The following is a 110,982-nucleotide window of genomic DNA, read 5'->3' on the forward strand; positions in this document are numbered from 1 at the left end:
CAGCTGGGAGTGCTTGGGGAACGCAACCCACTGCGAACCGTGCTCGTCAGCAACGAGGGCAACGCGGACGCCGCCGATCGGGCCGGAGAACGGCAGGCCGGACAGCTGCGTGGACATCGAGGAGGCATTGATGGCCACAACGTCGTAGAGCTCGTCCGGGTTGATGGCCAGGACGGTGACGACGATCTGGACCTCGTTGCGCAGGCCCTTGATGAAAGCGGGGCGCAGCGGGCGGTCCATCAGGCGGCAGGCCAGGATGGCTTCGGTGGAGGGGCGGCCTTCGCGGCGGAAGAACGAGCCCGGGATGCGGCCGGCAGCGTACATGCGCTCTTCGACGTCGACCGTCAGCGGGAAGAAGTCGAAGCCTTCACGCGGGTGCTTGCCTGCGGTGGTGGCGGACAGCAGCGCGGTGTCGTCGTCGATGTACACCATGGCTGCGCCGGCGGCCTGCTTGGCGAGGCGGCCGGTTTCAAAGCGGATTACACGCTTGCCGAAGCGGCCATTGTCAATGACAGCCTCTGAGAACTGGATTTCGGGACCCTCCAAGAGAGTCACCTCCGTTTCTGTTTCACGGAAGTCCAGCCGCATCAACCCAGCCCAGCATCTGTCTACTGGCCCTTGCACCCGGTCATCGATCGAGACCCACGGGCCGCTGGCTTCAGTCAACGAAGCCGTTCCCGGGGATCACTACCGAGGACCGCGAATGCGTGATGCGGTTGATCCTCCTGTTTAGTTTTTCATTTGAAGAAGGCGGCCCGTTCCGGAGGGAAAGGGCCGCCCCAAAGCCAGACTAGCGGCGCAGGCCGAGACGCTCGATGAGCGTACGGTAGCGGGCGATGTCAGTCTTCTTGAGGTAGCTCAGCATACGCTTGCGACGACCAACCATGGCCAGCAGACCGCGCTGGGTGTGGTAGTCGTGCTTGTGCTCCTTCATGTGCTCAGTCAGATCCTTGATCCGCTGGGTCAGGACGGCAACCTGGACCTCGGGTGAACCGGTGTCGCCTTCGGCGGTTGCGTATTCCTTGATGATGGACTGCTTTACAGCGGCGTCAAGTGCCACAATAACTCCTTGGGAATGTGCCGTGAGGGCCCAGGTCAGAAGTTCACTGCCGGGTCTGCCATGCACGTCCTGTCCCGGAAACCCGGGAAAGCCGCAACGACAGGACCCAGCCGCCACGGACTGCAGCCGGATCCATCGTCCAGTTTACCGGGCCGGGCCTAACCTTGTCGAAACAGTCCGGGCGGACCCGCGGCCCGCTCCGGCGCCGGGCGTCAGCCCTGCAGCCGGTCCCGGATGGCGGCCATGCCGTCGAGGACCTCGGCGAAGCTGGTGCTCAGCGGCGACAACCCCACCCGGATCCCGTGCGGTGAGCGGAAGTCCGGAATGACGTCGCCGTCCCAGAGCGCTTCCACGGTGGCTTTGCTGAAGTCCGGGTGGTCCACGGTGATGTGGCCGCCCCGCTCCCCCGCGTCCCTGGGCGAAGCCAGTTCGGCACCCAGCGGGGCGAGCCAGGCGTCGAAGACATCGATGGCGAAGGCGGTCAGTGCCACTGACTTCGTCCGGATAGCAGCCATCGAGGCTTCCTCGATGAGGTCCAGGGTGCCTTGCATGGCGATCATGCCGAAGATGGCGGGAGTGCCGCTGAGGAAGCCGCGGATACCTGCCGCCGGTTCATAGCCGGCGCCCATCTCAAAAGCGTCCTTGCGGCCCATCCAACCCCAGATGGGCTGGTTGAGCGCCGGCAGGTGGCGGGCGTTGACGTACGCGAAGGAGGGTGAGCCCGGGCCGCCGTTGAGGTACTTGTAGGTGCAGCCGGCGGCGAAGTCCACGTCCGCGCCGTCCAGGCCGATCTCTACCGACCCCGCGGAGTGGCAAAGATCCCACACCACCAAGGCGCCGGCGTCGTGCACTGCCGCGGTGATTCCCGGCAGGTCAGCCAGGTGCCCTGAACGGTAGGCGATCTGGCTGAGGAGCACGACGGCGGTCCGCGGCCCGGTGGCCTGGCGCACCTGGTCAAGGGTCACCCCGGCTGCCGGATCGGGGTCGATCCACCGGAGGGTCAGCCCCTCTTCCAGGGCAATGCCCTCCACCAGGTAGCGGTCCGTGGGAAAGTTCCCGGTATCGAGCACAAGCTCGTTGCGGTCCGGGTCCGGCACGGCGGCCAGCGCGGCGCGGAGCAGCTTGTAGAGCACCACGGTGGTGGAATCGGCAATGATCGTTTGTCCCGGGGCCGCGCCCAGGACGGCGCGGCCCAGCTGGTCTCCGATGGCCTGCGGCATGGCGAGCCACTGTTCGTCCCAGCCGCGGATGAGCCGGCCGCCCCATTCGTTCCGGACGAAGGCGGCGACGTCGTCGGCAGTCCGTTTCAGGGGCCGGCCCAGGGAGTTGCCGTCCAGGTAGGACAGCGGGGTGTCCGTTCCGACGAAATGGTCCCGGTACGCTGCCAGCGGGTCTTGGCGGTCCAGCTCCGCCGCCCGGCGGTGGAGCGCCTCAGTGGTCACGCCGGTGGGGCGGTCCTGGTGGATGCTCATTGTCCGATCTCCGTCCTGACGGCAAATAGTTCCGGAAAAAATGTCAGCTCCAGCGCCTTCTGCAGGAAGGTGACCCCGCTGGAACCACCCGTGCCTGTCTTCATGCCGATGGTCCGCTGAACGGTGCGCAGGTGCCTGAACCTCCAGAGCTGGAAGTTGTCCTCCAGGTCCACCAGTTCCTCGCACGCCTCGTAAGCGGCCCAGTTCTCTGCCGCGTTTTCGTAGATGTGCTTGAAGATCGGGACCAGGTCCGGGGTGAACTCATGGGCGCGCGTCACGTCCCGGTCCAGGACGGAAGCGGGCACGTCGAATCCGTGCCGGGACAGATAGGCGAGGAACTCGTCGTAGATGCTGGGGGCCGCAAGCAGTTCCGCCAGCATGGCGTGGGCCTCGGGATCGGATTCGAAGACCGGCAGCATCTTGCGGTTCTTGTTTCCCAGCACGAATTCGACCGCCCGGTATTGGGCGGACTGGAAGCCCGAGGAATTCCCCAGGAAGCCGCGGAACTGCGAATACTCGGTGGGGGTCAGGGTGGCCAGTACGGACCATTGTTCGGTGAGGGTCTTCTGGATGTGCTTGACCCGGGCAATGCCCTTCAGCGCCGAGCCGAGGTCGTCGGCCCGCAGCCAGGCGGCGGCGCTGCGCAGCTCGTGCAGGACCAGCTTCAGCCACAACTCGGTGGTCTGGTGCTGGATGATGAACAGCAACTCGTCGTGGTGTTCCGGCTCGCTGACCGGCTTTTGGGCACTAAGCAGCGTGGGCAACTGCAGGTAGGAGGCGTAGCTCATCCGCGAGCTGAAGTCGCGGACAATCCCTTCATCGAGCTTGCGGGTGTTCTTTTCGACGGACACGCACTGCCTTTCGTTGTCAGGGCCCCGGCAGTGCTGTCAGCGGGCGGCGAGGAGCTGATGGGCCTGCGCCACATCCAGCCGCATCTGTTCCACCAAGGCCTCAGGGCCACGATAGGCCACCATGCCCCGCAACCGTTCGACGAATTCCACGATCACTGTCTGGCCGTACAGATCGAAGTCCTCCACGGCTTCCTTGGGCCGGTCGATGACGTGTGCCTCGACTTGCCGGCTGACGCCGTCGAACGTGGGATTGGAGCCCACCGAAATCGCCGCCGGCCAGCGCGTTCCGGCCTGGTCCACCAGCCAGCCTGCGTAGATGCCGTCGGCCGGGATCAGTCCCGAGGCATTGGAGGCGAGGTTTGCGGTGGGGAAACCGAGCGCCCTGCCGCGGGCGGCACCGTGGACCACTTCGCCGCGCATCCGGTGGGCCCTGCCCAGCACCGCGGCAGCGGTGGCGACGTCGCCCTCCTGCAGCGCCTCGCGCACCCAGGTGGACGAGCAGCGCCGGTCGGTGGCTTCGTCGCCGTGCAGCGGGTAGCCCTCTGAGCCGAATTCGCTGATCACCTGGACATCGAAGCCGAACTTTTTGCCCAGCGCCTTCATGGTGTCCAGGTCACCGGAGTTGCCGCGGCCGAAGCGGGCGTCGTGGCCGATGACAACGTGGCTCGCGTGCAGGCAGTCCACCAGGTACTGCTCCACGAATTCCTCGGCCGTAAGGCTGGCGAGGTCCAGGGAGTACTTGACCACGAGGACGGCGTCCAGGCCGAGCTCGCCCAGGGCCTCCAGCTTGTCCTCCAGGCCCATGATCAGTTCCGGCGCGGCCTCGGGGCGGTGGATCAGCGCAGGGTGGGGGTCGAAGGTGACGGCCACGGCCTTGGCGTGCGCGAGGCGGGCCGAGCGGATCAACTGGGAGAGCACCTGCTGGTGGCCGCGGTGAACGCCATCGAAATTGCCGAACGTGACTACGGATGGGCCGAAGTCCGCCGGGACATCGGACGGATCGTTCCAGATGTAGACCATCACCCTCGCCTTAAGCTGCCTGCAAAATCTGTGTTCCGGGGCCAGGCCGGCCGCGGAACTCTTCAAGGTTACCCGGATTCACTGCGCGGCCTTGGCCTGGGACGGGCGGCGGCGGTACAGCCACGCCAGCCCGAGGATGGGCAGCAGCAGCGGGATGAAGCCGTAGCCCCGGCCGAACAGCGACCAGACCGTCTCGTGCGGGAACTGCACGGAGTCCAGGACGCTCAGGGTCCCCACCACCAGGACACCCGCCAGTTCCACCAGGACGGCCGCTACGGAGACCTTGAACCAGGTGCTGCCTGCTTTGGCCAAGGAGACGGTGGCCACTACGTAGACCAGGGCGGCGAAGGCCGAGAGCAGGTAGGCCAGCGGGGCCTCGGAGAATTTGGTGAGGATCTGGTACCCGGCGCGGGCCGTGGCGGAGATCGCGAACACCCCATAGACCGCGATCAGCAGCCTGCCGGGCCCGGTATTGCGGGTGTTGCGGGCGGGTGCGTCCTCGGCCGGGCGGGCCTGCTGGTCTTTCATTTGTTTTGCTTCTTCCACTTCAGTACCAGATCTGGTTCATCCGCGCGGCCATCACCAGTGCGGTGACGCCGACGGCGGCCAGAACAAAGTTGCTCCACCGGGTCCGTTCCAGGATGGACCAGTACGCCGCTGCCGGGGGCAGGAGCATGGCGGTGGCCATGTAGCCCCAGAATTCCCAGGCTTCGCCTGCAATGCGTTCGCCGGCAATGACCCGCACGATGGAACCCACCAGGTAGACCACGAGGGCCAGTTCGACCGCGGCGACGGACAGGATGGTGACGTCGTTGGGCGCTTTCTTCAGGATTCCGGCACCGACGCAAAGCACCGTGGACACCAGGCCGACCACCAGGATGATCCAAAAATATGCATCCACGCCTATGCCTCCGCGGCGGCGGTCGCTGCCGGGCCGGTGCCGGGGGCGAAGACCAGCACCGGTTTGGCGTAGCTGCCCGCGTCGGCGAGGAGGGCCACCAAGGTGCCGTCGGGGGCGAAGGCTGCGGCCGGGTGTTCCGCCGTGGCAGCGCCCGCGGTACCTGTGGAGGCTCCGGAAGCGATCCGCCGGCCGAAGGAGATTTCCGTAGTCTCCTCCGCGGTCAGCTCACGGTTGGGCATCAGGGCCCGGGCGGCCTGTGACATTTCCAGGATGGTGAGTTCCTCGGCAAGCTCTTCAAGGGTCCGCGCCTGGTCCAGCGAGTAGGGGCCCACATGGGTCCTGCGGAGGGCGGTGAGGTGCCCGCCGGTGCCGAGGGCGTTGCCGAGGTCCCGGGCGAGGGCCCGGATATATGTACCGGAGGAGCATTCAACCGTGACATCGAGGTCGATGACGTCCGCGTCCGGATCCCGCCTGACGGCATGGACCTCGAAGCGGTGAATGGAGACGGGGCGGGCGGCCAGCTTGACGTCCTCGCCGGAGCGTACCCGCGCATAGGCGCGTTCGCCGTTGACCTTGATCGCGCTGACGCTGCTGGGCACCTGCTCGATCCTGCCGGTGAGGGCTGCGACGCCGTCGTAAATTGCCTGCTCGCCCACCCCGGACGTGCCGGCCGTGGCGGTGACCTCCCCTTCGGCGTCGTCCGTCACGGTGGACTGGCCCAGCCGAATGGTGGCCGTGTAGGTCTTGGAGGTGCCCACAATGTAGGTCAGCAGGCGGGTGGCCTTGTTGATGCCGAGGACCAGCACGCCGGTGGCCATGGGGTCGAGGGTGCCCGCATGCCCCACTTTCCGGGTACCTGCGAGGCGCCGCATCCGGCCAACCACGTCATGGCTGGTCCATCCCTGCGGCTTGTCCACTATCACCAGTCCAGAAAGCACGCCTCCCAGTATATCGGCGCAGGTTGGGGCGCCCGCACGCCAGGCGGAGGGCGGACATGGACGGCTAGGATGGCTGGCATGCCCGAGCTTGCCGCCCACGTCCGCGACGTGCCCGTCAACCAGATCCGCGAGATCACCGAGGCCGCCTGGCGCACGCCGGACGCGCTGGTGCTGAGCATCGGCGAGCCCGGCTTCCCGCTCCCCCGCCACGTCCTGGACGCCGGCATCGCCTGCCTGGACCGCGATGAAACCAACTACACGCCCAACGCGGGGATCCCGGCCCTGCGCGAGGCGTTCGCGGCCAGGTTCCGCCAGGACCAGGGCGTCGATGTCGGGGCCGACCAGGTCTACGTGGTGTCCGGCGCGCAGCAGGGCCTGCACTTGGCCATGAGCCTGCTGCTCTCCCCGGGTGACGAGATCCTGATCCCCAACCCGGGCTATCCCACCTTTGCCATGACCAGCCGGCTGCTCAATGCCGTGCCCGTGCAGTACCCGCTGCACCCGGACCACAACTTCCAACCCCGGGTGGCCGACGTCGAGGCCCTCATCACCGGCCGCACCCGCGTGCTGGTGCTCAACTCACCGTCAAACCCGCTGGGGGCCGTGCTGGGCGAGGACCTGGTCCGCGACCTGATGGACCTGGCCCGCCGGCACGATCTCTGGGTCATCTCCGACGAGTGCTACGAGGCGTTCACCTACGATGTGCCGCACGTGAGCCCGGCACGGTTCGACGCCGGCTCCCCGGAGGGGGCCCGCGTGTTCACCTCCCTGACGCTGTCGAAAACGTACGGCCTCACCGGACTGCGGATTGGCGCGCTCATCTGCCCGCCGGGCCTCAAGCAGAAAATGGACAACGTCATGGAGTCGATCGTGTCGTGTGTGGCGTCCGCCCCGCAGTATGCGGCGCTCGCCGCCCTGACCGGGCCGCAGGACTACGTCCGGCACGCACATCAGCATTACCGGGAGAACCGGGATGCCGCCTCGGCGGTACTGGCTGCCAAGGGGATCCGTTTCCTCCCGGCGCAGGGTGCGTTCTACCTGTGGGCCGATCTGTCCCACGCGACCGGCGGCGATGTGCGGGCCTGGGTGCGGCGCTTCCTGGCGGACGCCGGTGTGGCGTTGGCGCCGGGGACCGCATTCGGCTCCATTGGCGAGGGTTGGGTGCGGATCGCGTTGTGCGGCCGGAAGCAGGAACTCCTCGAGGGCGTGTCGCGGCTTCCTGCCGCGTCCCGGTAGCGGCGCCCGCAAGACCTGGCGGCCGGCGTCAGGTTTGCGCGTCGGCGAGAGCCCGGTCCAGCCAGGAACGCAGGACGTCCGCCGGTGCGGCGCCGGCTTGGCGGGCCACCACCTTGCCGTCCACGATCACCATCAGTGTCGGAATGGCTTGGACATCGAACCGCCGCGACAAACCGGGAGACGTGTCCACGTCCACCTTGACAAGCTTGATCTTTCCCGGCCGCTCCCGCGCCAGCTTGTCCAGGACGGGGCTGACCATCCGGCAGGGCCCGCACCATGCGGCCCAGAAGTCCACCAGCACCGGCACTGCCGACTGCTCGGCGACCGTGGCAAAGTCCGGGTCGCCGGCAGACACAATCCACGGAAGGTCAGCCTTGCAGTTGCCGCAGCGCGGATGACCGGCTGCCCGGACCGGCACCCGGTTGGTCTTTCCGCAGGCAGGGCAGGCGATGAGTGCGGTTTCCATGGCTAGTAGTCCTTCCTGCCGGCGAAGGCGCCCCACGCCTGGAAGGGGAGGTCCGACGTCGGGATGTCACCACGGGTGACCGGCATCAGGTCCGGCCGGGCGCCGTTGAAGTAGTCGTAGAAGAGGGCGTCATCGAAGCCCGCAGCCGCCGCCCCGTGCCGGTCTGCGGCAAAGTAGACATGGCCGATCCTGGCCCACAGGGCCGAGGCCAGGCACATGGGGCACGGCTCGCAGCTTGCGTAGAGCACGGATCCGGTGAGGTCGAAGTTTGCCGTTGCCGCCGCCGCTGCCCTGATGGCCACGACCTCCGCGTGGGCGGTGGGATCGTTGTCCCGGGTGACGCGGTTGACACCGGCGTGGGCTTTCCCGTCGGGGGTCACCACCACGGCAGCGAACGGTCCCCCGCCCAGGCCGACGTTCCGCGTTGCCAGGTCCACTGCCTGCTCGAGGTACGTGGAGGGGATGCCGTGCTCGTCCGAGGTCATAGCACGATCCTAGCCACGTGGGCGCTGTTGGGGGATAGAAAGGGGGCAACGCAGGGGGGATTCCCCCAACGACTACCCGCTGGTAGGAGCCTACGCTTGCGCGCGGGGGAACATTTCGCCTCCTCGGAGGCTTCCTATCCAGCCCGTCAAGGGCCCCGCACCCGGAGATCCCAATGAAAAAAAGACTCGCACTCTTAGCCTGTATCGCGGCCACCGCCGCCGCCATGGCGTCCGCTGGCCCCGCCTCTGCATCCACCCGCACACACGACTACGATGTCCTTGCAGATGAACTCGTCTCTCCCCTGCACGTCGCTGCAGGGACCGGAAAATCGGTCCTGGTGTCCCAGGACTTTGCCGGAAAACTCACCCGCATCAGCAGGGACGGCGCCACGAAGGACCTGGCGACCGAGACGCCCCAGGGCTGGGAGGTGGCCGGCTCGGACACCCACGGCAGCACCACGTATTACCTTGAAAGTGTGGGCGCCGGCCAGGGAGACCCCGCCGCACTGCACGGATACCTCAAGTCGATCGATGCCAAGGGCGATGTGGACACCATCGCCAACTTTGCCGACTACGAACGGCGCCACAACCCGGACGGAGACCAGCGCTACGGGTTTGGCCGTGACGTCAACGATCAGTGCCTGGCCGGTTGGCCCGCGTTCCCGCCGGCAAAGTACAAAGGCACGGTTGACTCCCACCCTTATGCCCTGGCGGTCAAGGATGACACCGCCTATGTGGCCGACGCAGGGATGAACGCCGTGCTCAAGGTGAACCTGAAGAACGGCGACATCGATACAATCGCCGTCCTGCCGCCACGGCCGGCCACCATTCCGGCGGGTTTGAAGATCCCTGTGGACATGGAGGGGAACACCATGACGGTTCCGGACTGCGTGGTAGGGCACAAGTACGCCTTCGAGCCCGTGCCTACCGATGTGGTGATCGGCCCGGACGGGATGCTGTATGTGACAACCCTGCCGGGCGGACCGGAAGGACCGGAGCTTGGTGCCCGCGGTGCGATTTTCAAGATCAACCCGTGGAACGGTGACACCGACCTCTGGGCGGACCACATCCTCAGCCCCACGGGCCTGGCGGTCGCCGGCAATGGTGATGTGTATGTGGCGTCCCTGTTCGGCGGCGAGATCCTGAAGTTCACGTGTGAGGGCAGCCGTTCCCAGTTCCTGGCTGTAAACATGCCCGCGGACGTCGACATCAGCGGCAACACGCTCTACGCCACGGCTGACGCGCTCGGGGATCCCTCGCAGCCGCCGTCCGGGAAGGTCATCAAAGCTGACCTGCACTAGGGATGCAGCACTGATGGGTTAAAAGCAGCAGGGCCCGGGATCAGCTCCCGGGCCCTGCTGGCGTCCTGCATGTTGCTGTCCGCGTCGACGTCGCCGTCGCTGCTGAGGCCGGTGTCTTACTTGTTGCTGTCCTCGTCGACGTCGCCGTCGCTGCTGAGGTCGGTGTCCTCTTCGTCGAAGTCGTCTTCGTCGATGTCGACGTCGTCGGACTTGTAGGGGTCGGCGTCACCGGCGTGCTGCGCATTGGCGGCCAGCGCGGCCACTTCGGCGTCACGTTTGCGGGCTTCCCGCAGGAGTTCCTCGAGGTTCGAAGCGTTGACCGGGATCTGGTCTGCCACGAACTCCAGGGTGGGGGTCAACCGGACGGTGATGTTCCGGCCGACTTCCTGCCGCAGCACACCCTTGGCCTTTTCAAGCCCCTTGGCGGCGTCGGCCTGGACAGCCTCGTCACCGAAGACCGTGTAGTAAACAGTGGCGTGCTGCAGATCATTGGTCACCCGGGCGTCGGTAACAGTAATGCCCTCAAGCCGGGGATCCTTGGCCTTCCGGCCCAGAGCCTCAGCAACAACAACCTTAATCCGCTGCGCCAATTTTGCAGCACGTGCCGGATCAGCCATGAACAACTCCTAAAGAAGAAAAATTTGGGACGTACGACGGCGACGCCGCTACTTGGGCGATTACGTCGCCCCGGGTGGTGCGCGCCTTGGTAAGCCAGGGACGACGCCGTCGGGATCTTCCGGCGGCGCTTTGGAGCCGTGAAGGGGGCCCGGGAGTGGCATCGGGCCTGCCGGAGACGGGTGGCTGACGATCGCAGATCGTCGGCCACCCGTCGTAGGGGCGGGGCCCCCTTTACGGCGGAAAAGCGGGGGCCGCCGGGAGATCCCGACGGCCCCGAAACAGACAGCCTAGACGCGCGGCTTCTCGCGCATCTCGAAGGTCTCGATGATGTCGCCTTCGGTGATGTCGTTGTACGAGCCAAGACCGATACCACATTCGAAGTCCGTGCGGACCTCGGTGGCGTCGTCCTTGAACCGCTTGAGCGACTCGACCGTGAGGTTGTCACCAATGATCTTGCCGTCGCGGGTGACGCGTGCCTTGGCGTTGCGGCGGATGATGCCCGAGCGGACGATCGAGCCGGCGATGTTTCCGAACTTGGAGGAGCGGAACACTTCGCGGACCTCGGCGGTGCCAAGCTGGACTTCTTCGTACTCCGGCTTGAGCATGCCCTTGAGGGCTGCTTCGATGTCATCGATTGCTGCGTAGATGACGGAGTAGAAGCGCATGTCCACGCCTTCGCGGTCTGCCAGTTCGGCAACCCGCTCGGCGGGCTTGACGTTGAAGCCGATGATGACGGCGGAGTCGACCGTTGCCAGGTTGACGTCGTTCTGGGTGATGGCACCCACACCGCGGTGGATGACGCGCAGCTGCACGCCTTCGCCGACGTCGATCTTGAGCAGCGCGTCTTCGAGGGCTTCCACGGCACCGGACACGTCACCCTTGAGGATGAGGTTGAGGGTGTCGATCTTGCCTTCGGCGACGGCCTGGTCGAAGTCTTCCAGGCTGATCCGCTTGCGGCGCTTGGCCAGGGCGGCGTTGCGGTCGGCGGCTTCACGCTTCTCGGCGATCTGGCGGGCGGTGCGCTCGTCAGCGGTCACGAAGAAGGTGTCACCGGCGCGCGGGACGTTGGACAGACCCAGCACCTGCACGGGGCGGGACGGGCCTGCCTCGGTCAGGGCGCTGCCGTCGTCGTCGAACATCGCACGGACGCGGCCGTGGGCCGTGCCTGCCACGATGGTGTCGCCGACGCGCAGGGTGCCGGACTGCACCAGGACGGTGGCAACCGCACCGCGGCCCTTGTCCAGGTTGGCTTCGATCGCGATACCGCGGGCGTCCTTGTTCGGGTTGGCGCGCATGTCCAGGGCAGCGTCCGCGGTGAGCAGGACGGCCTCGAGCAGCTCGTCGATGTGGAGGTTCTGGCGGGCAGAAACTTCCACGAACATGGTGTCGCCACCGTATTCCTCGGGAACCAGTCCGTACTCGGTCAGCTGGCCGCGGACCTTTTCCGGGTTGGCGCCTTCCTTGTCGATCTTGTTCACTGCCACGACGATCGGTACGTTGGCCGCCTGGGCGTGGTTGAGCGCCTCAACGGTCTGGGGCATGACGCCGTCGTCCGCTGCGACCACCAGGATGGCGATGTCGGTGACCTTGGCACCTCGGGCACGCATGGCGGTGAACGCCTCGTGGCCCGGGGTATCGATGAAGGTGATCTTCCGGTCGTCGCCTTCGTGGTTGTGCGTGACCTGGTAGGCACCGATGTGCTGGGTGATGCCACCGTGTTCGCCCGCCATGACGTCGGACTTGCGGATGGCATCGAGCAGTCGGGTCTTACCGTGGTCGACGTGACCCATGACGGTGACTACAGGAGGACGTGCCTCAAGTTCCTCGTCGCCTTCGGCTTCGAGTTCGGCGTCAAAGTCGATGTCGAAGCTGGAGAGCAGCTCGCGTTCTTCGTCTTCCGGGGAGACGACCTGGAGCTTGTAGCCCAGTTCCTCGCCGAGGAGGGCGAAGGTGTCTTCGTCCAGGGACTGGGTGGCGGTAGCCATTTCACCAAGGTGGAACAGCACGGTCACCAGTGCAGCGGGGTTCGCCTCGATCTTGTCGGCGAAGTCCGTGATGGACGAGCCGCGGCGGAGCCGGATCACAGTGTTGCCGTCGCCGCGGGGTACGCTCACGCCACCCAGCGACGGGGCACTCATCTGCTCAAGTTCCTGGCGCTTGGCGCGCTTGGACTTGCGCTGCTTGCCACGGCCTGCGCCGCCCTTGCCGAAGGCACCCTGGGTGCCACCGCGGCCGCGGCCGCCCTTGCCGAACCCGCCACCGGCGGGAGCACCGCCGCCGCCACCGGGGCCACCGGTACCGGGAGCGCCGCCGGGGCGTCCGGGCCCGCGGCCGCCGCCGGGACGGCCGGCACCTGCGGGTGCGGGACGCTCGGTGCGGTTAGGCATCATGCCGGGAGTGGGACGGGGACCGCCGGGGCGCGGGGCGCCGGGACGGGGTCCACCGGCACCTGCCGCGGGACGGGGTCCACCGGCACCGGCTGCGGGGCGCGGACCACCGGGACGGGGTCCGCCTGCACCGGCTGCGGGACGGGGACCGCCGGGACGGTCGCCGTCGCGGCCGCCGCCCGGTCGGGGCATGCCCTGTGAGGTGGCGAACGGGTTGTTGCCCGGACGCGGAGCGCGTTCACCGTCTCCGCCGCGGCCACGGGGCATGCCCTGTGAGGTGGCGAAGGGGTTGTTGCCCGGGCGGGGACCGCCGGGCCGGGGGCTGGAGGCACCCGGCGTGGAACCACCCGGACGGGTGGAGGGAGCCGGGGTCTCTGCCTTCGGGGCAGGGCGGGCGCCGGGCTTGGCTCCCGTGGACGGAGCCGCGGGGGCGGCCGGCGCGGGGGTTTCAGCTGCGGGAGCTGCCGGGGCAGCCTGGGCAGGCGTTGCCGGTGCTTGTGCCGCGGGGGCCGGAGCCTTGGGCGCGGCCGGGCCGGGTGCGGGTGCTGAAGGACGTGATCCTGCTGCGGGTGCGGGCGCCTTGGGGGCGGCTGCGGGCGTCGCGGCAGGGGCTGCCGACTTGGCAGCGGCGTCGGGGAAGGCGTTGCGCAGTTTCCGCACAACGGGGGCCTCAATGGTGGATGAGGCGGAGCGAACGAATTCGCCCAGTTCCTGCAGTTTTGTCACTGCATCTTTGGAAGTTATACCGAGCTCTTTGGCGAGCTCATGTACGCGGACCTTGGCCACATTTCTCCTGTCTCGGTCCGCACCGAGCCAGGCACGAACCGTCTACTTCTTACTGCGGACCCCAGCCGCTGTTGATGCGAAGGGGCCCATTGCAGAGCGCAACAAAGTTGTCATCGTTACGCACTCATCGCTGGGAACTCATCGGGTTTCCATCAGATTTCTGACCCGCTTTCAGGTTGGACGGTTGGTGTTGCAGCCACCGGGGCGGCGTCAACGTTCGGACCTGACATGATCCAGTGTTCGACGGCGGCTGTTCCGGTCGCGCCCGGAAGGGCACGTCCGAATGCTCGCCGCTTGATCGCCAGAGCCAGGCACGATTGGCTGGGGTGCAGCCATGCACCCCGGCCAGACATCCGGCGTCGTTCATCCACCAGGACAGCGGTTGACCCGCTGCCTTCGGCGACGAGCCGGAGCAACTGCGACCGCAGGCCTTTCTTCCGGCATCCGATGCAGGTACGTTCGGGCTGACTCCCGGTGGAAAGCACTTCTGCCACGGTCATCGTCCTGACGTTCATTCTGCTGGCCCTCGAATACCCGCCTCCGGAGTCCCGGAAAACTGGCATGCACAGGGCACACGGCTGCCGGCCGTTAGGCGCGGTCTTATCTATTCTAGCCCCTTTGGGCCCTTCTGCCCGAAACCGGGTGGCTGCCGGAGTCCGGCAGCCACCCTGCCTTGAACGTTATTTGTCGCGGGGGGCCGCGGCGTCGGAGACGATGTCGATCCGCCAGCCCGTCAGCTTTGCCGCCAGTCGGGCGTTCTGGCCTTCCTTGCCGATGGCCAGGGACAACTGGTAGTCGGGGACCACCACCCGGGCGGACCGGGTTGCTTCGTCGGTAATGGTGACGGAATTCACGCGCGACGGCGAGAGGGCGCTGGCGATGAAGGTCGCCGGGTTCTCGCTGAAGTCGACGATGTCGATCTTTTCGTCGTTGAGTTCGGTCATGACAGCCCGGACCCGCGATCCCATTTCCCCGATGCACGCGCCCTTGGCGTTGATCCCGGGAGTGTTCGCCTTCACGGCAATCTTGGTCCGGTGTCCGGCCTCGCGTGCCAGTGCCACGATTTCCACCGAGTGGTCGGCAATCTCGGGCACTTCGAGTTCGAAAAGCTTCCGGACCAGGCCCGGGTGCGAGCGGGACAGCGTGACTGACGGACCCTTGGTGCCGCGGTGGACGTCGATCACCAGGGCGCGCAGGCGGTTGCCGTGGATGTACTTTTCCCCGGGGACCTGCTCCGGGGGCGGCAGCAGCGCCTCCAGCGATCCGAGGTTGACCTGGATCATGTGCGGGTTGTTGCCCTGCTGGATGGTGCCGGACACCAGCTCGCCCTCGCGGCCCTTGAACTCGCCCAGGACGTTGTCATCCTCGACGTCGCGGAGCCGCTGCAGGATGATTTGGCGCGCAGTGCTGGCAGCGATCCGGCCGAACCCTTCGGGGGTGTGCTCGAATTCGCCGATCGGAGCGCCGTCGTCGTCAATTTCGACAGCCCAGATGGTCACGTGGCCGCTCTTGCGGTCCAGCTCGGCACGCGCTTTTTCGAAGGCGCCGGGCGACTTGTGGTAGGCCACCAGGAGCGCCTGCTCGATGGTGGGGATCAGGAGGTCCAGCGGGATTTCACGCTCACGCTCCAAAAGCCTCAGTGCGCTCATGTCAATATCCATCAGGCCTCCTCGGAAGGTCCATTGTGTTCAGGTTCCAGACCATCCCCGGAGAGGTGGCTGAATTCGATCTCGACTTTTCCGTTGCGGATCCTGTCGAAAGGAAGCTTTACGGGTTCGCCCTGCCGGGGCTTCATGCCCTTCTTGACGGCGACCTCGGGAACCAGGGTCACGCCGTCGTCGTCCACCGACTGGATGCGCCCGGTGACGTTCTCACCCTGGACCACGTTGACCTTGACCATCCGGCCACGGGCACGGTGCCAGTGGCGTGGTTCGGTCAGGGGACGCCCGACGCCGGGCGAGGACACCTCGAGGTCGTACGGGCGCGTGTCGGCGCTGGGGTCGTTGTCCAGGACGTCGGAGAGCACCTTCGAGATGTCGGCAATGACGTCCAGGCTGACACCGCCCGTTTCCTCCTGCGGGAGGTCCACCACGACGTTGACCACCCGGTGCGAGCCGGCGATGTTGATGGCCACGTCCTCAAGGTAGAGCCGGTTGGCCTGGACGGCGGGCTCCAAAAGAGCCCGGAGCCGGGCGGCTTCCGGGTTGTGGGCCGGTGCGGATCCGCTTCCCGTACCGGTGTGGTCTGGTGAAGCCGTGGCTTCTGCATTGCTCACGATGCCGGCCGCCCTCCCTATAGATGATGTGTGTTTACTAGCGTAGCTATTTTACCGGCCCAGTGGTGCACCGGGGTTCCCCCGCAGCGTGACACCATGGTCTGTTGTGAATGACCGCCGCCATGACAGCCACCCGAGCCTGCGTCTGTTCCGTGTTGCCGCCCTCGCCTTGGCGGCGCTGGTTGTCCTGAGCCTCGGTTTCGCCATGGTTCCCGCGGAAAAGCCCGCGCCGGCGGTTCCTTCCTTTTCGGAGCAGGCCCGGGCGGCGGCGCTCACGGACGCCCTGGAACTGCGGGCTGCGGGACAGGGCCTGACGGTCGACGGTGCCGTGGATTCGACCACGGTGGACGCCGTTGTGACGTTGCTGACCATCCAGGCCAGGGCCCTCCAGTCCCCTTCCCCGGAAGCTGGCGCGCAGGGGTCGGGGTCCCCGTCGCCAGCCTCTGCCACCCCTGCCAAGGGGGCGGCAGAGGTGGTCCAGGCACTCGCCGCGAGCGGCCGCGTCCGCATCAGGGACGCAGGCGAGGCCGACGGCGGCTTGGCCCGCCTCCTGGCCGGGACCGGCACCGCCCAGCTGCTCGCGGCCGGGAGGCTCGCTGCGGCGGCCGGGCTGCCGGCGCCGCAGGGCACGGCACCATTACCCGACGCGGATGCTTCCGGGGCTGCCGCCAGCGCGTCACCCTGCGTGGCGCCACCTGCCACTGCGGCCGCGCCGGAGTCCACCGGGTCCGGCGCTCCTGCCGGCGCGCGCCAGGCCTTGGCAGCCGTAACTGTCGCCGAGCAGCAGGCCATCTATGCCTACCAGGCGGCCCTCCCCCGCCTCGCACCGGCGGAGGCGGGCCCTGCGTCTGAATTCCTGGGCCAGCACAAAGGCCTTGCCGCGTCCGCGGAAGCACGCTTCCGGCGTGCCTGCGGAGTACCCGTGCCGCAGCAGCCGGGCTTTATCCTCGATGGCGGCTTCCTGGCCGCACCTGTGGCGGGGCTGGGCCGGATCGAAGCGTCAACCTTGGCGGCCTACGGCGATGCCGTGGCACTGACCCAAGGCCAGGACCGGGCCTGGGCGCTGGGGGCGCTGGAGTCCACGGCGGTCCGGGCCGCGCGGTGGGGCGCAGACCCGGGACCGGTCCCAGGCCTCATCCTGGACGTGGGGCAACTGCCTGCGCTTCGTGGCGGCGAATCCGCCACGGCATCCCCCACACCATCCTGACCGCAAACTGTGCCCCGTTGACTCCCAAAGGCGCCGGCTCGCAGGGGACCACGCCGGAGGGGTGGCACCGGGGCGTCCGGGGTGGTTTGCTGAAGGCATGAACGCGGACGAACCGGCCGACGCCCGGGGCACCACCCCGGAAACCCCGGAGCTGAACCGCCACCGTGAGACCGAACCCCACGGCGACGATACAGCCCACCGGCTGAACTGGCTGCGTGCCGGTGTCCTGGGCGCCAACGACGGCATCGTCTCCGTGGCGGCGATCGTGGTGGGCGTGGCAGGTGCCACCGCCGCGTCCGGCCCCATCCTCACGGCGGGTGTCGCCGGCGTGGTGGGCGGCGCGGTGTCCATGGCGTTGGGCGAGTACGTTTCCGTGAGCAGCCAAAGTGACAGCCAGCGGGCCCTCATCGAGAAGGAACGCCGGGAACTGGCGGAAGAACCGGACGCGGAACTGGCCGAGTTGACCGCCATCTACCAGGCCAAGGGCTTGACCCCCGAGACTGCAGCCAAGGTGGCCCGGGAACTTACGGCCCATGATGCCCTGGCAGCACACTTGTCCGCGGAACTGAACATTGACGAAACGGATATCGTCAGTCCCTGGCACGCGGCGTTCGCCTCGGCGCTCGCCTTTACCATCGGCGCCATCCTGCCCATGCTGGCTATTCTCCTTCCGCCGCCGGAGCTCCGGATCCCGTTGACGTTCGTGTCGGTTTTGGTGGCCTTGGCGTTGACGGGAGCCCTGGGGGCATGGATTGGCGGGGGGTCAAGAACCAAGGCGGCCGTCCGGGTGGTGGTGGGCGGGGCCCTGGCGCTGGCGGCGACGTTCCTCATCGGCAACCTGCTCGGCGCCTCGGGCGTTGTCTGATCCGGTGACCAGGGCGCAGGCAGTCTCCATCCCTCCGGACCTCGAGTCCCGGTACGCACGCACCAGCGCCGGCCGGGCCTGGATCGGCGCCTTGACCGGGCTGCTGGAGGACCGCTTGGCGCAGTGGCACCTTGAGGTCGACCTGGCCCCCGCCAGCCTCCCCTGGAGCGGGCACGGCGGCATGGTGGTCCCGGTCCGGCAGGAGGACGGCTGCCCTGCGGCGCTCAAGATCGCTTTTCCCCACGACGAGGCCATGGTGGAGCGCCATGCGCTGGCGCTTTGGAACGGGCTGGGTGCCGTGGCCCTGCTGGCCTCGGACACCGGGTCATGCGCCATGCTCCTGGAACGCCTTGACGCCGGGCGGTCGCTGGCTGCCCTGCCGGTGGACGACGCCGTCCCGGTGTGGGGTGCCTTGGTCCGGCAGTTGGGGCTGCTCCCGGATGAGCGCCCGCAGTGGCTGGAGTTCGGCCACATTGCAGCGCGGGCGGAGCAGTGGAGCGACGACTTTCCCGCGGACTGGGAGCAGCTTGGACGGCCTTTTCCCCGCTGGCTGCTGGAAGCCGCCCTGGAAGTGTGCCAGACCCGCGGCGTGGTCGGGCGGAGGTCTGCCCGGGACCTGCTGGTCCACACAGACCTGCATTTCCTGAATGTCCTGGCCCGTCCCGGGACTGCGGCACCGGATGGGCCACACAGGCGGGACGGTTACGCGGCCATCGACCCGCAGCCAATGATCGGCGAGCCGGAATTCGCCGTCGCGCCCCTGCTGTGGAACCGCCTGGCGGACCTGCCGGCAAAAGATGCCGGCCGCGGCCTGCTCCGGCGGTGCCACGACTTCAGCACGGCCGCCGGCCTCGACCCGGACGCGGCCCGGCAATGGGGCATCGCCAGGGAGGTGGACAACGCGCTGTGGTACGCCGCGCACGGGCACGACGGCGACCTGGCCCGGTCGCTCTGGGTTGCCAGCACGCTGGCCGGGGGCACCCTGGAGGGCTTGCCGCACCCCCATGCCCTGCCGGAGCCGGGCCAGGGCGGATAGGAGCCGGCAGCCGGCCGGAACGTCCCGCACCGGAAATGGTCACGAAGTCCGCACGGCGGCCAGGGCTGAGCGGACAGCTTCCACGGCGGTGGCGACGTCCCCACCGCCGGTATGCCAGTTGCTCACGGAGACGCGGAGGATGTCGCGGTCCTGCCAACGCGAACCGGACATCCATACTTTCCCGTCCTCGATGATGCGGGCCGTCACCGCACGGGTGGTCTCGTCGTCTCCGAACGCGATGCACACCTGGGTGTAGCCGACGTCATTGAGGACCTCCACGCCGTCCAGCGCTGCCAGGCCGTCGGCGATCGCGGCGGCAGCAGCCGCCAGCCCGGCCACCTGGGCTGCGACCCCATCGCGGCCCAGGCTTTTCAGGGCTGCCCAGACCGGCACTCCGCGGGCGCGCCGCGACAACTCCGGGACCTTCTCGAACGGGTCCCCCGGGCCTTCGGCGTCGTGCACGAGGTAACTGGCGTGCAGGCCCATGGCGGCCCGGAGCGCCGCGGCGTCCCGGACAATCGCAATGCCGCAGTCATAGGGCACGTTCAGGGTCTTGTGGGCATCGGTGCCCCACGAGTCTGCTTCCTCGAAGCCTGCGGTGAGGTGCCGCAGTTCCGGCGCGGCAGCCGCCCACAATCCGAACGCACCATCGATGTGCACCCACGCCCCGTGCTTGCGCGCGACGGCGATGGCGTCCGCAAACGGGTCGAAGGCGCCGGAGTGCAGGTTCCCGGCCTGGAGGCACACCAGGGCGGGTCCCGTGCCGGACGCGAGGGCGGCATCCAGCGCGGCAGGGACCAGGCGCCCTTGACCGTCGGCGTCCACCGCCGTCGGCTGTCCCAGCCCAAGGTACCGCAGGCCGAGGTCCACGGTGTCGTGGCGCTCCTTGCCCACGAAGCAGCGGATCCGGGGTGCGCCGGACAGCCCGTCGCGGTCCAGGTCCCAGCCTGCGCCGGTCAGCAGCCGCCACCGGGCGGCAGCCATGCCAGTGAAATTCGCCATGGTGGCGCCGGTGACGAACCCAACGTCCGCGGCGCCGGGCAACCCCAACAAGTCCAGCAGCCAGGTGCCGGCGGCTTCCTCTATGGCAGCCGTGGCCGGAGTGGCATAGCGCAGGCCGGCATTCTGGTCCCAGGCGCTGACCAGCCAGTCCGAGGCAAGGGCAGCGGGAAGGGTGCCGCCGATCACCCAGCCGAAAAACCGGCCCGAGGGCATGGCCATGAGTCCGGGTTCGGCCGCGGCGGCAAGCAGGTCGATGACCTCTGCTGCCGGCATGCCGGCGTCCGGGAGCGGCCCGCCAAAGGCTGCGGCAAGCTCGGACGCGTGCAGGCTGGGCCCCACAGGCCGGATTGGAAGGCTGGCCAGCCAGGCTTGGGTGTGCCTCGCCGCGGCCGCGAGTGCCGGTGCGTACTCGTCATCCCCGGGTGCCATACCTGCATGCTACGCCCGGGCGGGTTCCGCCACGAGGAGCAGTTTTGCGCACCGGTCAGGCGAAGTTGTCCTCCCAGACGTCGTAGCCGAGCTTGACGATCAGCGCGGCGACAACCACCAGGAAGACCACCCGGACAAACTTGCTGCCCTGGTTCACAGCGGTGCGGGCGCCAAGGTAGCCGCCGGCCATGTTGGCCGCCCCGAGCAGCAGGCCGAGGCCCCACAGGATGGACCCGTGCGGCAGGAAGAACAGCAGCGCACCGGCGTTGGTGGCCATGTTCACGATCTTGGCTTTGGCGCTGGCCTCCAGGAACGCGTAGCCCATGGCGGACACCAGGGCGATGACCAGGAAAGACCCCGTCCCGGGACCGATGAGTCCGTCGTAGAAGCCGATCACGGCACCGATGAGGCAGGCGACGACGTAGTGCTTGTGGCCGTCGTGCCGCAGCGCCGTCAGCTCGCCCACAGTGGGCTTCAGCGCGGTGAAGAGCGCGACGGCGACCAGCGCCACCACGATGATCGGCTTGAACACCCCGGCGGGCAGGGAAGCGGCCAGGCTGGCGCCGCCAAAACTGCCCGCCAAGGCAATGGCTGCCATGGGAACGGCGGTCCGAAGGTCTGGTCCCACCCGCCGGTAGTACGTCGCTGCACTCGTGGCGGTTCCGAAGATGGAGCCCATCTTGTTGGTGGCCAATGCCTGCACCGGCGCGATGCCGGGAACCAACAGCAGCGCCGGAAGCTGGATGAGGCCTTCCCCGCCCACTACCGCATCAACCCAGCCGGCCGCGAACCCAGCTACCACGATCAGGATGATGGTGGTGAGCTGGATCGACTCGAAGCCGGAGATCACCGGTTGCGGACGGCGTTGACCACGTAGTCGACGGCCTTGTCCACTGCAACGTTCTCGGCCTCGCCGCTGCGGCGGTCCTTGATCTCCACCACGCCGTCCACCAGTCCGCGGCCTACGGCCAGGATGGTGGGCACGCCCACAAGCTCGGCATCGCCAAACTTCACGCCGGGCGAGACTTTGGGGCGGTCGTCGTAGATCACGGAGAGGCCGGCCTCTTCGAGTTCTGCGGACAACTTTTCCGCTGCCTGGAAGATTTCGTCCCCGCGGCCCACGGCCACGACGTGGACGTCGGCCGGAGCCACCGTGCGGGGCCAGACCAGGCCGCGCTCGTCATGGTTGGCTTCGGCAAGCGCGGCAACGGCACGGGTGACGCCGACGCCGTAGGAGCCCATGGTGACCACCACCTGCTTGCCATTCTGGTCCAGGACCTTGAGGTCAAGGGCTTCGGCATACTTGCGGCCGAGCTGGAAGATGTGGCCCATCTCGATGCCGCGGGCCGTCTCCAGGGGGCCGGAACCGTCAGGTGAGGGGTCCCCTGCGCGGACTTCGGTGCACTCGATGACGCCGTCCCAGGTGAAGTCGCGTCCGGCCACCAGGCCGAAGACGTGCTTGCCTGCCTGGTTGGCACCGGTAATCCACGTTGTTCCGCTGACCACGCGCGGGTCCACCAGGTACAGCAGCTTGGTGGCACTCTCGGTGCCCAGGAGCGGCTGGTCGAGCGACAGGCCGGGGCCCAGGTAGCCCTTGACGATCAGGGGCTGCTTCTTGAGGTCTTCCTCGCCGGCCTGCTCGAGGCCGATCTCGCCCGCGATCGGCAGGAACGCACCAATGTTGGCTTCCACGCGCTTGAGGTCCACGGCGCGGTCGCCGGGAACGCCGATGACCACCAGCTGCCGCTCGCCGGTGGGCAGCGTCACGGCGAGGACCACATTCTTCAGCGTGTCAGAGGCGCTCCAGGCGCCGCCGTCGGCCTCTGCCCGCGGGGCAATCTGGTTCGAAGCCGCCACCAGCGTCTCGATGGTGGGCGTATCCGGGGTGTCCAGGACTTCGGCGGCCGGGGCGTTGCTGAAGTCGATCTCGTCGGGAACCACGGTGGTGACGGCCTCGACGTTGGCTGCATACCCGCCGGCGGAACGGACGAAAGTGTCCTCCCCGATTTCGGTGGGGAACAGGAATTCCTCGCTCTTGGACCCGCCCATGGCACCGGCGGTGGCTGCCACCGGAACCACCTCGAGGCCCAGGCGTTCGAAGATCTTCAGGTAGGCGCCCCGGTGGGCTGCGTAGCTGGCATCCAGGCCGGCGTCGTCGACGTCGAAGGAGTAGGAGTCCTTCATGATGAACTCACGGCCGCGCAGGAGGCCCGCACGCGGGCGTGCTTCATCGCGGTACTTGTTCTGGATCTGGTACAGGCTCAGCGGGAGGTCCTTGTAGGAGGAATACAGGTCCTTGACCAGGAGCGTGAACATTTCCTCGTGCGTGGGAGCCAGCAGGTAGTCGGCGCCTTTGCGGTCCTGGAGCCGGAACAGGCCCTCACCGTATTCGGTCCACCGGTTGGTGGCCTCGTACGGTTCGCGCGGGAGGAGTGCCGGGAAGTGCACTTCCTGGGCGCCGATGGCGGCCATTTCCTGGCGGATGATCTCCTCGACCTTGCGCAGGACGCTCAGCCCCAGCGGAAGCCACGTGTAGATTCCGGGAGCCGCGCGGCGGATGTAGCCGGCGCGGACCAACAGTTTGTGGCTGGCAACCTCGGCATCGACGGGGTCTTCGCGCAGCGTGCGCAGGAAAAGCTGGGACAGTCGTAGGACCACGGGTGGTATCCGTTTCTGGGGAAGTGCTGGGTCAGCAGGGCCGGACAATTCGTCTGGGTACTAATCTACCGGCACACGCCCTGCGGCACTGACTGGAGGGGCAGCCCGCCCGGGCCGGGAAGCCCGCTGCGCCGGGAAACAGTAGGGCCACGCCCGGAAAATACAAAGCCCCTGGCCCCCCAGTGAGGCTGGTCATCGCATCCGGGCGTGGCCCAACGCCGTTATCGCCTAAGTACTGGTGAGGACTGGTGAGACCGCCCACCCCACTTCCAGCGCAGCTAGATTGAACCTATGTGATGGTGAACACGTTTGACAAGTGTTTCTGCGCCGGAGGATTCCCTTGCCCCCTCGGCCACCCCGGCCTACATTTAATTCACCAGGTGATGAATTCCCCGGCGGATCCGTCAGGGGAAGCCCTGCGCGGCGACGGAGGCGTTATGACCCACCCGGAAGCACCCCTGGCGGAGGTCCGCCGGCAGGCCATCCCGGCCGTCGCGGCGTCCTCACTGACCGTGAAACTGGGACGGCGTACCGTGCTGGCCGGGCTGAACTTCAGCATTCCCGCAGGACGCATCACCGGTCTGCTGGGACCCTCCGGAAGCGGCAAGACCACGCTCATGCGCACCATCGTGGGAGCGCAGCGCATAGCCGGCGGCACCGTCGAGGTGCTGGGCCTGCCGGCGGGCAGTGCCACCTTGCGGCGGCAGGTTGGGTACGTCACCCAGTCCCCCAGTGTCTATCCGGACCTGACCGTCGAAGCGAACGTCCGCTATTTCGGTGCCATGCACCGGAAAGGGAAAGCCGACGTGGCCGAGGCGATTGCCGCCGTCGGCCTCGAAGCCCTGGCACGCCGCAAGGCCGCCGACCTCTCCGGCGGCCAGGTCAACCGCGTCTCCCTGGCCTGCGCACTGGTGGCCCACCCCCGCCTTTTGGTGCTGGACGAGCCCACCGTCGGCCTGGACCCCGTCCTCCGGGCCGACCTGTGGGAACGGTTTCGGGCCATGGCGCGGGCCGGGACCACCCTCCTGGTCTCCAGCCACGTCATGGAGGAGGCCAGCCGCTGCGACACGCTGCTGCTGTTGCGGGAGGGCCGGCTCCTCGCGCAGCTCACTCCGGACGAGCTCAGCAGGCGCGGGCACAGCAGCAACCTGGAACAGGCCTTCCTGGCCATCATCCGGAAGGCGGACCACGACGGGACAGGCGATGAACCGGGAGCCGTGGCATCGTCCCGCCCGGAGGGGACGGTGCACTGATGGATATCCTGATGATGCTCGCCACCACCCGCCGGGTGCTCAGCCAGCTCCGCCACGACCACCGCAGCATCGCCCTGATCCTGGTGGTGCCGGCGCTGCTGCTCACGGCGGTCTACTTCCTGTATGAGAATGAGGTGCTGCCGCCGGGTGTTCCCCGGACGTTCGACCGGGTTGGCCTGATGATGCTGGCGATCTTTCCGTTCGTGGTGATGTTCCTGGTCACGTCCATCACCATGCTGCGGGAACGCATGTCCGGGACCTTGGAGCGGCTGCTCACCACGCCGGTGCACAAGGCGGACCTGTTGTTCGGGTACGGCGTGGCTTTCTCCCTGATGGCCGCACTCCAGTCACTGGTGGCCACAGCGGTGGCCTACTGGATTTTTGGCCTGGACATCGCCGGCGCCCCGGGCTACGTGGTGCTGATCGCGGTGATCAACGCGGTCCTGGGCGTCGCGCTGGGCCTGTTCTGTTCGGCCTTTGCCAGGACCGAATTCCAGGCCGTCCAGTTCATGCCGGTGGTGGTGGTGCCGCAGATCCTGTTGTGTGGCCTGTTCGTTGCCCGGGACCGGATGAATGACGTACTGGAAGCCATCTCCAACGTGCTCCCCCTGACGTACTCCGTGGACGCCCTCCAAGAGGTCGCCGCCCATGCTGAGGCCACCAGCCGGTTGTGGCAGGACGCGGCGGCCATGGCCGGCATCTCGCTCGGCGTGCTGGTGCTTGCCGCGTTGACGCTCCGCCGGCGGACAGCGTGACCTTTCCCGGACCAGCGGATCAGGCAGGGAATCCGGCAGCGGATCCGGCTGGCCGTCCGGCGGGCTCCGGCCGCCCGGCGGGTTCCGGGCGCCGCGGACGCCGCGTGGGCGCCACCGCGTCCCGCGACCACATCCTCGACGCCGCCCGGAGGCTTTTCGCCGAACACGGTTTTGACGGGACCAGCCTGCGCCAGGTGGCCCGCGCCGCGGGAGTGGATCCGGCCATGATCCACCATTTCTTCAACGGCAAGGACGAACTCTTTGCCCTCAGCGTGGAACTGCCTGCCGACCCGGAGCAGGTCCTTGCGGGCATGGCGGAATCGGACCCAGACCAGCGGGCCGAGTTGATGGTCCGCACGGTCCTCCGGCTCTGGGAAAGCCCCGCCCAGGCCGGCCTCCTGGCCTTCCTGCGCGGAACCATCGGGTCCACGGCCAGGACGTCGCTGCTTCGGGAGGCGGTGGCTCGCCGGGTGATCACCAGGATCACGGCTTCGGTTCCCGGGCCGCCGCAGGAGGTGGCGCTGCGCGGAAGCCTCGTGGCAACCCAGATCGTGGGTTTGATGATGGTCCGTTACGTGGTGCGGCTGGAACCGCTCGCGTCAGCATCCGCGGAGGATGTGGTGCGGCTGGTGGCACCCACGGTGCAGCGCTACCTCACTGGGCCTATTTGACCAGGGCGGCAGCCGAGTCCAGGAGCGCACCGGCCCGCTGGACGGCGTCGGCCTCGCTCGCGCCCCCGGAAGCGACGGAGGTGAGCACCACGCCCTGCTGCACAGCCTGCGCCGTGACCGTGGACCGCGTGCGGCCGTCCGGCAAGGTGGCGTCCGTACGATATGCGAAGACGCCGGGAACAGAGCCTACGCCCTGCAGGGCCTTCACGGTGACCGAGACCTCCATGCCCGAGGCCGTCATGGTCATGGAGGAGCACTTGGCCAGCTGGTCCGCGGAGCTGGCCACCTTGCCCAGCAGGCTCTGGTCCAGGCCGGCGATCAGCGATAGCGCGGTCGCCGCGCCTGTGCCGGCGTCGGTACTCATGCCGATGGCCATGGTGGCGCCATCCACGTTCGGCACGGCGCTGGCAGCTGCGAGTTCCTTGCACTCCGCGGGCTTGACGTCGATCGACGCGAGCATGGTCTTGGTTTGGTCCAGCGTCTTGGTGATATCAACGGCGGGCAGGACGGTCAGCCTGCGGTCCGCCGAGTCCCTGACCTGCCCCACGATGGCAGCAAGCTGCTCGGACGTATAGGCCTTGGCAGTAGGCGTGGGCGTTGCCGTGGGGGTTGGGGCGGCTTTGGTCTGTGACGCCGCCGGCGTTGCGGTCGAGGAATCTGCGGCCTGCGGGGCTGCCGGTCCCCCGCACCCGGATACCGCCATGGCCAGGAGGGCAGAAGCCCCGAATGTTCCCAGCACGGTCTTCTTCATTTTTCCCCCAATTTTCAGTTCTCCTCCGGCGGACGCCGCTAGAAAAGAACTGTAGCGAACGTACCCACCTGCCGGAAGCCGACACGTTCGTAGGTGGACCGGGCCTTGGTGTTGAAGCCGTTGACGTACAGGCTGGTCACGGGCGCGATCTTCTGCGCTTTTTCCACCACGGCGGACATGTAGCCGGAGCTCAGGCCCTGGCCGCGGTAGCGGGGATTCATCCATACACCCTGGACCTGGGTGACGTCCGCGGTGACGGCCCCCAGTTCGGCCTTGAAAACCACCTCATGTGCCTCGTTCAAGTGGACCAGGGAGTGGCCCTGCCGGATGAGGCCTTCCACCCGGCGGCTGTAGAACTCCCGGCCGCCCAAGTATGGCGAGTACCCTACCTCTTCCTCAAACATGGCGGCGCAGGCCGGAAGGATACGGTCAAAGTCGGCCAGGTTGCCCTGGGCCAAACCCGGGTGGGGCTGGACCCGTGGCCGCTCCGCGATGACCATCAGCGGCTGGTCCGCCCGCACTTCGTGGGCACGGTGGCCCAGTTGGGCGAGTTCCGCATGAAGGGCCAGCACTGCCTCTGCGGGGCCAAAGGCGGACGCATACCGGCGCCCGGAGCTGTTCGCGGCCCCGGCTACCAGCGGCGCAAGGGCGGGGTCCAGCTGGACCGGCACCAGGTTTGCCCCGGCCCAGCAGGCACCGGAAAGGACGCCGTTGTCGAACACGCCCAGAACGCCGGCACCTCCGGCAGTGGGTGCTGCGGTGCCCGTGGCGCGCAAATGCGCCAGGATGAACACGTTGGTAACGGGATCCTGCTGCGCCAGACTGGTCAGCGCCGCGGTGTCCTGGCCGTCAAGCGTTCGGACGGAAATACCCGCAGGGTCGGGATCGTCCCTACGAGACGCTAACCACGGGGCTACCCTTGACAGCATCTTCGCCATCGGCCTCCCCCATCTCTTCCGCGATACGCATGGCCTCTTCGATCAGTGTCTCAACAATCTGGCTCTCAGGGACAGTCTTGATGACCTCGCCCTTCACAAAGATCTGGCCCTTGCCGTTTCCGGACGCAACGCCGAGGTCCGCTTCGCGGGCCTCGCCCGGACCGTTCACGACGCAGCCCATGACAGCGACGCGCAGCGGGATCTCCATCCCTTCCAGCCCGGCGGTGACCTGCTCGGCCAAAGTGTAGACGTCCACCTGGGCCCGTCCGCAGGAGGGGCAGGAGACGATTTCCAGCTTGCGGGGAAGAAGGTTGAGGGACTGGAGGATCTGGTTGCCCACCTTGATTTCCTCCACCGGCGGGGCGGACAGGGACACCCGGATGGTGTCACCGATCCCCCGGGACAGCAGGGCCCCGAACGCGGTGGCGGACTTGATGGTCCCCTGGAACGCGGGGCCGGCCTCGGTGACGCCGAGGTGCAGCGGCCAGTCGCCCTTTTCGGCGAGCATTTCGTAGGCGGCCACCATGATCACGGGGTCGTTGTGCTTGACCGAGATCTTGAAGTCGTGGAAGCCGTGTTCCTCGAAAAGGGACGCTTCCCAGACAGCGGACTCGACGAGCGCTTCGGGGGTGGCCTTGCCGTACTTCTTGAGGATGCCCGGTTCCAAGGAGCCTGCATTGACGCCGATCCGGATCGAGGTGCCGTGGTCCTTCGCGGCGGCCGCGATTTCCTTGACCTGGTCATCGAACTTCCGGATGTTCCCGGGGTTCACGCGCACTGCCGCGCAACCGGCCTCGATGGCGGCGAAGACATACTTGGGCTGGAAGTGGATGTCTGCGATCACCGGGATCTGGGACTTGCGGGCGATGATGGGCAGCGCCTCGGCATCGTCTGCGGACGGGCACGCGACGCGCACGATGTCGCAGCCGGACGCCGTCAGCTCAGCAATCTGCTGGAGGGTGGCGTTGATGTCCGTGGTGGGCGTGGTGGTCATGGACTGCACGCTGATGGGGAAATCAGATCCCACGCCTACCGAGCCGACTTTGATCTGGCGCGTCTTGCGGCGGGGTGCCAGGACGGGCGGCGGTGCTGACGGCATTCCCAGGCTGACCGAGGTCACGTGGACTCCTTGGGTTGAAAGGGTAGGGATGCGGTTACGCGGCGAGCCCGGCAAGCATGCCGGTGACCGGTGACCATTCAGTGATGCGGGTCCCGGCGATGACGCCGGCCGCGGCAAACGGGTCCTGCTTAAGGATCGAGTTCAGGGCAGCTTCGTCTGTTGCCGTGAAGATCAGGAGGGCACCGGCCCCGTCGCCGTAGGGTCCGCTGGCCACGATGACGCCGTCCTGCGCCAGGCCGCCTGTCCATTCGCGGTGCGCGGGCCGGACCTCGTTGCGGGTTTCGGTGGAGTTGGCGGCGTAAACGTACTCAACGGCAAAAACTGTCATACGGCTACCCTATCGCCATGCCTGCCTTCGTACCCATCCGGGCTGTCCCGGTTCGAGGACGCGGTGGACGTTTACTGCAGGAAAAGGACTTTGGCCGCGGCTGCCGTTCCTGCCGCCCAGAGCATGGAGGTGAGGGTTCCGATGATGAAGCGCTCCGCGGCCACAGGGGTCTCCTTGAGTTCAGCGAACCTGCCGAGGCCCTTGATCGCGACGATGTAGGCGATGGCGACCGGCTGGCCGGCCAGGATGGCAAGGCATACGCCGAGCCGTTCCAGCACGCCGATGATGGCGCCGCCGCGCAGGATGCGCTGGCCCGGAGCCGACGCTGCTGCGTCCGTTCCGTTCGACGCCGCCGGCCCGGGTTGCGCCGTCAGCTCGCCGTCCACCGTGACGTCGGCAGACGGGTCCTGGGCAGCGGAGCCGGCGTCCGTTGCCGTCGTGGCGGCATCGGCTTTGTCGTCAATGGTCCTGGCGAGCTTGAACACCAGGGCCGTCACCGGCCATCCCACGAAACCTGCCACCGCCAAGGCCACGGCCACCCACACTGCGGTCACTTGACTCCTCCATCGCCGGCTCCGGTTTCCTGTACGGCCGGGACCACCTGTGCTTGGGCGAGATCAAGCAGCAGCGATGCGGCCGGCCGTGCTGCCCATTCTTCCTGCCATCCGGAGCGAAGCACGGTGCGGCTCACGGACTGCTCCGATATTCCAAGTTCCCTGGCCACCTGCTTTTGGCTGCCGTGCCGGGCCGGACCAGGGCGGCCGGCTCCGGGCGCGCCGGCGTCCAGGTGCCGCAGCGCGTCAACCACCCGCCACTGGGCTTCCGTCCGCTCTTGGACCAGGCGGCCCAGCAGCCGGAGCACCGCTTCGGCTTTGGCGCATGTCCGCTCCCCTTCCCCGGCCGGGGTATTCCCGCCCGCCTCCCCCGCCATGATGCCGGCCACCACTGACACCGGCACTTGGGAAGCGGCGGCCTTGGCGCGCTCAACGGCCTTCCGGGCAGCCACGAACGCGGTTCCAGTGCCTTCCCGCGGGCTGGCACCCGCCGGCAGCGTCACGGTTCCGACGCCGATGCCGACGTACCAGTGCCCTTCGCGGAGCGCGTACAGGGCGATGTCCACGACGGCATCAGCGTCCCGCACCACCCCTTGGACTTCGTCGCCGACCGACCGCTCGAAAGCCGGCCTGCCGGCCCCGGCAGGTTCGAGGCGCGCGATCTGCTCAATGAAACCCGGGACCCGGTCCAGGTCACCCGTGCTGCCACGCTGGTCGATCGTCATTACGAACATAGATCAACCATAGGCGGGTGATTCATAACAATCAATCAAATCTGACTGATTTAGCAAAGTCAGCCTAAATCGGCTGATATCAGAACAGATTGACGGGCTTGACGATGTCCGCGTAGATCAACAGGGCGCTCATGCCCATCAACAAGGCCGCCACGACGTAGGTCACGGGCAGCAGTTTCGCGATGTCGAACGCTCCCGGGTCCGGCCGGCCGCGCAGCCTGGCTACGGCGCGGCGCGCTCCTTCGTACAGGGCTCCGGCCACATGGCCGCCGTCGAGGGGCAGCAGCGGGATGAGGTTGAATACGGCCAGTGCGAAGTTCAGGCCGGCCAGCAGGCCCACGAGGGTGGCGAGCCGGGACTGGAGCGGGACAGCTTCCATGGCGGCAACCTCGCCGGCCACCCGGCCCACGCCCACCACGCTGATGGGGCCGTTGGGGTCCCGGGGTTCCTCGCTGAAAGCGGCCTTGGCTACGCCCACCACACGGGCGGGCAGGTTGAACACCACGCCGGCCACCTGCCGGATGTTCTCTCCGGCCATGGGCAGGACGGACGACGCCGGCTGGGACACGAGCGCCGTTTGCGCGCCGATGCCAAGGAAACCGACGTCCTGGTACTGGAGGTTGCCGGCAGCATCGGTGGCCTGCCGCCCGTCGGCGCCCATCACGGGCCGGGAAGACAGGACCGGCGTCACCGTGGTTGACACGGCAGCGCCGTCCCGCTGAACGGTGATGGCCACTTCCTTGCCGGCAGAGGCGCGGATCCACTCCGTCAGCTGGTCCCAGCTGGTGACGGCCTTGCCGTCGAAGGAGGTGATGGTGTCATTGGGTTTGAGTCCCGCCGCTGCCGCGGGGGTCAGCTGGCAGTCGGCAGAGTCGGGATCGACGGTTTGCCCTGCGGCCACTTGGCATTTGGAGACGTCGGAGATGGTGGTGGTGGCGGTGGCAATGCCAAATCCCATCAGGAGGACGGCCGTCAGCACCACCCCGAGGACCATGTTCATGGCCGGCCCGCCCAGCATCACGATCACTTTTTTCCAGACCGGCAGCCGGTAGAAGACGCGGTCGTGGTCGCCGGGTCCTACCTCTTCGTGGGCTAGTGACCGGGCTTCCGTAGCCAGCGTCTGGAACATCCCGGTACTGGAGGGCCGGACCGAGCCGTCCTCCTTGTTGGGCGGGTACATGCCGATCATCGAGACGTAGCCGCCCAGCGGAACGGCTTTCACGCCGTACTCGGTTTCACCCTTGCGGCGTGACCAGAGGGTGGGCCCGAAGCCGATCATGTACTTGGTGACGCGCACCTTGAAGAGCTTGGCCGGCACCAGGTGCCCCACCTCGTGGAGGGCGATGGACACGGCAATGCCGACGGCCACGAAGACGACGCCGAGGATGAAAAGTAGGACAGGGGTCATGGAGGTGCTGCTGCTTCCTAGAGACTGCTGACTGCTAAACGTTCGTGGGCGCGGGCGCGTGCCCAGCTTTCAGCATCCAGCACCGACTCCACTGTCAGCCCGGAGGAACCTGAGTGTTCGCTGAGCACCCCGTCCACGGTATCGACGATGTCGGTGAACCGGATCCGGCCCGCATGGAACGCCGTAACGGCCTCTTCGTTGGCCGCATTGAAAACAGCAGGGAAGGTGCTGCCTTGCTTGGCGGCGTCCTTGGCAAGGTCAACGGCCGGGAAGGCTGCAGCATCCAGGGGTTCAAAGGTCCAGGTGGCGGCCTGGGTCCAGTCGCAGGCGGGCGCGGCCATGGGTACCCGGGCCGGCCAGCCCAGGCCAAGGGCAATCGGAAGCCGCATGTCCGGCGGGGAGGCCTGGGCAATGGTGGAGCCGTCAACGAACTGGACCATGGAATGGACGACGGACTGCGGGTGCACCACCACATCGATCCGGTCGAGCGGGATATCGAACAGCAGGTGGGCTTCGATGACTTCCAGTCCCTTGTTGACCAGGGTGGCCGAATTGGTGGTGACCATGACCCCCATGTCCCAGGTGGGGTGCGCCAGCGCCTCGCGCGGCGTGACGGAATGCAGCTGCTCCCGGCTCCTGCCGCGGAAAGGCCCCCCCGAGGCGGTCAGGATGAGCCGGTCCACCTCGGCTGCCGTCCCTGCGCGCAGGCACTGGGCGATCGCCGAGTGTTCCGAGTCGACGGGCACAATCTGGCCTTCCTTGGCCGCAGCCTTGACCAGGCTGCCGCCAACGATCAGCGATTCCTTGTTGGCCAGGGCCAGGGTGGCCCCGGAGCGGAGTGCCGCAAGGGTGGGCGCCAGGCCAATGGAACCGGTGATGCCGTTGAGGACCACGTCCGCTTCCACCGCGGCGATCCGGGCCGAGGCGTCAGGTCCGGCCACGATTTCCGGGCGGTACCCGGGACGGCCGGCGGCGGCTGCTTCCCGGATAAGGGATTCCAGCCGGCCGGGGTCACCGGCGGCGATGCCCACCACGGCGGCGCCGGTGTGGACCGCCTGGCGGGCCAGCAGTTCAAGGTTGCCGCCACCGGCACTGAGTGCCACCACCTCGAAGAGGTGCGGGGCGCCGTCGACGACGTCGATCGCCTGGGTGCCGATGGAACCGGTGGATCCGAGGAGGACGATTCTGCGTGGCTGCATCCGTTAAGTATCCCGCACGCGGCCGGGCCTGCTGCGCCTTGACCGCCGGGCGGCCGGGCGTAACGTGGAAACCGTGGACTGGCTCACCTGGTTCGATGCGCCGGAGTATGAATTTGCCCGGCAGGTGCTGCAACGGGGCGTCGCAGCGTTGTACTTCGTTGCGTTCCTGTCCACGCTGAACCAGTTCCCGGCCTTGCTCGGAGAGCGCGGCCTCCTTCCGGTGCCGGACTTCCTGGCCGCGTTTTCCCGGTTGTCCCGGCCCACGCTGTTCCGTTGGCGGTATTCCGACCGGCTGCTGCGCGGTGTCTGCGCCGCAGGCCTGGCGGTCTCGGCGCTGCTCGTCGCCGGGCTCCCCCAGGCCGGACCGCCCTGGGTTCCATTGCTGGCGTTCCTTGCCCTGTGGCTTTTGTACATGTCCATCGTGAACGTGGGGCAGACCTTCTACGGGTTCGGCTGGGAGATGCTGCTGCTGGAGGCCGGTTTCACCGTGGCCTTCCTGGGATCGGACCAGACGGAACCGCCGCGGACCATCCTGATCCTGGTGGTGTGGCTGGTGTTCCGGCTGGAATTCGGGGCAGGCATGATCAAGATCCGCGGCGGCCGCGAATGGCGGGACCTGACGGCCTTGTACTACCACCATGAAACCCAGCCCATGCCGGGCCCCCTCAGCAGGCAGGCACACCTGCTGCCGAAGCCGCTGCACCGGGTCGAAGTGGTGGGCAACCACATCGCCCAACTGGTGGTGCCGTTCCTGCTGTTCGCCCCGCAGCCGGTGGCGGGCGTGGCGGCGGCCGTCGTCGTGGCCACCCAGCTGTGGCTGGTGGCGAGCGGCAACTTTGCATGGCTGAACTGGATGGCGATCATCCTGGCGTTTGCCGCGGTCAGCGATCCCGTGGCCCACGCCGTGATCCCGGCCGTCCCGGCGAACTGGCACGCCGGCGCAGCACCGGCCACTCCCCTGTGGTGGCTGGCCATAACGCTGGCGGCGTCCCTCCTGCTGCTGGTCCTTAGCGGAACCTCTTCTCCCGCCGGCAGCTCATGAATGCCAGCTTCAACCGGTGGCAGCTGGTCAATGCCTACGGCGCCTTCGGCACGGTGACCAGGCAGCGCATCGAGCTCGTGGTGGAAGGAACCTTGGACGGGAACCCCGGGGACGCGTCGGACTGGCGCGAGTACGGCTTCAAGGGCAAACCCGGCGATGTCAGCCGCATTCCCCGGCAGTGGGCTCCGTACCACCTGCGGCTGGACTGGCTGATGTGGTTCCTGCCGCTGCGGAGCGTGCACGAGGAATGGTTCTATGCCTTCCTGGGCAAACTGCTCGTGGCGGACCGGCAGGTGTTGCGGCTGCTCCGGCATGACCCGTTCGACGGCGCCGCGCCGCGCCTGGTGCGCGTGCGCAGTTTCCATTACCGCTTCGCCACCCGGAAGGAGCTCCGGGAGACCGGCAACCGCTGGGTGCGGACGCTGCTGTACGAGCCCATTCCGCCCACGTCCCTGCGCCGGCCGACGGGACGGAAGGGCAGCTAGGCGTCCCTGCCTGCACGGCGCAGGATGCCTTCGGCGTGCTTCAGGATTGGCCCGTCGATCATCTTTCCGTGGTGTTGGAAGACCCCGCTCCCGGCCGCGGCGGCAACGTCCAGCAGTTCACGCGCCGCGGCCACCTCCTCCTCGGAAGGAGCGTAGGCTTTGCGGACCACGGCAGCCTGGCCGGGATGGATACACGCTTTGGAGCCGAACCCGGAGGCCACGGCGTCGGCGGTTTCGTCCGCCAGCCCGTCGAGGTCGGGGATGTTGGTGTACACGGCGTCGATGGCTTCCTTGCCCAAGGCCCTGGCGGCCAGCAGCACCGAGGAGCGGGCGTGCAGGGCCACCGCCCGGTAGCCGCCGTCGTCCTTCCTGCTGGAGGTGCCCCCCAACGTGGCCACGAGGTCCTCTGCTCCCCACATCAGGGCCACCACGTTGGGGGCGGCCGCAATGGCCGGGGCGTTCAGCACGCCCAGGGCCGTTTCGCACAGCGCAATGACCTGGTAGCCCTCCAGCGCCGTGAGCTGTTCAGCCGATTCCGCCTTGGCGAGCATGACCGTGCGGTACGGCGTATGCGCCAGGCAGTGCAGGTCCTTCGCGAAGTCATCCGTGCCAACCGGGTTGACCCGGACGATGGTCCGGCTGGGGTCAAGTTCGGGGTCGTCTCCGGCAGCGCCCGCCTGGGCCAGGATTGCCCCGCGCGCCCGCTGCTTGTCCGGTGGCGCCACGGCGTCCTCGAGGTCCAGGATCACAGCGTCCGCCCGCGCTGCGGCTTTCAGGTAGCGCTCGGGGCGGTCGGCGGGGCAAAAGAGCAGGGCAGGGCCCATCACAAAAGTCATACGGGCATTCTCCCCTGTGCGCCGGGCTGGTCCTGGTGGGCGGCCCGGGTCCACATCAGGCAGCTTCTCGTGGCCCGTGCCACCACGGCTCCGTCCTGGTTGCGCCCGGTGTGCTCCATGGTGACGATGCCCTGGCCGGGCCGGGAGGCCGAAAGCCGCTTGCCGGTGATCACGGTCTCGGTGTAGAGCGTGTCCCCGTGGTAGAGCGGGTGCGGGAAGGAGACATCGGTCAGCCCGAGCTGGGCGATGATGGTCCCCTGGGTCAACTGGGTGACGGACTGCCCCACCATGGTGGCGAGCGTGAACATCGAGTTCATCAGCCGCTGGCCAAAGGGCTGCCCCGCGCTCCAGGCCGCGTCCAGGTGCAGCGCCTGCGTGTTCATGGTGAGGGTGGTGAAGAGGACGTTGTCCGTTTCCGTCACGGTGCGTCCGGGCCGGTGGGCATACAGCACGCCCTCCTCCAGCTCGTCGAAGTAGAGCCCGCGCTGCTCGATGACGCGCCTGCCGCCCCCTCCGGCCGTTGGGCCGGCCGGAACTCCATCAGTGGGGTCGGTGCCGGTCATACGGTGAGTTCCTGGTCTTCTTCGTACAACTCCGCACCGGTGGCGGCCACCACGTCTTCGACGGAAACGTTGGGGGCCAGCTCGCGCAGCACCAGCCGGGAGGGGCCGCCGTCCCGGACGACGTCGATCACGGCGAGGTCGGTGATGATCCGGTCCACGCAGCCTTTGCCGGTCAGCGGGAGCGAGCACTCCCTGACAATCTTGGGATTGCCGTTCCGGTCCACGTGCTCCATCATTACGATCACGCGCTTGGCGCCAAACACCAGGTCCATGGCGCCGCCCATTCCCTTGACCATCTTTCCCGGGACCATCCAATTGGCGAGGTCTCCGTTGGCGGCCACTTCCATCGCGCCCAGGACGGCGAGGTCCACGTGGCCGCCGCGGATCATGCCAAACGACGTTGCCGAGTCGAAGAACGCCGCACCCCGGTTGACCGTCACGGTCTCCTTGCCGGCATTGATCAGGTCCGGATCCACCGCATCCTCTGCCGGGTAGGGGCCGACGCCCAGGATCCCGTTCTCCGAGTGCAGCACCACTTCCACCCCGGCCGGAATGTAGTTGGGAATCAGGGTGGGCATGCCGATGCCCAGGTTGACGTACTGGCCGTTGCGGAGTTCCCGGGCAACCCTGGCGGCCAGTTCGTTCCGCGTCCAGCCTTTGCTGCCTGCTGCGGCGGCGGCTCCGCCGGGCCCGGGTTGGTGCCCGCCGCCGCGCCGGTATTCCGGACGGACCGCTTCCGGGCGGGGCGCCTCGGGGCTGTTGGGATCCATGGTCATGCTCCTGCCTGCTGGTCACTGCCGGCGGGGTTCCCGCCCGCCGCGGCCGAGGCCTCCAAGGCCACCGTCCGCTTTTCGATGCGCTTTTCCCCGCCGGCCGCCAGGACCACCCGCTGGACGAAGATCCCGGGGGTGTGGATGTGTTCGGGGTCCAGTTCGCCGGGTTCGACGAGTTCCTCCACCTCGGCGATGGTGATGCGTCCGGCCATGGCGCAGAGCGGATTGAAGTTCATGGCCGTGGCATGGAAGACCAGGTTGCCGTGCCGGTCACCCTTCCAGGCGTGCACCAGCCCGTAGTCGGGGGTGAGGGATTCTTCCAGGACGTAGTCCACTCCCCCGAAGGAACGCACTTCCTTGGCCGCGGAGGCGATCGCGATGCCGCCGTCGGCGTCGTACTTCTGCGGCAGGCCGCCGTCGGACACCTGGGTCCCCACCCCCGCCTTGGTGTAGAACGCGGGGATGCCGGCGCCGCCGGCGCGCAGCTTTTCGGCCAGGGTGCCCTGCGGTGTCAACACCACCTCGAGCTCACCGGCAAGGTACTGGCGGGCGAACTCCTTGTTCTCCCCCACATAGGAGCTGATGGTGCGGCGGATGCGGCCGTCGCGGAGCAGGATGCCCAAGCCCCAGTCATCCACGCCGCAGTTATTGCTGACCGTTTCCAGGCCAGTAGTGCCGGCGCGGTGCAGGGCGTCGATCAGGGCCACCGGGATGCCGCACAGCCCGAAGCCGCCAACCGCCAGGGAAGCCCCGTCCGGGATATCCGCCACGGCGTCGTCGGTGCTGGCTACAACCTTGTCAATCATCATTGATCCTTTCCGGCCGGCTGCGATCCGTACTGCTGGCGCAGGTGCTTACAGTCCCAGTTCACGGGCGATCAGCATCAGCTGGACTTCCGTGGTGCCCTCCCCCACTTCAAGGATCTTGGAGTCGCGGTAGTGGCGTGCCACGGTGAACTCGTTGATGAAGCCATAGCCGCCGAATACCTGGGTGGCATCCCGCGCGTTGTCCATGGCCGCCTCGCCTGCGACCATCTTAGCGATGGCCGCCTGGGTCTTGAACGGCTTGCCGGCCAGCATCCTGGCGGCCGCATCGTAGTAGGCCAGGCGGGCCGTGTGGGCCCGCGCTTCCATCCGCGCGATCTTGAAGGAGATGGCCTGGTACTTGCCGATTTCCTGGCCGAATGCCCGGCGTTCCCTGGCGTATTTGACCGACAGGTCCACGCAGCCTTGGGCGGCGCCGGTGGCCAGCGCGGCGATGGCGATCCGGCCTTCGTCCAGGATGGACAGGAAATTCGCGTACCCGCGCCCTTCTTCGCCGAGGAGGTTTTCCTCCGGTACGCGGACATCCTTGAGGGTCAACGGGTGGGTGTCGGAGGCATTCCAGCCCACCTTGTTGTACGGCTTCTCGGCTTTGAAGCCCGGCGTATCCGTGGGCACGAGGATGGTGGAGATCTCCTTCCGCAGGCTGCCGTCGGCGGCTTCCTTCCGGCCGGTGACGGCGGTGACCGTGACCAGCCGGGTGATGTCCGTTCCCGAGTTGGTGATGAACTCCTTGTTGCCGTTGATGACCCAGCTGCCGTCCTCGCGGCGGGCGGTGGTCTTGGTGCCGCCCGCATCCGAACCTGCCTCCGGTTCGGTGAGGCCGAAGCCTGCGAGCGCCTGGCCTGATGCCAGGAGCGGAAGCCATTCCTGCTTCTGGGCGTCGGTTCCAAAGCGGTACACCGGCATGGCACCCAGGGAAACGCCGGCCTCCAGCGTGATGGCCACCGACTGGTCCACGCGTCCGAGCTGTTCCAAGGCCAGGGCGAGCGCGAAGTAGTCGCCGCCCATGCCGCCGAATTCCTCCGGGAAGGGCAGCCCGAACAGGCCCATCTCGGCCATCTGTTTCACCACGTCATAGGGGAAGCTGTGTTCCTCATCGTGTTTGGCGGAGACCGGGGCCACCACGTTGTCCGCGAAGTCGCGGACGGTGTCGCTGAGGTCCTGGTATTCCTCGCTGAGTTCGAATCCGGTCATGGTCAGGCTCCTTCGCCTTGGCTGGTGTCTGTGTCTGTGTCGGTATCTGCGGGCGTCGGTTCCGCGTCTGCAGGGTGGGGGTGCACGGTGGCCAGAACCTGGTCGGCCTTCACGAGGTCGCCGGTGCGGGCGCTGAGGTGCACGGTGCCGGCCAGCGGCGCAACGAGGTGGTGCTCCATCTTCATGGCCTCCACGGACACCAGGACGTCCCCGGCCTGGACCGCGTCGCCGTCGGTGACCGGGACGGCCACCACGGTTCCCGTCATTGGCGAGCGCACCTCGGGGTCCGCTGAGCCTTCTTCGCGTTGAATGGCGGCCAGCACCCGGTCCAGCCGTGCCTCCCGGGCCAGGACCTCAAGCCGGCAGGACCAGCCATCACTGCCCAGGAAGAGCCGTGTGGGCCGGCCGGGGATTGCGCCGACGGCGTAGCTTCGGGTGCCGTCGCCCAGCCGGAGGACGGCCCGCCGCGGGTCCTCAAGGGACAGTCCGGCGCGCTCCTGCTTTCGCCCGTCAACGGCTGCCGTGACGGCGGCTTCCCCTGCCGGGCTTCCGGTGACCTCAACCGTGGCCACGCCGTCGTCGGCCGTTCCCAGGCTGATCCGGCGCGGTGCCGGCGTTCCGAGCCGCCAGCCGTTGTGGGCCCGCCACGGTCCGCTCCCCGGGGCAGTGTTGTGGTCCTCCAGGGAGAGCGCGTACAGCGCCGCGGCCACCAGTTCGGCGTCACCGGCCTTCCGGAATTCCATGCCGGGCAGCTTGCGTTCGATCAGGCCGGTGTCCAGGTGGCCGGCCTTGACGTCGGGGTCGTTCAGCAGGAGCCGCAGGTACTCCACATTGGTGTCAATGCCCAAGGCGGTGTAGCGGGCCAGGGCCTCGTCAAGGGTTGCCAGCGCGGCACCGCGGTCTTCGCCCCACGCGATGACCTTGGAAATCATGGGGTCATAGTGGGCCGGGAGTTCCAGGCCCTCCAGCAGGGAGGAGTCCACCCGGACCCGGCCCCCGGCCGGGGATGGCAGTTCGTCCAGCACCAGCACGGTCCCGGTGGAGGGGAGGAAATTCTTCTCCGGCACCTCGGCGTACACGCGCGCTTCCACGGCATGGCCGGAAAGTTCGACGTCGGCCTGCCGGAGCGTCAGTTCGGCACCGGCGGCGATCCTTACCTGCCATTCCACGAGGTCGGTGCCGGTGACCATTTCGGTCACCGGGTGCTCCACCTGCAGCCTGGTGTTCATCTCCATGAAGAAGAACTCGTCCGGTGCGTCGTCGGAAACCAGGAATTCCACGGTTCCGGCGCCCCGGTAGTTCACGCTGCGGGCTGCATTGCAGGCCGCCTCGCCGATCCGTGCCCGAATGGCCGCCCCGTCCGGAAGGCCCTCCAGCAGCGGCGACGGCGCTTCCTCGATGACTTTCTGGTGCCGCCGCTGCAGCGAGCATTCCCGCTCGCCCAGGTGGATGACGTTGCCGTGGCTGTCCGCCAGCACCTGCACTTCGATGTGCCGTGGGGTGGTCACCAGGCGTTCCAGGAACAGGGTGTCGTCGCCGAACGCGGCGGCGGCCACGCGCCGGGCCGTTGCCAGGGCGGCGGCCAGGTCCTCCGGTTTTTCGACGGCGTGCATCCCCTTGCCGCCGCCGCCGGCGGAGGGCTTGATCAGGAGCGGAAAGCCGACCCCGCCGGCTGCCTCCACCAGTTCGCTGTCGGTCATGCCGGGCTCGGCGATGCCGGGAACCACCGGCACGCCGTAGCCGGCCACGTGGTTCTTGGCCCGGATCTTGTCCCCCATGACGTTCAGGGCCTCCACTCCGGGTCCGATGAAAGTGATGCCGGCTTCCTCCAGGGCGCGGGCGAAGTCCACGTTCTCGCTGAGGAAGCCGTACCCAGGGTGGACGGCTTCGGCACCGGATTGCCGGCATGCTCCGATGATGGCGTCCGCGCTCAGGTAGCTGTCGACGGCGGCTGCCGGGCCGATGCGCACGGCCGCGTCAGCTTCGCGGACGTGGCGGGCGCCGGCGTCGGCATCGCTGTAGACGGCCACCGACCGGATGCCCAGGCGGCGCAGGGTCCGGATGACCCGGCAGGCGATTTCACCGCGGTTTGCCACCAGGACCGTGCCGAACAGGCGTGGGGTGGACGTGCCGCCGGGGGCTGGATCTGTTCGTGTTTGCATGGTCATTGCTGGCTCACATCCGGAAGAGGCCGAAGGAGGTCTCCGGCAAGGGGGTGCGGGAGACGACGTCGAGCGCCAGTCCCAGGACGGTGCGGGTGTCTGCGGGGTCGATCACGGCATCGTCCCAGAGCCTGGCCGTGGAGTAGTAGGGGCTGCCTTGGTCCTCGTACTGGCGGCGGATGGGTGCTTTGAACGCCTCTTCGTCGCTTGCCGGCCATTCTTCGCCGGCCGCCTCGTACTGGTCGCGTTTCACGGTGGCCAGGACGCTGGCGGCCTGGTTGCCGCCCATGACGGAGATCCGGGCGGCCGGCCACATCCAGAGGAACCGCGGCGAATAGGCCCGGCCGCACATCGAATAGTTGCCGGCGCCAAAGGAGCCGCCGATCACCACCGTCAGCTTGGGAACGCGGGCAGTGGCCACGGCGGTCACCATCTTGGCGCCGTTCTTGGCGATGCCGCCCTGCTCGGCGTCCTTGCCCACCATGAAGCCGGAGATGTTCTGCAGGAACAGCAGGGGGATGCCGCGCTGGTCGCAGAGTTCGATGAAATGAGCGCCCTTGAGCGACGATTCGCTGAAAAGCACGCCGTTGTTGGCCACGATTCCCACGGGGTGTCCGCAGATCCGGGCGAATCCCGTGACAAGGGTGGTGCCGTATTCCCGTTTGAACTCGTGGAACCTGCTGCCGTCCACCAGCCGGGCGATGACTTCGTGGACGTCGTAGGGGGCGTTGACGTCCGTGGGCACGGCGCCGTAGATTCCGTCCGGGTCCACGGCGGGTTCGACGACGGGCTCCACCTGCCAGGCGGGCGCGGCGGGCGGCGGGAGGGTGGCAACGATGTCCCGGATGATCTGCAGGGCGTGCTCGTCATTTTCGGCCAGGTGGTCGGTCACCCCGGAGATGCGTGCGTGCACGTCTCCACCGCCGAGTTCCTCCGCAGTCACGATCTCCCCGATGGCGGCCTTCACCAGGGGCGGGCCGCCCAGGAAGATCGTGCCTTGGTTCCTGACAATGACTGTCTCGTCGCTCATGGCGGGGACGTAGGCACCGCCGGCGGTGCATGACCCCATGACGGCGGCGATCTGCGGTATCTTCGCGGCGGAGAGCCTGGCCTGGTTGTAGAAGATGCGGCCAAAATGGTCCTTGTCCGGAAAGACCTCATCCTGCTTGGGAAGGAACGCCCCGCCCGAATCCACCAGGTAGATGCAGGGCAGCCCGTTTTCGAGAGCTATCTCCTGGGCACGCAGGTGCTTCTTCACCGTCATCGGGTAGTAGGTTCCGCCTTTGACGGTGGCATCGTTGGAGATCACCAGCACCTGCCGCCCGTGCACCAGTCCGATCCCGGCGATGACCCCGGCTCCCGGTGCGTCGTCGCCGTACATCCCGTTGGCAGCCAGCGGCGCGATTTCAAGGAACGGGCTGCCGTCATCCAGCAACTGGTCGATCCGGTCCCGTGGCAGCAGCTTCCCCCGGGCCACGTGTCTCTCCCGCGATTTCTGTGGTCCGCCGAGGGCCGCGTCCGCCAGCCTCTTCCGGAGGTCGCCGGCGAGAGCCAGTTGCGCTTCCCGGTTGGCGCGGAAGGACTCGCTTGCGGGGTCGAGCCTGCTGGCCAGGGTCTCCATTGACGATCCGTTCCTGTCTGGACCGGGCCGGCTCCAGGCCAACTCGGTTAGTGACTAATAACTGAAATTCAGGTTAGTCTCGATTAACTGTGATGTCCAACACATGGCGGTGTTGGTAGAATCTGCGTCGGTCCGAGGAGGAAAAGTGCCAAGCACGGGAACACAGTCCAGCAACGCCGCGCAGCCAGGCACCACGCCGCACCCGGCTCCCACCACGCAGCGCGGCAAGGCGAAGGAGAACCGGCGGCAGGCCCTGCTCACCGCGGCGGCTTCACTGTTCGCACTGAACGGGTTCAACCGGGTGTCGCTCGAAGACCTTGGTGCGGCCGCGGGCGTGAGCGGCCCCGCGGTCTACCGCCATTTCCCGGGCAAGCAGGCAGTCCTCGCCGACCTCCTGGTGACCGTGAGCCAGGAACTGCTGGACGGCGGACGCCAGGTGGTGGAAGACAGCGCCGACCCGGCAGCCGCCCTGCGCCGGCTGGTGGAGTTCCAGGTGGATTTTGCGCTCGGCAAGCCCGACGTGATCCGCGTCCAGGACCGGGACCTCAGCAACCTCTCCGAGCAGGACCAGTCCGCGGTGCGCTCCCTGCAGCGCAGCTACGTGGAGTTATGGGTGGACGTCCTCGCGGGGGTCCACCCCGGGACGGACGCTGCCGAACTCCGCATGCGGGCGCACGCCACCTTCGGCCTCATCAACTCCACTCCGCACTCCGTCCGCAGCCATGGCCGGCGGATAGCGGCAGGCGTGGCCCGCCCCCTGCTTGAGCGCATGGCACTTGCAGCGCTGCTGGCGGACAGTGCAGGGGACGCCCCGCCCTCCCGCTAGACCATGGTGAGCACCATTCCCGGCTCGGCCAGGATGGTGCCGACGTCGGCCAGGAACCGGGAGCCTTGTTCGCCGTCCACCAGCCGGTGGTCGAAGGACAGGCTCAAGGTGATCACCTGGCGCAGGGCCACCTCGCCCCGGTATTCCCACGGCAGGGTCCGGACGGCGCCCAGCCCCAGGATGGCCGCCTCGCCCGGATTGAGGATGGGAGTACCGGCATCGATGCCGAAAACGCCGATGTTGGTGATGGAAATGGTGCCCCCGGACAGCTCGGCAGGCGAGGTCTTGCCGGCGCGGGCCGTTTCCGCGAGCGCCGTCAACGCCTGGGCGAGCTGCGGAAGTTGCATGGTGTCCGCATCCTTGATGTTGGGAACGGTGAGTCCCCGGGGCGTGGCCGCCGCGATGCCAAGGTTGACGTAGTTGTAGGTGACGATTTCCTGGTGTTCCTCATCCCAGTGCGAATTCAGCGCCGGATTCCTGCGGAGGGCGACGAGGACTGCCTTGGCCGCGAGCGTCAACGGGGTGAGCTTGGAGCCGGCGAACTCCCTGCTGTTCTTGAGCCTGGCCAGCAGTTCAAGGCCTGGCGTCACGTCCACGGTGAGGAATTCGGTGGCATGCGGGGCGGTGAAGGCACTCTGCACCATGGCGGCCGCGGTGTATTTGCGGACGCCCTTGATGGGAGTCCGAGTTTCCCGCTCCCCCAACCGGCTGCCTGAGAGGGCCACCGGCTCCGCCAGGGGCGGCACAGCCTCTTCGTTGTGTCCGGCAAATCCCCGGACGTCTTCCCTGGTGATCAACCCGCCAGGCCCGGTGCCGGGAACCCGTGCCAGGTCCACCCCCAGGTCCCTGGCCAGCTTGCGCACCGGGGGTGTGGACCGTGGCCGCTCGGCGGTTGCAGTGTCAGCAGGCCTGGTTTCGGCAGGCTCGACCACCGAAGGCCCGGTTTGGACCGGCGCGGTTTTGACCGGCTCAGTTTTGAGCGGCTCGATTTTGACCGGCTCGGTTTTGACCGCGCCAACCACCGGGGCGGCGAAGTTCCGGGGCCGGCGGGCCGGCCGGCCGGAGCCTTCGACGACGGCGCCGTAGCCCACCAGGTTCGGTTCCCGTTTCTGCGTTTCCGCGCCGCGCTCCCCCGGCTCCGCCGTCAACGTGCCGGCCGGGTCCGAAGGTGCCGTTCCGGCGTCGTCCGGCACCTCGAACGAGACAATGGGCTTGCCCACCTCAACCACGGACCCGGGCTGCTCGTGGAGCTCCTTGATAACCCCGGCATACGGAGAGGGAAGCTCCACCACGGCTTTGGCTGTCTCCACCTCGGCAATGACCTGGTTCAGGCTGACGGTGTCCCCAACGTCCACTTTCCAGCTGAGGATTTCTGACTCTGTGAGCCCTTCGCCCAGGTCAGGGAGACGGAATTCCTTGATCATGGTGGCGCTCATCCTTCCAGCCCGCCCAGGGAATTCGGGCGGCCCAAGGCGCGGTCCACGCCGTCGAGGATACGGTCCAGCCCCGGCAGGTGGTGCATTTCCAGCTTGGAGTACGGGTACGGAATGTCGAACCCGGTGACCCGGACCGGAGCAGCTTCGAGGTGGTAGAAACACCGCTCGGTGATGCTGGCGGCCACTTCCGCTCCGAGGCCGCCGGACTGTCCGGCTTCGTGCGTGACCACCAGGCGCCCGGTCTTGCGCACGGAGGCGACCACGGCGTCGTAGTCCACCGGGGCCAGCGAGCGCAGGTCGATGACTTCGAGGGAGATTCCTTCGTCGGCTGCGGCCGTGGCGGCGTCCAGTGCGGTCTTGACCAGGGGTCCGTAGGCCACCAGGGTGGCGTCTGTGCCCTCGGTCAGCACGCGGGCCTTGTCCATGGGCAGGGCGGAAGAAAGGGCGGCCGACTCGTCCACCTCGCCTTTGTCGTGGTAGCGGCGCTTGGGTTCGAAATACAGGACGGGATCGTCGCAGGAAATGGCCTGCTGGATCACGGTGTACGCGTCCTGGGGGTTGGAAACGGCCACCACGCGCAGCCCGGAGGTGTGTGTGAAGTACGCTTCCGGGGACTCGGAGTGGTGCTCCGGCGAGCCGATCCCGCCGCCGAAGGGAACCCTGATGGTGATGGGCATCTTCACCGCGCCGCGGGTGCGGTAATGAAGCTTCGCCACCTGGCTGACGATCTGGTCGAACGCCGGATAGATGAATCCGTCGAACTGGATCTCCACCACAGGGCGGTAGCCGCGGTAGGCCAGGCCGACGGCAGTCCCCACGATGGCGGATTCGGCCAGCGGCGTGTCCACCACCCGGTGGGTGCCGAAGTCTTTTTGCAGGCCGTCGGTTACCCGGAACACGCCGCCGAGGGCACCGATGTCCTCGCCGAGGAGGACCACCTTGGAGTCGCTTTCCAGCGACTTCCGCAGGCCGGCGTTTATGGCGCGGGCAAAGGTCAACTGGGTCATCAGCGTGCACCTTCCTCTGAAACTGCTCCTGCGGGGTCGCCGAATGAAGCCAGGTAGCGGGCGTAATGGTCCTGCTGGCGTTCAAGCCAGGAGTTGGGGGCGCTGTAGACGTGCTTGAAGACGTCCATCGGCTGGGGATCCGGCATGGTGGTGCAACCGCGGCGCATTTCCGCTGCCACGGAATCGGCCTTGCGCCGGACCTGCTCCTGCAGCTCCGCGGTCAGGAGGCCCTTCCGGTCCAGGAGCGATACCAGCCGGGAGATGGGGTCCTTTGCCGCCCAGTCCTCCAGTTCGTTGGCGTCCCGGTAGCGGGTGGGATCATCGGCGGTGGTGTGCGGTCCCATCCGGTAGGTGACGGCTTCGATGAAGGTGGGGCCGCCGCCGCGCCGCGCCCGGTCCAGTGCAAGCCGGGTGCCTGCCATGACAGCCAGGACGTCATTGCCGTCCACCCGCAGGCTGGGGATGCCGAAGCCGGTGGCCCGCTCCGCAAGGTGGATGTGCGACTGCAGCCGTACGGGCTCGGAGATGGCCCAGTGGTTGTTGGTGCAGAAGAACACCACGGGGGCCTGGAAGCTGGCGGCGAACACCATGGCCTCGTTGACGTCGCCTTCGCTGGTGGCGCCGTCGCCGAAGTAGGCAACTGCCACGGCATCGGCGCCGTCGTTCTGGATGCCCATGGCATAGCCGGTGGCGTGGAGGGTTTGGGCGCCAATGATGATCTGCGGCGTTGCCATGTTGATGCTGTAGGGGTCCCAGCCGCCGGAGGCGTTGCCGCGCCAGACCCGGAGCAGGTCTGTCAGGTCCACTCCCCGGCAGTAGGCCACGCCGTTCTCGCGGTAGCTGGAGAAGACAAAGTCGTCCGCCCGCATGGCGCGTCCCGAACCGATCTGGGACGCCTCCTGCCCCAGCAACGGCGGCCAGAGCGCCAGCTCTCCCTGCCTTTGCAGGGCGGTGGCTTCAACATCGATCCGCCGGATGACCGTCATGTCCTCGAACAGCGAACACAACTGCTCGTCGGTGATGTCCTTGACCCAAAAATCGAACTCCGGGTGGCTGATCCGCTCGCCTTCCGGGGTGATCAACTGGAGGAGTTCCTGCCCGGACGCGGTGGATTCCCCTGCGTTGTCGGGGGTGATTGCACCGCCATGGCCCGTTTCGTCTGTAGACACGATTGCCGCAACCTTCGTACGTCGTTGACCTGTGGTTTTCGGGCTTTTGGCTCCAGCCGCCACCGGCCTTCCGGGCGCCATTGCCCCAGATACTGTGACCCTACTCACAATGCTCAGGGGGTACAACCACCACGGCTGTTTCTGAGCAGAATGCCCTGTCCGCCGTGCTGCCACCGTGCTAGCGTTGCGCATTATGCAAGCTTTGGATGGCACTGACACCCGCCTGCTGTCGGCGCTGTCGCAGGACCCGCGCCGGACCGTGGTGGCACTGGCGCAAAAGCTCGGCCTGTCCCGGAACACCGTCCAGGCGCGGATGGCACAGCTGGAAAAGAAGCACGTCTTCCTGTCCTTCGAACGGCGCATTAATCCGGTGGCGCTGGGGTACCCGCTGATGGCCTTCATCTCCGTGCACGTCCAGCAGCAGAAACTCGGGCAGCTGGCGGAGGAGATCGCGGCGATCCCCGAGATCCTGGAGGGGTACGGGCTCACGGGGTCGGCAGACCTGCTGCTGCGCGTGGTGGCCAAGGACGCCGAGGACCTGTTCCGGATCAACGGCAAGATCCTGGCCTGCGACGGCGTGGAGCGGGCGGACACGGCCCTGGCCATGGGCGAGCTGATCCCCTTCCGGGTGCAGCCCCTCCTGGAACGGGGCTCGGAGGGAGGGTAGCTGCACCACGGGAGGCACGACGCCGGAGGCCGGGGTTATAGGCTGGTTCCAGTTACGCGCCGGGCCGGGATGGGCCCGGGCAAGCCGCCGGTGCCACCGCACCCGTCCCCGAAAGGCTCCCCCTTGAGCAGTCCCCAGGATTCGTACCGGCACGGACACGCGGACCCGTCGCCGCAGCAACTGCCCCCGATGCCTGCGCAGCCGGCCCCGTTCGGCCTGCCCGGGGAACGTCCGCGGGTGCGCAGCCGGCGGAAACTGTGGATCGTGCTCGGCGGCATCGGCGGGGTGCTGCTGTTGGTGATCCTCGGCGTCGTGATCCTGGTGAACGTGGTGAACAGTGCCACCAACCAGGCCAGGGGCCTCGCCGACGACTTCACCAAGAAGGTGATCGCGGGCGAGGTGACCACCGCATATGACAACTACCTTGACCCCGCGCTCCAGCAGCAGCTTTCCAAGGAGGCGTTCATCGCCGGGGTGAAAAGCCTGGAACTGGATGACTCCTGCAAGCCCGCCTACACCGACCTCAAGGTGGCCACCGAAAACGGCCTGAAATCAGCCGACGTGGCGGGCCAGATCAGCTGTAACGGCAAGAAGGTCGACCTCGCCTACCGCTTCGAGGGCACCAACGACCTCAAGATGACCAACATCAAGCTCCGGCCCGCTGCCTGACCGCTCCGCCGCGCGATTGCGGGCGGGCCGGTGCGGCCCCGGCAGCCGCGCAGTACAAAGGGTACTGATCTTTTCACCCATCCTTCTCCTGCAGTGATGCGAACTGCTTCCGAGGGTCCGTCCGGGCCCGGCGTTCGGGGAACTGTCCCCGCCCTAGGAAGGATTCGTCCCATGCGCAACTCACCCAACCGTCTCGTCGCCACCGTTTTCGGAGCCGTCTACCTGCTGGTGGGCCTCCTAGGCTTTGCCGTCACGTCCGGCGTCGGATTCGTCGCCACCGAAGGCGCGAACCTGATCATCTTCGAGGTCAACCCGCTCCACAACGTCATCCACCTGGCCATTGGCGCGGCCCTGCTGTTCGCCGGACTCCGCGGGACGGACACCGCACGCACCCTCAACGCCACCGTGGGCGCCGTTTACCTCCTGGTGGGCATCGTGGGCTTGTTCCTGCTGGACTCGCCGCTGAACATCATCGCCCTGAACGGTGCCGACAACGTCCTGCACCTCGCCAGCGCCGTCCTGCTCCTGGGCGTGGGCCTGTCCCTGGACAAGTCCCCGGCCGCTGCCCGGGCATAGCCATGGCGGCATCCGGCATGGCCGCCTCCGGCCCGGCGGCTCCGGGGGCTGCTGCTGCCGCCCCTGCCTGGGCGGCGTCCCCTGCCGTCCCGGCCGTCCGGCTTGTTGCCGGGTTCGCCGGCTTCGGCGCGGGATCGGTCAACCTGGCCATCGCGTCCAGCTTCTTCGCCGCGGCAGCCGGGCCCGCGCAACCTCTCGGGCTTGCCGCCGGTGCGGCAGCCGCGCTGTGGGGCACCGCCCTGCTGGCGGGAGCCATCGTGTTCCTGGCCAAGGAGCCTGCGGCGGGCGGCCGCCGGGTGCGGTATGCCTTGGGAGGCGCCGCAGCAGTCCATGTGGCGGCCATCGCCTTCGCCGCTCCGCGGACGTCCGGGCTCAACCTCACGCAGCTCTCCGCCCTGCTGCTGACGCTGATGATCATTGCGTCCCTTGGCTGGCTCGGGCGGACGGAAGCACGCCGGGAAGGCGGGCCGCGGGCAGGCAGCGGTACGGCGGGATCGGTCCGGCCCGGACGGCTGCTTGCGGCAGCCTTCGCCGGCGCCGTGCTGGTGGCGGGAATAGCGACGCCGGGACTCGCTGCGTCGACGGCGGGCCAGTACGCCGTCCCGCACGGAGAACACGGAAACCTGGCCCCGGCCGGCCACCATCAACGATGAAACGCAACGGCGAAAGCCGCCCACGGCTGCACCGCTGCACAACAAAAGAGCCTCCACACCGCACCAGCGGCATGGAGGCTCTTCCGTGTTCCGGGCTGCCCGGCGTCAGTTAGTGGTCCACCGCCTTTTCAGCCCCGATGCCCGTCAGCGAGCGCACTTCCATTTCGGCCTGCTTGGCCGGGTCCTCGCGCCGCTTGTCCAGCGTGGTGCCCAGCCAGCCCAGCAGGAACGCCAGCGGGATGGACACGATGCCGGGGTTGCTGAGCGGGAAGAGGGCGAAGTTGGCGCCCGGGATCATCGAGGTCTTGGCACCGGAAACCACCGGGGAGAAAACGATGAGCAGGATCGCCGACGCCAGGCCGCCGTACATGCTCCACACCGCGCCCTGGGTGGTGAACTTCCGCCAGAACAGCGAGTAGATGATGGTGGGCAGGTTGGCGGACGCGGCGACGGCGAAGGCCAGGGCCACCAGGAAGGCCACGTTCTGGCCGTTGGCGAAGATGCCGCCCAGGATGGCCAGGATGCCGATCACCACCACGGTGCGCCGGGCCACCCGGACTTCCGTGGCGGCGTCGGCCTTGCCCTTGGCGATGACGTTGGCGTAGATGTCGTGCGCGAAGGAAGCGGCGGCGGTGATGGTCAGCCCGGCCACCACGGCCAGGATGGTGGCGAACGCTACCGCGGAGATGAAGCCGAGCAGCAGCGGGCCGCCCAGGTGGAAGGCCAGCAGCGGGGCGGCCGCGTTGACGCCGCCGGGGGCGCTCTTGATGGTGTCCGCGCCCACCAGGGCTGCGGCGCCGTAGCCGAGCACCAGGGTGAACAGGTAGAACAGGCCGATCAGCCAGATGGACCACACCACGGATTTCCGGGCCTCCTTGGCCGTGGGCACGGTGTAGAAGCGCATCAGCACGTGCGGCAGGGCTGCCGTGCCCAGGACCAGGGCCAGGCCCAGGGACATGAAGTCCAGCTTCGAGGTTTCCGTCTTGCCGTACTGCAGGCCGGGGTTCAGGACGGCCGGGTTGTTGGCGGTTTCCACGGCGCCGCCCAGGAGGGCGGAGAGGTTGAAGCCGTAGATGGCCAGGACCCACAGCGTCATGACGGCGGCGCCGGCGATCAGCAGCATGGCTTTGATGATCTGCACCCACGTGGTGCCCTTCATGCCGCCGATCAGGACGTACATGATCATGAGGGCGCCGACGACGATGATTACCAGCGCCTGTCCGCCCCAGTCACTGATGCCCAGCAGGAGGGAGATCAGGCTTCCCGCACCGGCCATCTGCGCCAGCAGGTAGAAGAAGCAGACGGCAAGGGTGGAGATGGCCGCCGCTATCCGGACCGGGCGCTGCTTCAGCCGGAAGGACAGGACGTCCGCCATGGTGAATTTGCCGGTGTTCCGCAGCAGTTCGGCCACCAAGAGCAGCGCCACGAGCCACGCCACGAGGAAGCCGATGGAGTACATGAAGCCGTCATAGCCGTTGATGGCGATGGCGCCGGTGATGCCCAGGAAGGATGCCGCCGACAGGTAGTCCCCGGCGATGGCGGTGCCGTTCTGCGAGCCGGTGAAGGACCGGCCGGCGGCGTAGTAGTCGGCGGCGGTCTTGTTGTTCCGGCTGGCACGGAACACGATCACCATGGTCACGGCCACGAACAGGCCGAAGATTCCCATGTTCAAGAGGGTGGTGTCTTTGAGCGCGGCAACATTTACGGCGGCTGGGATTGCGATCATTTGTTGGCTCCGCCCACTCGGTGTCCGTCCTTGTCGAATTCGTGCCCCTCGATCTCATTCCTGATTTCGGTGGCGATCGGGTCCAGTTTCCGGTTGGAGTAGTGCACGTACCAGCCGGTGATGGCGAAGGTCGAGACGAATTGAAGCAGCCCCAGGATCAGGCCGACGTTGATGTTGCCCCAAACCTTGGTGGACATGAAGTCCACCGCGTAATCGGCCAGGAGGACGTAGGCGAAATACCACAGCAGGAAGGCCACTGCCATGGGGAAGACAAAGCTGCGGTGACGCCTGCGCAGTTCCTGGAACTGCCCGGTCGACTGGACTTGCTCGAAGTCCACGGACGCCGCTGCGTCCGGAGTATGGGCCTCGTTACCCATCGTTCCTCCTCATTGAGTCATGCGGGTACACACCGGGCGGCAGGGCCCGCGGCAGGAAACTGCCCGGGAACTCTGCCAGGGAAACCGCAGATGTGACTGCAATCACTCTGCGGCCTGTCCGGCGCGGTATACCAGAACTACGCGGCGCGGGGTCGCTCAACGGCTGCTATGCTGCGGCAAACGGCACCCGCCGCTACGCTGGGCACCATGCCGGACTCCCCCCTCCTGACCGCCGCGGCAGTGGCGCTGATCGCCATGGCCATTGCCGTCGTCGTCGGCGTGGGCCTGAAGGTGCTCCGTTCCTTCAGGGAGCTGGGCACGGACGCCGAGCGGGCCACCTACCGCACGCTGCACGCCGCCTCCCAGGCAGGCCAGCACCTGCGCCGCGGGCTGAACCCGTCAGGAGCCGCGAAGGCCGCCCGCCAGCTTCGTTCCCTGCTGGGTTGCGACGCATTGGCCATAACCGACACGTCCGGCGTCCTGGCCTGGGATGGCGGCGCTGAGGAAATCCGGGCGCGGCTGATGCAGCTCGCCGCCGGCGCCATGGAATCAGGCCGGGCGGCCGTGCTTCCTGCAGGCGCGGAGGGAACCGGCGGGCCCCTGGCCGCAGTTATCGCCCCGGTGCGGGCCGGCACCCGCGTGGTGGGCGCGGTGGCGGCGTTCGCCCCCACGGCCGGCGCGGGCCTCGTCCGTGCAACGGGGGAAGTGGCCGACTGGGTTGCGGTGCAGGTGGAACTCGCGGAGCTGGACGCATCCCGCACGCTGTTGATGGAGGCGGAAGTGCGGGCGCTTCGAGCGCAGATCAGCCCGCACTTCATCTACAACTCGCTGAACGCCATCGCCTCGTTCATCAACACGGATCCCGAGCGGGCCAGGGAGCTCGTGGTGGAGTTTGCCGACTTCACCCGGTACTCGTTCCGGCGGCACGGCGACTTCACCACCCTTGCAGAGGAACTCCGCTGCATCGACCGCTACCTGTTGCTGGAACGGGCCCGGTTTGGCGAACGCGTCCAGGTCAGCCTGCGCGTAGCCCCCGAGGTCCTCAGCACCGTCATCCCCTTCCTGAGCCTGCAGCCGCTGGTGGAGAATGCCGTCCGGCACGGCCTTGAGGCCAAGGCGGGGCCCGGACACATCACCATCACCGCAGAGGACGCCGGCGCCTTCGCCGAAGTTACCATCGAGGACGACGGCGTGGGGATGGATCCGGAACAGCTCCGGTCCGTGCTGGCAGGCCACACCGACGGGGACCACGTGGGGCTGCGGAACGTGGATGCCCGGCTCCGGCAGGTTTACGGCAACGACCACGGGCTGGTGGTGGAAACGGCGCCGGGCGAGGGAACCCTGATCACCATGCGCGTACCCAAGTCCCAGCCCGGACATGACGCGTGAAGCGGCTCCCGCTGCTGGAAGTACCCTAGGAGCATGATTAACGTCCTCGTCGTTGATGATGAGCTGCCCGCCGTTGAGGAACTGGCTTTCCTGCTGGGCAGGGATGAGCGCATCGGCAAGGTGCTGCGGGCAACGTCCGGCGCGGAAGCCCTCGCAGCCCTGGCGGGCGGCGGCATCGACGCCGTGTTCCTGGACATTCACATGCCCGCCGTGTCCGGCCTGGACATCGCCGGCTTCATCGCCCGGAGCAGCAATCCCCCGGCGGTTGTGTTCGTTACCGCCGACGAGGACCATGCCCTGGCAGCGTTTGAACTGGCCGCCGTCGACTACCTGCTCAAGCCCGTCCGCACCGAACGCCTGGCGCGCTCCGTGGGCCGGATCAGTGAACTGCGCGACGGCGGCAGCGCGCCGGAGATGATCACGGTGGACCAGGGCGGGACCACCAGGATGATCCGGCGGGACGACGTCACGTATGTCCAGGCGCAGGGCGACTATGCCCGCCTGCACACCGCCGACGCCAGCTACCTGATCCGGGTGCCCCTGGCCGATCTGGAACAACAGTGGGCGGATGCGGGATTCATCCGGACGCACCGCTCCTACCTGGTGGCGCTGAAACACGTGTCCTCCATGAAGCTGGCGGCCGACGGGCCCCGCGTGACCGTGGCCGGGGCCGGGCTGCCCATCAGCCGGCGCCACCTGCCCACGGTGCGGGAGAAGCTGGAAGCAACCCGGATCAGGCCGCACGCATGACCAGGGTCCGGGTTACCGCCCCGCACGCCTCCCCCGGCGGCCCCGGCCGCGGCGGACCGCGCCCGCTGGAATCACGCGAAGCCGCCCAGGACACCGAGGTTGGCCAGGTATTCGTGCGTTCCCTGATCCGCTCGCAGCTGCGGCTGGCACTAGTTGTCGCCGGCGGCTTCCTGCTCATCCTGGCCGCGTTCCCCCTGGTCCTGGTTGCGGTTCCCGGCCTTGCCGACACCAGGATCGCCGGTATCCCGTTCGACTGGCTCCTGCTGGGCCTCGGCATCTACCCGGTCATCGGCTTGAGCGCGTGGCTGTATGTCAGGAGCGCGGCCCGCAATGAGGCGCGCTACCGCGACCTGGCCGGCGAACAATGAACCCGGCGGCACGGGGCGCCCCGGTGGTGCCGCAGTGAACGCCGGGGTCGCCATCACAGCGGTCGCGGTGGTGTCCCTCGCCACGGCGATCATCGGGTTCTACGGGCTGCGCATCTCGCGCACCACCGGGGATTTCTACGTCGCTTCCCGGACGGTGCGGCCATGGTGGAACGCGTCCGCGATCGGCGGCGAATACCTGTCCGCCGCCAGCTTCCTTGGCGTGGCCGGGCTGATCCTGTTGTCCGGGACCGACGCCCTGTGGTTCCCCGTCGGGTACACGGCGGGCTACCTGATGCTGCTGCTTTTCGTCGCCGCGCCACTGCGCCGGTCCGGGGCATACACCATCCCGGACTTCACGGAATCCAGGCTGGCGTCGCGGACCGTCCGCAGGGTGACCAGCCTGGTGGTGGTCATGGTCGGCTGGCTGTACATCGTGCCGCAACTCCATGGCGCGGCCCTGGCCATCCGCATCACCACGGGCCTGCCGTCCTGGGTCGGCTCGGTGGCCGTCGTGGTGGTGGTGTGCCTGACCGTGGCCGCCGGCGGCATGCGGTCCATCACGTTCGTGCAGGCATTCCAGTACTGGCTCAAGCTCACGGCGCTGGCCGTGCCCATCCTGTTCATTGTGTTCGTGCTGGCCGGCCAGGGCACGCAACCGCTGGCCCCGGCCGCCGTCAACCCCACCGGGGCGGCCCCCGCAGGCCCGTACCAGAATATTTCCCTGCTGGTGGCGTTGCTCTTCGGAACGCTGGGGCTGCCGCACGTCCTGGTGCGTTTCTACACCAACCCGGACGGACACACCGCGAGGCGCACCACGCTGATCGTCCTGGGGTTGCTGTCCGTGTTCTACCTGTTTCCCACCGCATACGGCCTGGTGGCGCGGATGTTCGCCCCGGACCTGGCACGTTCGGGCCAGCCGGACGCCATGGTCCTGCGGCTGCCCGGTGAATTCCTGGGCGGCACGGCGGGCAGCCTGCTCTCCGCCCTGGTGGTGGCCGGGGCCTTCGCCGCGTTCCTCTCCACCACCTCGGGACTGGTGGTCTCCCTGGCCGGCGTCATCAGCCAGGACGTCCTGGGCGGAAGCGTTCGCGGCTTCCGGCTCGCCGCCGTCGTATCCGCCGTCGTGCCGCTGGGCTTTGCCTTCATGACCGATTCCCTGGCCCTGGCCGGAAGCGTGGGACTGGTGTTCGCGTTTACTGCCTCGACGGTGTGCCCGGTCCTCCTTCTGGGCATCTGGTGGCGTGGCCTGACGGACACAGGGGCGATCGCCGGCATGGTGACCGGCGGCGTGCTTTGCGGCGGGGCGATGATCGCCGGCTCGCTGGCGCTGGCCGGTTCCGGGCAGACTCCGGCGTGGCTTGCCCAGCCTGCCGCCTGGAGTGTACCCACGGCCTTTGCCGTCATGGTCCTGGTCTCCCGGGCCACGGCGCACCGTATTCCCGCAACGATGCCGCGGACCATGACGCGCCTGCACACCCCGGAAAGGCCGCTGGCAACCGGACGGTGATCGGGTGGACAATAACGCCATGTCCATCGAGGACGGCGGGCCGTCCCGCCGGGAAGGCGCAGTCCCTTCCTCCGTTCGGGCGCAGCTGCTCGCCACGGAACACTGGGGCCTGCTGGCATCCCGGAGCACCGCCCAAAGCGAGGTCCTGACGCGGATCAGCATGTTCCTGACGTTCACTTCCGCGAGCGTTGTCAGTGTTGCCTTGGTGGGCCAGGCGACGGGATTCTCGGAAGCCTTCGTGCTCTTGGCCGTGGTGGTGCTGTTCATCGACACCGCGATTGGGCTGCTGACCCAGCTCCGGGTCATGAACGTGGCCCACGAGGACCTGATGTACGTCACGGCCATGAACCGCCTGCGGGCCGCGTATGTCGACCTCGACCCGGGCGTGGCCCCCTATCTGATGGCGTCATACCATGACGACGAGGCAGGCTCCGTCCAGACGTACTATTTCTTCGGCCACCGAGGCACGTTCAGCCACGTGGCCGGGAGCAGCGTGATCTTCATGACGACGGCGAACGCCGCCTTGATTGCCATCTTTGCCGGGCTGCTGGTGTCGCTGGCGGGCGCGGGCATCGCGGCCGCGACGGTGGCGGGAGCTGTGTGCGGTGCCGGGTTCCTGGCAGTGTCCGCCGTGCGCGGCTACCGCAGCTACCGCGAGGTGTGGCGGCGGTTCAGCCCGCTCTCCCCCACCCCTCCGGCCGGGGACTAAGCGGCCTCCCGGGAGCGGTTCGTTAGTCGATGGCCGCCATGAGTTCGACCACCCGGTCCAGGAACGCGTCCACCTGGGATTCTTCGTAGCCGTCGCGGCCCACGGCCGGGCGGAAGACCGCACGCCGGACGCTGTCGACGCTCAGCGGCTTGTCCTGCTCCAGGTAGGCAACGAGTTCGCGGCACAACCGGTCGACGTCGGCCGTGTTGTAGCTTCGGGCTTTCTTCTTGGTGGGCCGGCGGAAGCGCTCGCCGTCCGGCCGGTGCAGCCGTCCGCGGAGGATACCCGAAAGGCTTCCGATTTCACGCAGCCAGGCCTCCTCGCCGCGGGCGGCAATCAGTTCATCGCGCTCGCGGCGGGCGAACGCGTCCTCAAGCCGGTCCAGCGCGGCGTCCACCACAGCGGCGGAGTAGCCTCCCTTGACGGGGTCGAATGACACGGCCCTGACGTCGGAGCTGTTGACGGGCTCGCTTGCGGACTCGGGGGTTTCCAAGGAGACCCGGGCCCGCTGCAGGAACTGGTCCACCTGCTTGGCGTTGTAGCCGTACTCACTGCGCTGCACGCGCTCAAAGGACGCAGGGATCTGCCGATGAATGTCCAATGCCACTTTGATTCCTTCAATGCTCTTCAGCCGTAGTGCTTCCGCACCAGTTTAAGGTGCCGGGGAAGGTGCAACCCTCCGGCCCCGTTGTGTGTCACGGGCGCCCCGCGTGGGGCCAGTTTCTCGTTGGCTGCCCCGCGCCGGGGGCATCCCTCAGGCGCCGGCCACGAGTCCGTACAGGATGAAGGCCACGGGCGAGGCGAAGACGATGGAGTCCAGCCGGTCCATCACGCCGCCGTGGCCGGGCAGGATGCTGCTCATGTCCTTGACGCCAAGTTCACGCTTGACCATGGACTCGGCCAGGTCCCCGGCGGTGGCGGCGGCCACCGTTCCCACCGCGAGGACCACGCCTACCCACCACGGCTTGTCCAGTACGAAGATGGCGGCCAGGACGCCGATCAGCATGGCGCCCGCTGCCGATCCGGCGAAGCCCTCCCAGGACTTCTTGGGGCTGATCTTGGGGGCCATGGGGTGCTTCCCGATGGACGCTCCCACCAGGTAGCCGAAGGTGTCGTTCGAGACCACCAGCAGCAGCATGACTGCAATTTCCCAGGCGCCGATGGGCGCCAGGCCGCCTGGCCACAGCCCCAGCGGGATGGTTCCGGCCGCGTGCAGCGGCAGGGCCGCGAAGCTGATGAAGAACGGAACCCAACCCAGCGTGAAGACGCCGGCGAAGATGCTGTTGGCCGATCCTGCGGCGCTTTCGATCGACCGCCACAGCAGGACGGCCACGGCGCTGAGCAGGAGGGCGAACAGCTGGCTCTCAATGCCGCCGAAGTAGGCGGCGAACGGCAGGGCCACCGTGCCCGTCATGACCGGCACGATGGGCATCCTGGTTCCGTTGGCCTCCAGCGCACGGTAGATTTCCCAGACGCCGAAGACGGCGAAGGCCGTAACGATCGCTACGAACGCCAGCGGGAGGAACAGCAGGCCGCCCAGCACGCCCAGCAGCATGGCCAGGCCCACCACGACGGCGGCGGGCAGGTTCCGCCCGGCTTTCGGCGTCGGGTTGCTCCTGGGCTGCTTCCCCCGTGTGCGGGCCCGTGAAGCGGGGGCCTGATCTGCCTGGCCCATCAGACTTCGAGCAGCTCTGCTTCCTTGCGCTTGAGCAGTTCGTCGATGCCGTCCACGTGGGCCTTGGTGAGGCTGTCCAGTTCCTTCTCGGCCCGGCTGCCTTCGTCCTCGCCGGCTTCGCCGTCCTTGACCAGGCGGTCCAGCGTTTCCTTGGCCTTGCGCCGGATGTTGCGGATGGAGATCTTCGCGTCCTCGCCCTTGGTCTTGACGATCTTGACGTATTCCTTGCGGCGTTCCTTGGTCAGCTCAGGAATGGTGATCCGGATGACGTTGCCGTCGTTGGACGGATTGGCGCCAACCTCGGAGTCGCTCAAGGCGCGTTCGATGTCCCGGAGGGCGGTCTTGTCGAACGGGGTGATCAGGATGGTGCGGGCGTCCGGGATGGCGAACGAGGCGAGCTGCTGCAGCGGCGTGGGCGACCCGTAGTACTCCACCAGGACCTTGTTGTAGAGGCCGGGGTTGGCGCGGCCGGTGCGGACGGAAGCGAAGTCTTCCTTGGCTACCTCTACCGCCTTGTCCATCTTTTCTTCGGCTTCGAGCAAGGTTTCTTCGATCACGGTCTCTCCTGACGGTTCTGGTGCAGTCCGATCGCGCCGGTTGCACTCACGTGGTTCTCTGTTGCTGTCTCCGTCCCCGCCGTCGCAGGCGGGGACGGAACTGTCCTGAAATCATCCTAGCCGGAGCTAGGCGGTGACCAGCGTGCCCAGCTTCTCGCCGAGGATGGCGCGGGTGACGTTGCCTTCACCCTCCATGCCGAAGACGACCATCGAGAGGTCGTTGTCCTTGCACATGGTCATGGCAGTCTGGTCCATGACCCGGATGTCACGGCGCAGCGCATCGTCGTAGCTGAGGGTTTCGAGGCGTTCGGCGCTCGGGTCCTTCTTGGGGTCTGCCGTGTAGACGGCGTCCACTCCGCTCTTGGCCATCAGGACGACGTCGGCGTGGACTTCCAGGGCCCGCTGGGCGGCCACCGTGTCGGTGGAGAAGTAGGGCAGGCCGGCGCCGGCGCCAAAGATGACCACGCGACCCTTTTCCATGTGGCGGATAGCGCGGCGTGGGATGTAGGCCTCGGCCACCTGGCCCATGGTGATGGCGCTCTGGACGCGGGTTTCCACTCCGGCCTGCTCCAGGAAGTCCTGCAGGGCGAGGCAGTTCATGACGGTCCCCAGCATGCCCATGTAGTCGGCTCGTGAGCGGTCCATGCCGCTCTGGGACAACTCTGCGCCGCGGAAGAAGTTGCCGCCACCTACCACGATGGCCACCTCAACCTGCGGGACGGCCGCTGCGATCTGCTTGGCGACGTCGCGGACGGTCTCGGGGTCGACACCCAGTTTCCCGCCGCCGAAGACCTCGCCGGAGAGCTTCAGGAGGACCCGCCGCTTGCTCTTCTCTGAATGCATGTCAGTGTTGACGGCTTCCATGATGCCTTCCCGTTGGTGATTCTGAAAAAAGGGTATCCTGCCGGGTCCCGTGCTCGGAACCGGCCGCGCTTGCCGCTGCGTTTCCAGCGGATTGGGCGCATGCAAAAGGGGCGGCCACCGAAGTGGCCACCCCTTGCAGTTTCGACTAGGAGCCGACGCGGAAACGCGTGAACGCAGTTCCCTTGACACCGGCCTCTTCGAGGATCTGTGCCACGGACTTCTTGGCGTCCTTGGCGAATGCCTGGTCAACCAGGACCTCGCCCTTGTAGAAGCCCGTCACGCGGCCTTCAACGATCTTGGTGAGGGCTGCTTCAGGCTTGCCTTCTGCCTTGGCGGTCTCCTCGGCGATGCGGCGCTCGGACTCAACGAGATCGGCCGGAACGTCCTCACGGGTGAGGTAGTTCGGAGCCATCGCGGCGATGTGGACGGCGACGTCGTGGGCAGCCGTGGCTGCGGCTTCGCCTTCACCGTCAACGGCGAACAGGACGCCGACCTGGGCCGGGAGGTCCTTGGAGGTCTTGTGCAGGTAAGCGTCGACCGTTGCACCCTCGATGCGGGAGATGCGGCGAACCACAACCTTCTCGCCCAGGATGGCACCCTCTTCGACGACGACCTCGGACAGCGGCTTGCCGTCGACATCGGTGGCGAGCAGGGTTTCGAGGTCGGCAGCGCCGGACTCGACGGCGACGGCCAGGACCTTGTCGGCCAGCTGGATGAACTTGTCAGCCTTGGCAACGAAGTCGGTCTCGCAGTTGACCTCGATCATGACGCCGACGCCGTTGCTGACCTTTGCGGCCACCAGGCCTTCGGCGGTGGAGCGGCCTTCACGCTTGGTAGCGCCCTTCAGGCCCTTGATGCGGATGATCTCGATGGCCTTCTCGGCGTCACCGTTGGCTTCGTCAAGAGCCTTCTTGACGTCCATCATGCCGGCGCCGGTGCGCTCGCGCAGGGCCTTGATGTCAGCGGCAGTGTAGTTCGCCATGTGAACCCCTCTGTCTAGAAATGTTTGGTGGTGTACGGACCGACAGGACGGCAGCCCACGGGTGTGGGCTGCCATCCTGTCAGCAGCTCCGGCTGCGGACAGCGCGGAGAATCCGGATTGACGTGTGTTACTTGGCGTCTTCGGCGGGAGCCTCGGCAGCGGGAGCCTCGGCAGCGGGAGCTTCGGCGGCCGGAGCTTCAGCGTTTTCGGCCGGAGCGGCAGCGGCTTCCGCCTTGTTGCCTTCGAGGAGCTCGCGCTCCCACTCGGCGAGGGGCTCTTCCGGAGCGTCGGTGGTACCGGTGCCGCGGTTGTTGCGGGCGATGAGGCCCTCGGCGACGGCGTCGGCGACAACGCGGGTCAGGAGGTTCACGGAGCGGATGGCGTCGTCGTTGCCCGGGATCGGGAAGTCGACTTCGTCGGGATCGCAGTTGGTGTCCAGGATGGCAACAACCGGGATGTTCAGCTTCTTGGCCTCGTCAACGGCGAGGTGTTCCTTCTTGGTGTCGACAACCCAGAGAACGGACGGCGCCTTGGTCAGGTTGCGGATGCCGCCGAGGTTGGACTCGAGCTTGGTCAGTTCACGCTTGAGGAGCAGGAGCTCCTTCTTGGTGTAGGCGGAACCGGCGACGTCGTCGAAGTCGATCTCTTCGAGTTCCTTCATGCGCTGGATACGCTTGGCGACAGTCTGGAAGTTGGTCAGCATACCGCCGAGCCACCGCTGGTTCACGTAGGGCTGGCCCACGCGGGTAGCCTGCTCTGCGATTGCTTCCTGGGCCTGCTTCTTGGTACCGACGAACAGCACGGTGCCGCCGTGGGCAACAGTGGCCTTGACGAACTCGTAGGCGCGGTCGATGTAGGACAGCGACTGCTGCAGGTCGATGATGTAAATGCCGTTGCGCTCGGTGAAGATGAAGCGCTTCATCTTCGGGTTCCAACGGCGGGTCTGGTGTCCAAAGTGGACGCCGCTGTCAAGCAGCTGGCGCATGGTTACGACGGGCATTCCGACGCTCCTTATTTTCCGGCAGGTCATTCATGAGAAACCCCGAAGGCTTCTTACCCTGCCAATAGTTGACGGTTGATCAGCGTGGCCCGGACGGGCCTTGCTCCTGGCATCCTCCGGCCGTCCCATCAGGACCAAAGCCCTGACCGCGGGAAGACCGGTCCTCCAAGGCCAACGCCGTGGCGTTGGGTCCCGGAGGCCCGGATGCGCGTAGTCAGCCGCTGTTCCCCCACACTCCTGAATGAGATGTGCCGACGCAATCCGGACAGGGGAAGGCACCGCGGGGGTGAACCACTGGGACGGGATGCGTTGAGGGCGCAGCAAACTGCTCCATCAAGTGTACTACAGGGACCCCTGCGCGCCGGACCGTCCCGGCAGGGCCCGGGCCGGCTTATCCACATAGCCGGACTGCCCCCTCCCGGCCTGCGGAACGCCCGGGCACGCTGGTGCCATGAAACGGACAATCCTCCTGGCAGCAGTGCTGATGCTGCCGGCATCCATGGCATCGGCAGGGCCGCCGTCGGCAGTCGGTCCGGTTTCGGCAGTCGGTCCGACTGAAGCCGGCGCCTCCGCGACGGCAGGCGGCCCGGTTGAGGCCGGCAGCTCCGCCGGGTCCGGCGCGGCACCACTCCAGCGGGCCGGGGGCACGACGGCGGCTGCCGGGCCTGGTGCCACGGCAGCCTGGCGCTGGCCCCTTGCCCCGAAGCCGCCGGTGCTCCGGTATTTCTCTCCCCCGCCGCTCCCTTGGCTCAGCGGTCACCGCGGCGTCGACCTTGGCGGCGCCGCGCCCGGCGCCGACGTGGTGTCCCCTGCGGCGGGGACGGTGAGTTTCGTCGGAGTCGTGGTGGACCGGCCCGTGATCACCATCGACCACGGTGATGGCCTGCGGAGCAGTTTCGAACCCGTGGACAGCCCGCTGGCCGTTGGGACGCCGGTGGCGGCAGGCGAGGTGGTCGGCACAGTGGTCCCCGGCCACTGCCCCTTGGCGGCGTGCCTGCACTGGGGCGTCAGGGACGGGGAGCAGTATGTCAATCCGCTCCAGTTCGTCCTGGACCTGCGCCCGTCCATCCTGCTCCCACTGGCCGGCGCACCCTGACCGGAACGCGGCCGGGCGGCGGATCAGACGATGGCCGAGATGCCCGTGATGGCCCGGCCCGTGACCAGGGTGTTGATCTCGGCGGTCCCCTCGTAGGAGTAGATGGCCTCTGCGTCGGCGAAGATCTTGGCCATCTCGAAATCGGTCACGATGCCGTTGCCGCCAAGGATGCCTCGACCCAGCGCCACGCTCTCGCGCATGCGCGCGGTGGTGAAGGCCTTGGCCAAGGCGGACTGCTCGTCCTTCGCCACTCCCGCGTCCTCCAATTGCGACAACCGGACCATCATGCCCATGGAGCTGACCGCGTTGCCGAGGATCCGCACCAGCTGGTCCTGGACGAGCTGGAAGGAGGCCAGCGGCCGGCCGAACTGCTGACGTTCCACTGCGTAGCGCCGGGCAACGTCGAACGCTGCCAACTGGAGTCCCACGGCCTGCCAGGCAACAGCCAGGCGGGTGACCTTCAGGACTTTGTTGACGTCGCGGAAGCTGTTGGCGTTCGCGAGCTTGAAGTCTCCGGGAACGGCAACGTTATCCAGGACAATGTCTGCGTTCTGGACGGTGCGCAGGGATATCTTGTTTTCGATCTTTGTGGCGCTGAAGCCGGCCAACGAAGTGTCCACCATGAAGCCCTTGACCTGGTTGTCCGCCTCATCCCGGGCGTACACCACCACCCAGTCCGAGAAGGTGGCGTTACCGATCCAGCGCTTGGCCCCGTTCAGGATCCACCGGTCACCGTCTTTGCGTGCGGTGGTGCGGGTTCCGCCGGCAACGTCGCTGCCGCCCAGCGGTTCGGTCAGGCCGAAGGCTCCGATCTTCTTCAGTGCATAAACGTCCGGCAGCCACTCGGCCTGCTGTTCCGGGGACGCCAGCAGTTCGATGGACCCGGTGAACAGCCCGTCATGCACCCCCAGGAAGGTGGCGATGGAGGCGTCGGCCCGGGTGGCCTCGGCATGCAGCATTCCTGCGAAGAGGTTGGAGTAACCCTGCCGCCGGACGGGGCTGACCAGGTCCACATCGGCGAGCTTGGACACCAGGTCCATCGGGAACTCGGCGCGGTTCCAGCAGTCCACGGCGATCGGCCGGACCTCGCGCGCCAGAAAGTCCCTGACTTCGGCCAGCCGGTCGCGTTCCTTGTCCGAGAGGAGTTGCTCAAAGGCGAAAAAATCGCCGTCGGCGTAGGGAAGCTCACGGGGATCGGCTGCAGAGGCGGGCATGGGTACCTTCTTTGGTGATCAGCGCTGACCGGGCCGCGGTGGCGGCCAGGATGTTACTGATCAGTAACTTACCCGAGGGTGTCCAGTTAACCAAGAACACCCGGCCTTAACCACGAAGACCGCGGCCGACAGGGATTGTCGGCCGCGGTCTTCGTGTGGCGGTAGGGCTACTCGGACTTGAACCGAGGACCTTAGGATTATGAGTCCCGCGCTCTAACCAGCTGAGCTATAGCCCCCAACCACCCCGGGAGCGGGCCTGAAGGCCGCGCTCCGGCAGGGCAGAAACACTCTAGCAAACCCGGGAAAGGGTTCAGACCACTTTGTCCTCGTAGGTGGCACCGCGGTACAGGTCCTCGAAGGTCTGCAGGGTCCCCTGGATACTGTGGGGCTCCACCATCTCCCGGCTGGCCCTGCCCATGGCGCGCCGTTCCTCCTCGGGCAGTTCCAGGACCTGGGTGATCTTCTTGGCGAGATCGTCACTGTCGTTGGGCGTAAACAGGTAGCCGTTTTCGCCGTCGCGCACCAGATGCGGAAGGGCCATGGCGTCGGCAAGGACCACGGGGGTGGAAGCGGACATCGCCTCAAGGGTCACCAGCGACTGCAATTCAGCAGTTCCGGGCATGCAGAAGAGGTCGGCCGCGATGTAGGCCCTTCGCAGTTCCTCGTCGCTGGCAAGCCCCAGGAATTTCACCCGGCCGCCAAGTCCCAGCCGCAGGACCAGGTCCTCGAGGGCGGGCCGTACTTCGCCGCCGCCCACGATCTCCAGGTGCACATTCAGTTCCGGCGGAGTCTTACCGATGGCTTCGATGAGCACGTCAACGTGCTTTTCTTCGGCCAGGCGGCCGGCGAAGAGCACCGTGGGGTGGGCATGCGGCTCAATACGCTCGCCGGGCTTCAGCTCATAGGCGGCGGAGTCGATGCCGTTGGACAGCGGCAGGACTTTGCGCAGGAAGGCGTGCTCATGCATGGCCCTGGCGGCCAGCGGCGTGGGCGTGGTGACGACGTCGGCCTGGCCCATGACCTTGCCCATGTCCTTCCAGGAAACCCGGCCGACGATGTCCTTGAACCACTGCGGGAACGGCAGGAAGGGGTTGAGGTTTTCCGGCATGAAGTGGTTGGTGGCCACTACCCTGATGCCGCGTTTCACGGCCTCATAGAGGACGTGCTCGCCGATCATGTAGTGGCTCTGGATGTGCACCACGTCCGGCTTGACCCGGTCGAAAAGCAGGCTGATTTCCTTCTTGATTTCCCACGGGAAGCAGATGCGGAAGGTCTCGTGGGTGAACGCCCGGTGCGAGCGGAGCCGGTGCACGGTTGCTTCCGCACGGAATTCGGTGAAGCTCTTTCCCTTGCTGTCGCGGGACGCCAGGACATGGACGTTGTGGCCCCGGGCGGTCATGCCCTTGGCCAGCCGGTATCCGAACTGGGCGGCGCCGTTGACGTCCGGCGGGTAGGTGTCCGCCGCGATCAGGATGGTCAGGGGGCGCTGGTCGGCTGGCGTGGTCATGTGGAGTACTCCTGATGGTCACGGTGCGGGCAGCGTGGAACTGACAGCACGGTTGGCCGCCGGCGCAGGTGGCGCACGGCCTCGTGGTTTGCTTGATGTGTGCGGTGACGGGCTACTGGTTCGGTTTGCCGGCGGCCTTGCGCGCGTCCTTCTTGCGCTTGGTGACCTCCGGGTGGTGCCGGGAAAGGGCGATAACCCCAACGATAGCAAGGCACGCCGCCGTTCCCATTGCGATGGCCATGACGGCGTGGACGTCGGGGCGCAGTTCGCCCAGGATGATGATGCCGATGGCGATGCCCACCATGGGGTCGATCACCGTGAGTCCGGCGATCACCAGGTCCGGAGGGCCGGTGGAGTAAGCGCTCTGGACAAACCAGGAGCCCAGGCCGCCGGCAGCGATGATGGCCACCACCGAGTACCACTGCACGTTCAGCAGGAAAAGCCCGTTGGGGTCCAGCAGGTGCTTGCCGATGATCCGGGTCAGGACCGCAACGAAGCCGAACAGGATACCGGCGCCAAGGATGTAGACGAACGCGTTCATGCGGTGCCTGAACGTCACCGCCAGCGTACCGAACAGGCCCACCGCGAGGGCGAGGAGCAGCACGATGGTCAGCTCGTCTGCAAGGCTGACGTGGTGGCTTTCCTGCGTCACGTTCACGGCAAGGAGGACGAAGAGCGCCGATCCCGTGACGCATGCGGCGATGGAGACCGCCGTGGCGCGGTTGATGGTGAGGTCCTGGTCCCGGGCGTTAACCACCGTGGTGATCACCAGGGCAATGGCACCAATGGGCTGGACCACGGTCAGCGGGGCTGATACGAGGGCCACGGCATTCATGGCCATGCCCAGGCACAGCAGCAGGAGCCCGAACATCCAGCGCGGGTTGCGCAGCAGCCGGAGGAAACCGTTGGAGCTCAGCGCGAGCCCGCCGGTATCGGCTTTGACGGCACTCCCCTGGCGCTGGGCACCGAGGGCCAGGCAGAAGGCACCCAGGACCGCCAGCGCGACGGCGAACCACACCATCAGCCGTGACCGCCGTTGTGTTGTTCCGTTTCCCGGCCTTTGCGCAGCATGGCCCAGAAGTAGTTGTAGGCGGCAATCCAGTGGCCCACCAGGCCCAGGACCAGGACCACCCAGGCGGCAGCGAGGAGCTGGCCCGCGGCGACGGTGTCCACCCGGGACAGGAGCAGCAGCGGCGTTCCCAGCAGGAGCAGGCCGGTCCTGACCTTGCCCACAACACTGACGGGGAGGTCGGGATGGCCATGGAAAAGGGAGAGCGTGAGGACCAGCAGAATGGCGTCGGGAATCACCAGCGCGGCGAGGTAGAGCCAGTGCACGACGCCGGCGATCACCAGGGTGACCGCCACGGCAAGCAGGGCCAGCCGGTCAGCAATGGGGTCCAGGACACGGCCGAGTTTGGAAGCTTGGTCGAAACGGCGGGCAATGTAGCCGTCAATCCAGTCCGTACCCGCCATAACCGCCAGGACGGCCACGCCGGCTCCGTATTCCCGCTGGGCCAGGACGAGCCAAATGAAGAGCGGAACCCCCATGAACCGCACCACGGTAAGCAGGTTGGGGATGGTGAACACGCGGTCGTGGTCCACCTGGGGGCGGCCGGGGCGGGCGCCTGCGCCAATGAACCTCACCCGTCCCCCTCTCCTTGCTGTTGCGCCGCGGCGCGGTCTATCGGTTGTGCGTTACGGACCTGTTCAGGCCTGGTTGGCGCGCAGGAGCCGCCGGAGCAGGACCACCAGCACCGTACCGGCCGCTGCGAGGGCTGCCAGCGGCTTCCAGCGGCGGCCCAGGTCCGCGGAGTCGGCGACGGCGGCGAACCGCTGCGATGCCGCGTCCGCGCCGCGGGCGGCGAGCAGCTGGGCCTCACGGGCTTTGACCTGGGCGGCGGCCAGCAGGTAGCGGGCCTGCGTCTTGAGGTCCAGCTCCGTGCCGAGTTCATCCCGGACCTCGGCGAGGTGGTGCCGGCGCTGGCTGAGCCGGCGAACCAGCTCGGGCTCGGAAGCGTGCGGGAACTCCTGATCGTGCTGGGCGGCCTTGGCTTCCTTCTCGGCCTTGGCCTTGGCGGCGGCTTCGGCCTTTGCAGCCTTCGCTGCCTTTGCTTCCGGGCTGTCCGGATCCAGGACCGCGGGATTGAAGGCGGACCCTTCGCGGGCGACGCCGAGATCGTACTTAATGCCGCGGATGGTTTCTTCAGGCACCAGCGGCATGGCTTTCTTGAACCTCGCAAGGCCTACAAGGCCGCCGACCAAAGCGATGACCAGGAAGGCGGCGGACACCAGGAGTGCTGCCAGCCAGGCAGGCATGATGGTGGCCAGCCCCATGATGGCGGCGACGATCAGGCCAACTACCAGGAACGCCACGAAGACCAGGGCGATGGCGAAGAACGCTGCGGCCACCCCAACCTGGATGCCCTTGCGCTTGAGTTCGATCTTGGCGAAGGCGATCTCGTCGTTGAGCTGGCGTGGGGCCAACCGGAAAAGGAGTCGTGCCGTTCCCGGCAGCGCGGTGATGCGCAATCCGGGACTGGTACGCCCGCTGTGACGTCCGCTCATCGGTTCCGCCTTACTGGTCGTCTGGGTCGATACTGCCTGCGTTGTCCTGCGGAAATGTGCAGCCGCACAGTCCACGCCACCCAAACTATCATTCAGGTTCAGGGCGAACTCCGGGGCTTGCCGGGCGGCGCGGCCTACAACGCTGAAAAAACGTCCCCCGCCGGGCCTAGGATTGGTGATCGTGACCAATGCCCCCAATCCCGGCGACCTGCTGACCCGCCGCCGGAAGCTTCTGTACATCCTCCTCCTGGGCGCCCTGACGGCCTTGGGTCCGTTCACGATCGACCTTTACCTGCCCGCATTTCCTGCGCTGGAGGCAAGCCTGGGCGTGACGGAGGCGCAGGTTCAGTTGACGCTGGCCGGCACCACCGTGGGCTTTGCGTTCGGGCAGCTGGTGGTGGGGCCGTTCAGCGACAAGTTTGGCCGCCGGACACCCTTGATCCTTGCCACCGCCCTCCATATCGCAGCGTCCGTGGGTGCGGCCTTGTCCGCGGACATCACCACCTTGGGGATCTTCCGTGTCCTGATGGGTGTCGGCGCTGCCGGCGGCGGCGTGGTGGCCATGGCCATGGTGCGCGACCTGTTTTCCGGGTATGCCATGGTACGGATGTTTTCGCGGATGGCGCTGGTCAACGGCCTGGCCCCCATCCTGGCACCGGTGATCGGCTCGCAGCTGCTGCTGGTCATGCCCTGGCCCGGAATATTCGTGTTCCTTGCCTCCTACGGAACCCTTGTCATCGTGGCCGCCCTGTTGCTGGTGCGCGAGACGCTTCCGCCGGAGAAGCGCGGCAAGAGCGGCATGACAGCCCGGCAGCGGTACAAGGCGCTCTTCAGCGACCGGATCTTCGTGGGGCTGCTGATGGTGGCCGGATTCAACTTTGGCGGCCTGTTCACCTACCTGTCGGCGTCGCCCTTCCTGTTCCAGGACGTGTTCGGCTTCTCCGCCCAGCAGTACGGGTTGCTCTTTGGCATCAACTCCCTGGGCATCGTTGCCGGCGTCCAAACCAGTGCGCGCCTGATCCGGGTTGTCCCGCCACAGTGGATCCTGGCGTGCGCCACGGCCTGGATGTTCCTGATGGCCGTGCTGATCGTCGTGTTCGACCGCATGGGCCTGGGGCTGTGGGGAGTGATGGTCCCGCTGTGGTTCTACATCCTGGGGACAGGCTTCATGTTCCCCTGCGTCCAGGTGCTGGCACTGGCCGGCCACGCAGCCCAGGCGGGGACGGCGGCGTCGCTCCTTGGTGCGGCCACGTTCCTCATGGCCGGGCTGATTTCCCCCGTGGTGGGCTGGCTGGGCATTACCAGCGCGGCGCCGATGGGTTCGGTGCAGGCCGCATGCATCCTGCTTGCCATCGGGGCCTTGTGGCTGGTTGTCCGCCCGCGCACGGTACCCTCAATCCACTAACCGCCGATCCACCGAACGTCCACCAGGAAGGCCGCCGATGAGCCGGAAACCGCACCGTAACGGACGGGGACTCTTCCTGGGCGCCGTGCTCGGCGCCGTCGTCGGCTATTTTGCCGGCCGGGCCGTGGGCAACCCGGCCTGGGGCATCATCCTGGGCACGCTGGCCGGCGCAGCACTGCTGTACCGGATCAACCCGGGGTCCCGGAAACGCCGCTGACTGCCGGGCCCGGCTGCGGACGCGCCACCTGCCTTCCCGGGCCTTCCCGCGATAAAATATTCCCGTGCCCAGCTGGCAGAACCAACCGCCACTTCCGGCCACATGGCAACGGTGCGACGCCCGGATCCTGCCACTGTGGTGGGAGCGACTGTGTGCCCAGGCCGGGCAGCAGTCAGCGGCGCTGTACGCCGCGGGGCTGTTCACCGAGGACCGCCGCCGGCCCATCGCCCAGTGGTTCAATCCCGCCTTCAATGCAGCCCTGCTGGTGGCTCCGGAAACCTCGCCGGAGTGGCCGGTCCAGCGGTTCGGTATTTTCTACGCCCCGCCGGATGCCGGCTTTGTCCGCATCCACTCGGCCCCGCACGAATGGAACCCGCGCGAACCCCGCAGGTCGCCCACGGAAAACGAGGCCTTCAACGCAGCCATCGCGGAGGCCGAAAGATTCCTGCAGGTGGAAATGGACTTCGTCTGATCTGCCGGGCGCGTCCAAGGCTTTGCCCGCGAAGACAAAAAATCCCTGTTCCGCCGGCTGGAGGAACAGGGATTTTCCGTTGCGCTCCTCCTGCTGGACTTGAACCAGCAACCCTTCGATTAACAGTCGAATGCTCTGCCAATTGAGCTAAGGAGGAATGAAGCAGGTATGACATTAGCAAAGGATTCCGGCCCAAGGGAAATCGGCGGTTTTCCGGGCCCAAACAGCCTGTGGGCAAAGAAAAGTCCCCGTTCCGGAGGCCGGAACGGGGACTGTGCGCTCCTCCTGCTGGACTTGAACCAGCAACCCTTCGATTAACAGTCGAATGCTCTGCCAATTGAGCTAAGGAGGAATGAAGCGGGTATTAGCCTAGCAAACACTTGCGGCGGAAACGAAATCGGGAAGCCGTCCAGCCCGGCCACCCCGGTACGGGCCCCGCTACGCCTCGGCGCGCAGGGCCCGGCGTTCCATTTCCAGCATCATCAGTTCACGGTTGAGCCGCTGGTAGGTTTCCGGATCCGCGGCCGGATCGAGCCGTTGCAGCTGCCCCATCTTGTCCGCCTTGACCCGGGTGATCTGCAGCTCGAACAAGCGGGACAGGATGTCGCGGCAATACTTCAGCACGGCCTCCTCCGTGTGGGCAGGCAGCGGCACCACAGCCAGTTCCGAGACCAGCGGCCGGAGGGGTTCGGGAACTTCGTGCATCACGTGTTCCACCCAGCGCACCGGATCACCGGCCGCCTGCCCCGGACCGGTGGCGCGCATGGCGTCGTGGACCGCCTGGAAGGCGGGCGTGGCGAACCGGGCGTCTGCGAAGCGGTCCCAAACGGCGCCGGCCAGCAGGGACGGCTGCTGGAGTGCCACCTCCAGGGCCTGGCGTTCCATCGAGGCCACGGGATCCCGGGGGTCCGGCCGGTGGTAGGAAGGGACCGCGCCCGACGACGGCCCGGCAGCAACGCCGGGGCCGCCGGGTTGGGCGGCGCCCGGCTGGGCGGCCTTGCCGGCCTGCGGGTGGCCGGAGGCCGCCGGACGTCCGGTGTCCCCCCGCTTCACGGCGGCCGTGACCAGGCGCAGGACTTCGTTGGGGTCCGGCATCCCGAGCCAGCCGGTCAGCGCCTGGCAGTAGCCGGTCCGCGTGGAGGCGTCACGAATGGCGGCCACCACGGGCACTGAGGCTTTCAGGCCCTGTACGCGGCCCTCAACGGTATCCAGGTTGAACTGCTTCAAGGTGGTGCGGATGGCGAATTCAAACAGCGGCCGGCGGGACTGGATGAGGGCGTGCACTGCTTCGTCTCCCCTGCTCAGGCGGAGGTCGCAGGGGTCGGCGCCCGTGGGTTCCACCGCCACGTAGGTCTGGGCCGTGAAGCGCTGGTCTTCCTCGAAGGCGCGGAGGGCCGCTTTCTGTCCCGCGGCGTCCCCGTCGAACGTGAACACCACTTCTCCCCCGGTGCCGTCGTCGGACAAAAGCCGGCGGGCAATCTTGATGTGCTCGGTGCCGAACGCCGTTCCACAGGTGGCCACCGCCGTCGTAATTCCTGCAAGGTGGCAGGCCATCACGTCCGTGTAGCCCTCCACCACCACCAGCTGGCGGTCCTTGGCGATGCTGCGCTTGGCGAGGTCGATTCCGTAGAGGACCTGGGACTTCTTGTAGAGCGTGGTTTCCGGGGTGTTGAGGTACTTGGGGCCCTGGTCATCCTCGTAGAGCTTGCGGGCGCCGAAGCCGATGGTGTCGCCGGCGATGTCCTTGATGGGCCAGATGAGGCGGCCGCGGAAGCGGTCGTAGATGCCGCGGTTGCCCTCCGAGAACATGCCGGTGAGCTTCAGCTCGGCGTCGGTGAAGCCGCGGCCCCGGAGGTGCTTCAGCAACGCATCCCAGCCTTGGGGGGCATACCCGCAGCCGAAGTGCTCGGCGGCTGCCCGGTCAAAGCCCCGTCCGTGCAGGAAGTTCCGGGCCTCGGCGGCACCAGGCGTGAGCAACTGGGCGCGGAAAAACTCGTCGGCAATTTTGTGGGCGTCCAGCAAACGCTGCCGCCGGCCCACTTCCTCCCGGTTGGGCCCGCTTCCGCCATCCTCGTAGCGCAGCTCGTAGCCGATCCGGGCGGCCAGTTTTTCTACCGCCTCGTGGAAGGAGCTGTGGTCCTGCTTTTGGACGAAGGCGATGACGTCACCGTCCTCGCCGCAGCCAAAGCAGTGGTAGCGGCCTACCTGGGGGCGGACGGTGAAGGACGGCGAACGCTCGTCGTGGAAGGGGCACAGGCCCTTCCACGTTCCCAGCCCGGCGCCTTTGAGCGTGACGTAGCCGTCAACCACTTCCTTGATGTCCGTGCGCTGGCGTACTTCGTCGATATCTTCACGTTTAATCAGCCCAGCCACACAGCAATCTTAGTGTCACCGTCCCGGCTTACGGCTTTCACGTGCCGGCTCCATGCGTTCCTGGAGGCTCAAGGCCAGCTTGGGGCAGAGGGACACGGCCTCCTGCGCGGCTTCCCGGTCCGCGTCCCGCAGCGGAATGTCCGTCCGTTCGCGGCCGGACTTCCCGCGTGCCACGGGGTATCCCCAGTCATCACGGTCCAGTACGCCGGGAAGCAGTTCTGTGCACAGGCCGCGGCCGTCGCAGCTGGTCCAGTCGATGTGCAGAATGGCCGTCATGCCGCCACTCCCCCCAGGGGAACACAGTATCCGGCGAGGTGCGCACGGAAGTCCGCGGCGAACACCTCCAGGGCGCTGCTGACCAGCCCAGTGGTCCCCTCAGGATGCCGGCAGGCGCCGCGGCCGGACACCAGCCGTCCCAGTCGGTCCAGTTCGGAGGCGAGGCGGGGGTTGCGTTCCCCGCCAGCGATCCGGTTGAGGACGGACGCCATGGCCGGCAGGCCGAACATGCAGGGTCCGCATTGCCTGGCCGATTCATTGGCGAGGTAGGTGAGGATCCGGGCGGTCGCCCCGATCCCGCAGGCGTGCGGATCCAGCGCATGGATCACGCCTGCTCCGGGACGCACCGTCCCGCCCACCGGCCCCTCCGGCGAGAGCACATGGGCAGCAGGCCGTACCCAGCGGCCGTGGTAGCCGCCCACCAGGACGGCGGACAAGGGAGCCGGGTCCAACCCCGCTTCCTTGAGGACGGCGGAAAGTTCCACCCCGCCCGGCACCTCCAGCACCACGTCCCGGACCGGGGCCGGACCGGATACTGACACGAGCCGGGTTCCCGGATCCGTCGCAGTTCCCGCTTGGCGGAACCACTGCGCCCCGTAGCGGGCGATCAGGGCAACCTGTGCCAGGGTTTCGACATTGACCACCAGCGTGGGGCGGCCATTCAGTCCCGATTCGCTCAGGCGCCGGCGTTGGTCAACCGGCACCGCATTTCCGGTGGCAATCATGTTGACCACCGCGCTCGACTCGCCCGAGATGAACGTTTCCGGCGCCTCCACCACCCGGACCCGCTTGGTGCCGGGACGCCCCGCGAGGGCCTGCCGGACACGGGGCAGGCCTGCTGCCGGCGCGTACACGTAGGTGCCGGCGCCGCCCAACGCAGCCGCCAGGGTGAGCAGGCCGTCGATGACCAGGTGCGGTGCATGGCTAAGGAGGGTCCGGTCTTTGAAGCTGAGTGGTTCGCCCTCGGCGCCGTTGGCGATCACCACCGGCCGGGCCGCAAACAGGCCCTTGCGGCCGGACTCCGCCGTGGCGGTCACCTTGCGCCAGGTTTCGAACGCTGCCCCGCCCCGGCCGGTCAGCCCCGACGCCGCGAGCGCGTCAAGCAGCCCCGGTGCGGCCGCGTCTGCGTCCAGGGGGCCGAAGGTATCCAGGTGCTGGTCCCAGCCGGCATCCGGGCCGGCCGCGAGGAGGCGCGGTTCCTGCCGTGCCGCATCCGGGGGCGCCGGCTGGGAGGTGTCTCTGGCGTGGCTCACGGGAGGTTTCCTTGCCTGGCAGCGGAGGTTTCAAGAAATGTCGGTGACAGCCGCCACAACAGCGCCGCGGCCACGGCGACGGCGGACGCCGCGGCAAGCAGCAGGAACCAGCCGCTCGAGACGTCGGTACCGTTTCCGAGGGCGTGCGCCATCGCCACCGGCCAGACGCCATAGGTCAGCCAGTGGACCGCCTTGAAGGTCCGTTGTCCGATCCGGTGCCGCAGCAACCCGGTGGCAACCACGGCCAGGACCAGGTCAAGGGCCACCGTCCCCAAACCCTGCCAGAACGGTTGGAAGGAGCCCAGGAAGGGCACCACGACGTCCACCGGCTTCAGCTTGGCAAAGGAGTCCAGCAGCAGTGAGCCCACGTGGAGCCCCAGGAAGACGGTGGCGAGCAGGGCGATGTTCCGGTGCAGGAGGCTGATGGAAAACCGCGGCAGCACCATCAGGGGACGGCCAGACCTGTTGAGGATTCCCAGCAGTACGGACGCGGTGAACAGGGCAAGGGAGATGAAGCCGCTCACCCGCCCGAAAGCCCACATTGCCTCATCCATGGCGGCCACCCACCGCAGCGCCGGGGCGGGCTGCTTGGCGGGGTGGGTCTGCAGGATTGGACCCGGCGCCGCGGGGGACTTGGCTATCGGTGGGCCAGCCGCCGGTGGTGACAATCCGGCCGTGGCGGTCCACGAGCCGGGCCACGATATTTTCGGCCCGGAACCAGTCCACGGCGGCGTGGCCACGGACAATGGCGGCCGTGCTGCAGGCGTTGGCATCCAGGCATGTGGGTGCGGCCACTGTCACGGACCGCCAGACGGGCTCGGCCGGGAGCCCGAAGCGCGGGTCAAGGATGTGGTGGACGTCGGTTCCCCGGTGCGTCCAGCGGCGCTTTTGCGTGCTGGACGTGGCGAGGGCATACCCGGACGCGAGGGAGATGTGCTGGGCGGGGTCGGCGGGCAGGTCCTGGACCAGTATTTGCCACTGGCCGGGTTGGCCATCCACGAGGGGTCCGGGCCCTGCGCTGGCCAGGTCTCCGCCGAGCCCTACGAGGACCCCGCAGCCGAGCCGCTGGTGCACTTCGTCGGCGGCGAGGTCCGCCGCGACCGCCTTGGCCGTGGCACCGAGGTCAAGCCGGAGTTCGGCAGGCAGGGTCAGGGTGGTGGAGTCGAGGCCGAGCCTGGTCCATCCGGGTGCCCGCGTCGCGGGCATGTCAGGGGATGCGGCCGACGGCGGCGCAGGAGTTCGCGCCGCTCCGTTCGCCAGTGCCGGCACCGGCACGCTGCGGAGCCCCGTCATACCCTGTTGGTCCGGGCCGTGGCCCAGTGCGGCCAGGTCCGCTCCGAGGGTGGGGTCGACGTCGCCGCCGGTCATGGCCGCCGCGTCCAGGGCCCGTTGCAGGAGCAGCCGGAGCATCGGGCTGACGGTGACGCCCTGCGCCATCCGGGGTTGGAGGATCACAAGTTCCGAGTCGTTGCGGAAACGGCTGCAGGCGGCGTCGACGACGGCCACCACGTCGCGGACGATCCGTTCCGCGCCAGCCAGGGCGCCGGCGTCCGTAACGGTAACGGAGGCCTCAAGCTCCCAGACTGTCCAGGTTGATTGGGCCGCCATACCGCTTTCCGCCGCCCCAGTGCCGGCCGGGCCGGACCGGCCCATGCGGGCACCGTGCGCGTCAGGACCGTTCATCTCAGGATCCCGAAGACCTGCCGTGGACCGTGCCGCCGTTGCCGGGTTGGACCGGCGTGGTGCTTCCGTAGCTCTTGGAACGGCGCGTACCGTCCTGCCGGCTCCCGTAACTGTCGTTGCCCGAACCGGTGGAACCGCTCGGTTTCGGCGTGGTGCCTTGGGTGCTGTTGTCCGTCCCGGGAGTGGTCCTGGCGATGACGGAAGGCGTGGCGGCGTACACGGCGGCCGCGCTGACGCCCGCAACGGCGACGCTGCCCACGCCCACCGCCACGGTAATCCCGGTGGCGAGGCGCTTGCCCCTGCTGCGAGTACTCATGACCTGCTCCCGTGCTTTAAACGGCCTGCCTTTCCCCTATCTTGCCCCTCGTTCCTGTGGAAACTCTTAGAGCAAGCTGTTGATCGGTCGGGTGCTGGCAGGATCCGCCACGGCCTCGCGGGGCTACCAGAGCGAAGGCAGGCTCCCCACCAGGCGCTCGTACATGGCAAGCGCCGAACCATCCGTCAGGGACGCCACCTGGTCGATGACCACCCGGAGCCGTGCCCCGTCGTCGGCAGCGTCCCGCCAGTCGGCGGCAAACATCGGTTCCAGGTGCCTGTCCCCCGTGGCGCTCAGGGCAGTGACCAGGGCGTGCAGCACTTCGCGCTGGCGCTCGTAGATGGGCTGCCGGTGTTCAGTGGTCATCACGAACGTGGTGGCGAGGCCCTTCATGACCGCGATCTCCATCACCGTCTCATCCGGCACCATGAGCTCGGCGCTGTACCGGGTGAGGTTTTCGGGGCCGTAGACAGCACGGGTGGTTTCCAGGGCGCTCTGGCAGAACCTGCCGATCAGCTGGCTGGTCATGTTCTTCAGGGCTGCCATCGACTTGCGGCTGCCGTCCGCCTCGCGCACCCACACGTCCGTGGCCTCGAGCCGGGCCAGCGCGGCGTCGATCGCCGCAGGATCGTTGTGCGGCAGGTACCACTGCTTCGCGTACCCCACCACGCGGGCCCGGTGGTCCGGGTTGTCCAGCCAGCGCAACTGGAAGTGGCCGGCAACAATCGCGTCCTCCACGTCGTGCACCGAGTAGGAAATGTCGTCCGCGAGGTCCATCACCTGGGCTTCCAGGCAGGACCGGCGCTCCGGGGCACCCTCGCGGATCCAGTTGAAGATGGGGAGATCGTCCTCGTAGGCGCCGAACTTGCTGGTCCGCTGGCCGTGGATCACCGGGGCTTCCAGGGCAGACCACGGATATTTAGACGCGGCATCGAGGCTTGCGCGGGTGAGGTTCAGCCCGGCCGGACGGCCGTCAGCCGTGAGCACTTTGGGTTCGAGCCGGGTGAGCAGGCGGAGCGTCTGGGCGTTGCCTTCGAACCCGCCGATGGCGTGCGCCACCTCGTTCAGCGCCGATTCGCCGTTGTGGCCGAACGGCGGGTGGCCGAGATCGTGGCTCAAGCAGGCCGTGTCCACCACGTCGGGGTCGCAGCCCAAAGCCCGGCCGAGTTCCCGGCCCACCTGCGCCACTTCCAGGCTGTGCGTGAGCCGGGTGCGGACGAAGTCGTCCGTGTCAGGGGCCACCACCTGGGTTTTGGCGCCCAGCCGGCGCAGGGCCGAGGAGTGCAGGACCCGGGCGCGGTCCCGCTCGAAATCGGAGCGGTACGTGTTCTTGGGCGGTTCCTCCACCCAGCGGGCGGAATCGTGCAGCTCGTAGCCGGGCAAGGCGAGCGCCGCGGTAGGCGTGCCGGACGCCGGAGTGCCGGCGACCGGGGTGCTCAGGGAAGCCTCAGCCACCGGAGACATCCAGCTCGGCAGCAGCGATGTCCCGGGACTGGTCGGCGTTCAGGGCGCGGGAATCGAGCCAGTCCTTGGGCAGGGCAGGACGTTTCGGGGAGCCGGCACGTCCGCGCGGGCCCTCGGCGTCAACCCCGGGGTAGGGCGAGTCCAGGTCCAACTCCGCGAGGGTATCCCGGAGCACCTCAAGGCTGGTGACCAGGGCCAGCCTGGTGCGCAGCTCACCGCCCACCACGTAGCCCTTGAAGTACCAGGCGATATGCTTCCGGATTTCACGCAGCGCCTTGCCCTCGTCACCGAAAGTCTCCACCATCAGTTCGGCGTGCCGGTAGACACCCTCGGCCACCTGGCGCAGGTTGGGCCGGTGCCGGACATCGCTGCCTTCGAATGCCGCCTGAAGGTCGCCGAACAGCCACGGGCGCCCTTGGCAGCCGCGGCCCACCACCACGCCGTCCACGCCGGTTTCGCGGACCATCCTGACGGCGTCCTCCGCTGACCAGATATCGCCGTTGCCCAGCACCGGGATGTCCGGCAGGGCCTCGCGGAGGCGCGCGATGGCGGACCAGTCCGCCTTGCCGGAGTAGAACTGGGCGGCCGTGCGGCCGTGCAGCGCGACGGCGGCAACCCCGGAGTCGCGGGCGATGCGGCCGGCATCGAGGTACGTCAGGTGGTCATCGTCAATGCCCTTGCGCATCTTGATGGTCAGCGGAACGTTACCCTTGCCGGCTTCCTTGACGGCGGTCTGCACGATCGCGGTGAAGAGGTCGATCTTCCAGGGCAGGGCCGAGCCGCCGCCGCGCCGGGTCACCTTGGGGACCGGGCAGCCGAAGTTGAGGTCGATGTGGTCCGCCCGGTCTTCCTCCACGAGCATCCGCACGGCGGCGCCGACGGTGCCCGGATCCACACCGTACAGCTGGACGGAACGGACTTTCTCGTCGTCGTCATGCGAAATGATGCGGAGTGATTCAGGGGTCCGTTCCACCAGTGCGCGGGAGGTGACCATCTCCGCCACGTACATGCCGCCGCCGTATTCACGGCAGAGCCTGCGGAAGGCGGAGTTGGTGATGCCGGCCATGGGGGCCAGGATCACCGGAGTGTCAACGGTGATGGGTCCCAGCTTCAGGGGCGGGAGTTCCAGCTTGGGGGCGGGAGGGGTTGCTGCAACAGTCACCTGTCCATTGTTGCAAAGCCGGGCAAATCGAAGGTTTCCGCCGTGGCACCAGGACTCTCCGGCGGGGCTTTCCGGCCCGCGCCGCAGGCAAGTCGCCGCGCACCCCGTCAGCCGCGTTCCGCCCTCCGGCCCCGTCGGGTGGCGGTTTCCGCAGCTGGTTCGACGCCGGCCCGCCGGCTGCGCTCCCCCAGCGCGGCTGCGGCGAGCGCCCCGGTATCCGCCACGTCTCCGGCGTGGACGTGGCCGTCGTCGTGCGCCCCGACCCCGGCATGGCCCTCAACTGCCCTGATGCCGGTGGCCTTGACCACGAGCACGGCGATCAGGGTGGTGACCGGGATGGCCAGGACCAGGCCGATGGAGCCCACCAGCGTGCGGATGACTTCCTCGGACAGTTCCGAACTGGTGAGGGTGTCCATCAGGGGCCGGTCGTAGAGCATGACGATGATCAGGATGGGCAGCGCAGCCCCCGCGTAGGCGAAGGCGATGGTGTACACGGTGGAGGCGATGTGGTCTCGGCCGATCCGCATGGCGGAGGTGAAGAGTTTCCGGGCGCTGGTGCCCGGCGCCAGTTCGTAGAGCTCCCACACGGCAGAGGACTGGGTGATGGTGACGTCGTTCAGGACGCCCAGTCCCGAAATGATGAGCCCGCACAGGATCACGCCGGAGATTGAGATGTTCGCCGAGGTGTTCACCAAGGTGGCGGCGTCATGGCTGCCGACGCCGGCGAGGTTGGCGGCGTCCGTGGCCCAGGCGGCCAACAGCGCCGTGATGCCGAGCCCGAAAATGGTGCCCAACAATGCCGTGGACGTCCTCGCCGAGAATCCGTGGGCAAAGTAGAGCACACCGATCATGATCACGGTGGAGCCCACCAGGGTCAGGAGCAGCGGAGGCTTGCCCTCCACCAGGCCCGGGAGCAGGAAGTTGGCCAGGACAAAATAGGCGCCCACGAGTCCGACCAGGGCGCGGAGACCGCGCCACCGGGCGACAGCGATGACCACCGCGGCATAGAGCACGGCGAGCAGGACAATCGGCAGGGTGCGGACGAAGTCCACAAAGACGTAGGCCGGCGAACCCTGCGACCCGGTGGCCCCTTGGACCTTCGAGAGGTTCAGGTACCGGATCTGGTCCCCGGGCTTGACCCCGTGCGAAGAGGCCACATCCGGGTTGATCACCACCTTGACCGGGCTCCCGCCCTTATCCGGCTCCGTGAACGCGAACGTGCAGTCCGAGCCCTGGCGGGGAGGCTGTCCGGTGGAATCCTGGCCCGTCCCCTGCTGGCTGGACTGCTGGCCGGTATCCTGCTGGCCGGATTGCTGGCCGGCCCCCGGCTGGCTGGATTGCTGGCTGGTCCCCTGCATGCAGCTCTCGGCCACCACGCTTTGGATGGTTCCCGTATCGAATGTCACGCCGGGGGCCGTGGAGTACGGGTTGGCGAGGGTGATTCCTTCCTTGCTGCCGGAGGGCCACAGCGCGGCCATCCCGGCCAGGGTCAGCAGCGCCAGCGGGATCAGGACCGCGGCCAGGATGCGGTTCGCCTTGCTGCGGGCAGCCATCGCTTGCGGTGTCGGCTCCGAATGGCTCTCGGAAGTGTGGGAGTGACCGGCGCCCATCAGCAGTACAACCTCATGGCTTGTACTCTACGTGCGGCGCCATAGGGTTTATAAATGGACCATCGGATGGGGAGGAACCAGGCATGGACAACGGTGGGACACGTGGAACCGATACCCGCGGGACGGGAAAAAGTGGCGGGGAACAGGCCGGGCGCGCGCCTTCGGATCCCCAGCACCGTCCCGTACTGAGCGTCCTTGCGGCATCCGGTGCCACCAAGGGAGTGGTCCTGGTCCTGCACGGCGGGAGGGCGCACAGCCGCGCACCCGTGGAGGCCCGGCACCTGAGCCCGGCCAGGATGGTCCCCTTTGCCCGGGACCTGCACCGCATGGGAAGGAAACACGGGCTGGCGGTCTGGTCACTGCGCAACAGCGTCCGCGGCTGGAATGGCCCGGACATGACCCCGCTGCAGGACGCACGGTGGGCGCTCCAGCAGATCGAGGAACAGCACCCCGGCGTACCGATCTTCCTGCTGGGCCACTCGATGGGCGGCCTGACAGCCGTCTGCGCCGCAGACCACCCGCAGGTTGAAGCCGTGGTGGCCCTTGCGCCATGGCTAAGCCCGGAGACCCCTTCCGCCCGGGTCGCCGGACGGAAGGTGCTGATCGTGCACGGAACCACGGACCACATGACCAGCCCCCGGCAGTCGCTGGCATTCGCCCGCCGCGCCACCGCGGAAGCGTCAAGCATGCAATATGTGTCCCTGAAGGGTGTGGGGCACTTCATGCTCCGAAAGATCCGGGTGTGGCAGACGCTGGCCTCCGGGTTTGTCATTAAGTCCTTCGCGGAAAGCACGGGCGCCCCTGTCCGGCCGCCGCGTTCTTTTACGCAGCTGCTGCCGGAATCGTCCGTGCACGTCACCCTCTAGGCGCCGTCCCGATGCCTTGGCGTCCCCCGTCCAACGACACCTTCTACCGGGTCATCGTCCGTACCGGGCAGTTCCTGCGCTGGGCCCTCCGGCTGGACATCCAGGCGACCGGCCTGGAAAACCTTCCCGCGAAGGAACCGGCCACCGGCCCTTCCCGCCGGGCGTCCCCCGGAAAGGGAGCGGTCTTCGCCATCACGCACTTCGGCTACGTGGACTTCGCGGTAGTCGAGCTGCTCCTGTGGCGGCATACGCGTGCCCAGCTGCGGTTCCTCGTCCATCAAGGCGCCGCAGACCACTGGTTGGCCGGCCCCGCCATCAGCGCCAGCGGCCATGTGGTGGTGGGCTATGCGGACCGTTCAGACGCCTACGATGCCGCGGTGGCCAAGCTGCGGGCCGGCGAGTACCTCGCGGTCTTCCCGGAGGCCGGGGTGAGCCGCAGCTTCACGGTTCGCGAATGCAGGACCGGTGCCGTGCGGATGGCTGCGGAAGCCGGGGTCCCGGTCATTCCGGTTTCGGTCTGGGGTGCCCACCGGGTGATGACCCGCGGCCACGGATTTTCCCTTCGGCGCAGCTGGCGGGCACCGGTGCGCCTCGAAGTGGGAGCGCCGATCGTCTTTCCGCATGACGTTGACGTTGAGGAGGCCACGGAGGCGCTGCGCGGCACGCTCCAGGCCGGGATCGACCGGTGCATTGCAGGCTTTCCGCTGCAGCCGGAGCACGGGGCGTGGTGGATGCCGGCGCACTTGGGCGGCGGCGCTCCTTCGGACGCCGAGCGGCAGCGCCTGGACGCCGCAGACGCCGCCGCGGGCCGGCGTCGTGGTTCCCGCCAAACGAAGTAAGCGCCAGGTCTTGCCGTGAAGGTCACGGCAAAACCTGGCGCTGCCTTGGCTGCCGGGTTGGCCGGCCGGCCCCGGTCAGTCGGAGACCACCAGGGTTTCCGCCGCGGCGAGGCGGGCCTTGCCGGACTCCAGTAGGGGTTCGACGGCGGCGCGCAGCGCGGTCATCGAGTCGTCCAGTTCCAGCATCACCGGGTGCTGGTAGGCGATGAGGGCGAGCATGTCGCGCACGGCCTCGGCAGCGTCCGCGGCGGACAATGCCGGCTCATGTCCCACGAAAACGTCCGTCGGTATGTCGGCGCCCGTTGTCTCTGCACCAGGGGTTTGCAGGTGGGCCGGTGCGGCATCAGGCCCGGCGGGGGCCGCGTAGCTGACGGCGAAGGCCCGGATGCGGCCCTTCTTGCTCGGCGCCACGCCGGCCCCGAAAGCCGATTCCGGTTCGGCCCGCAGCACGATGGCGCCGTGCGCGCCGGTGAGCTCGTCCAGGAACAGTTTCTGCACCTGTCCCACGGAGAGGACCCCGGGTGAATCCCAGTCATGGATGGCGGTGTAGTAGCGTCCCACCACGTCGGTGAGCTCCACCGAGCCGGTGGCCAGGTCCATGACGAAGTCGGAGCCTGCGTTCTCGCCGCCGGCCGCACCGTCCCCGTCCTTGGCCGGGAAGACGGGCAGCCGGAGGGCGCCCGGCTCGACGACCACCAGGCGCGAGCGCTGGATGGGTTCCAGCCCGAACGCTTCGGCGAAGGCGGCCCCGGCGGTGCCGGGCTCCACCTTGGCGCGCAGCCTGGTGACACCCGACGGCGCGTTTTCGGCTTCGCGGCGCAGCATGGTCAGCAGGCTGGCGCCGATGCCGGCGCGGCGATGGCCCCGGGCCACCTCGATGTAGGTCCAGAGGCGTTCCGGGTGCAGGGACGCCTCGTAGACGACGCCGGCGGCTACCGGGATGCCGACGCCGTCAATAACGTCCTCGGCCACGATGCAGCGGCGCCACGGCGTGCCGTCCCGGCCGTTGGAGGACAGTGCCAGGGCGCCGCGGAACTGGCGGGCCTCACCGGTGTCCGGGTCACCCCAGATTTCCAGCAGCGCAAGGTCGTCACCATCGCGCCATGGGCGGTATTCGATGGCCATGCTCAGGCGCCGATCAGCCGTGCGGCCAGGTAACCCTCCACCTTGTCCAGGGAAACACGTTCCTGGCTCATGGTGTCCCGCTCGCGGATGGTGACGGCCTGGTCCTCGAGGGTATCGAAGTCCACGGTGATGCAGAACGGGGTGCCGATCTCATCCTGGCGGCGGTACCGGCGGCCGATAGCGCCGGCGTCGTCAAAGTCGATGTTCCAGTTCTTGCGCAGCTGGGCTCCAAGTGCCTTCGCCTTCGGTGACAGGTCCTCGTTGCGGCTCAACGGCAGCACGGCGGCCTTGACGGGGGCCAGGCGCGGGTCAAGCTTCAGCACGGTGCGCACGTCCACGCCGCCCTTGGCGTTGGGGGCCTCGTCCTCGGTGTACGCGTCCACCAGGAACGCCATGAAGGAACGGGTCAGGCCGGCCGCGGGCTCGATCACGTAGGGGGTGTAGCGCTCGTTGGTGGCCTGGTTGAAGTAGCTCAGGTCCGTGCCGGAAGCCTTCGCGTGGGTGGAGAGGTCAAAATCGGTCCGGTTGGCGATGCCTTCCAGTTCGCCCCACTCCGAGCCCTGGAAACCGAAGCGGTACTCGATGTCCGTGGTGCCCTTGGAGTAGTGGCTCAGCTTCTCCTTGGGGTGCTCGAAGAAGCGCAGGTTTTCGTCGCGGATGCCCAGGCCGGTGTACCAGGCCATGCGCTCGTTCATCCAGTACTTGTGCCACTCTTCATCCGTGCCGGGCTCGACGAAGAACTCCATTTCCATCTGCTCGAACTCGCGCGTGCGGAAGATGAAGTTGCCCGGCGTGATCTCGTTGCGGAAGGACTTGCCGATCTGGCCGATGCCGAACGGCGGCTTCTTCCGGGAGGTGGTGAGCACGTTGTTGAAGTTCACGAAGATGCCCTGGGCGGTTTCGGGGCGCAGGTAGTGCAGGCCCTCCTCGCTGGCGACCGGGCCCAGGTAGGTCTTGAGCAGGCCGGAGAACTCCTGCGGCTCGGTCCACTGGCCGCGGGTGCCGCAGTTGGCGCAGGCAATGTCCTTCAGGCCATTTTCCGCCGGGCGGCCCTTCTTCTCCTCGTACTCTTCCTCGAGGTGGTCGGCGCGGTACCGCTTGTGGCAGGAGAGGCATTCCACCAGGGGGTCGGAAAAGACCTCGACGTGGCCGGAGGCCTCCCACACCTGGCGGGGCAGGATCACGGAGGAGTCAAGGCCCACCACGTCCTCGCGGCCGCGGACCATGGACTGCCACCACTGGCGCTTGATGTTTTCCTTCAGCTCAGCGCCCAAAGGGCCGTAGTCCCAGGCAGAACGCGAACCTCCGTAGATCTCACCGGCCTGGAACACGAAGCCCCTCCGCTTGGAGAGGGAAATGACCTGGTCGAGGACGGATTTTGCTGCCATGGGGTAACTCCAATTTCTACAGGGCCGCTGGGTGCGGTCCGCGGTGTGCAAACCCCGGCTGCGGCGTGCAGGGCACACCGGGCACCGGGTGGGCGGATGGGGGAAGATGCGTCAAAAGCTGCGTGTACTAGCCTACCGGCCGGCGCCCCCGGAGCGCGCCCCGCGGCCAGGGCAAGGTTGCCAGGATGATGGCGCCGAGGGTGAGCAGGGTCCCAAGGACCGTGGCAGGGGCGACGACGGTGCCAGGCGCGGGCAGCACCAGGTCCAGTGCCAGGGACCCCAGGAGTTGGCCCGCGATCATGCCGAGCCCGGTGACCAGGACGCCGAGGCTGCGGACCAGCAGGGCACCCAGGCCGATGAACACGCAACCCATGGGACCGCCCAGGTAGTACCACCAGTCGGCGGGCAACGGGTTGCCCGGCCCGGCCACCGCGAGCTTCACGGCGAACGCCGCCCACAGCACGATGGTGCCGGCCACGAAGTTGACCAGGGTGGCGGCGATGGGGGTGCCGTAGTGGACGGTGGCGGTGCCGTTCATGGCCTGCTGGAAGCTCATCAGGAAGCCTGCGGCCACCGGCAGGAGCAGCGGAACGAGCAACGCAGCCGGGTCGGCGCCGGTATCGGCACCTCCCCCGCCGAACCGCGGCGACACTGCCCAGGCGACGGCCGCGATGGTCAGGACGCAACCGATGATGCGGATTCCCGTGACGGACTTCTTCCCGGCCGGGCCGATCCCCAGCCGGTCCACCAGCAGCCCGCTCACGGTCTGTCCCGTGACGGTGGCGACGGTGAAGAGGGCCACCCCGAGGAGGCCCACGGTAAAGGACTGGGCGAAGACGAACAGCGCGCCGATGGCGCCGGCCAGCACGTAGATGCGGGGAAAAGCCCGGGTACGGACGGCCGGGAGGATGGCCGCCAGCCCGGCCCGGCCCCGCGGCAGGACCAGCGAGATCAGGATCATCACCAGCAGGCCGGTGCTGAAACTGACCACGGCTGCGGCGATTCCGTCGTTGAGGCGGGCGCCGAGGGCTCCGTTGATGCGGCCTTGGACGGGGATGGCCAGGCCGGCGCCCACCGCCAGGGGCAGGCCTGCGAGGACGGGCAGGCGTGGAGGGGAGGTCATTGGATCCACCTTAGTTCAGGCATTATTGCTGTATGAGCAACCCCATTGACGACGTCCCTATCCGCGACAGCATGATCCGGCTGGGCCAGCTGTTGAAGCTTGCCAACCTCGTGGAGGACGGCGTGGAGGCAACGGAGCTCATCAAGAACGGGCTGGTGAAAGTCAACGGCGAAATCGACGACCGCCGCGGCCGCCAGCTGCACCACGGCGACACCGTCACCGTGAACGGGCACACCGTGAAGGTGGTCGCGCCGGAGGCGGGCTGACCGCCACGGCCGCGGCGCCGTCGTCGTACGCCTACTTGTTGAGCACCTCGTGGGTGAGGAACTCCCCCACGTGGCCGATCTCCTGCTGGTTGATGCCGTGCCACATGCCCGTGTAGAGCACCTTGGTGAGCTTGACGTGCTTGCGCACCCACCCCATGGTGAACTCGATCTTGTCCTGGGTGATCACCGGGTCCTGCTGGTCCCGGCCCCAGAACATGGGGATGGTTCCGTCCAGTTCTGCATCCTTGAAGGTGGGGTCGCCGGCGGCGTCCACCACGAAGCCCGAGAGCCCGACGACGGCAGCGAAGTCCGTGGGACGCTGCCGCAGGAGGGTGGTGGCCATGGCCATGCCCATGGAGAAGCCCAACAGGGAAACGGAGGGGTGGCCTTCCCTGATGGTGTCGATCCATTCCTGGACGTAGGCCGACGCCGCCTTGACCCGGTCCAGGGAGTAGTCGATGGACGCCGTCAACGGGAACCAGGTGAAGCCCGGGCCCATGGCGATCGGCGCCCGGACGGATGCCACCGCAAAGTCCCCCGGAAGCATCCCGGCAAGGCTGAACAGGTCCTGTTCGTTGGCGCCGTAGCCATGGAGCAGCACCAGCAGCGGTTTGCCGGCACGCTGCTCTTCGGGGTGGGACCACAGGACAACGGGAGCGGGAAATACTTCGGCGTCAGTCATGGTTTCCATTCTTACAGTTACCCGAAAGTAACAACCTACGTTGGCGTAGCCATTGAAGCGGAAGGCAGGATAGGACAGTGACTGACGCAAGTGCCATCCAGACCCCGTCCGTGCACCCCGGTTCCCACCCCTGGAGCCGGTACGTGGCGATGGGCGATTCCTTTACCGAGGGCATCGGCGACCCCGAGCCCTCAAGCCCCGGAGGGCACCGCGGCTGGGCCGACCGGGTGGCCGAAGAACTGGGCCGCACCAAGCCGGACTTCGCCTACGCCAACCTCGCCGTCAGGGGCCGGCTCCTGCAGCAGATCGTGGACCAGCAGCTGGCCCCGGCCCTGGCCCTGAAGCCGGACCTGGTCACCTTGTCAGCAGGCGGCAACGACCTCATCCGCCCGGGCGGCGACCCCGACGCACTGGCCGAAAAGCTCGATTCCGTGGTCCAGATCCTGTCCATGGGCGGCGCCACCGTGGTCCTGTTCAACGGTCCGGACACCGGCTCCTCGGTCCTGGGCAGGATCCGGAGCAAGGTGGCCATTTACAACGAGAACCTGCGGACTGTCGCGGCCCGGCACGACGCCGTCATCGCCGACATGTGGTCCCTCCGGCAACTGAGCGATCCGCAGATGTGGGACCAGGACAGGCTGCACTTCTCCCCGTTGGGGCACCACACCATCGCGGCCATGGTGCTGGACTCGCTTAACGTTGAACATTCGCTGGAACCCCTCCAGCCCAAGGATCTGCCGCCCCGGACCTGGCGCGAGGCAAGGACCGGGGACTTGGTGTGGGCGCGCGAATACTTCGTGCCCTGGGTACTGCGCCGGCTCCGGCACCAGTCCTCCGGTGACGGCGTCACGGCGAAACGGCCGACGCCGGGTCCCGTCTTTGGCCCGGGCGTTCCGTTGGGGTCCGGCGAGGGTCCGCTGGGAACCTCGGAACCCAGCCGCCGGTAGGACCGCACGGGGTTACGCTGGAGGGACAACCTTCGAGAGGCGCGGCACCGTGAGCAGCTTGTTTTTGTGGATCATCATCCTGTCCTTCGTTGTCCCCATAGCCATGCGGATGTACCGGCGGTCCATGGCACGGCGGGACCGGGACCAAGGCTTGCCGGGCCAGTACCCTGGCCAGTTTCCGGGACAGTACGGGCCGGGCGGGTTCCCCGGGTCCGGCCAGTTTCCCGGGTCCGCGGGGCCGCAGAGCAACCAGCCCCGCGACGGCTACACCCAGCAGGACTACTACTCCGGCGGCTTCCGCCAGCCCCGCCCGGCCAATGAATCACAGCCACAGCCCTACCAGTACGGGCAGCCCCCCATGCCGGACCCCCGCTACGGCGCGCCCCAGGAGCCGCCGTTCCAGCAGTTCCCGGGCCAGCAGTTCCCGGGTCAACAGGGTATGGGCCAGCAGTTCCCCGGCCAGCAGCAGGGTACCGGCCACACGCCGGCCGGCCCGCCTCCAGGCCCGGCCGTTCCCCCGCCGGGAGCGCCCCAAGGATTCCGTGCCCGGAAGCTCGCAGAACTGGACCAGCAGTACAGCAACGGCGAAATGTCCATGGAGGACTACATGAAGCGCCGCAGCGACATCATGAACGGCTGAGCCCCAGCCGCCGCCACGCCTCAAGCCCGGAAGAGCCGCCTGACCACTTGCCCGGATGCCAGCGCATCCAGGCCTTCATTGATGTCGGCCAGCGGACGGGTATCGGTGTGCAGCAGTTCCACCGGAAGCCTGCCTTCCCGCCAGTAGCCCAGGTACGCCGGGATGTCTCGGCGGGGAACCGCGTCGCCCATGTAGGAGCCGAGGAGCCGTTTGCCCGCGCCTGCGAACTGCAGTGCCGGAACGGACAGTTCAGCAGACGGATGGGGCAGTCCCACAGAGACAACCGCGCCGCCCCGCGTCACCAGATCAAGGCACGTTGCGATCACGCCGGCCGAGCCGACTGCTTCGACGGCCACATCCACCCCGTCACCGGCAGCCTCGGCCACAAGACGGGCCGCATCCGCAGGCGTTCCCACCGCCGTGGCACCGGCGTCCAGGGCCAATGGGTGCTTGCCCGGATTCGGATCGATGGCTATCACTCCGGCGGCCCCGGCGAGGCGGGCCGCCATGACGGCCGATAAGCCTACTGCGCCGATGCCGAAGACAGCCACGGACTGTCCCGGACTGACGCCTGCCGTATTGAGCACGGCCCCCATTCCGGTGAGCACGGCGCAACCAAACATCGCCGCGACGGTGTCCGGGACGTCGTCGTCAATCACCACCACCGACTCCCGCGCCACCACGGCGTAATCCGCAAACGCCGAGACGCCCAAATGGTGGTTGATGCGCTCCCCCGCCGGCGTGCGCAGCAAGGCCGGCCCATGCAGCAGGTCACCGGAGCCGTTGACCTCCGCAGCGCGGTGGCAAAGCGCGGGCCTCCCGGCCCGGCAGGCCCGGCAATGGCCGCAACTGGGCACGAAAACGAGCACCACGTGGTCTCCCACGGACACATCGGCTACCCCGTCGCCCACGGACACCACCCGTCCCACCGCTTCGTGGCCCAATGCCATCGGAAGCGGCCGGACCCTGGAGCCGTCCACCACGGACAGGTCCGAATGGCACAGGCTCGAATAGGTGATGGCAACCCCAAGCTCACCGGCGCGCGGCTGTGCTTGGTCCAGCTCCTGAACGACCAACGGTTTCGCGTCAGCGTAGGTGGGGTTTCCCGATGCCTGTCCGGCGGCGGGAACGGTCGAATACAGGACGGCGGCTTTCATGACACGATCATGCCGTACTTCCACCCCGGGCCTGCCGCACTGTGGCACCGCGGCGTCCACCGGCAGCGTGCACCGGAAGCACCGCAGGGCAGCCGGCCGCTGCCGGGACGGGCGCAGCTAGGCCAGGAACGTCGTCCGGAGCTGGTTCCCCAGCTGTCCGATCTCGGTCAGGAAGCCGTCATGGCCTATCGGTGCCGAGATCATATGCACGTCAACCTCACCCGGCAGGGCCTGGGCCAATTCGCGGGACTGGGACGGGAAGTAGAGCCGGTCGGAGTCCACGGCGGCAACGAAGAACCGGGCGGTGGCGGAGGCCAGGGTCTCGGCCAGCGGCCCGCGGCCACGGCAGACATCGTGGCTCATCAATGCCTCGGTGAGGGCGATGTAGCTGTTGGCGTCGAACCGGCGGACGAGCTTCCTGCCCTGGTGGTCCAGATAGCTTTCCACCTGGTAGCGTCCGCGGTTTGCCAGCAGTCCGCCGTGCAGGGGCGACTCGGGGGCCTGGGGTTCCCGGCCGAAGCGCCCTTCCAGTTCCGCGGCGGACCGGTACGTGATGTGGGCGATCCGCCGTGCCAGGGCCAGTCCGTCTTCCGGACACGGTCCGCCGTAGTAGTCGCCGCCGTTGAAGTTCGGATCCTGGCGGATGGCCAGGGTCTGGGCCTGGGCGAAAGCGATCTGTTCAGCCGTGCTGGCAGCGCCGACCGAGATGACGGCGCAGCGCTGCACCCGGTCAGGGTAGGTCACCGCCCACTCCAGGGCGCGGGCACCCCCCATGGAACCCCCAAGGACGGCGTACCAGCTCCCGATGCCCAGCTGGTCCGCCAGCCGGGCCTCGGCAACAGTGCTGTCCCGCAGGGTGACCAGGGGGAAGCGTGAGCCCCAGGGTGCTCCGTCGGGGGCGGCCGACGACGGGCCCGTGGACCCGTAGCAGCCGCCCACAATGTTGACGGACACCACGAAGAACCTGTCCGTATCGACGGGCGCCCCAGGACCGGCCAGCTGTTCCCACCAGCCCTCTTCGTCGGTGTCGCCCCGGGTCACGTGGGTGCTGCCCGTCAGGGCGTGCTCGATCAGGATGGCGTTGCTGCCGTCCGCGTTCAGCGTGCCCCAGGTCTCGTACGCCAGGGTGACATCCGGCAGGTAGCCGCCGCCCTCGAGCTCGAGTCCTCCGATGGAGGCGTAGCGGACAACTCCGTGTTCGGGAATGGTGGTACGGGCGACGGTAACCGTCATGGCAAGACCTCTTCTACGCGCTTGCCTGCCGTCATTTGACCGGCAGGCCAGGTCTTCACCCGGGGCACCCCACCGCGGAAGGAGGGTTGCCGGCCAGCAAGCCGGGGCTGTCACTGGCACTCATGACCTGGTTCGAGTGTACGAAACACCCCCCGGTCCAGGCCAAGAGTGTGACTGGTTGTGACTTCCCGGCGCTGCCGGCCGGCAGCGCCCCGGCGTGCCGGCGGTCAGGCGTCGGCGCCGCCCTTGGCCGCGCGGAAACCGGCCTCCAGGTCGGCCAGGATGTCGTCGATGTGCTCCAAGCCAACCGACAAGCGGACCAGCCCCGGATTGACGCCGGCCACCACCTGCTGCTCGGGCGAGAGCTGGCTGTGGGTGGTCGACGCCGGGTGGATGACAAGCGAACGGACGTCGCCGATGTTGGCGACGTGCGAGTGCAGTTCCAGGGCGTCGACGAAGCGCTTGCCCGCCTCCGCGCCCCCGGCCAGGTTGAAAGCGACGACGGCGCCGGTCCCCTTGGGCCCGTACTTGCGGCCCCGTTCGTACCAGGGGCTGGACGGCAGCCCCGCGTAGGCGACCGATTCGACGTCGTCCCTTCCCTCCAGCCAGCGCGCCACCTCCGTGGCGTTGGAAACGTGCCGTTCCACCCGCAGGCTCAGCGTTTCCAGGCCCTGCGAAATCAGGAAGGCGTTGAAGGGCGAAACCGCCGAGCCAAGGTCGCGCAGCAACTGGACACGGGCTTTGAGGATGTAGGAAAGGTTGGCGCCCAGTGCGCCGCCCTCGCCAAGGTCCCGGGCGTAGACCAGCCCGTTGTAGGTGGGATCCGGGGTGTTGAAACCGGGGAACCGGCCGGGGTCCTTGCCGAAATCGAACTTGCCGGAGTCGACGATGACGCCGGCAATCGCCGAGCCATGACCGCCCAGGTACTTGGTGGCGGAGTGGATCACGATGTCCGCACCCCACTCCAGCGGCCGGATCAGGTAGGGCGTGGACAGGGTGTTGTCCACGATCAGGGGAACGCCGGCGTCGTGGGCCACCTGGGAGATGCCTTCGATGTCCAGGACGTCCTGGCGCGGGTTGGATACCACCTCGCCAAAGAACAGTTTGGTGTTGGGCTGAACGGCATTCCGCCACTGATCCAGGTTGTCCGGATCTTCCACGAAGGTGACCGCGATGCCGAACTTCTTCAGGGTGTGGGCGAACAGGTTGTAGGTGCCGCCGTACAGGCTGGGGCTGGCCACGATGTGGTCCCCGGCCTCGGCGATATTCAGGACGGCGAAGGTCTCCGCGGCCTGCCCCGAGCTCAGCAGCAAAGCGGCCAGGCCACCTTCGAGGCTGGCGATCCGCTGCTCCACCGCGTCCTGGGTGGGGTTGCCGATGCGGGTGTAGATCGGCGCCAGTTCGGCCAGCGCAAAACGGTTGGCTGCGCTCTCGGCGCTCGGGAACACGAAGGACGTGGTCTGGTAGATGGGAAGGGCGCGGGCCCCGGTGGCGCTGTCAGGCTCCTGGCCTGCATGGATCTGGCGGGTTTCGAAGGACCATCCGTTGGACATCTCAGTCTCCTATGACATGGGCCCGGCATGCTGGGAGCACCACGGGCCGCGCTTGCTTCCGGCAATTGCCGGACAGCCTGGTCCTCACCCGGGGCACCCCACCGCGGATGGAGGGTTGCCGGCCAGCGAGCCGGGGCTTAACGCTGGCACTCATGACCTGCGCCCAGTGTAGGAACATCACTCCGGCCGGGACAGCATTGTGACGAACATGGTCTTGCCGCTGTGTGCGGGCCGTGGGGGTCTCAGCCGACGGGCGGGGGACGGATCCGGGCGCGATGGCAGTCCGATGTGGAGGTTTTCCAAGGTTCCACAAATAATGCGAAGGATCGCCCGAGGTTTGGCCGCCAGCCGTCCTGGCCCGGATACCGTGGAAGCCGGACGACGTTATCCCGTCGCCCCCCAACCACGCACAAAGGAATTCGATTCCGTTGCCCCAGTCTTTGCGCCTGGCCCTTGCCGCCGCACTGTTGTCCGCCGTCGCCTTCTGCTCAAGCGGTACACCAGTGCAAGCCTCGGCGCCGCCAGCGGCAGCCACCGCGCCCGCCGCCGCTCCCTCGTCCGCTCCCGACAGCCCCAATGGCCGCTACCTGGTCCAGTTCCCGGCGGGAACTGACGTCCCAACGGCGGCGCGCGACCTTCGTTCCCAGGGGGTCGCCGTCGACCACACGTTCAGCAAGGCCCTGCACGGAGCGGCGATCAAAGCCACGGCGGCGCAAGCCGCCGCACTGCTGCGGTCCGGCAAGGCAACAGCCGTGGAACCCGATGCGGTATCGACGATTTCCGCCACGGAAAAACCCGCGCCCTGGGGTCTTGACCGGCTGGACCAGCAGGCGTTGCCACTGTCCGGCGCCTACACGTATGACGCTTCCGGCCTCGGTGTCCGCGCCTATGTGGTTGACACCGGAGTTCTCGCCTCGAACGTGGATTTCGGCGGACGGGTTGCCGCGGGATGGACGGCACTTTCCGACGGCGGCGGGACAAGTGACTGCAACGGACACGGCACCCACGTTTCGGGGATCATCGCCGGAACCGTCTACGGCGTGGCCAAATCCGCCACGATCGTGCCCGTGCGGACCTTGGCCTGCGACGGGTCCGGCTACTACTCGGACATCATCGCCGGACTCGACTGGATTGCCGGGGACCATGCCGCAGGAACTCCGGCCGTGGTGAACATGAGCCTTGGCGGACCGGTCAGCAGCCTCCTTGACACCGCAGTCCAGAATGTCGTCGACGATGGAATTTCCGTCGTCGTCGCGGCCGGGAATTCGGCCACGGATGCCTGCACGTCCTCGCCCGCCCGGGTCCCGTCCGCCTTGACGGTGGCCGCGAGCGACTCCTCGGACCACCAGGCCTCGTTCTCCAACTACGGCCAGTGCGTGGACCTTTACGCCCCGGGGGTGGCCGTTACCTCCACCTGGAACACGTCGTCGACGGCCACGGCATCGCTGAGCGGGACCTCCATGGCCTCACCGCACGTTGCCGGCACGGCAGCCCTCATCCTCTCCCGGCACCCGCTCTTCACGCCTGCGCAGGTCACGGACACCGTCCTGTCGACGGCTGTTCCGGGAACCATCGCCGGTGCCGGCGCCGGAACGCCAAACAAACTGCTGCACGTGCCTGCCAGCCCGCGCCTGCCGGGGGCATTCTCGTCGCAGGCGCCCTTCCGGCAGCTGGACACCCGCTACGGCACCGGCGGCATCAGCGGCCCCGTCGCACCCGGAGCCACCATCCGCGTCCCCGTCACCGGCCACGGCGGCATCCCCACCACCGGAGTCTCCGCCGTCGCCGTCAACGTCACCGTCACCTCACCCACCAGCTTCGGCAACATCACCGTCCACGCCGGCGGCACCCCCACCCCCGGAACCTCCAACCTCAACTTCAACACCGACCAAACCACCCCCAACCTGGTCATCACCCCCGTTGCCGCCGACGGAACCATCGCCCTGACCAACAACTCCGCCGGCACCGTCCAACTCATCGCCGACACCTTCGGCTACTACATCGCAAGCTGAACCCGACCTGCCGGGGGCTTCTTCAACCACTGCCAGGGACGCAAATCCAAGTAAGGGCACCCTTAGCTGAGAGCCCGATCACAAAGTGCCAAGATGTTGCCATGCGCATGGATCACGTCTCTTACGCCTGTGAACACGATGGCCTCGCGGCCACTACCGAACGTATTTCAACTGCCCTCGGCGTTGAGGCAGTGAAGGGCGGGGTCCACCCCCGGTTCGGCACCCGGAATATGATCATCCCCCTCGCCGGGCACAAATACCTCGAAGTTGTGGAGGTCCTGGACCACCCGGCTTCGGACAAAGCACCGTTCGGACAGGCAGTTCGTGCCCGTTCCGCTGCGGGCGGCGGCTGGATGGGCTGGTGCGTTGAAGTGGACGACCTTGCCCCGTTCGAGGAACGGCTGGGCCGAGCTGCCGTAAACGGCAACCGCAAGTTCCCGGATGGCCGCGAACTCGTTTGGAAGCAGATAGGCATCCTGGGCCTTATTGCAGACCCCCAGGTCCCCTACATGCTCAAATGGGAAGGCGACCCGTCCCTGCACCCCTCCAATGCCTACGAGAGCAACCTCAAGATGAGCTGCCTGACCATTGCCGGCTCCGCGTCGCGGGTGACCGAGTGGCTGGGCGAGCCGGTGGAGAAGCCGCTTGAAGACGTTGCGGTCGAGTGGGTAGCGCCGCACGGCACTCCCGGCATCCTGTCCGTCACATTTGAAACCGCCAACGGGGCCGTCACCATCTGACCATCCCGCGCGCTCTCCGGCGTAGTTCCGGAGAGCGCCTTAGGGCCGTGCGCCCAAAAAGCTTCGGCCGCCATCGGGTGGTGACAACGGCGTCACCACCCGATGGCGGCCGAATTCATTTAAGCGTTCCCGGGGAGGATCGCTGAATTATGCGGAAGGGCGCTGAACCACAAGCCTCCTCCATAAATGTCGGACCCTGGTTGGATGATGTGTTTATGGGAATCGGTGCGGATCTGGCGGTGGTGATGGAGGGTGTCTCTGCCTCTGTCGCTGCGCTCAGCGGGCTGGTTCGGGAGGATGCTGCGCTTTGTTCCGGCGCCGATGTTGGTGCTGAAGTGGATGTGTTGCAGCGGCGGTATGAGTCATGTCTGGGGCGGCTGGAGGTGGTGGCCCGGTTGGAGGCCCAGCTGGCGGCGGTGAAGGCGCGGGATGTGGCGGATGCCGTTGAGATCCAGCATGCTCTGCTTCCGCCGGACGCCCCGGTGGAGGAGCGCACGTTCGCGGAGATGTCCGTGGTGGAGGAGATCGCCGGGATCCTGACCATCAGTTCGGGGGTTTCCGGGGCGCTGGTGGAGCAGTCCCGCCGGGTCTGCTCCCTGCCCCCTGTGGTCGAGGCCCTGTCCACGGGTGCGGTGTCGTGGCAGCACGCCCGGATCGTGGCCGACGAAACCGAAGGCCTCACCCCTGCAGGGGCGGCCGGGTTGGTGGCGCACTTCTTCGACCCCGACGCACCCAACCCCGCCCGCGGCGCGGCCCCCGGTGACCTTGTCCCGTCCCGGTTCCGGGCGAAGGTCCGGGCCTGGCGGGAACGCCACCACCCTGGGTCCTTGGAGAAACGGCATGTGAAGGGGGTGGCGGACCGGCGGATGGATTACGCCCCGGACCGCGACGGGATGGCCTGGCTCTCGCTCTACCTGCCCGGGGACACCGCGTGCGCGATCTGGAACCGCAGCACCGCCACTGCCCGCGGCCTCCAAAACCCCGACGAGCCCCGCACCCTCACCCAGCTCCGCGCCGATGTCGCCGCGTCACTGCTCCTCGGCACCGGAAACACGACAGCCCCGGGTGAAGCTGCCGCAGATGCCGGTGCTATCGGCAAGATCCCCACGCCGCGGGCGGATGTCCTGGTCACGGTCCCGGTGTTCTCGCTGCTGGGCCTCACCGATGAGCCGGCCGTGCTGGACGGGTTCGGGCCGGTCCCGGCATCCATGGCGCGCAAGCTCGTCGCCGGCGGGGCGGAATCGTTCTACCGGGTCCTGGTCGACCCCCGCGACGGGGCACCCCTGGAAATAGGCCGTACCCGCTACCGGCTCCCGGCGACCATCAAACAATGGCTCCGGCTGCGGGACGGCACATGCACCTTCCCCGGCTGCACCAACCACACCCCCGACAACGACACCGACCACCTCAACCCCTGGCACCACGGCGGCACCACCGGAACCCACAACCTGGCCCAACTCTGCCCCCGACACCACCGCCTCAAACACCACAGCACCTGGACCCCCGACCCAGCCACCAAAAATGAACCACCCGGCTGGACCTCACCCACCGGCCGACACTACAAACCCGAACAACACGACCCCCAACCAACCCACTGGCCACCAGGAACCCTGCCGCTTGCCGAACTCCCAGCGTGCCCGGCTCTGGAGACGGAGGATCCGGAAACGGAGGAGCCTGACGGAAACAACCTGCTGGATCCCGACGAGCTTTGCGCGACTGATGCCCTCTGGGACGACTTCTACGCGAAACCCTTCGTGTTGCCACCGGACCCGCAAGCACAGTGGCCCTTGCTGTTGTCGCTGATGTGACAGCACATGTACGGGTTGAGCCGCCGAGGCTAATTCCCCACTCCTACCCCAGCCCCACGGCCTTGCCAAAGAGGCTGAAGCCGACGAACGCCACGATATCCAACAACGCGTGGGCGACGACCAGCGGCATGACGCGGCGGGTGCGGGTGTACAGCCAGGCGAAAACCACCCCCATGATCGCGTTGCCGATAAATGGCCCGAAACCCTGGTAGAGGTGATAGCTGCCGCGGAGCAGCGAACTGACGGCGATAGCGAGAGGCGTGCTCCAACCGAATTTGCCGAAGCGGTCCAAGAGGTAGCCCACCACAATGACTTCTTCCAGGACCGCGTGCCTGATCGCGGACAGGATCAGGACCGGCACCGTCCACCAGTAGGCGTCGAGCGCACTGGGAATGATCGACGTCGTGATTCCCAGCGCGCGGCCGGCGGCGTACAGCCCCAGCGACGGGATCCCGATCAGGGCCGCCAGCCCCAGGCCCTGCAGCAGGTCCCTTCCGGGCCGCGCAAAGTTGAACCCAAGCTTCCGGAACGCCGAACCTGATGAACCGGCGTCGTCCGGGGCGGCCTGGCGCTGGTCCGTGAGGAAGTAGAGGACCAGCAGCACGGGAACCAGCGCAAAGATGATGTCCAGCAACTGGTAGGTCAGGTCAAAGTACTCCCGCGTACTCTGCGACCGGTTCAGGGTGGAGGTTCCCTCCGCCAGTGGCGCACGGGTCATCTTATCCAGCAGCTGCACCACAGAGTACACAGCCGACTGGCCGAGTGAAAGGCCCAGAACGATCCAGACTTCGAGCCGCAGGCGACGGCGGGAGGGAACCAGCATGTTCCCATCTTGCCCTCAGTTTCTGGATCCGGGCTGATGGAGCGGCCGGAGGGAACCACAAGCCGGGGCAACACCAAGGATCCAGGCAGCACACCAGAGGGCGCACAGGCCACGCTTACACCAGCTGCCGGGCATCAGGCAGGCGCGATAATAACTTCCGTACCCCGGGCTTCGAAGGCCGCCTTGTCGTGGGCAGAAATGCCGGAATCAGTGATGAGCCGGGTGAAGTCGTAACCGTCCATGGTGGCGAAGGCCCGGACGCCCACCTTGGAAGAGTCGGCCAGGACGTACGAGACGCGGGCCCGGCTGGCGAGCAGCGCATTGACCGAGGCTTCCCCTTCGCCGGTGTTGGTGGGTCCCACCTCGGGGTCGATGCCGTTGACTCCGATGAATGCGATGTCCAGCACCACCTTTTGCATGATGATGTCCGTATAGGGCCCAACCAGCTCGTAGGAGCGGGGGTTGAGGATGCCCCCGGTGACCATGACTTTGATGTTGGGCCGCACCGCGAGCTGGCCGGCGATGTTGATGGCGTTGGTGACCACGGTGAGAGTTGGCTGGTTGGACGGGGCGTTCAGGTCTTCCCGCGTCGCCAGGATCTGCGCCAGGGCTGTGCTGGTGGTGCCCCCGCACAGCCCAATGACTGCTCCAGGCCGGATCAGGGCCGATGCGCACTGCGCGATTTGTTCCTTGGCCTCTGCGTGATCGTCACGGTTGTAGCGTCCGGGCAGGTCGTAGGCCAAGGCACCGGTAGTGGCGCCGCCGCGGGTCCGGGTCAGCAGCCGCCGCTTGGCAAGGCTGTCCAGGTCGCGGCGGGCAGTGGCCGGCGAAACATTCAGGCTGCTGACGATCTCGTCAACTTCCACTTGGCCGGTCCTGGCCAAGAGGTCAAGAATGGCCGTCAGCCGGTCTGTGCGCGTCATGCAGGGGGGCCTTTCAGTACACCAGCCACCCTATCGGATGACGTTTTCTGATTGTAACCCCGGGTGAACAATCAAGAAAAATCACTTAACCGGCAATCTTTACCGAGCCCGCACTCCGGCACGCCACACAGCGTACGTCAGCGGCATGCCCGGGCGGTAAGCGAGGTGGGTGGCGGAGGGTGCGTTGAGCAGGTGGAGGTCGGCCCGGTGGCCGACGGCGATCGATCCTACGGCCCGCTCGCCGTCCGCGTCACGCCCCACCTCCCGGTGCAGCGCCAAGGCACCGCCATAGGTGGCAGCACGGACGGCCTCGTGCACGCTCAGGTGCATCTGGAGAACGGCAGTGGTCACGCAAAATGCCATGGAACTGGTGTAGGACGTGCCCGGATTGCAGTTGGAGGCCAACGCCACCTGGACGCCAGCATCAAGGAGTGCCCGCGCCGGTGCCAGCGGCTGGCGGGTGGACAGGTCGCAAGCGGGCAGGCAGGTGGCCACCGTGCCCCGCTCCCCCGTGCCGGTGGCCGGGTCCCACGCGGACCACGAGGCCGCCAGGGCCTTGACGTCCCGCCCGGAAAGGTGGTTCACGTGGTCAACACTGGCAGCGCCCACCTCGACGGCTAATTGGACGCCCGGCCCTTCGCCCAACTGGTTGCCGTGCACGCGCAGGCCGAGCCCGGCGTCGCGGCAGGCCAGGAGCACACGGCGCGACTGCTCGGCAGTGAAGGCACCTTCCTCGCAGAACACGTCCGCCCACTGGACATAGGGCCTGACGGCGGCGAGCATCGGCCCGCAGACCAGGTCCGTGTAGGCCTCGGCATCCTGGCGGGCGGGAACCAGATGGGCACCAAGGTAAGTCACCTGGTCTGCCACTGTGGATGCGATCCGGGCGCTCCTGGCCTCATTCTCAATGTCCAGGCCGTACCCGGTCTTCGTCTCCAGGTAGGTGGTCCCCTGCGAGACGGCCTCAGCCACCCGGCCCATGGCCAGGCGCGTGAGATCAAAATCGGATGTGGCCCGGGTGGCCTTCATGGTAACGGCGATGCCGCCGGCAGCGTAGGCCTCACCGGCCATCCTGGCTTCGAACTCGGCGGTGCGGTCCCCGGCAAACAGCAAGTGGCTGTGGGAGTCCACCCATCCCGGCAGCATGGCCCGCCCGCCGGCATCGACGGCGTCGTCCGCGGCAGGTGCATCGGCCGCCGCGCCAATCCACGCGATCCGTTCCCCGTCCACTACCACGGCGGCGTCCCGCAGGACCCGGTGCTCAAGGTCCTGCGTCATCAGCTCGGCGATATTGGTGATCAGGGTGCTCATGGGACCATTCTTCAGCGTCGAATGGACCAGCGTGTGGCAGCTAGTGCCTCCACTGTCCGGGATGCCGGACCCGCCCCGCCTGCGCCGCCGCCGGATTGCCCGGCAAGGATCTGGGTGGCTGCAAACTCCGCCATGGCTGCGGAGGTCTGGAATCCGTAGCCGGCCTGCCCTGCGAGCCAGTAGAACCCCGGCGCTTCGGCGTCGAAGCCCGCCACCGGCACCCCGTCCGCCGCTTCGGTGCGCAGGCCCGTCCAGGCACGCCGGATGTGGGTGATCCCGAGGGCGGTCGTGGAGTTCAACATGGCCACCAAGCGTTCCACGTCGCCTGGCCGCGGACGCGCATCCTCGGGGCCGCTGGGCACCGTTTCGGACGGGGAAATCAGCACATCCGGGCCGTCCGGCCGGAAATAGAAGGAATTGTCCGCGGCGGCCACCATGGGGCTGTGTTCAGGCAGGGAGCGTTCGACGGCGGCAATCGCCGCAGTGCGCCGGTACGGCTGGAGTCCGAGCTTCTCGACGCCGCTGATCACGGCGAGTTCGTCGGCCCAGGCACCGGCCGCGTTGACCAGGACCCCGGCCTCAAAGCCTTCGCTGCCGGCGCCCACCTGCCACCCCGAGCCTTGCCGCTGGGCCGAGTGGACGCGGGCGCCCGTGATGATGTCCGCCCCGGCGGCGGCCGCCCTCTCACGGTGATCCGCCAGCAGGACAGGGGCGTTGCAGCCGAAGGACCCAGTGTCCAGCCCTGCGGCGGCAAACGTTTCCGGCAGGAGCGCCGGACACAGCTCGAGGGCACGGTCCACCGTGATCGGCTGCATGTGTCCGCTCGCTTCGGATACCACATCTTTCTCCGAGCCGATCAGCATGAAACTGCGCGGGGTCAGGACCGGTTCCGGCAGTTCCCTGTCGCGGGCAGCCAGCAGTTCGAGGGTCCGGACGGTGAGTTCCTGCACTACGGGAGGCCCGTAACTGGGGATGAGCTGGCGGGCGGAGCGGGAGGACGTGTGGTACGCCAGTTCCTGCTCCGCCTCCACCAGCGCAACGCTGCAACGCCCCGCCAGCGCGGACGCCAAGGACAGGCCGGCGATGCCGCCGCCTACGATCAGGACATCGTAATGTGCTGCCATTGGTCCATCCTCGCAGAGTTCATGCCGGGCGGGGTTTATGCCAGGCGCGCGTACATGCCCGGCGATGGTTGATGCCAGGCGCGCGTACATGCCCGGCGATGGTTGATGCCAGGCGCGCGTTCAGGCCATGCGGCGCTGCCGTTCAGGCTGCCGCGTCGGCACGGCTGGCGACGAACGCACGCACGCATGCTTCGACGTCGTCCGCTGTATGCGCGGCGGACAACTGCACCCGGATCCGGGCGGCACCGCGCGGGACCACCGGGAAGCTGAAGGCGGTGACGAAGACACCGTGCTGCAGCATCCGGTCCGCCACCTTGGCTGCCATCACTGCGTCCCCAAACATGACGGGCACGATGGCGTGCTCGCCCGGGAGCAGGTCGAAGCCTTCCTCGGTCATCCTGCGGCGGAACTGCGCGGCGTTCTCGAACAACCGGCGCCGGAGCTCAGCGGAGCTCTCCACGAGGTCAAGCGCTTTGAGCGTCGCGGCCACAATGGCGGGCGCCAATGAGTTGGAGAACAGGTACGGCCGCGCCTTTTGCCGCAGCATGGCCACGATCTCGCCGCGGCCGGACACGTAGCCGCCGGACGCCCCGCCAAGTGCCTTGCCGAAGGTTCCGGTGTAGATGTCCACCCGGTCCGAAACCCCTGCATGCTCCGGGGTGCCCGCGCCGGTAACGCCCATGAAGCCCACCGCATGGGAATCGTCCACCATCACCATGGCGCCGTATTTTTCGGCGAGGTCGCAGATGGCCTCGAGCGGGGCGAGGAAACCGTCCATGGAGAACACGCCGTCGGTGACGATCAGCTTCCGCCGCGCGTCCTGGGCCTCCTGGAGGCGGGCCTCGAGCTCGGCCATGTCCTGGTTGGCGTACCGGTAGCGGCGGGCCTTGCACAGGCGGATGCCGTCAATGATGGAGGCGTGGTTGAGGGCGTCCGAAATGACGGCGTCGTCCGGGCCGAGGAGGGACTCGAAGACGCCGCCGTTGGCATCGAAGCAGCTGGAGAAAAGGATGGTGTCCTCGGTCCCCAGGAACGCGGAGACCCTGGCCTCGAGGCTGAGGTGCAGGTCCTGGGTTCCGCAGATGAAACGGACACTGGCCATGCCGAAGCCGCGCTCATCCATGGCGGTTTTTGCGGCATTGATGATGTCCGGATGGTCGGCCAGGCCCAGGTAGTTGTTGGCACAAAAGTTCAGCACGTCGCTGCCTTGACCGCCGATCCGGCCCGCGATGATGTGGCTTGACTGCGGTGAACTGATGCTGCGTTCGGTCTTGTAGAGTCCCGCGGTGCGGATCTCGTCCAGCTCGCCGCGGAGCTGGTCCTTGATGGAGGTGTACATGGGGTTCCTTACAGTCGGGTCCAGTCGAGGACAACTTTTCCGCCCACGCCGCTGCGGGCAATGTCGAAGCCCTTCTCCCAGTCCGTGGCGGGCAGCGTGTCCGTGACCACGGCGGAGATTCCGGCGTGCAGCACCGGGTTGGAGGAGAGCATGGCGCTCATGGCGTACCAGGTTTCGTACATCTCCCGGCCATAGATGCCTTTGAGCGTGAGCATGTGGGTGACCACCTTGCCCCAGTCGATGGTGATGTCCTGGCTGGGCAGGCCCAGCATGGCGATCCGGCCGCCGTGGTTCATGTTGTCGATCATCTCAGGCAGGGCGGTGGGGTGGCCGGACATTTCCATTCCGACGTCGAACCCCTCCCGCATGCCCAGTTCACGTTGGGCATCGCGGACGCGGGTCGTGGAGACATCGATGGCGAGGTCGGCGCCCAGCTGCTTGGCCAGCTCCAGCCGCGGCACCGACACATCCGTGATGGCGATCTTGCGCGCGCCGGCGTGGCGGGCCACAGCGATGGCCATCAGGCCGATGGGACCTGCGCCGGTGATGAGCACGTCTTCGCCCACCAGGGGGAAGCTCAGCGCCGTGTGGACGGCGTTGCCGAACGGGTCGAAGATGGCGCCAAGCTCGGGAGTGACCGAGGGGTCGTGGTGGACCCAAACGTTGGTCTCCGGGATGACCACGTATTCGGCGAAGGCGCCGTCCCGCTGGACTCCCACGCTGACCGTGTGGATGCACATCTGCCGGCGCCCGGCACGGCAGTTGCGGCAGATACCGCAGACCACGTGGCCTTCGCCGGAGACTCGGTCTCCCACCTTGACCTCGCGGACGTCCTCGCCCACCTCCACCACTTCGCCGTAGAATTCGTGGCCGGCGATGAGCGGAGCCTCGATCATGCCCTGCGCCCAGGCGTCCCAGGACTGGATGTGGAGGTCGGTTCCGCAGATCCCGGTGGTCATCACGCGGATCTTGACGTCGGCCGGACCCGCCGTGGGTTCCGGCCGGTTGACGAGTTCGAATCCGGCGTGCGGGCCGGCCTTGTACAGGGCCTTCATTGGCGTCCTTACTTTCTTGGCATTCACATCAGCGGGTTGGTGTCCTCCTCATTGAAGCCCCGGGAAAGCATTAGCACAACAGGAATCTTCTCAATCGACGATTTAGATTTTCCTAATGTATACACTGGCGGAGTGGAAATACATCAGCTGGAAATCCTCCGCGAACTCGGGGCGCTGGGCAGCGTGAAGGCGGTGGCCGACACCCTCATGGTCACCCCGTCGGCGGTCTCCCAACAACTGGCCCACCTGCAACGGACGGTGGACGTGCCGTTGACGCGCAAGGAGGGCCGGAACCTGGTCCTGACCGAAGCCGGCCAAGTCCTCGCCGACGCCGGCGCCGCCGTCCTCAGCGCCATGGCCGATGCCCGTGGCGCGCTGGGCTCGTACCACGGTTCGCCCGCCGGCCGGGTCACCGTCAGTGGGTTCCACAGCGCCGGGCAGGCCCTCTTTGGCCCGCTGGCGCGGATGCTGGACCAGCCGGGACATCCGCGGATCGAACTCTCCGACGAGGACGTCGCCCAGCAGGACTTCCCGGCCCTCACCGCCCGGTACGACCTCGTGCTGGCGCACCGGATGGACCACAGCCCCCGCTGGCCCGCCGAGCGCGTCGCCGTGATCCCGCTGGCCCACGAGCCGCTGGACGTGGCACTCCCCGCCGGGCACCCGCTGGCCCGGCAGGACACCGTCACGGTGCACGACGTCGGCGCCGAAGCCTGGGTGACCAGCCACCCCGGCTACTCCCCCGCCGACGTGCTCTCCGCCGTCGCGGCCGTATCCAGCCGGGAACCGAACATCGTCCACCGCATCAACGACTACTCCACGGTGGCTGCCCTGGTGGCCGCGGGCGGGGTGGTGGGGCTGCTGCCCAGGTACACCGCCGGGCCGGTCCTGAATCCGGACATTGTCCTGCGCCCGCTCGAAGGCATCAGCACCCGCCGCCGGATCGACCTGCTGGCCAGGCCGGAAAACCTCAAGCGGCGTGCAGTAGTGCTGGTCTGTGAGGCCCTGGAAGACATCATGGCAGGGCTGGTGCAACAGGGGTAAGCGGGAGCTGGCTGGTGCAGGGGCGGGCACGGTGTCACGGACCCGTGGCACGCGTGGCCGGACCGGCGCAGCTACGCCCCTTCGCCATCCTGATGGTTGCCCGCACCCATCTTTTTGCCCATGCCGTGCCCACGTCCCAACCCCAGGCCCGGGCCGTCACCGGCGCCGTCGACGATCCGCTTGGCAGTGGCCTGGTCCCCGTCCTTCACGCCGGCCACGCGCACGGTGTCGCCGGCGGCGATGTCCGCCATCGATCCGGCTGCCGGCTTGCGGCCCGCACCATCGTCGGCCGCCGGAAGTTTGGTGATCCTGGTGTCCGCGTTGACAGCATAGGACTGGATGAAGCCGTCCTCGCTCTTGACGGTGATGGCGGAGTCGCTGACGGACTCCACGGTTCCGCGCTGTTCGAAGACAGTCTGGAAGGTTCCGTCGGGCTGCTTGACCACTGCCTCACCGTGGAGCGGTTGGCCATGCCGGGACTTCTGCTGCCCGGGTGCCTTTTGTTGGCCCGGTGCCTTCTGCTGTCCCGGTGCAGTCTGGGAGGGGGACGGCGTTGGCGTCCCGGTGGCCGACCACGCCAGGGCCACCCCGGTTCCGGAAAGGGCCAAGGCCACCGCCCCGGCCAGCATTGCCTTGCGCATCCTCAATGGGTCCCGGACCATGGTTGTTCCTTCCTCAGCACTGCCAAGGCATCATCGCCCTGTACCCTCCTGTGCCCTGTGGGCTCCAGTCTAGGTCCGCCACGCACGTGCGGCCACGGGTACTTTGCGGCCGGCGGCACCTGAGTACTTAAAGCCCAACCGGGCCGCAGTTGTTGTCGTTATGGATGCTCAAAACGACATCTGCTGCGACCCGGTTGGGTATCGGAGTGCTAAGCGGTGACGCCCAGCTTCTCCAGGATCAACTCCTTGACGCGTCCTGCGTCGGCCTGCCCGCGGGTGGCCTTCATGACCCCGCCCACGATCGCTCCCACGGCCTGCACCTTGCCGGCGCGGATCTTGTCCGCGACGCCGGGCTGCGCGGCCAGCGCGGCGTCGATGGCTTCCAGGAGGGGTCCGTCGTCGGACACCACGGCGAGGCCGCGCGCTTCGACGATCTCGTCCGGGGTGCCTTCGCCGGCGAGCACGCCGTCCAGCACCTGGGAGGCCATCTTGTTGTTGATCTTGCCGGCCTCCACCATGCGGCTGAGCTCCACCACGGTGGCAGCCTCGACGCCCAGCTGGCCGGGGTCCACATCGGCAGCCTTGGCGCGGCCGACGATCTCGCCCATCCACCACTTGCGGGCCACGGAGGCGGAAGCCCCGGCCGCGATGGTTTCCTCGATTTCGTCCAGGACGCCGGCGTTCACAACGTCGCGGAATTCCAGGTCGGAGTAGCCCCAGTCGGCCTTGAGCCGCTTCCGGCGCTCGGCGGGCGGCTCGGGCAGCGTGGCACGCAGTTCCTCCACCCATTCGCGCGAAGCGACCACCGGCACCAGGTCAGGTTCCGGGAAATAGCGGTAATCGTCGGCGTCGGACTTGGGCCGGCCCGAGGTGGTAGTGCGGGTGTCCTCGTGCCAGTGGCGGGTTTCCTGCACCACCGGGTTTCCGGAGTCCAGGACGGCGGCGTGGCGCTGGATCTCGTAGCGCACGGCGTGTTCCACGGCGCGCAGCGAGTTGACGTTCTTCGTTTCGGAGCGGATGCCGAAGCGTTCGCGGCCGTGCGGGCGCAGCGAGACGTTGGCGTCGCAACGGACGTTGCCGCGTTCCATCTTTGCGTCGGAAACGCCGAGGTTCTTGACGATTTCGCGGATGGCGGCCACGTACGCCTTGGCGAGCTCCGGTGCGCGCGAGCCCGCGCCCTCGATGGGCTTGGTGACAATTTCCACCAGCGGTACGCCTGCACGGTTGTAGTCCACCAGGGAGAAGTCGGCACCCTGGATGCGGCCGGTGGCGCCGCCCATGTGCGTCAGCTTTCCGGCGTCCTCTTCCATGTGCGCGCGCTCGATTTCCACCCGGAACACGGTGCCGTCGTCGAGTTCAATATCCAGGTAGCCGTCGTACGCGATGGGCTCGTCATACTGCGAGGTCTGGAAGTTCTTGGGGGTATCCGGGTAGAAGTAGTTCTTCCGGGCAAACCGGCAGGATTCGGCGATCTTGCAGTTCAGCGCCAAGCCGATCTTGATGGAGGACTCCACCGCCGTCTTGTTGACCACCGGCAGGACACCGGGCATCCCCAGGTCCACCTCGTTGACGTTGGTGTTCGGCTCGTCGCCGAAGACGTTGGGCGCGGAGGAAAACATCTTGGTCTTGGTGTTCAGTTCGACGTGGACCTCGAAGCCGAGGACGGGGTCGTACTTCTCCATGGCCTCTTCGAAGCTCAGGATTTCGTCGGTGCTCATTATTTTGCCTCCTGGGTTTCGAGGGATTCAGCGCCCAGCGCGGGAGCCTGGGCCAGCAGCGGGCCGCCCCATTTTGCTTCCAGCAAGGACTCCAGGACAGCACCCACCCGGTAGAGGCGGGCATCCTCGCGGGCGGGGGCCAGCAGCTGGATGCCCACGGGCAGGCCGTCCTCGTCCGCCAGTCCGCCGGGCAGGGACAGCCCGGGGACGCCGGCGAGGTTCGCCGGGATGGTGGCGACGTCGTTGAGGTACATGGCCAGGGGGTCGTCCAGTTTTTCGCCGAGCGGGAAGGCCGTGGTGGGGGCGGTGGGCGAGATCAGGACGTCGGCCTGCTCAAAGGCGGCCTCGAAGTCCCGCTGGACCAGCGTGCGCACCTTCTGGGCGGACCCGTAGTAGGCGTCATAGTAGCCGGCCGACAGGGCGTAGGTACCCAGGATGATGCGGCGCTTGACCTCATCGCCGAAGCCGGCGGCGCGGGTGGCGCCCATGACGCGTTCAATGGTCATGGGACCGTCTTCCGGCAGGACCCGCAGGCCGTACCGGACGCCGTCGAACTTGGCCAGGTTGGAGGAGGCCTCGGACGGCATGATCAGGTAGTAGGCGCCCAGGGCGTACTGGAAGTTGGGGCAGGAAACCTCCACGATCTCGGCGCCGGCTTCCTTGAGCAGCTCCAGGGCATCGTTGAAGCGGTTTTCGACGCCGGCCTGGTAGCCCTCGCCATGCAGTTCCTTGATGATGCCGATCCGCAGGCCCTCGACGTTGCCGGTCTTCGCTGCGGCAACAAGGTCAGCAAGCGGTTCCGGCAGGGAGGTGGAGTCGCGTGGGTCATGGCCGCCTATGACCTGGTGCAGCAGGGCGGAGTCCAGGACAGTGCGGGTCACGGGGCCGATCTGGTCCAGGGAGGAGGCCATGGCGATGGCGCCGTAGCGGGAGACACTGCCGTAAGTGGGCTTCACGCCCACGGTGCCGGTGACGGCGCCGGGCTGGCGGATGGATCCCCCGGTGTCCGTGCCGAGCGCCAGCGGGGCCTCGAAGGCAGCCACGGCCGCAGCTGAACCGCCGCCGGAGCCGCCCGGAATCCGGTCCAGGTCCCAGGGGTTGCGGGTGGGTCCGTAGGCGGAGTGCTCGGTGGAGGAGCCCATGGCGAACTCGTCCAGGTTGGTCTTGCCAAGGATCGGCATCTTGGCCGCGCGCAGGCGCTCGACGACCGTGGCGTCGTACGGGCTGTGCCAGCCTTCGAGGATCTTGGAACCGGCAGTAGTGGGCTGGCCGATGGTGACGATGAGGTCCTTGACGGCGATGGGCACGCCGGCGAGGACGTGCAGGGATTCCGCCTCCGCGCCGCCGGCGGCACGGATGGCGTCAACCTCCGCGGCGACGGCAAGGGCTTCCTCGGCGTTGACGTGCAGGAAGGCATTGACCTGCCCGTCGACGGCGGCGATGCGGTCGAGGTACGCCTGGGTGGCCTGGACGGCGGTGACCTCGCCGGCAGCCAGCTTCTCAGCGAGCTGCGCGGCGGAGAGGCGGATCAGGGTTTCGGCGCTGATGCCGGTGGAGTTCTGTTCAGTCATGGTTATGCCTCATCCAGGATGGCCGGGACCTTGAAACGGTTGTCATCGGAATCCGGAGCACCGGAGAGCGCCTGTTCCGCCGTGAAGGTGTGTCCCACGACGTCGTCGCGGAAGACGTTGGTCAGCGGGATGGGGTGGGAGGTCGCCGGGACGTCATCCCCTGCGGCCTCGCTGACGGACTTGACCGAATCGACGATAACGGCCAGTTCGCCGGCCATCCTGTCCAGCTCTTCGGCACTCATCTCGATGTGAGCGAGCCGCGCGAGATGCGCGACGTCGTCACGGTTGATCGCAGCCATGGATCTCCCCTGCAAAGTTCGAATTGTTTTCCGATCCAGTCTAGTGGGGAAACGCCGATGCCCGTCTGACATCCCCCAGCGGGCGTCAGACGGGCACCTTCGTGCCAGGCCCTGCCTCGGGGACAGGAGCACAGGCAGCTACAGACTAACCGATTCCGATGGCTCCGGTCAGCATCCCGACGCCAAGCATGACAAGGGAGATGACGGCGGTACGCCACAGGACTTTCTTGTGGTGGTCACCGAGGTCCACCTTGGCCAGCGAGACCAGCAGCAGGATGGCCGGAACCAGGGGGCTCTGCAGGTGGAACGGCTGGCCGGTGATGGAGGCCCGGGCCATGTCCGCGGCGCCGACACCATAGTGCGCGGCCGTCTCGCTGAGGACGGGAAGGACGCCGAAGTAGAAGGCGTCGTTGCTCATGAAGAACGTCATGGGGATGCTCAGCACACCGGTGATGACGGCCATGAACGGGCCCATGGAGGACGGGATGATCTGGACCAGCCAGGCGGACATGGCTTCGACCATGCCGGTGCCCTTGAGGACGCCGGTGAGGACGGCGGCGGCCATGACCATGCTGACCACGGCGACGATGGAAGGTGCGTGCGCAATGAGCTGGGCGCCCTGGTCCTTGACCTTGGGGAAGTTGACCAGCAGGGCGATGGCCGCGCCCACCATGAACACGAACGGCAGCGGGATGACGTTGGCCACGAGGACCACCATGACGGCGACGGTCAGGGCCAGGTTGAACCAGAACAGCTTGGGACGCAAGGTGCTGCGGTTCGGATCCAGGGCGGTGTCGGTGAGTCCGGCGCTGCTGTCCTCAAGGAGGATGTCCGTGCGCTCCAGCACGGCCACGGAGGATCCTGCCGGGGAGCCGCCGACGGCGGGGGCTGCTCCGCCGGGGTTGCCGCCCTTGCGTCCGGCGCGGGGCGCCGTGCCGCCGGCGGTAGTGCCGCCGTCGAACTCTTCTGCCGTGAAGGGCTCTGCCGAAGACGGGACGCCCCAAATCTCGGGAGCAACGGCACGGAGGCGGTTGCGTTCCTGAAGCCCCAGGAGCCAGGCGAAGGCGAATACCACGACCAGGCCGGCCACCAGGGACGGGATCATGGGGACGAAAACGTCGTTGACATCGATCTTCAGGGCGGTGGCGGCGCGGGCGGTGGGACCACCCCAGGGCAGGATGTTCATGGTGCCGTTGGCCAGGCCGGCCACGCAGGTGAGGACCACGGGGCTCATCTTCAGGCGCAGGTAGACCGGCAGCATGGCGGCGGTGGTGAGGATGAAGGTGGTGGACCCGTCGCCGTCCAGCGACACGGCGGCCGCGAGGATGGCGGTGCCCAGGACCACCTTGGCGGGGTCGTTGCCCAGCTTGCGGAGGATGAACTTCACCAGCGGGTCAAAGAGCCCGACGTCGATCATCAGGCCGAAGTAGATGATGGCGAACATCAGCAGGGCCGCGGTGGAGGTCATGGACTTCATGGAGTCCATGACCATGTCGCCGATGCCCAGGCCGGCGCCGGCAAAGAGGCCAAAAACGGTGGGGACAATGATCAACGCCAGCACTGGCGTCAACTTCTTCGTCATGATCAGCACCATGAAAACCGCGATCATGGCGAATCCAAGTATTACCAGCACAGCCGGCTCCTTCTTGTGAACAGCGGCACACCGGTGTGACGCGTGCTACAGACTGTAGGGTGGCGTCCGTCACGGCGGTGCCTTTGGTTCAATTGATTGGCATACTGCTTATTGGGAGCATTTTGCTCATTGTGCTCACGCTGTGTCGGCGCCTGGCGGCAGCCGATACGGTTGAGCCATACCCGTCGCGCCACACCCGTCAAGGAGGATGAATGCAGCGTCCCGCGCCCCGGCAGCCGCTGCGCTTTTCCACCCAGACACTCTTGCTGCAGGTGGCCGTCGTTCTCCTGGTGGTCCTCCTGAGCGCCACGGTGCATGCCTGGCTGACGTATGACCGGGTGGGCAGCGACGCGGAGAACCAGGCCCTGACGCTGGCCCGGACCGTCGCATCCGATCCGGAGGTCAGGGCAGACGTACTGGCCATCAGCGAACAGCCCGGCACTCCCCCGCCGGCCGCGCTCCTCGCGGGTCCGCTGCAGGCCTCCGCAGAGGCCGCACGGACCAGGACCGGCGCCCTGTTCGTAGTGATCACCGACGAAACCGGGATCCGGCTGGCCCACCCGGATCCGCAGCGGCTCGGCGAGAAGGTGAGCACGGACCCGTCCGAGGCGCTGTCCGGGCAGGAAATCACCACCCGGAACACGGGAACCCTTGGCCCTTCCGCCGGAGCAAAGGTTCCGGTGTATGCCCCCGGCACCGCGACGGTGGTGGGTGAGGTGAGCGTGGGCTACTCCATGGAAACCGTGGCCCAGAGCGTGAGCCGCGACATCGGCCCGGTGGCCCTGACCGCCGCCGGCGCACTGCTGGCCGGAGTCCTGGGATCCTTCCTGCTGCGCCGCCGCCTCCAGCGGCTCACCCTGGGCCTGGAACCGGAAGAGATCAGCACGCTGGTCCACGACCAAGTGGCAGTGCTGCAGGGCGTGGACGACGGCGTCATCGGCGTCCGTGCCGACGGCCGGGTCAGCGTGTTCAACGCCGCGGCGCAGCGCCTGCTCGATTTGCCCGACCTGTCCGGGACACGGTGGGAGGACGCCCCCGTTCCCGCCCAGCTGAAGTCACTCACCAGCCCCGCCCCCGTGGCCGCCGCTCCGCGGTTGGCTGCCGCCGGACCGGAAGGGAATGCCACGGGGCCGGATGCCCTGGAACTGGTGGCGGGCGGCCGGGTCCTGGTGGTCAATGCCCGCAAGGCGCTGCACCGCCGGGAGGACTTGGGCTGGGTGATCATGCTCCGCGACCGCACAGAGCTGCAGGAGCTCACCCGGCAGCTGGACGCCGTGGGCACCATGTCCACGGCCCTGCGCGCCCAGCGGCACGAGTTCGCCAACCAGCTGCACACCCTGGCCGGTTTCCTGGGCATCGGGCAGCACCAGGAGGCCC

General features: G+C 67.5%; 108 protein-coding genes, 3 tRNA genes, 1 pseudogene and 2 riboswitches (2 of these 114 running past the window's edge). Of the genes and pseudogenes, 33 read left to right on the plus strand and 79 right to left on the minus strand.

What is annotated here, in order from left to right; all coding sequences use genetic code 11:
- The 8 genes from AC4EEO_RS12070 to truB all read right to left on the minus strand — a co-directional run.
- Positions 1-546 carry the 5' end (the start) of a polyribonucleotide nucleotidyltransferase gene (locus AC4EEO_RS12070; RefSeq protein ID WP_109044966.1) on the minus strand. Its footprint begins 1,713 nt before the window's first position, so 546 of the gene's 2,259 nt are visible here — the first part of the coding sequence; its start codon is at positions 544-546; the stop codon falls past the left edge of the window.
- A 244-nt stretch (positions 547-790) separates the two neighbouring features.
- On the minus strand, positions 791-1,060 hold the full coding sequence (gene rpsO, locus AC4EEO_RS12075) for a 30S ribosomal protein S15 (RefSeq protein ID WP_018763489.1): 270 nt from the start codon (positions 1,058-1,060) through the stop codon (positions 791-793).
- 212 nt (positions 1,061-1,272) lie between these two features.
- Positions 1,273-2,532: a kynureninase gene (locus AC4EEO_RS12080; RefSeq protein ID WP_491338914.1), complete on the minus strand. Its 1,260-nt coding sequence runs from the start codon at positions 2,530-2,532 to the stop codon at positions 1,273-1,275.
- Positions 2,529-3,383 (minus strand): tryptophan 2,3-dioxygenase, encoded by an 855-nt coding sequence (kynA, locus tag AC4EEO_RS12085; RefSeq protein ID WP_491338915.1) that lies wholly within the window; start codon positions 3,381-3,383, stop codon positions 2,529-2,531. The genes AC4EEO_RS12080 and kynA overlap by 4 nt, the downstream gene beginning before the upstream one ends.
- A gap of 36 nt (positions 3,384-3,419) precedes the next feature.
- The gene (locus AC4EEO_RS12090) at positions 3,420-4,403 is read right to left on the minus strand and encodes a bifunctional riboflavin kinase/FAD synthetase (RefSeq protein ID WP_018763486.1); all 984 of its coding nucleotides are present in this window, start codon (positions 4,401-4,403) and stop codon (positions 3,420-3,422) included.
- A 78-nt stretch (positions 4,404-4,481) separates the two neighbouring features.
- Positions 4,482-4,931 (minus strand): hypothetical protein, encoded by a 450-nt coding sequence (locus tag AC4EEO_RS12095; protein ID WP_018763485.1) that lies wholly within the window; start codon positions 4,929-4,931, stop codon positions 4,482-4,484.
- A 19-nt stretch (positions 4,932-4,950) separates the two neighbouring features.
- Positions 4,951-5,304 (minus strand): hypothetical protein, encoded by a 354-nt coding sequence (locus AC4EEO_RS12100; RefSeq protein WP_018763484.1) that lies wholly within the window; start codon positions 5,302-5,304, stop codon positions 4,951-4,953.
- Positions 5,305-5,306: 2 nt separating this feature from the next.
- Complete coding sequence (gene truB / locus AC4EEO_RS12105) at positions 5,307-6,242, minus strand: tRNA pseudouridine(55) synthase TruB (protein WP_491338916.1); 936 nt, start codon at positions 6,240-6,242, stop codon at positions 5,307-5,309.
- Positions 6,243-6,320: 78 nt separating this feature from the next.
- On the opposite strand from truB, the gene AC4EEO_RS12110 reads away from it, so the two are divergent.
- Positions 6,321-7,478 (plus strand): pyridoxal phosphate-dependent aminotransferase, encoded by a 1,158-nt coding sequence (locus tag AC4EEO_RS12110; RefSeq protein WP_285320530.1) that lies wholly within the window; start codon positions 6,321-6,323, stop codon positions 7,476-7,478.
- A gap of 28 nt (positions 7,479-7,506) precedes the next feature.
- Here the strand turns inward: AC4EEO_RS12110 and trxA are convergent, their stop codons facing one another.
- Together trxA and AC4EEO_RS12120 are read right to left on the minus strand one after the other, a co-directional pair.
- Positions 7,507-7,944 (minus strand): thioredoxin, encoded by a 438-nt coding sequence (gene trxA / locus AC4EEO_RS12115; RefSeq protein WP_491338917.1) that lies wholly within the window; start codon positions 7,942-7,944, stop codon positions 7,507-7,509.
- A gap of 2 nt (positions 7,945-7,946) precedes the next feature.
- On the minus strand, positions 7,947-8,429 hold the full coding sequence (locus tag AC4EEO_RS12120) for a nucleoside deaminase (RefSeq protein WP_109044917.1): 483 nt from the start codon (positions 8,427-8,429) through the stop codon (positions 7,947-7,949).
- A 173-nt stretch (positions 8,430-8,602) separates the two neighbouring features.
- Between AC4EEO_RS12120 and AC4EEO_RS12125 the strand changes: the two genes are divergently transcribed.
- Positions 8,603-9,730: a ScyD/ScyE family protein gene (locus AC4EEO_RS12125; protein WP_491338918.1), complete on the plus strand. Its 1,128-nt coding sequence runs from the start codon at positions 8,603-8,605 to the stop codon at positions 9,728-9,730.
- A gap of 116 nt (positions 9,731-9,846) precedes the next feature.
- On the opposite strand, the gene rbfA is transcribed toward AC4EEO_RS12125, so the two are convergent.
- The 5 genes from rbfA to rimP all read right to left on the minus strand — a co-directional run bounded on the left by rbfA (position 9,847) and on the right by rimP (position 15,796).
- Positions 9,847-10,347, minus strand: coding sequence for a 30S ribosome-binding factor RbfA (gene rbfA / locus AC4EEO_RS12130; protein WP_018763478.1), 501 nt, complete (start codon positions 10,345-10,347; stop codon positions 9,847-9,849).
- A gap of 288 nt (positions 10,348-10,635) precedes the next feature.
- On the minus strand, positions 10,636-13,521 hold the full coding sequence (gene infB / locus AC4EEO_RS12135) for a translation initiation factor IF-2 (RefSeq protein ID WP_018763477.1): 2,886 nt from the start codon (positions 13,519-13,521) through the stop codon (positions 10,636-10,638).
- Between the two features lie 152 nt (positions 13,522-13,673).
- Positions 13,674-14,084: a YlxR family protein gene (locus tag AC4EEO_RS12140; RefSeq protein WP_368665742.1), complete on the minus strand. Its 411-nt coding sequence runs from the start codon at positions 14,082-14,084 to the stop codon at positions 13,674-13,676.
- Between the two features lie 117 nt (positions 14,085-14,201).
- On the minus strand, positions 14,202-15,182 hold the full coding sequence (gene nusA, locus AC4EEO_RS12145; protein WP_018763475.1) for a transcription termination factor NusA: 981 nt from the start codon (positions 15,180-15,182) through the stop codon (positions 14,202-14,204).
- Positions 15,182-15,796, minus strand: a complete 615-nt coding sequence (gene rimP, locus AC4EEO_RS12150; protein WP_018763474.1) for a ribosome maturation factor RimP — start codon at positions 15,794-15,796, stop codon at positions 15,182-15,184. The genes nusA and rimP overlap by 1 nt, the downstream gene beginning before the upstream one ends.
- A gap of 106 nt (positions 15,797-15,902) precedes the next feature.
- On the opposite strand from rimP, the gene AC4EEO_RS12155 reads away from it, so the two are divergent.
- From AC4EEO_RS12155 to AC4EEO_RS12165, 3 genes are all read left to right on the plus strand, one after another.
- On the plus strand, positions 15,903-17,003 hold the full coding sequence (locus AC4EEO_RS12155) for a DUF4439 domain-containing protein (RefSeq protein ID WP_491338919.1): 1,101 nt from the start codon (positions 15,903-15,905) through the stop codon (positions 17,001-17,003).
- Positions 17,004-17,100: 97 nt separating this feature from the next.
- Entirely contained in the window at positions 17,101-17,868 is a 768-nt protein-coding gene (locus AC4EEO_RS12160; protein ID WP_491329663.1) for a VIT1/CCC1 transporter family protein, read from the plus strand.
- Positions 17,869-17,872: 4 nt separating this feature from the next.
- Positions 17,873-18,904 (plus strand): aminoglycoside phosphotransferase family protein, encoded by a 1,032-nt coding sequence (locus tag AC4EEO_RS12165; RefSeq protein WP_491329662.1) that lies wholly within the window; start codon positions 17,873-17,875, stop codon positions 18,902-18,904.
- Positions 18,905-18,943: 39 nt separating this feature from the next.
- Here AC4EEO_RS12165 and AC4EEO_RS12170 read toward each other — a convergent pair whose 3' ends face one another.
- The 3 genes from AC4EEO_RS12170 to AC4EEO_RS12180 are packed head-to-tail and all read right to left on the minus strand — an operon-like array spanning position 18,944 to position 22,993.
- Positions 18,944-20,335, minus strand: coding sequence for a pyridoxal phosphate-dependent decarboxylase family protein (locus tag AC4EEO_RS12170; protein WP_109044923.1), 1,392 nt, complete (start codon positions 20,333-20,335; stop codon positions 18,944-18,946).
- A gap of 55 nt (positions 20,336-20,390) precedes the next feature.
- Positions 20,391-21,185, minus strand: coding sequence for a sulfite exporter TauE/SafE family protein (locus AC4EEO_RS12175; protein WP_491338920.1), 795 nt, complete (start codon positions 21,183-21,185; stop codon positions 20,391-20,393).
- Positions 21,182-22,993 carry a proline--tRNA ligase gene (locus AC4EEO_RS12180; protein WP_285320522.1) on the minus strand — a complete coding sequence of 604 codons (1,812 nt, stop codon included), beginning with the start codon at positions 22,991-22,993 and terminating at the stop codon, positions 21,182-21,184. The genes AC4EEO_RS12175 and AC4EEO_RS12180 overlap by 4 nt, the downstream gene beginning before the upstream one ends.
- 437 nt (positions 22,994-23,430) lie before the next feature.
- On the opposite strand from AC4EEO_RS12180, the gene AC4EEO_RS12185 reads away from it, so the two are divergent.
- From AC4EEO_RS12185 to AC4EEO_RS12195, 3 genes are all read left to right on the plus strand, one after another.
- Positions 23,431-24,246 carry an ABC transporter ATP-binding protein gene (locus AC4EEO_RS12185; protein ID WP_491338921.1) on the plus strand — a complete coding sequence of 272 codons (816 nt, stop codon included), beginning with the start codon at positions 23,431-23,433 and terminating at the stop codon, positions 24,244-24,246.
- An 11-nt stretch (positions 24,247-24,257) separates the two neighbouring features.
- Positions 24,258-25,001: an ABC transporter permease gene (locus AC4EEO_RS12190; RefSeq protein ID WP_491330910.1), complete on the plus strand. Its 744-nt coding sequence runs from the start codon at positions 24,258-24,260 to the stop codon at positions 24,999-25,001.
- Between the two features lie 104 nt (positions 25,002-25,105).
- On the plus strand, positions 25,106-25,672 hold the full coding sequence (locus AC4EEO_RS12195; RefSeq protein WP_491338922.1) for a TetR/AcrR family transcriptional regulator: 567 nt from the start codon (positions 25,106-25,108) through the stop codon (positions 25,670-25,672).
- Here the strand turns inward: AC4EEO_RS12195 and AC4EEO_RS12200 are convergent.
- The 8 genes from AC4EEO_RS12200 to dxr form a co-directional block, all read right to left on the minus strand.
- Positions 25,665-26,423, minus strand: coding sequence for a hypothetical protein (locus AC4EEO_RS12200; RefSeq protein ID WP_491338923.1), 759 nt, complete (start codon positions 26,421-26,423; stop codon positions 25,665-25,667). The two genes, AC4EEO_RS12195 and AC4EEO_RS12200, sit on opposite strands and share 8 nt — an antisense overlap.
- Positions 26,424-26,461: 38 nt before the next feature.
- The gene (locus AC4EEO_RS12205; protein WP_491340424.1) at positions 26,462-27,352 is read right to left on the minus strand and encodes a GNAT family N-acetyltransferase; all 891 of its coding nucleotides are present in this window, start codon (positions 27,350-27,352) and stop codon (positions 26,462-26,464) included.
- Complete coding sequence (ispG, locus tag AC4EEO_RS12210; protein ID WP_491338924.1) at positions 27,315-28,481, minus strand: flavodoxin-dependent (E)-4-hydroxy-3-methylbut-2-enyl-diphosphate synthase; 1,167 nt, start codon at positions 28,479-28,481, stop codon at positions 27,315-27,317. Before ispG ends, AC4EEO_RS12205 begins: the two co-directional genes overlap by 38 nt.
- Before the next feature lie 34 nt (positions 28,482-28,515).
- A complete protein-coding gene (locus AC4EEO_RS12215) occupies positions 28,516-28,809 on the minus strand; it encodes a YciI family protein (RefSeq protein ID WP_018763461.1) in 294 nt (97 codons plus the stop codon).
- 71 nt (positions 28,810-28,880) lie between these two features.
- Entirely contained in the window at positions 28,881-29,363 is a 483-nt protein-coding gene (locus tag AC4EEO_RS12220; protein WP_018763460.1) for a hypothetical protein, read from the minus strand.
- Entirely contained in the window at positions 29,360-30,097 is a 738-nt protein-coding gene (locus AC4EEO_RS12225) for a hypothetical protein (RefSeq protein WP_026265062.1), read from the minus strand. The genes AC4EEO_RS12220 and AC4EEO_RS12225 overlap by 4 nt, the downstream gene beginning before the upstream one ends.
- Before the next feature lie 79 nt (positions 30,098-30,176).
- Positions 30,177-31,505 (minus strand): M50 family metallopeptidase, encoded by a 1,329-nt coding sequence (locus AC4EEO_RS12230; protein WP_109044929.1) that lies wholly within the window; start codon positions 31,503-31,505, stop codon positions 30,177-30,179.
- A gap of 17 nt (positions 31,506-31,522) precedes the next feature.
- Positions 31,523-32,704 (minus strand): 1-deoxy-D-xylulose-5-phosphate reductoisomerase, encoded by a 1,182-nt coding sequence (gene dxr, locus AC4EEO_RS12235; protein ID WP_491329656.1) that lies wholly within the window; start codon positions 32,702-32,704, stop codon positions 31,523-31,525.
- 73 nt (positions 32,705-32,777) lie between these two features.
- On the opposite strand from dxr, the pseudogene AC4EEO_RS12240 reads away from it, so the two are divergent.
- Positions 32,778-34,231, plus strand: a pseudogene (locus AC4EEO_RS12240) (lipase maturation factor family protein).
- Here AC4EEO_RS12240 and AC4EEO_RS12245 read toward each other — a convergent pair.
- The 7 genes from AC4EEO_RS12245 to AC4EEO_RS12275 are packed head-to-tail and all read right to left on the minus strand — an operon-like array spanning position 34,228 to position 42,204.
- Positions 34,228-35,067, minus strand: a complete 840-nt coding sequence (locus AC4EEO_RS12245; protein ID WP_491338925.1) for an HpcH/HpaI aldolase/citrate lyase family protein — start codon at positions 35,065-35,067, stop codon at positions 34,228-34,230. The pseudogene AC4EEO_RS12240 and the gene AC4EEO_RS12245 sit on opposite strands and share 4 nt — an antisense overlap.
- The gene (locus AC4EEO_RS12250; protein ID WP_491338926.1) at positions 35,064-35,630 is read right to left on the minus strand and encodes a MaoC family dehydratase; all 567 of its coding nucleotides are present in this window, start codon (positions 35,628-35,630) and stop codon (positions 35,064-35,066) included. The genes AC4EEO_RS12245 and AC4EEO_RS12250 overlap by 4 nt, the downstream gene beginning before the upstream one ends.
- Positions 35,627-36,406 (minus strand): CoA transferase subunit B, encoded by a 780-nt coding sequence (locus AC4EEO_RS12255; protein ID WP_018763453.1) that lies wholly within the window; start codon positions 36,404-36,406, stop codon positions 35,627-35,629. Before AC4EEO_RS12255 ends, AC4EEO_RS12250 begins: the two co-directional genes overlap by 4 nt.
- Entirely contained in the window at positions 36,403-37,209 is an 807-nt protein-coding gene (locus tag AC4EEO_RS12260; RefSeq protein ID WP_491340425.1) for a CoA transferase subunit A, read from the minus strand. The genes AC4EEO_RS12255 and AC4EEO_RS12260 overlap by 4 nt, the downstream gene beginning before the upstream one ends.
- 48 nt (positions 37,210-37,257) lie before the next feature.
- Positions 37,258-38,421 (minus strand): acyl-CoA dehydrogenase family protein, encoded by a 1,164-nt coding sequence (locus tag AC4EEO_RS12265; protein ID WP_018763451.1) that lies wholly within the window; start codon positions 38,419-38,421, stop codon positions 37,258-37,260.
- Between the two features lie 2 nt (positions 38,422-38,423).
- The gene (locus AC4EEO_RS12270; RefSeq protein WP_491338927.1) at positions 38,424-40,589 is read right to left on the minus strand and encodes an acetyl/propionyl/methylcrotonyl-CoA carboxylase subunit alpha; all 2,166 of its coding nucleotides are present in this window, start codon (positions 40,587-40,589) and stop codon (positions 38,424-38,426) included.
- A 7-nt stretch (positions 40,590-40,596) separates the two neighbouring features.
- Positions 40,597-42,204, minus strand: coding sequence for a carboxyl transferase domain-containing protein (locus tag AC4EEO_RS12275; protein ID WP_491329652.1), 1,608 nt, complete (start codon positions 42,202-42,204; stop codon positions 40,597-40,599).
- Positions 42,205-42,349: 145 nt separating this feature from the next.
- Here AC4EEO_RS12275 and AC4EEO_RS12280 point away from each other — a divergent pair, with 145 nt between their 5' ends.
- Positions 42,350-43,030 (plus strand): SACE_7040 family transcriptional regulator, encoded by a 681-nt coding sequence (locus AC4EEO_RS12280; RefSeq protein WP_491338928.1) that lies wholly within the window; start codon positions 42,350-42,352, stop codon positions 43,028-43,030.
- Here AC4EEO_RS12280 and AC4EEO_RS12285 read toward each other — a convergent pair.
- From AC4EEO_RS12285 to pdhA, 3 genes are read right to left on the minus strand one after another with little or no spacing between them, the layout of a single operon-like run.
- Positions 43,027-44,466: a dihydrolipoamide acetyltransferase family protein gene (locus AC4EEO_RS12285; RefSeq protein ID WP_491338929.1), complete on the minus strand. Its 1,440-nt coding sequence runs from the start codon at positions 44,464-44,466 to the stop codon at positions 43,027-43,029. The genes AC4EEO_RS12280 and AC4EEO_RS12285 overlap by 4 nt on opposite strands.
- The gene (locus tag AC4EEO_RS12290; protein WP_491338930.1) at positions 44,463-45,473 is read right to left on the minus strand and encodes an alpha-ketoacid dehydrogenase subunit beta; all 1,011 of its coding nucleotides are present in this window, start codon (positions 45,471-45,473) and stop codon (positions 44,463-44,465) included. Before AC4EEO_RS12290 ends, AC4EEO_RS12285 begins: the two co-directional genes overlap by 4 nt.
- Positions 45,473-46,642: a pyruvate dehydrogenase (acetyl-transferring) E1 component subunit alpha gene (pdhA, locus tag AC4EEO_RS12295; RefSeq protein ID WP_491338931.1), complete on the minus strand. Its 1,170-nt coding sequence runs from the start codon at positions 46,640-46,642 to the stop codon at positions 45,473-45,475. Before pdhA ends, AC4EEO_RS12290 begins: the two co-directional genes overlap by 1 nt.
- 193 nt (positions 46,643-46,835) lie before the next feature.
- On the opposite strand from pdhA, the gene AC4EEO_RS12300 reads away from it, so the two are divergent.
- The 4 genes from AC4EEO_RS12300 (at position 46,836) to AC4EEO_RS12315 (ending at position 49,207) form a co-directional block, all read left to right on the plus strand.
- Positions 46,836-47,309, plus strand: coding sequence for an Lrp/AsnC family transcriptional regulator (locus AC4EEO_RS12300; protein WP_491338932.1), 474 nt, complete (start codon positions 46,836-46,838; stop codon positions 47,307-47,309).
- Between the two features lie 123 nt (positions 47,310-47,432).
- Entirely contained in the window at positions 47,433-47,978 is a 546-nt protein-coding gene (locus tag AC4EEO_RS12305) for a hypothetical protein (protein WP_240617723.1), read from the plus strand.
- A 171-nt stretch (positions 47,979-48,149) separates the two neighbouring features.
- Entirely contained in the window at positions 48,150-48,554 is a 405-nt protein-coding gene (locus AC4EEO_RS12310; RefSeq protein ID WP_018763442.1) for a DUF4383 domain-containing protein, read from the plus strand.
- Between the two features lie 2 nt (positions 48,555-48,556).
- The gene (locus tag AC4EEO_RS12315) at positions 48,557-49,207 is read left to right on the plus strand and encodes a hypothetical protein (protein ID WP_285320509.1); all 651 of its coding nucleotides are present in this window, start codon (positions 48,557-48,559) and stop codon (positions 49,205-49,207) included.
- Between the two features lie 109 nt (positions 49,208-49,316).
- Here AC4EEO_RS12315 and AC4EEO_RS12320 read toward each other — a convergent pair whose 3' ends face one another.
- Together AC4EEO_RS12320 and AC4EEO_RS12325 are read right to left on the minus strand one after the other, a co-directional pair.
- The gene (locus tag AC4EEO_RS12320) at positions 49,317-50,933 is read right to left on the minus strand and encodes a monocarboxylic acid transporter (protein WP_491338933.1); all 1,617 of its coding nucleotides are present in this window, start codon (positions 50,931-50,933) and stop codon (positions 49,317-49,319) included.
- Positions 50,930-51,310, minus strand: a complete 381-nt coding sequence (locus tag AC4EEO_RS12325; RefSeq protein WP_018763439.1) for a DUF485 domain-containing protein — start codon at positions 51,308-51,310, stop codon at positions 50,930-50,932. The genes AC4EEO_RS12320 and AC4EEO_RS12325 overlap by 4 nt, the downstream gene beginning before the upstream one ends.
- Before the next feature lie 207 nt (positions 51,311-51,517).
- Between AC4EEO_RS12325 and AC4EEO_RS12330 the strand changes: the two genes are divergently transcribed.
- Genes AC4EEO_RS12330 through AC4EEO_RS12350 form a run of 5 tightly spaced genes read left to right on the plus strand, consistent with a single transcriptional unit; the run spans position 51,518 to position 56,033 of the window.
- Positions 51,518-52,699 (plus strand): sensor histidine kinase, encoded by a 1,182-nt coding sequence (locus AC4EEO_RS12330; RefSeq protein WP_109044970.1) that lies wholly within the window; start codon positions 51,518-51,520, stop codon positions 52,697-52,699.
- A 33-nt stretch (positions 52,700-52,732) separates the two neighbouring features.
- Positions 52,733-53,449: a LytR/AlgR family response regulator transcription factor gene (locus tag AC4EEO_RS12335; protein ID WP_018763437.1), complete on the plus strand. Its 717-nt coding sequence runs from the start codon at positions 52,733-52,735 to the stop codon at positions 53,447-53,449.
- The gene (locus tag AC4EEO_RS12340; protein ID WP_133832624.1) at positions 53,446-53,817 is read left to right on the plus strand and encodes a DUF485 domain-containing protein; all 372 of its coding nucleotides are present in this window, start codon (positions 53,446-53,448) and stop codon (positions 53,815-53,817) included. Before AC4EEO_RS12335 ends, AC4EEO_RS12340 begins: the two co-directional genes overlap by 4 nt.
- Positions 53,818-53,851: 34 nt before the next feature.
- Positions 53,852-55,324 (plus strand): sodium/solute symporter, encoded by a 1,473-nt coding sequence (locus AC4EEO_RS12345; protein WP_109044944.1) that lies wholly within the window; start codon positions 53,852-53,854, stop codon positions 55,322-55,324.
- Between the two features lie 19 nt (positions 55,325-55,343).
- Positions 55,344-56,033 (plus strand): hypothetical protein, encoded by a 690-nt coding sequence (locus AC4EEO_RS12350; RefSeq protein ID WP_491338934.1) that lies wholly within the window; start codon positions 55,344-55,346, stop codon positions 56,031-56,033.
- Positions 56,034-56,055: 22 nt separating this feature from the next.
- Here the strand turns inward: AC4EEO_RS12350 and AC4EEO_RS12355 are convergent, their stop codons facing one another.
- The 6 genes from AC4EEO_RS12355 to rpsB all read right to left on the minus strand — a co-directional run bounded on the left by AC4EEO_RS12355 (position 56,056) and on the right by rpsB (position 61,111).
- A complete protein-coding gene (locus AC4EEO_RS12355; protein WP_491329643.1) occupies positions 56,056-56,640 on the minus strand; it encodes a DivIVA domain-containing protein in 585 nt (194 codons plus the stop codon).
- A 147-nt stretch (positions 56,641-56,787) separates the two neighbouring features.
- On the minus strand, positions 56,788-57,708 hold the full coding sequence (locus tag AC4EEO_RS12360; RefSeq protein WP_018763432.1) for a phosphatidate cytidylyltransferase: 921 nt from the start codon (positions 57,706-57,708) through the stop codon (positions 56,788-56,790).
- Positions 57,708-58,265 carry a ribosome recycling factor gene (gene frr / locus AC4EEO_RS12365; protein WP_018763431.1) on the minus strand — a complete coding sequence of 186 codons (558 nt, stop codon included), beginning with the start codon at positions 58,263-58,265 and terminating at the stop codon, positions 57,708-57,710. The genes AC4EEO_RS12360 and frr overlap by 1 nt, the downstream gene beginning before the upstream one ends.
- 126 nt (positions 58,266-58,391) lie before the next feature.
- Positions 58,392-59,129: a UMP kinase gene (gene pyrH / locus AC4EEO_RS12370; RefSeq protein WP_018763430.1), complete on the minus strand. Its 738-nt coding sequence runs from the start codon at positions 59,127-59,129 to the stop codon at positions 58,392-58,394.
- Between the two features lie 145 nt (positions 59,130-59,274).
- Positions 59,275-60,111 carry a translation elongation factor Ts gene (gene tsf / locus AC4EEO_RS12375; RefSeq protein ID WP_018763429.1) on the minus strand — a complete coding sequence of 279 codons (837 nt, stop codon included), beginning with the start codon at positions 60,109-60,111 and terminating at the stop codon, positions 59,275-59,277.
- Positions 60,112-60,238: 127 nt separating this feature from the next.
- Positions 60,239-61,111: a 30S ribosomal protein S2 gene (rpsB, locus tag AC4EEO_RS12380; RefSeq protein WP_109044945.1), complete on the minus strand. Its 873-nt coding sequence runs from the start codon at positions 61,109-61,111 to the stop codon at positions 60,239-60,241.
- A gap of 451 nt (positions 61,112-61,562) precedes the next feature.
- On the opposite strand from rpsB, the gene AC4EEO_RS12385 reads away from it, so the two are divergent.
- On the plus strand, positions 61,563-62,207 hold the full coding sequence (locus tag AC4EEO_RS12385) for a M23 family metallopeptidase (RefSeq protein WP_491338935.1): 645 nt from the start codon (positions 61,563-61,565) through the stop codon (positions 62,205-62,207).
- Positions 62,208-62,230: 23 nt separating this feature from the next.
- On the opposite strand, the gene AC4EEO_RS12390 is transcribed toward AC4EEO_RS12385, so the two are convergent.
- From AC4EEO_RS12390 to AC4EEO_RS12415, 6 genes are all read right to left on the minus strand, one after another.
- Complete coding sequence (locus AC4EEO_RS12390; protein ID WP_491338936.1) at positions 62,231-63,421, minus strand: acyl-CoA dehydrogenase family protein; 1,191 nt, start codon at positions 63,419-63,421, stop codon at positions 62,231-62,233.
- A 162-nt stretch (positions 63,422-63,583) separates the two neighbouring features.
- Positions 63,584-63,657, minus strand: a tRNA-Ile gene (locus AC4EEO_RS12395).
- Between the two features lie 74 nt (positions 63,658-63,731).
- Positions 63,732-64,928, minus strand: a complete 1,197-nt coding sequence (locus tag AC4EEO_RS12400; RefSeq protein ID WP_018763425.1) for a glycosyltransferase — start codon at positions 64,926-64,928, stop codon at positions 63,732-63,734.
- A 112-nt stretch (positions 64,929-65,040) separates the two neighbouring features.
- The gene (locus AC4EEO_RS12405) at positions 65,041-65,949 is read right to left on the minus strand and encodes a DMT family transporter (protein WP_018763424.1); all 909 of its coding nucleotides are present in this window, start codon (positions 65,947-65,949) and stop codon (positions 65,041-65,043) included.
- Positions 65,949-66,572, minus strand: a complete 624-nt coding sequence (locus AC4EEO_RS12410) for a CDP-alcohol phosphatidyltransferase family protein (RefSeq protein WP_018763423.1) — start codon at positions 66,570-66,572, stop codon at positions 65,949-65,951. The genes AC4EEO_RS12405 and AC4EEO_RS12410 overlap by 1 nt, the downstream gene beginning before the upstream one ends.
- A gap of 63 nt (positions 66,573-66,635) precedes the next feature.
- Entirely contained in the window at positions 66,636-67,493 is an 858-nt protein-coding gene (locus AC4EEO_RS12415) for a phage holin family protein (protein WP_026265057.1), read from the minus strand.
- Between the two features lie 175 nt (positions 67,494-67,668).
- Here AC4EEO_RS12415 and AC4EEO_RS12420 point away from each other — a divergent pair, with 175 nt between their 5' ends.
- The 3 genes from AC4EEO_RS12420 (at position 67,669) to AC4EEO_RS12430 (ending at position 69,587) form a co-directional block, all read left to right on the plus strand.
- A complete protein-coding gene (locus tag AC4EEO_RS12420) occupies positions 67,669-68,898 on the plus strand; it encodes a multidrug effflux MFS transporter (protein WP_018763421.1) in 1,230 nt (409 codons plus the stop codon).
- Positions 68,899-68,935: 37 nt separating this feature from the next.
- The gene (locus AC4EEO_RS12425) at positions 68,936-69,115 is read left to right on the plus strand and encodes a glycine zipper 2TM domain-containing protein (RefSeq protein WP_018763420.1); all 180 of its coding nucleotides are present in this window, start codon (positions 68,936-68,938) and stop codon (positions 69,113-69,115) included.
- A gap of 64 nt (positions 69,116-69,179) precedes the next feature.
- Positions 69,180-69,587, plus strand: a complete 408-nt coding sequence (locus tag AC4EEO_RS12430; protein WP_018763419.1) for a hypothetical protein — start codon at positions 69,180-69,182, stop codon at positions 69,585-69,587.
- 84 nt (positions 69,588-69,671) lie between these two features.
- On the opposite strand, the gene AC4EEO_RS12435 is transcribed toward AC4EEO_RS12430, so the two are convergent.
- The 11 genes from AC4EEO_RS12435 to AC4EEO_RS12485 form a co-directional block, all read right to left on the minus strand.
- Positions 69,672-69,744 (minus strand) — tRNA-Asn (locus AC4EEO_RS12435).
- A 122-nt stretch (positions 69,745-69,866) separates the two neighbouring features.
- Positions 69,867-69,939, minus strand: a tRNA-Asn gene (locus AC4EEO_RS12440).
- Positions 69,940-70,025: 86 nt separating this feature from the next.
- Positions 70,026-71,960, minus strand: a complete 1,935-nt coding sequence (dnaG, locus tag AC4EEO_RS12445) for a DNA primase (protein ID WP_491338937.1) — start codon at positions 71,958-71,960, stop codon at positions 70,026-70,028.
- A 15-nt stretch (positions 71,961-71,975) separates the two neighbouring features.
- Positions 71,976-72,236 carry a ferredoxin gene (locus AC4EEO_RS12450; protein ID WP_018763417.1) on the minus strand — a complete coding sequence of 87 codons (261 nt, stop codon included), beginning with the start codon at positions 72,234-72,236 and terminating at the stop codon, positions 71,976-71,978.
- Complete coding sequence (locus AC4EEO_RS12455) at positions 72,233-73,489, minus strand: NADH-ubiquinone oxidoreductase-F iron-sulfur binding region domain-containing protein (protein WP_491338938.1); 1,257 nt, start codon at positions 73,487-73,489, stop codon at positions 72,233-72,235. The genes AC4EEO_RS12450 and AC4EEO_RS12455 overlap by 4 nt, the downstream gene beginning before the upstream one ends.
- Positions 73,486-74,043, minus strand: a complete 558-nt coding sequence (locus tag AC4EEO_RS12460; protein ID WP_491338939.1) for a ferric reductase-like transmembrane domain-containing protein — start codon at positions 74,041-74,043, stop codon at positions 73,486-73,488. The genes AC4EEO_RS12455 and AC4EEO_RS12460 overlap by 4 nt, the downstream gene beginning before the upstream one ends.
- Positions 74,036-75,097: an FAD:protein FMN transferase gene (locus AC4EEO_RS12465; RefSeq protein WP_491338940.1), complete on the minus strand. Its 1,062-nt coding sequence runs from the start codon at positions 75,095-75,097 to the stop codon at positions 74,036-74,038. Before AC4EEO_RS12465 ends, AC4EEO_RS12460 begins: the two co-directional genes overlap by 8 nt.
- Before the next feature lie 76 nt (positions 75,098-75,173).
- The gene (locus tag AC4EEO_RS12470) at positions 75,174-75,488 is read right to left on the minus strand and encodes a hypothetical protein (protein WP_133832632.1); all 315 of its coding nucleotides are present in this window, start codon (positions 75,486-75,488) and stop codon (positions 75,174-75,176) included.
- Positions 75,489-75,611: 123 nt separating this feature from the next.
- On the minus strand, positions 75,612-76,952 hold the full coding sequence (locus AC4EEO_RS12475) for a deoxyguanosinetriphosphate triphosphohydrolase (protein ID WP_442852944.1): 1,341 nt from the start codon (positions 76,950-76,952) through the stop codon (positions 75,612-75,614).
- On the minus strand, positions 76,936-78,114 hold the full coding sequence (gene dusB / locus AC4EEO_RS12480; RefSeq protein WP_018763411.1) for a tRNA dihydrouridine synthase DusB: 1,179 nt from the start codon (positions 78,112-78,114) through the stop codon (positions 76,936-76,938). Before dusB ends, AC4EEO_RS12475 begins: the two co-directional genes overlap by 17 nt.
- 107 nt (positions 78,115-78,221) lie before the next feature.
- On the minus strand, positions 78,222-79,667 hold the full coding sequence (locus AC4EEO_RS12485) for a YibE/F family protein (RefSeq protein ID WP_491338941.1): 1,446 nt from the start codon (positions 79,665-79,667) through the stop codon (positions 78,222-78,224).
- 140 nt (positions 79,668-79,807) lie between these two features.
- Between AC4EEO_RS12485 and AC4EEO_RS12490 the strand changes: the two genes are divergently transcribed.
- Both AC4EEO_RS12490 and AC4EEO_RS12495 read left to right on the plus strand, forming a co-directional pair.
- Positions 79,808-80,590, plus strand: a complete 783-nt coding sequence (locus tag AC4EEO_RS12490; RefSeq protein WP_491338942.1) for an alpha/beta hydrolase — start codon at positions 79,808-79,810, stop codon at positions 80,588-80,590.
- Between the two features lie 11 nt (positions 80,591-80,601).
- Positions 80,602-81,429, plus strand: a complete 828-nt coding sequence (locus tag AC4EEO_RS12495; RefSeq protein WP_133832635.1) for a lysophospholipid acyltransferase family protein — start codon at positions 80,602-80,604, stop codon at positions 81,427-81,429.
- A gap of 75 nt (positions 81,430-81,504) precedes the next feature.
- Here AC4EEO_RS12495 and AC4EEO_RS12500 read toward each other — a convergent pair whose 3' ends face one another.
- From AC4EEO_RS12500 to AC4EEO_RS12510, 3 genes are all read right to left on the minus strand, one after another.
- Positions 81,505-82,554, minus strand: coding sequence for a GNAT family N-acetyltransferase (locus AC4EEO_RS12500; RefSeq protein WP_491338943.1), 1,050 nt, complete (start codon positions 82,552-82,554; stop codon positions 81,505-81,507).
- 2 nt (positions 82,555-82,556) lie between these two features.
- Positions 82,557-83,942: a glycine--tRNA ligase gene (locus tag AC4EEO_RS12505; RefSeq protein ID WP_133832637.1), complete on the minus strand. Its 1,386-nt coding sequence runs from the start codon at positions 83,940-83,942 to the stop codon at positions 82,557-82,559.
- A gap of 127 nt (positions 83,943-84,069) precedes the next feature.
- Positions 84,070-85,065 carry a DMT family transporter gene (locus AC4EEO_RS12510; RefSeq protein WP_133832638.1) on the minus strand — a complete coding sequence of 332 codons (996 nt, stop codon included), beginning with the start codon at positions 85,063-85,065 and terminating at the stop codon, positions 84,070-84,072.
- Between the two features lie 32 nt (positions 85,066-85,097).
- Here AC4EEO_RS12510 and AC4EEO_RS12515 point away from each other — a divergent pair, with 32 nt between their 5' ends.
- Positions 85,098-85,331 (plus strand): RNA-binding S4 domain-containing protein, encoded by a 234-nt coding sequence (locus AC4EEO_RS12515; protein ID WP_018763404.1) that lies wholly within the window; start codon positions 85,098-85,100, stop codon positions 85,329-85,331.
- 31 nt (positions 85,332-85,362) lie between these two features.
- Here the strand turns inward: AC4EEO_RS12515 and AC4EEO_RS12520 are convergent, their stop codons facing one another.
- A complete protein-coding gene (locus AC4EEO_RS12520) occupies positions 85,363-86,013 on the minus strand; it encodes an alpha/beta hydrolase (RefSeq protein WP_491338944.1) in 651 nt (216 codons plus the stop codon).
- 77 nt (positions 86,014-86,090) lie between these two features.
- On the opposite strand from AC4EEO_RS12520, the gene AC4EEO_RS12525 reads away from it, so the two are divergent.
- Together AC4EEO_RS12525 and AC4EEO_RS12530 are read left to right on the plus strand one after the other, a co-directional pair.
- Complete coding sequence (locus AC4EEO_RS12525) at positions 86,091-86,960, plus strand: SGNH/GDSL hydrolase family protein (protein WP_491338945.1); 870 nt, start codon at positions 86,091-86,093, stop codon at positions 86,958-86,960.
- A 49-nt stretch (positions 86,961-87,009) separates the two neighbouring features.
- Positions 87,010-87,600, plus strand: coding sequence for a hypothetical protein (locus AC4EEO_RS12530; RefSeq protein ID WP_491338946.1), 591 nt, complete (start codon positions 87,010-87,012; stop codon positions 87,598-87,600).
- 20 nt (positions 87,601-87,620) lie between these two features.
- On the opposite strand, the gene AC4EEO_RS12535 is transcribed toward AC4EEO_RS12530, so the two are convergent.
- The 3 genes from AC4EEO_RS12535 to AC4EEO_RS12545 all read right to left on the minus strand — a co-directional run bounded on the left by AC4EEO_RS12535 (position 87,621) and on the right by AC4EEO_RS12545 (position 91,543).
- A complete protein-coding gene (locus AC4EEO_RS12535) occupies positions 87,621-88,757 on the minus strand; it encodes an alcohol dehydrogenase catalytic domain-containing protein (RefSeq protein WP_491338947.1) in 1,137 nt (378 codons plus the stop codon).
- 117 nt (positions 88,758-88,874) lie between these two features.
- Complete coding sequence (metX, locus tag AC4EEO_RS12540) at positions 88,875-89,990, minus strand: homoserine O-acetyltransferase MetX (protein ID WP_018763400.1); 1,116 nt, start codon at positions 89,988-89,990, stop codon at positions 88,875-88,877.
- A gap of 12 nt (positions 89,991-90,002) precedes the next feature.
- Positions 90,003-90,118, minus strand: a riboswitch (SAM riboswitch).
- A gap of 99 nt (positions 90,119-90,217) precedes the next feature.
- Positions 90,218-91,543 (minus strand): bifunctional o-acetylhomoserine/o-acetylserine sulfhydrylase, encoded by a 1,326-nt coding sequence (locus tag AC4EEO_RS12545; RefSeq protein WP_491338948.1) that lies wholly within the window; start codon positions 91,541-91,543, stop codon positions 90,218-90,220.
- A 43-nt stretch (positions 91,544-91,586) separates the two neighbouring features.
- A riboswitch (SAM riboswitch) is annotated at positions 91,587-91,701 on the minus strand.
- Positions 91,702-91,971: 270 nt separating this feature from the next.
- On the opposite strand from AC4EEO_RS12545, the gene AC4EEO_RS12550 reads away from it, so the two are divergent.
- The 3 genes from AC4EEO_RS12550 (at position 91,972) to AC4EEO_RS12560 (ending at position 96,103) form a co-directional block, all read left to right on the plus strand.
- Entirely contained in the window at positions 91,972-93,555 is a 1,584-nt protein-coding gene (locus AC4EEO_RS12550; RefSeq protein ID WP_491338949.1) for a S8 family serine peptidase, read from the plus strand.
- Positions 93,556-93,656: 101 nt separating this feature from the next.
- Complete coding sequence (locus AC4EEO_RS12555) at positions 93,657-94,295, plus strand: VOC family protein (RefSeq protein ID WP_026265047.1); 639 nt, start codon at positions 93,657-93,659, stop codon at positions 94,293-94,295.
- Between the two features lie 215 nt (positions 94,296-94,510).
- Positions 94,511-96,103 (plus strand): HNH endonuclease signature motif containing protein, encoded by a 1,593-nt coding sequence (locus AC4EEO_RS12560; RefSeq protein WP_491338950.1) that lies wholly within the window; start codon positions 94,511-94,513, stop codon positions 96,101-96,103.
- Positions 96,104-96,146: 43 nt separating this feature from the next.
- Here the strand turns inward: AC4EEO_RS12560 and AC4EEO_RS12565 are convergent, their stop codons facing one another.
- From AC4EEO_RS12565 to tdh, 6 genes are all read right to left on the minus strand, one after another.
- The gene (locus tag AC4EEO_RS12565; protein WP_491338951.1) at positions 96,147-96,926 is read right to left on the minus strand and encodes a CPBP family intramembrane glutamic endopeptidase; all 780 of its coding nucleotides are present in this window, start codon (positions 96,924-96,926) and stop codon (positions 96,147-96,149) included.
- 134 nt (positions 96,927-97,060) lie between these two features.
- On the minus strand, positions 97,061-97,849 hold the full coding sequence (locus tag AC4EEO_RS12570) for a DeoR/GlpR family DNA-binding transcription regulator (RefSeq protein WP_018763027.1): 789 nt from the start codon (positions 97,847-97,849) through the stop codon (positions 97,061-97,063).
- A gap of 99 nt (positions 97,850-97,948) precedes the next feature.
- Complete coding sequence (hutI, locus tag AC4EEO_RS12575; RefSeq protein ID WP_491338952.1) at positions 97,949-99,160, minus strand: imidazolonepropionase; 1,212 nt, start codon at positions 99,158-99,160, stop codon at positions 97,949-97,951.
- A gap of 11 nt (positions 99,161-99,171) precedes the next feature.
- Entirely contained in the window at positions 99,172-100,284 is a 1,113-nt protein-coding gene (locus AC4EEO_RS12580) for an NAD(P)/FAD-dependent oxidoreductase (RefSeq protein ID WP_491338953.1), read from the minus strand.
- 142 nt (positions 100,285-100,426) lie between these two features.
- Positions 100,427-101,623, minus strand: a complete 1,197-nt coding sequence (locus tag AC4EEO_RS12585) for a glycine C-acetyltransferase (RefSeq protein WP_491338954.1) — start codon at positions 101,621-101,623, stop codon at positions 100,427-100,429.
- 8 nt (positions 101,624-101,631) lie between these two features.
- Entirely contained in the window at positions 101,632-102,678 is a 1,047-nt protein-coding gene (gene tdh, locus AC4EEO_RS12590) for an L-threonine 3-dehydrogenase (RefSeq protein ID WP_491338955.1), read from the minus strand.
- A gap of 132 nt (positions 102,679-102,810) precedes the next feature.
- On the opposite strand from tdh, the gene AC4EEO_RS12595 reads away from it, so the two are divergent.
- Positions 102,811-103,722: a LysR family transcriptional regulator gene (locus AC4EEO_RS12595; protein ID WP_133830281.1), complete on the plus strand. Its 912-nt coding sequence runs from the start codon at positions 102,811-102,813 to the stop codon at positions 103,720-103,722.
- Positions 103,723-103,793: 71 nt separating this feature from the next.
- Here the strand turns inward: AC4EEO_RS12595 and AC4EEO_RS12600 are convergent, their stop codons facing one another.
- From AC4EEO_RS12600 to AC4EEO_RS12620, 5 genes are all read right to left on the minus strand, one after another.
- Positions 103,794-104,384, minus strand: a complete 591-nt coding sequence (locus AC4EEO_RS12600) for a DUF5666 domain-containing protein (protein WP_491338956.1) — start codon at positions 104,382-104,384, stop codon at positions 103,794-103,796.
- A 209-nt stretch (positions 104,385-104,593) separates the two neighbouring features.
- Positions 104,594-106,102: an Asp-tRNA(Asn)/Glu-tRNA(Gln) amidotransferase subunit GatB gene (gene gatB, locus AC4EEO_RS12605; protein WP_491338957.1), complete on the minus strand. Its 1,509-nt coding sequence runs from the start codon at positions 106,100-106,102 to the stop codon at positions 104,594-104,596.
- On the minus strand, positions 106,102-107,673 hold the full coding sequence (gatA, locus tag AC4EEO_RS12610; protein ID WP_491338958.1) for an Asp-tRNA(Asn)/Glu-tRNA(Gln) amidotransferase subunit GatA: 1,572 nt from the start codon (positions 107,671-107,673) through the stop codon (positions 106,102-106,104). The genes gatB and gatA overlap by 1 nt, the downstream gene beginning before the upstream one ends.
- Positions 107,674-107,675: 2 nt before the next feature.
- Positions 107,676-107,972: an Asp-tRNA(Asn)/Glu-tRNA(Gln) amidotransferase subunit GatC gene (gene gatC / locus AC4EEO_RS12615; protein WP_018763018.1), complete on the minus strand. Its 297-nt coding sequence runs from the start codon at positions 107,970-107,972 to the stop codon at positions 107,676-107,678.
- A 145-nt stretch (positions 107,973-108,117) separates the two neighbouring features.
- Positions 108,118-109,605 carry a CitMHS family transporter gene (locus AC4EEO_RS12620; RefSeq protein WP_026264939.1) on the minus strand — a complete coding sequence of 496 codons (1,488 nt, stop codon included), beginning with the start codon at positions 109,603-109,605 and terminating at the stop codon, positions 108,118-108,120.
- 212 nt (positions 109,606-109,817) lie between these two features.
- On the opposite strand from AC4EEO_RS12620, the gene AC4EEO_RS12625 reads away from it, so the two are divergent.
- Positions 109,818-110,982, plus strand: partial view of a sensor histidine kinase gene (locus tag AC4EEO_RS12625; RefSeq protein ID WP_491338959.1) — the 5' portion only. The gene runs 605 nt beyond the window's last position; only the first 1,165 of its 1,770 coding nucleotides appear in the window; its start codon is at positions 109,818-109,820; the stop codon falls past the right edge of the window.

This window comes from Pseudarthrobacter sp. MOO13, from assembly GCF_058267655.1.

Bases quoted from the DNA above. Each gene is read 5' to 3' on its own strand.
- AC4EEO_RS12080 (WP_491338914.1), bottom strand. From the start codon at position 2,532: ATGAGCATCCACCAGGACCGCCCCACCGGCGTGACCACTGAGGCGCTC.
- AC4EEO_RS12500 (WP_491338943.1), bottom strand. From the start codon at position 82,554: ATGGCCATCGAATACCGCCCATGGCGCGATGGTGACGACCTTGCGCTG.
- AC4EEO_RS12405 (WP_018763424.1), bottom strand. From the start codon at position 65,949: ATGGTGTGGTTCGCCGTCGCGCTGGCGGTCCTGGGTGCCTTCTGCCTG.
- AC4EEO_RS12510 (WP_133832638.1), bottom strand. From the start codon at position 85,065: ATGACCTCCCCTCCACGCCTGCCCGTCCTCGCAGGCCTGCCCCTGGCG.
- hutI (WP_491338952.1), bottom strand. From the start codon at position 99,160: ATGAGCACCCTGATCACCAATATCGCCGAGCTGATGACGCAGGACCTT.
- nusA (WP_018763475.1), bottom strand. From the start codon at position 15,182: ATGGATATTGACATGAGCGCACTGAGGCTTTTGGAGCGTGAGCGTGAA.
- tsf (WP_018763429.1), bottom strand. From the start codon at position 60,111: ATGGCGAACTACACTGCCGCTGACATCAAGGCCCTGCGCGAGCGCACC.
- AC4EEO_RS12585 (WP_491338954.1), bottom strand. From the start codon at position 101,623: ATGTACACCTCCATCAAGGACCAGCTCCGCGGCGAGCTGGACGAGATC.
- AC4EEO_RS12125 (WP_491338918.1), top strand. From the start codon at position 8,603: ATGAAAAAAAGACTCGCACTCTTAGCCTGTATCGCGGCCACCGCCGCC.
- AC4EEO_RS12160 (WP_491329663.1), top strand. From the start codon at position 17,101: ATGAACGCGGACGAACCGGCCGACGCCCGGGGCACCACCCCGGAAACC.
- AC4EEO_RS12215 (WP_018763461.1), bottom strand. From the start codon at position 28,809: ATGACAGTTTTTGCCGTTGAGTACGTTTACGCCGCCAACTCCACCGAA.
- AC4EEO_RS12140 (WP_368665742.1), bottom strand. From the start codon at position 14,084: ATGCCAGTTTTCCGGGACTCCGGAGGCGGGTATTCGAGGGCCAGCAGA.
- AC4EEO_RS12415 (WP_026265057.1), bottom strand. From the start codon at position 67,493: ATGAGCGGACGTCACAGCGGGCGTACCAGTCCCGGATTGCGCATCACC.
- AC4EEO_RS12310 (WP_018763442.1), top strand. From the start codon at position 48,150: ATGCGCAACTCACCCAACCGTCTCGTCGCCACCGTTTTCGGAGCCGTC.
- trxA (WP_491338917.1), bottom strand. From the start codon at position 7,944: ATGGAAACCGCACTCATCGCCTGCCCTGCCTGCGGAAAGACCAACCGG.
- AC4EEO_RS12275 (WP_491329652.1), bottom strand. From the start codon at position 42,204: ATGGAGACCCTGGCCAGCAGGCTCGACCCCGCAAGCGAGTCCTTCCGC.
- AC4EEO_RS12245 (WP_491338925.1), bottom strand. From the start codon at position 35,067: ATGACTTTTGTGATGGGCCCTGCCCTGCTCTTTTGCCCCGCCGACCGC.
- AC4EEO_RS12570 (WP_018763027.1), bottom strand. From the start codon at position 97,849: ATGACGCGCACAGACCGGCTGACGGCCATTCTTGACCTCTTGGCCAGG.
- AC4EEO_RS12565 (WP_491338951.1), bottom strand. From the start codon at position 96,926: ATGCTGGTTCCCTCCCGCCGTCGCCTGCGGCTCGAAGTCTGGATCGTT.
- gatA (WP_491338958.1), bottom strand. From the start codon at position 107,673: ATGACTGAACAGAACTCCACCGGCATCAGCGCCGAAACCCTGATCCGC.
- dxr (WP_491329656.1), bottom strand. From the start codon at position 32,704: ATGCAGCCACGCAGAATCGTCCTCCTCGGATCCACCGGTTCCATCGGC.
- AC4EEO_RS12325 (WP_018763439.1), bottom strand. From the start codon at position 51,310: ATGGGTAACGAGGCCCATACTCCGGACGCAGCGGCGTCCGTGGACTTC.
- AC4EEO_RS12390 (WP_491338936.1), bottom strand. From the start codon at position 63,421: ATGCCCGCCTCTGCAGCCGATCCCCGTGAGCTTCCCTACGCCGACGGC.
- AC4EEO_RS12360 (WP_018763432.1), bottom strand. From the start codon at position 57,708: ATGGGCCAGGCAGATCAGGCCCCCGCTTCACGGGCCCGCACACGGGGG.
- AC4EEO_RS12485 (WP_491338941.1), bottom strand. From the start codon at position 79,667: ATGGCTGCCCGCAGCAAGGCGAACCGCATCCTGGCCGCGGTCCTGATC.
- AC4EEO_RS12225 (WP_026265062.1), bottom strand. From the start codon at position 30,097: ATGTTCGTAATGACGATCGACCAGCGTGGCAGCACGGGTGACCTGGAC.
- AC4EEO_RS12490 (WP_491338942.1), top strand. From the start codon at position 79,808: ATGGACAACGGTGGGACACGTGGAACCGATACCCGCGGGACGGGAAAA.
- AC4EEO_RS12340 (WP_133832624.1), top strand. From the start codon at position 53,446: ATGACCAGGGTCCGGGTTACCGCCCCGCACGCCTCCCCCGGCGGCCCC.
- AC4EEO_RS12285 (WP_491338929.1), bottom strand. From the start codon at position 44,466: ATGAGCGCCACCATGATCAAGGAATTCCGTCTCCCTGACCTGGGCGAA.
- AC4EEO_RS12545 (WP_491338948.1), bottom strand. From the start codon at position 91,543: ATGTCCAACGGATGGTCCTTCGAAACCCGCCAGATCCATGCAGGCCAG.
- metX (WP_018763400.1), bottom strand. From the start codon at position 89,990: ATGACGGTTACCGTCGCCCGTACCACCATTCCCGAACACGGAGTTGTC.
- AC4EEO_RS12555 (WP_026265047.1), top strand. From the start codon at position 93,657: ATGCGCATGGATCACGTCTCTTACGCCTGTGAACACGATGGCCTCGCG.
- AC4EEO_RS12270 (WP_491338927.1), bottom strand. From the start codon at position 40,589: ATGACCATGCAAACACGAACAGATCCAGCCCCCGGCGGCACGTCCACC.
- AC4EEO_RS12335 (WP_018763437.1), top strand. From the start codon at position 52,733: ATGATTAACGTCCTCGTCGTTGATGATGAGCTGCCCGCCGTTGAGGAA.
- rpsB (WP_109044945.1), bottom strand. From the start codon at position 61,111: ATGCCCGTCGTAACCATGCGCCAGCTGCTTGACAGCGGCGTCCACTTT.
- AC4EEO_RS12535 (WP_491338947.1), bottom strand. From the start codon at position 88,757: ATGAAAGCCGCCGTCCTGTATTCGACCGTTCCCGCCGCCGGACAGGCA.
- AC4EEO_RS12170 (WP_109044923.1), bottom strand. From the start codon at position 20,335: ATGGCACCCGGGGATGACGAGTACGCACCGGCACTCGCGGCCGCGGCG.
- AC4EEO_RS12330 (WP_109044970.1), top strand. From the start codon at position 51,518: ATGCCGGACTCCCCCCTCCTGACCGCCGCGGCAGTGGCGCTGATCGCC.
- AC4EEO_RS12265 (WP_018763451.1), bottom strand. From the start codon at position 38,421: ATGACCGGATTCGAACTCAGCGAGGAATACCAGGACCTCAGCGACACC.
- AC4EEO_RS12315 (WP_285320509.1), top strand. From the start codon at position 48,557: ATGGCGGCATCCGGCATGGCCGCCTCCGGCCCGGCGGCTCCGGGGGCT.
- AC4EEO_RS12190 (WP_491330910.1), top strand. From the start codon at position 24,258: ATGATGCTCGCCACCACCCGCCGGGTGCTCAGCCAGCTCCGCCACGAC.
- AC4EEO_RS12350 (WP_491338934.1), top strand. From the start codon at position 55,344: ATGTCCATCGAGGACGGCGGGCCGTCCCGCCGGGAAGGCGCAGTCCCT.
- AC4EEO_RS12385 (WP_491338935.1), top strand. From the start codon at position 61,563: ATGAAACGGACAATCCTCCTGGCAGCAGTGCTGATGCTGCCGGCATCC.
- AC4EEO_RS12110 (WP_285320530.1), top strand. From the start codon at position 6,321: ATGCCCGAGCTTGCCGCCCACGTCCGCGACGTGCCCGTCAACCAGATC.
- AC4EEO_RS12300 (WP_491338932.1), top strand. From the start codon at position 46,836: ATGCAAGCTTTGGATGGCACTGACACCCGCCTGCTGTCGGCGCTGTCG.
- AC4EEO_RS12580 (WP_491338953.1), bottom strand. From the start codon at position 100,284: ATGGCAGCACATTACGATGTCCTGATCGTAGGCGGCGGCATCGCCGGC.
- AC4EEO_RS12515 (WP_018763404.1), top strand. From the start codon at position 85,098: ATGAGCAACCCCATTGACGACGTCCCTATCCGCGACAGCATGATCCGG.
- AC4EEO_RS12250 (WP_491338926.1), bottom strand. From the start codon at position 35,630: ATGACCGGCACCGACCCCACTGATGGAGTTCCGGCCGGCCCAACGGCC.
- AC4EEO_RS12520 (WP_491338944.1), bottom strand. From the start codon at position 86,013: ATGACTGACGCCGAAGTATTTCCCGCTCCCGTTGTCCTGTGGTCCCAC.
- AC4EEO_RS12120 (WP_109044917.1), bottom strand. From the start codon at position 8,429: ATGACCTCGGACGAGCACGGCATCCCCTCCACGTACCTCGAGCAGGCA.
- AC4EEO_RS12185 (WP_491338921.1), top strand. From the start codon at position 23,431: ATGACCCACCCGGAAGCACCCCTGGCGGAGGTCCGCCGGCAGGCCATC.
- AC4EEO_RS12095 (WP_018763485.1), bottom strand. From the start codon at position 4,931: ATGAAAGACCAGCAGGCCCGCCCGGCCGAGGACGCACCCGCCCGCAAC.
- AC4EEO_RS12495 (WP_133832635.1), top strand. From the start codon at position 80,602: ATGCCTTGGCGTCCCCCGTCCAACGACACCTTCTACCGGGTCATCGTC.
- AC4EEO_RS12400 (WP_018763425.1), bottom strand. From the start codon at position 64,928: ATGACCACGCCAGCCGACCAGCGCCCCCTGACCATCCTGATCGCGGCG.
- AC4EEO_RS12200 (WP_491338923.1), bottom strand. From the start codon at position 26,423: ATGAAGAAGACCGTGCTGGGAACATTCGGGGCTTCTGCCCTCCTGGCC.
- AC4EEO_RS12230 (WP_109044929.1), bottom strand. From the start codon at position 31,505: ATGACCCCTGTCCTACTTTTCATCCTCGGCGTCGTCTTCGTGGCCGTC.
- pyrH (WP_018763430.1), bottom strand. From the start codon at position 59,129: ATGGAAGCCGTCAACACTGACATGCATTCAGAGAAGAGCAAGCGGCGG.
- AC4EEO_RS12475 (WP_442852944.1), bottom strand. From the start codon at position 76,952: ATGTCTCCGGTGGCTGAGGCTTCCCTGAGCACCCCGGTCGCCGGCACT.
- tdh (WP_491338955.1), bottom strand. From the start codon at position 102,678: ATGAAGGCCCTGTACAAGGCCGGCCCGCACGCCGGATTCGAACTCGTC.
- AC4EEO_RS12470 (WP_133832632.1), bottom strand. From the start codon at position 75,488: ATGAGTACTCGCAGCAGGGGCAAGCGCCTCGCCACCGGGATTACCGTG.
- AC4EEO_RS12320 (WP_491338933.1), bottom strand. From the start codon at position 50,933: ATGATCGCAATCCCAGCCGCCGTAAATGTTGCCGCGCTCAAAGACACC.
- AC4EEO_RS12090 (WP_018763486.1), bottom strand. From the start codon at position 4,403: ATGGTCTACATCTGGAACGATCCGTCCGATGTCCCGGCGGACTTCGGC.
- AC4EEO_RS12465 (WP_491338940.1), bottom strand. From the start codon at position 75,097: ATGGCGGCCCAATCAACCTGGACAGTCTGGGAGCTTGAGGCCTCCGTT.
- gatC (WP_018763018.1), bottom strand. From the start codon at position 107,972: ATGGCTGCGATCAACCGTGACGACGTCGCGCATCTCGCGCGGCTCGCT.
- gatB (WP_491338957.1), bottom strand. From the start codon at position 106,102: ATGAGCACCGACGAAATCCTGAGCTTCGAAGAGGCCATGGAGAAGTAC.
- AC4EEO_RS12205 (WP_491340424.1), bottom strand. From the start codon at position 27,352: ATGCTGTCAAGGGTAGCCCCGTGGTTAGCGTCTCGTAGGGACGATCCC.
- AC4EEO_RS12460 (WP_491338939.1), bottom strand. From the start codon at position 74,043: ATGGATGAGGCAATGTGGGCTTTCGGGCGGGTGAGCGGCTTCATCTCC.
- AC4EEO_RS12425 (WP_018763420.1), top strand. From the start codon at position 68,936: ATGAGCCGGAAACCGCACCGTAACGGACGGGGACTCTTCCTGGGCGCC.
- AC4EEO_RS12450 (WP_018763417.1), bottom strand. From the start codon at position 72,236: ATGACGGCCATTCTGCACATCGACTGGACCAGCTGCGACGGCCGCGGC.
- AC4EEO_RS12255 (WP_018763453.1), bottom strand. From the start codon at position 36,406: ATGACCATGGATCCCAACAGCCCCGAGGCGCCCCGCCCGGAAGCGGTC.
- AC4EEO_RS12600 (WP_491338956.1), bottom strand. From the start codon at position 104,384: ATGGTCCGGGACCCATTGAGGATGCGCAAGGCAATGCTGGCCGGGGCG.
- AC4EEO_RS12290 (WP_491338930.1), bottom strand. From the start codon at position 45,473: ATGACCCAGTTGACCTTTGCCCGCGCCATAAACGCCGGCCTGCGGAAG.
- AC4EEO_RS12560 (WP_491338950.1), top strand. From the start codon at position 94,511: ATGGGAATCGGTGCGGATCTGGCGGTGGTGATGGAGGGTGTCTCTGCC.
- rbfA (WP_018763478.1), bottom strand. From the start codon at position 10,347: ATGGCTGATCCGGCACGTGCTGCAAAATTGGCGCAGCGGATTAAGGTT.
- AC4EEO_RS12260 (WP_491340425.1), bottom strand. From the start codon at position 37,209: ATGATTGACAAGGTTGTAGCCAGCACCGACGACGCCGTGGCGGATATC.
- AC4EEO_RS12505 (WP_133832637.1), bottom strand. From the start codon at position 83,942: ATGGCAGCAAAATCCGTCCTCGACCAGGTCATTTCCCTCTCCAAGCGG.